The 115,343-nt window shown below is 60.4% G+C and carries 96 protein-coding genes, 1 other RNA gene, 2 pseudogenes and 2 riboswitches (2 of these 101 running past the window's edge); of the genes and pseudogenes, 43 read left to right on the forward strand and 56 right to left on the reverse strand.

Translation table 11 applies throughout. The features are described 5' to 3' along the window. From menD to Q0X28_RS02720, 4 genes are all read right to left on the reverse strand, one after another. A protein-coding gene (gene menD, locus Q0X28_RS02705) for a 2-succinyl-5-enolpyruvyl-6-hydroxy-3-cyclohexene-1-carboxylic-acid synthase (RefSeq protein ID WP_298576360.1) crosses the window boundary here: on the reverse strand, positions 1 to 1,341 show its 5' portion. 387 nt of this gene lie to the left of the window's left edge; the window shows 1,341 of its 1,728 coding nt (coding positions 1–1,341); the start codon lies at positions 1,339 to 1,341; its stop codon lies beyond the left edge, outside the window. Further along, on the reverse strand, positions 1,338 to 2,783 hold the full coding sequence (locus tag Q0X28_RS02710; protein WP_298576363.1) for a hypothetical protein: 1,446 nt from the start codon (positions 2,781 to 2,783) through the stop codon (positions 1,338 to 1,340). The genes menD and Q0X28_RS02710 overlap by 4 nt, the downstream gene beginning before the upstream one ends. Positions 2,784 to 2,843: 60 nt before the next feature. Next, positions 2,844 to 3,935 (reverse strand): hypothetical protein, encoded by a 1,092-nt coding sequence (locus tag Q0X28_RS02715; RefSeq protein ID WP_298576366.1) that lies wholly within the window; start codon positions 3,933 to 3,935, stop codon positions 2,844 to 2,846. 98 nt (positions 3,936 to 4,033) lie between these two features. After that, the gene (locus tag Q0X28_RS02720; RefSeq protein WP_298576369.1) at positions 4,034 to 5,089 is read right to left on the reverse strand and encodes an o-succinylbenzoate synthase; all 1,056 of its coding nucleotides are present in this window, start codon (positions 5,087 to 5,089) and stop codon (positions 4,034 to 4,036) included. A 76-nt stretch (positions 5,090 to 5,165) separates the two neighbouring features. Between Q0X28_RS02720 and Q0X28_RS02725 the strand changes: the two genes are divergently transcribed. The 8 genes and pseudogenes from Q0X28_RS02725 (at position 5,166) to Q0X28_RS02760 (ending at position 16,636) form a co-directional block, all read left to right on the forward strand. Beyond that, a complete protein-coding gene (locus tag Q0X28_RS02725; protein WP_298576373.1) occupies positions 5,166 to 6,185 on the forward strand; it encodes a 1,4-dihydroxy-2-naphthoyl-CoA synthase in 1,020 nt (339 codons plus the stop codon). Between the two features lie 281 nt (positions 6,186 to 6,466). Further along, a complete protein-coding gene (locus Q0X28_RS02730; protein WP_298576376.1) occupies positions 6,467 to 7,840 on the forward strand; it encodes an inorganic phosphate transporter in 1,374 nt (457 codons plus the stop codon). Next, on the forward strand, positions 7,840 to 8,133 hold the full coding sequence (locus tag Q0X28_RS02735; protein ID WP_296239243.1) for a hypothetical protein: 294 nt from the start codon (positions 7,840 to 7,842) through the stop codon (positions 8,131 to 8,133). Before Q0X28_RS02730 ends, Q0X28_RS02735 begins: the two co-directional genes overlap by 1 nt. A 63-nt stretch (positions 8,134 to 8,196) precedes the next feature. Continuing rightward, positions 8,197 to 9,432: an o-succinylbenzoate--CoA ligase gene (gene menE, locus Q0X28_RS02740; RefSeq protein WP_298576381.1), complete on the forward strand. Its 1,236-nt coding sequence runs from the start codon at positions 8,197 to 8,199 to the stop codon at positions 9,430 to 9,432. 57 nt (positions 9,433 to 9,489) lie between these two features. After that, positions 9,490 to 10,458: a 1,4-dihydroxy-2-naphthoate polyprenyltransferase gene (locus Q0X28_RS02745; protein ID WP_296239237.1), complete on the forward strand. Its 969-nt coding sequence runs from the start codon at positions 9,490 to 9,492 to the stop codon at positions 10,456 to 10,458. Between the two features lie 363 nt (positions 10,459 to 10,821). Further along, positions 10,822 to 11,860: pseudogene (locus tag Q0X28_RS08570) on the forward strand (beta-galactosidase); the annotation flags it as partial. Positions 11,861 to 12,055: 195 nt separating this feature from the next. After that, complete coding sequence (locus tag Q0X28_RS02755) at positions 12,056 to 13,021, forward strand: hypothetical protein (protein ID WP_298576675.1); 966 nt, start codon at positions 12,056 to 12,058, stop codon at positions 13,019 to 13,021. A gap of 504 nt (positions 13,022 to 13,525) precedes the next feature. Further along, on the forward strand, positions 13,526 to 16,636 hold the full coding sequence (locus Q0X28_RS02760) for a beta-galactosidase (RefSeq protein ID WP_296239231.1): 3,111 nt from the start codon (positions 13,526 to 13,528) through the stop codon (positions 16,634 to 16,636). Positions 16,637 to 16,751: 115 nt separating this feature from the next. On the opposite strand, the gene Q0X28_RS02765 is transcribed toward Q0X28_RS02760, so the two are convergent. The 4 genes from Q0X28_RS02765 to Q0X28_RS02780 form a co-directional block, all read right to left on the reverse strand. Continuing rightward, complete coding sequence (locus Q0X28_RS02765) at positions 16,752 to 17,474, reverse strand: histidine phosphatase family protein (protein ID WP_296239229.1); 723 nt, start codon at positions 17,472 to 17,474, stop codon at positions 16,752 to 16,754. 123 nt (positions 17,475 to 17,597) lie between these two features. Further along, positions 17,598 to 19,928 carry a cation-translocating P-type ATPase gene (locus Q0X28_RS02770; protein WP_296239226.1) on the reverse strand — a complete coding sequence of 777 codons (2,331 nt, stop codon included), beginning with the start codon at positions 19,926 to 19,928 and terminating at the stop codon, positions 17,598 to 17,600. 122 nt (positions 19,929 to 20,050) lie between these two features. Continuing rightward, positions 20,051 to 20,254: a heavy-metal-associated domain-containing protein gene (locus tag Q0X28_RS02775; RefSeq protein WP_296239224.1), complete on the reverse strand. Its 204-nt coding sequence runs from the start codon at positions 20,252 to 20,254 to the stop codon at positions 20,051 to 20,053. Between the two features lie 105 nt (positions 20,255 to 20,359). Next, on the reverse strand, positions 20,360 to 20,785 hold the full coding sequence (locus Q0X28_RS02780; RefSeq protein WP_298576390.1) for a hypothetical protein: 426 nt from the start codon (positions 20,783 to 20,785) through the stop codon (positions 20,360 to 20,362). Between the two features lie 63 nt (positions 20,786 to 20,848). Between Q0X28_RS02780 and Q0X28_RS02785 the strand changes: the two genes are divergently transcribed. Both Q0X28_RS02785 and hemB read left to right on the forward strand, forming a co-directional pair. Continuing rightward, positions 20,849 to 21,721 (forward strand): uroporphyrinogen-III synthase, encoded by an 873-nt coding sequence (locus Q0X28_RS02785; protein ID WP_296239219.1) that lies wholly within the window; start codon positions 20,849 to 20,851, stop codon positions 21,719 to 21,721. A gap of 11 nt (positions 21,722 to 21,732) precedes the next feature. After that, entirely contained in the window at positions 21,733 to 22,710 is a 978-nt protein-coding gene (gene hemB / locus Q0X28_RS02790; protein ID WP_298576393.1) for a porphobilinogen synthase, read from the forward strand. Positions 22,711 to 22,724: 14 nt separating this feature from the next. Here hemB and Q0X28_RS02795 read toward each other — a convergent pair whose 3' ends face one another. From Q0X28_RS02795 to mshA, 12 genes are all read right to left on the reverse strand, one after another. Beyond that, positions 22,725 to 23,381, reverse strand: coding sequence for a hypothetical protein (locus Q0X28_RS02795; RefSeq protein ID WP_298576395.1), 657 nt, complete (start codon positions 23,379 to 23,381; stop codon positions 22,725 to 22,727). Positions 23,382 to 23,500: 119 nt separating this feature from the next. After that, positions 23,501 to 24,442 carry a carbohydrate kinase family protein gene (locus tag Q0X28_RS02800; RefSeq protein WP_296239210.1) on the reverse strand — a complete coding sequence of 314 codons (942 nt, stop codon included), beginning with the start codon at positions 24,440 to 24,442 and terminating at the stop codon, positions 23,501 to 23,503. 13 nt (positions 24,443 to 24,455) lie between these two features. After that, the gene (locus Q0X28_RS02805; RefSeq protein WP_298576400.1) at positions 24,456 to 25,118 is read right to left on the reverse strand and encodes a class II aldolase/adducin family protein; all 663 of its coding nucleotides are present in this window, start codon (positions 25,116 to 25,118) and stop codon (positions 24,456 to 24,458) included. Between the two features lie 255 nt (positions 25,119 to 25,373). Next, positions 25,374 to 26,051: a S1 family peptidase gene (locus Q0X28_RS02810; protein WP_298576403.1), complete on the reverse strand. Its 678-nt coding sequence runs from the start codon at positions 26,049 to 26,051 to the stop codon at positions 25,374 to 25,376. Between the two features lie 151 nt (positions 26,052 to 26,202). Further along, positions 26,203 to 26,304 (reverse strand): 30S ribosomal protein bS22, encoded by a 102-nt coding sequence (locus Q0X28_RS02815; protein WP_003402602.1) that lies wholly within the window; start codon positions 26,302 to 26,304, stop codon positions 26,203 to 26,205. Between the two features lie 162 nt (positions 26,305 to 26,466). Continuing rightward, positions 26,467 to 26,691, reverse strand: coding sequence for a helix-turn-helix domain-containing protein (locus Q0X28_RS02820; protein ID WP_053962673.1), 225 nt, complete (start codon positions 26,689 to 26,691; stop codon positions 26,467 to 26,469). A 234-nt stretch (positions 26,692 to 26,925) separates the two neighbouring features. Then, positions 26,926 to 27,738, reverse strand: coding sequence for a pyrroline-5-carboxylate reductase (proC, locus tag Q0X28_RS02825; protein ID WP_296239199.1), 813 nt, complete (start codon positions 27,736 to 27,738; stop codon positions 26,926 to 26,928). An 81-nt stretch (positions 27,739 to 27,819) separates the two neighbouring features. After that, entirely contained in the window at positions 27,820 to 29,226 is a 1,407-nt protein-coding gene (locus Q0X28_RS02830) for a hypothetical protein (RefSeq protein WP_296239196.1), read from the reverse strand. A gap of 64 nt (positions 29,227 to 29,290) precedes the next feature. Next, entirely contained in the window at positions 29,291 to 29,977 is a 687-nt protein-coding gene (locus Q0X28_RS02835) for a response regulator transcription factor (protein ID WP_296239193.1), read from the reverse strand. Continuing rightward, positions 29,978 to 31,240, reverse strand: a complete 1,263-nt coding sequence (locus tag Q0X28_RS02840; protein ID WP_296239188.1) for a cell wall metabolism sensor histidine kinase WalK — start codon at positions 31,238 to 31,240, stop codon at positions 29,978 to 29,980. A 222-nt stretch (positions 31,241 to 31,462) separates the two neighbouring features. Continuing rightward, on the reverse strand, positions 31,463 to 32,227 hold the full coding sequence (locus Q0X28_RS02845) for a phosphoglyceromutase (RefSeq protein WP_296239183.1): 765 nt from the start codon (positions 32,225 to 32,227) through the stop codon (positions 31,463 to 31,465). A 144-nt stretch (positions 32,228 to 32,371) separates the two neighbouring features. After that, complete coding sequence (mshA, locus tag Q0X28_RS02850) at positions 32,372 to 33,658, reverse strand: D-inositol-3-phosphate glycosyltransferase (protein WP_296239180.1); 1,287 nt, start codon at positions 33,656 to 33,658, stop codon at positions 32,372 to 32,374. A 194-nt stretch (positions 33,659 to 33,852) separates the two neighbouring features. Between mshA and Q0X28_RS02855 the strand changes: the two genes are divergently transcribed. Continuing rightward, positions 33,853 to 35,628: a long-chain-fatty-acid--CoA ligase gene (locus Q0X28_RS02855; RefSeq protein WP_296239177.1), complete on the forward strand. Its 1,776-nt coding sequence runs from the start codon at positions 33,853 to 33,855 to the stop codon at positions 35,626 to 35,628. Positions 35,629 to 35,642: 14 nt separating this feature from the next. Continuing rightward, positions 35,643 to 36,383, forward strand: coding sequence for an SDR family oxidoreductase (locus Q0X28_RS02860; protein ID WP_296239175.1), 741 nt, complete (start codon positions 35,643 to 35,645; stop codon positions 36,381 to 36,383). Here Q0X28_RS02860 and Q0X28_RS02865 read toward each other — a convergent pair. Further along, positions 36,380 to 37,720: a UDP-N-acetylmuramate dehydrogenase gene (locus Q0X28_RS02865; RefSeq protein ID WP_298576410.1), complete on the reverse strand. Its 1,341-nt coding sequence runs from the start codon at positions 37,718 to 37,720 to the stop codon at positions 36,380 to 36,382. The genes Q0X28_RS02860 and Q0X28_RS02865 overlap by 4 nt on opposite strands. Positions 37,721 to 37,768: 48 nt before the next feature. Between Q0X28_RS02865 and Q0X28_RS02870 the strand changes: the two genes are divergently transcribed. Beyond that, positions 37,769 to 38,599: a class I SAM-dependent methyltransferase gene (locus tag Q0X28_RS02870; RefSeq protein WP_296239171.1), complete on the forward strand. Its 831-nt coding sequence runs from the start codon at positions 37,769 to 37,771 to the stop codon at positions 38,597 to 38,599. 87 nt (positions 38,600 to 38,686) lie between these two features. After that, the gene (locus Q0X28_RS02875; protein ID WP_296239169.1) at positions 38,687 to 39,526 is read left to right on the forward strand and encodes an LmeA family phospholipid-binding protein; all 840 of its coding nucleotides are present in this window, start codon (positions 38,687 to 38,689) and stop codon (positions 39,524 to 39,526) included. A 23-nt stretch (positions 39,527 to 39,549) separates the two neighbouring features. On the opposite strand, the gene deoC is transcribed toward Q0X28_RS02875, so the two are convergent. Then, entirely contained in the window at positions 39,550 to 40,257 is a 708-nt protein-coding gene (gene deoC, locus Q0X28_RS02880) for a deoxyribose-phosphate aldolase (RefSeq protein ID WP_298576413.1), read from the reverse strand. A gap of 30 nt (positions 40,258 to 40,287) precedes the next feature. Between deoC and purU the strand changes: the two genes are divergently transcribed. Next, positions 40,288 to 41,193, forward strand: coding sequence for a formyltetrahydrofolate deformylase (gene purU / locus Q0X28_RS02885; RefSeq protein WP_296239164.1), 906 nt, complete (start codon positions 40,288 to 40,290; stop codon positions 41,191 to 41,193). Here purU and Q0X28_RS02890 read toward each other — a convergent pair. The 9 genes from Q0X28_RS02890 to Q0X28_RS02930 form a co-directional block, all read right to left on the reverse strand. After that, entirely contained in the window at positions 41,190 to 41,540 is a 351-nt protein-coding gene (locus Q0X28_RS02890; RefSeq protein ID WP_296239162.1) for a DUF2516 family protein, read from the reverse strand. The two genes, purU and Q0X28_RS02890, sit on opposite strands and share 4 nt — an antisense overlap. 3 nt (positions 41,541 to 41,543) lie before the next feature. Next, positions 41,544 to 42,860, reverse strand: a complete 1,317-nt coding sequence (locus Q0X28_RS02895; RefSeq protein ID WP_296239160.1) for a DUF445 domain-containing protein — start codon at positions 42,858 to 42,860, stop codon at positions 41,544 to 41,546. Positions 42,861 to 42,975: 115 nt separating this feature from the next. After that, a complete protein-coding gene (locus Q0X28_RS02900; protein ID WP_296239158.1) occupies positions 42,976 to 43,722 on the reverse strand; it encodes a hypothetical protein in 747 nt (248 codons plus the stop codon). 19 nt (positions 43,723 to 43,741) lie between these two features. Beyond that, positions 43,742 to 44,839 carry a hypothetical protein gene (locus Q0X28_RS02905; protein WP_298576416.1) on the reverse strand — a complete coding sequence of 366 codons (1,098 nt, stop codon included), beginning with the start codon at positions 44,837 to 44,839 and terminating at the stop codon, positions 43,742 to 43,744. A gap of 195 nt (positions 44,840 to 45,034) precedes the next feature. Next, entirely contained in the window at positions 45,035 to 45,784 is a 750-nt protein-coding gene (locus tag Q0X28_RS02910) for a succinate dehydrogenase/fumarate reductase iron-sulfur subunit (protein WP_298576418.1), read from the reverse strand. Further along, positions 45,781 to 47,790 (reverse strand): fumarate reductase/succinate dehydrogenase flavoprotein subunit, encoded by a 2,010-nt coding sequence (locus tag Q0X28_RS02915; RefSeq protein ID WP_298576420.1) that lies wholly within the window; start codon positions 47,788 to 47,790, stop codon positions 45,781 to 45,783. Before Q0X28_RS02915 ends, Q0X28_RS02910 begins: the two co-directional genes overlap by 4 nt. A 79-nt stretch (positions 47,791 to 47,869) precedes the next feature. Continuing rightward, on the reverse strand, positions 47,870 to 48,748 hold the full coding sequence (locus Q0X28_RS02920) for a succinate dehydrogenase cytochrome b subunit (RefSeq protein ID WP_296239838.1): 879 nt from the start codon (positions 48,746 to 48,748) through the stop codon (positions 47,870 to 47,872). Positions 48,749 to 49,196: 448 nt separating this feature from the next. After that, entirely contained in the window at positions 49,197 to 51,719 is a 2,523-nt protein-coding gene (locus tag Q0X28_RS02925; RefSeq protein ID WP_296239841.1) for a glycoside hydrolase family 65 protein, read from the reverse strand. Beyond that, positions 51,716 to 52,525 carry an HAD family phosphatase gene (locus Q0X28_RS02930; RefSeq protein WP_298576422.1) on the reverse strand — a complete coding sequence of 270 codons (810 nt, stop codon included), beginning with the start codon at positions 52,523 to 52,525 and terminating at the stop codon, positions 51,716 to 51,718. The genes Q0X28_RS02925 and Q0X28_RS02930 overlap by 4 nt, the downstream gene beginning before the upstream one ends. 77 nt (positions 52,526 to 52,602) lie before the next feature. Here Q0X28_RS02930 and Q0X28_RS02935 point away from each other — a divergent pair, with 77 nt between their 5' ends. After that, the gene (locus Q0X28_RS02935) at positions 52,603 to 53,709 is read left to right on the forward strand and encodes an endonuclease/exonuclease/phosphatase family protein (protein ID WP_296239844.1); all 1,107 of its coding nucleotides are present in this window, start codon (positions 52,603 to 52,605) and stop codon (positions 53,707 to 53,709) included. 59 nt (positions 53,710 to 53,768) lie between these two features. Here Q0X28_RS02935 and lpdA read toward each other — a convergent pair whose 3' ends face one another. Beyond that, positions 53,769 to 55,241, reverse strand: a complete 1,473-nt coding sequence (gene lpdA / locus Q0X28_RS02940) for a dihydrolipoyl dehydrogenase (RefSeq protein ID WP_296239854.1) — start codon at positions 55,239 to 55,241, stop codon at positions 53,769 to 53,771. Positions 55,242 to 55,526: 285 nt separating this feature from the next. Between lpdA and Q0X28_RS02945 the strand changes: the two genes are divergently transcribed. The 3 genes from Q0X28_RS02945 (at position 55,527) to Q0X28_RS02955 (ending at position 58,935) form a co-directional block, all read left to right on the forward strand. Next, positions 55,527 to 56,756 carry a hypothetical protein gene (locus Q0X28_RS02945; RefSeq protein WP_298576426.1) on the forward strand — a complete coding sequence of 410 codons (1,230 nt, stop codon included), beginning with the start codon at positions 55,527 to 55,529 and terminating at the stop codon, positions 56,754 to 56,756. Positions 56,757 to 56,860: 104 nt separating this feature from the next. Beyond that, positions 56,861 to 57,754 carry a YwiC-like family protein gene (locus Q0X28_RS02950; RefSeq protein ID WP_298576428.1) on the forward strand — a complete coding sequence of 298 codons (894 nt, stop codon included), beginning with the start codon at positions 56,861 to 56,863 and terminating at the stop codon, positions 57,752 to 57,754. A 368-nt stretch (positions 57,755 to 58,122) separates the two neighbouring features. After that, positions 58,123 to 58,935 carry a hypothetical protein gene (locus tag Q0X28_RS02955; protein WP_298576431.1) on the forward strand — a complete coding sequence of 271 codons (813 nt, stop codon included), beginning with the start codon at positions 58,123 to 58,125 and terminating at the stop codon, positions 58,933 to 58,935. A gap of 135 nt (positions 58,936 to 59,070) precedes the next feature. On the opposite strand, the gene Q0X28_RS02960 is transcribed toward Q0X28_RS02955, so the two are convergent. Together Q0X28_RS02960 and groL are read right to left on the reverse strand one after the other, a co-directional pair. Continuing rightward, on the reverse strand, positions 59,071 to 59,892 hold the full coding sequence (locus tag Q0X28_RS02960) for a hypothetical protein (RefSeq protein ID WP_298576433.1): 822 nt from the start codon (positions 59,890 to 59,892) through the stop codon (positions 59,071 to 59,073). A 352-nt stretch (positions 59,893 to 60,244) separates the two neighbouring features. Beyond that, positions 60,245 to 61,864 carry a chaperonin GroEL gene (groL, locus tag Q0X28_RS02965; RefSeq protein ID WP_298576435.1) on the reverse strand — a complete coding sequence of 540 codons (1,620 nt, stop codon included), beginning with the start codon at positions 61,862 to 61,864 and terminating at the stop codon, positions 60,245 to 60,247. A 215-nt stretch (positions 61,865 to 62,079) separates the two neighbouring features. On the opposite strand from groL, the gene Q0X28_RS02970 reads away from it, so the two are divergent. From Q0X28_RS02970 to Q0X28_RS02980, 3 genes are all read left to right on the forward strand, one after another. Continuing rightward, on the forward strand, positions 62,080 to 62,568 hold the full coding sequence (locus tag Q0X28_RS02970) for an SRPBCC family protein (RefSeq protein ID WP_298576437.1): 489 nt from the start codon (positions 62,080 to 62,082) through the stop codon (positions 62,566 to 62,568). Between the two features lie 220 nt (positions 62,569 to 62,788). Next, positions 62,789 to 63,427 carry a hypothetical protein gene (locus tag Q0X28_RS02975; protein WP_298576439.1) on the forward strand — a complete coding sequence of 213 codons (639 nt, stop codon included), beginning with the start codon at positions 62,789 to 62,791 and terminating at the stop codon, positions 63,425 to 63,427. An 82-nt stretch (positions 63,428 to 63,509) separates the two neighbouring features. Next, a complete protein-coding gene (locus tag Q0X28_RS02980) occupies positions 63,510 to 64,904 on the forward strand; it encodes a M20/M25/M40 family metallo-hydrolase (RefSeq protein WP_298576441.1) in 1,395 nt (464 codons plus the stop codon). 140 nt (positions 64,905 to 65,044) lie between these two features. On the opposite strand, the gene Q0X28_RS08575 is transcribed toward Q0X28_RS02980, so the two are convergent. The 5 genes and pseudogenes from Q0X28_RS08575 to thrC form a co-directional block, all read right to left on the reverse strand. Beyond that, positions 65,045 to 65,401 (reverse strand): MMPL family transporter, encoded by a 357-nt coding sequence (locus Q0X28_RS08575; RefSeq protein ID WP_367270667.1) that lies wholly within the window; start codon positions 65,399 to 65,401, stop codon positions 65,045 to 65,047. A 41-nt stretch (positions 65,402 to 65,442) separates the two neighbouring features. Continuing rightward, positions 65,443 to 67,068 (reverse strand): annotated as a pseudogene (locus Q0X28_RS02985) (MMPL family transporter); the annotation flags it as partial. Next, entirely contained in the window at positions 67,017 to 67,547 is a 531-nt protein-coding gene (locus Q0X28_RS02990) for a LytR C-terminal domain-containing protein (protein ID WP_296239439.1), read from the reverse strand. The pseudogene Q0X28_RS02985 and the gene Q0X28_RS02990, both read right to left, overlap by 52 nt. Positions 67,548 to 67,636: 89 nt before the next feature. Beyond that, entirely contained in the window at positions 67,637 to 67,879 is a 243-nt protein-coding gene (locus tag Q0X28_RS02995) for a DUF3263 domain-containing protein (RefSeq protein ID WP_298576445.1), read from the reverse strand. Positions 67,880 to 67,885: 6 nt separating this feature from the next. Next, positions 67,886 to 69,352, reverse strand: coding sequence for a threonine synthase (gene thrC, locus Q0X28_RS03000; RefSeq protein WP_298576447.1), 1,467 nt, complete (start codon positions 69,350 to 69,352; stop codon positions 67,886 to 67,888). An 87-nt stretch (positions 69,353 to 69,439) separates the two neighbouring features. On the opposite strand from thrC, the gene Q0X28_RS03005 reads away from it, so the two are divergent. From Q0X28_RS03005 to ppk2, 4 genes are all read left to right on the forward strand, one after another. Continuing rightward, positions 69,440 to 70,090, forward strand: a complete 651-nt coding sequence (locus tag Q0X28_RS03005) for a peptide deformylase (RefSeq protein WP_298576449.1) — start codon at positions 69,440 to 69,442, stop codon at positions 70,088 to 70,090. A gap of 44 nt (positions 70,091 to 70,134) precedes the next feature. Further along, a complete protein-coding gene (locus tag Q0X28_RS03010) occupies positions 70,135 to 70,956 on the forward strand; it encodes an exodeoxyribonuclease III (protein WP_298576451.1) in 822 nt (273 codons plus the stop codon). A 140-nt stretch (positions 70,957 to 71,096) separates the two neighbouring features. After that, a complete protein-coding gene (locus Q0X28_RS03015) occupies positions 71,097 to 71,432 on the forward strand; it encodes a hypothetical protein (protein WP_298576453.1) in 336 nt (111 codons plus the stop codon). Between the two features lie 133 nt (positions 71,433 to 71,565). Beyond that, on the forward strand, positions 71,566 to 72,501 hold the full coding sequence (gene ppk2, locus Q0X28_RS03020) for a polyphosphate kinase 2 (protein WP_296239396.1): 936 nt from the start codon (positions 71,566 to 71,568) through the stop codon (positions 72,499 to 72,501). A 114-nt stretch (positions 72,502 to 72,615) separates the two neighbouring features. On the opposite strand, the gene Q0X28_RS03025 is transcribed toward ppk2, so the two are convergent. After that, positions 72,616 to 74,295 (reverse strand): hypothetical protein, encoded by a 1,680-nt coding sequence (locus tag Q0X28_RS03025; RefSeq protein ID WP_298576455.1) that lies wholly within the window; start codon positions 74,293 to 74,295, stop codon positions 72,616 to 72,618. Between the two features lie 205 nt (positions 74,296 to 74,500). Next, positions 74,501 to 74,614: riboswitch (TPP riboswitch) on the forward strand. Here Q0X28_RS03025 and thiC point away from each other — a divergent pair. Beyond that, positions 74,602 to 76,389, forward strand: a complete 1,788-nt coding sequence (gene thiC / locus Q0X28_RS03030; protein WP_296239398.1) for a phosphomethylpyrimidine synthase ThiC — start codon at positions 74,602 to 74,604, stop codon at positions 76,387 to 76,389. It overlaps the preceding riboswitch by 13 nt. 129 nt (positions 76,390 to 76,518) lie before the next feature. On the opposite strand, the gene Q0X28_RS03035 is transcribed toward thiC, so the two are convergent. The 5 genes from Q0X28_RS03035 to Q0X28_RS03055 all read right to left on the reverse strand — a co-directional run bounded on the left by Q0X28_RS03035 (position 76,519) and on the right by Q0X28_RS03055 (position 81,042). Beyond that, complete coding sequence (locus Q0X28_RS03035; protein WP_298576458.1) at positions 76,519 to 77,613, reverse strand: hypothetical protein; 1,095 nt, start codon at positions 77,611 to 77,613, stop codon at positions 76,519 to 76,521. 1 nt (position 77,614) lies between these two features. Beyond that, positions 77,615 to 78,595, reverse strand: a complete 981-nt coding sequence (locus Q0X28_RS03040) for an ATP-binding cassette domain-containing protein (protein WP_298576460.1) — start codon at positions 78,593 to 78,595, stop codon at positions 77,615 to 77,617. A gap of 70 nt (positions 78,596 to 78,665) precedes the next feature. Continuing rightward, on the reverse strand, positions 78,666 to 79,529 hold the full coding sequence (locus Q0X28_RS03045) for a thiazole synthase (RefSeq protein WP_296239401.1): 864 nt from the start codon (positions 79,527 to 79,529) through the stop codon (positions 78,666 to 78,668). A gap of 3 nt (positions 79,530 to 79,532) precedes the next feature. Further along, entirely contained in the window at positions 79,533 to 79,733 is a 201-nt protein-coding gene (gene thiS / locus Q0X28_RS03050; RefSeq protein ID WP_296239402.1) for a sulfur carrier protein ThiS, read from the reverse strand. Positions 79,734 to 79,797: 64 nt separating this feature from the next. Then, positions 79,798 to 81,042: an FAD-dependent oxidoreductase gene (locus Q0X28_RS03055; RefSeq protein ID WP_296239403.1), complete on the reverse strand. Its 1,245-nt coding sequence runs from the start codon at positions 81,040 to 81,042 to the stop codon at positions 79,798 to 79,800. Beyond that, positions 81,037 to 81,219, reverse strand: a riboswitch (TPP riboswitch). It overlaps the preceding gene by 6 nt. 63 nt (positions 81,220 to 81,282) lie before the next feature. Here Q0X28_RS03055 and thiE point away from each other — a divergent pair. The 3 genes from thiE (at position 81,283) to Q0X28_RS03070 (ending at position 86,214) form a co-directional block, all read left to right on the forward strand. After that, positions 81,283 to 82,041: a thiamine phosphate synthase gene (thiE, locus tag Q0X28_RS03060; protein ID WP_298576463.1), complete on the forward strand. Its 759-nt coding sequence runs from the start codon at positions 81,283 to 81,285 to the stop codon at positions 82,039 to 82,041. Between the two features lie 184 nt (positions 82,042 to 82,225). Then, positions 82,226 to 83,659, forward strand: a complete 1,434-nt coding sequence (locus tag Q0X28_RS03065; RefSeq protein ID WP_296239405.1) for a hypothetical protein — start codon at positions 82,226 to 82,228, stop codon at positions 83,657 to 83,659. Further along, positions 83,659 to 86,214 (forward strand): serine/threonine protein kinase, encoded by a 2,556-nt coding sequence (locus Q0X28_RS03070; RefSeq protein ID WP_298576465.1) that lies wholly within the window; start codon positions 83,659 to 83,661, stop codon positions 86,212 to 86,214. The genes Q0X28_RS03065 and Q0X28_RS03070 overlap by 1 nt, the downstream gene beginning before the upstream one ends. 29 nt (positions 86,215 to 86,243) lie before the next feature. Here the strand turns inward: Q0X28_RS03070 and Q0X28_RS03075 are convergent, their stop codons facing one another. Next, the gene (locus tag Q0X28_RS03075; RefSeq protein ID WP_298576467.1) at positions 86,244 to 87,440 is read right to left on the reverse strand and encodes an acetate/propionate family kinase; all 1,197 of its coding nucleotides are present in this window, start codon (positions 87,438 to 87,440) and stop codon (positions 86,244 to 86,246) included. 9 nt (positions 87,441 to 87,449) lie between these two features. After that, positions 87,450 to 89,558 carry a phosphate acetyltransferase gene (gene pta / locus Q0X28_RS03080; protein ID WP_296239408.1) on the reverse strand — a complete coding sequence of 703 codons (2,109 nt, stop codon included), beginning with the start codon at positions 89,556 to 89,558 and terminating at the stop codon, positions 87,450 to 87,452. Between the two features lie 462 nt (positions 89,559 to 90,020). Here pta and Q0X28_RS03085 point away from each other — a divergent pair, with 462 nt between their 5' ends. Further along, on the forward strand, positions 90,021 to 90,803 hold the full coding sequence (locus tag Q0X28_RS03085) for an HAD-IIA family hydrolase (RefSeq protein WP_296239441.1): 783 nt from the start codon (positions 90,021 to 90,023) through the stop codon (positions 90,801 to 90,803). 72 nt (positions 90,804 to 90,875) lie between these two features. On the opposite strand, the gene Q0X28_RS03090 is transcribed toward Q0X28_RS03085, so the two are convergent. Next, positions 90,876 to 91,880, reverse strand: coding sequence for an NUDIX domain-containing protein (locus tag Q0X28_RS03090; protein ID WP_296239409.1), 1,005 nt, complete (start codon positions 91,878 to 91,880; stop codon positions 90,876 to 90,878). Positions 91,881 to 92,189: 309 nt separating this feature from the next. Here Q0X28_RS03090 and Q0X28_RS03095 point away from each other — a divergent pair, with 309 nt between their 5' ends. Beyond that, positions 92,190 to 93,611 (forward strand): FAD-dependent oxidoreductase, encoded by a 1,422-nt coding sequence (locus Q0X28_RS03095; protein ID WP_296239410.1) that lies wholly within the window; start codon positions 92,190 to 92,192, stop codon positions 93,609 to 93,611. A 43-nt stretch (positions 93,612 to 93,654) separates the two neighbouring features. Beyond that, a complete protein-coding gene (locus Q0X28_RS03100; protein ID WP_296239411.1) occupies positions 93,655 to 94,209 on the forward strand; it encodes a DJ-1 family glyoxalase III in 555 nt (184 codons plus the stop codon). A gap of 173 nt (positions 94,210 to 94,382) precedes the next feature. On the opposite strand, the gene recR is transcribed toward Q0X28_RS03100, so the two are convergent. Next, complete coding sequence (gene recR, locus Q0X28_RS03105; RefSeq protein WP_296239412.1) at positions 94,383 to 95,015, reverse strand: recombination mediator RecR; 633 nt, start codon at positions 95,013 to 95,015, stop codon at positions 94,383 to 94,385. Beyond that, positions 95,015 to 97,345: a DNA polymerase III subunit gamma and tau gene (locus Q0X28_RS03110; protein ID WP_298576468.1), complete on the reverse strand. Its 2,331-nt coding sequence runs from the start codon at positions 97,343 to 97,345 to the stop codon at positions 95,015 to 95,017. The genes recR and Q0X28_RS03110 overlap by 1 nt, the downstream gene beginning before the upstream one ends. Before the next feature lie 253 nt (positions 97,346 to 97,598). Here Q0X28_RS03110 and Q0X28_RS03115 point away from each other — a divergent pair, with 253 nt between their 5' ends. After that, positions 97,599 to 99,098: a MinD/ParA family protein gene (locus Q0X28_RS03115; RefSeq protein ID WP_298576469.1), complete on the forward strand. Its 1,500-nt coding sequence runs from the start codon at positions 97,599 to 97,601 to the stop codon at positions 99,096 to 99,098. A gap of 102 nt (positions 99,099 to 99,200) precedes the next feature. Here the strand turns inward: Q0X28_RS03115 and Q0X28_RS03120 are convergent, their stop codons facing one another. From Q0X28_RS03120 to Q0X28_RS03140, 5 genes are all read right to left on the reverse strand, one after another. Then, positions 99,201 to 100,478, reverse strand: a complete 1,278-nt coding sequence (locus tag Q0X28_RS03120) for an aminotransferase class I/II-fold pyridoxal phosphate-dependent enzyme (protein WP_296239415.1) — start codon at positions 100,476 to 100,478, stop codon at positions 99,201 to 99,203. A 27-nt stretch (positions 100,479 to 100,505) separates the two neighbouring features. Further along, an RNA gene (ffs, locus tag Q0X28_RS03125) (signal recognition particle sRNA small type) lies at positions 100,506 to 100,602 on the reverse strand. Positions 100,603 to 100,766: 164 nt separating this feature from the next. After that, positions 100,767 to 101,621, reverse strand: coding sequence for a tRNA glutamyl-Q(34) synthetase GluQRS (gene gluQRS / locus Q0X28_RS03130; RefSeq protein WP_298576470.1), 855 nt, complete (start codon positions 101,619 to 101,621; stop codon positions 100,767 to 100,769). 32 nt (positions 101,622 to 101,653) lie between these two features. Then, complete coding sequence (locus tag Q0X28_RS03135; RefSeq protein WP_296239416.1) at positions 101,654 to 102,745, reverse strand: helix-turn-helix domain-containing protein; 1,092 nt, start codon at positions 102,743 to 102,745, stop codon at positions 101,654 to 101,656. 183 nt (positions 102,746 to 102,928) lie between these two features. Continuing rightward, a complete protein-coding gene (locus tag Q0X28_RS03140) occupies positions 102,929 to 103,255 on the reverse strand; it encodes a hypothetical protein (protein WP_298576471.1) in 327 nt (108 codons plus the stop codon). 271 nt (positions 103,256 to 103,526) lie between these two features. Between Q0X28_RS03140 and Q0X28_RS03145 the strand changes: the two genes are divergently transcribed. The 3 genes from Q0X28_RS03145 to Q0X28_RS03155 all read left to right on the forward strand — a co-directional run bounded on the left by Q0X28_RS03145 (position 103,527) and on the right by Q0X28_RS03155 (position 106,578). Next, on the forward strand, positions 103,527 to 103,847 hold the full coding sequence (locus Q0X28_RS03145; RefSeq protein ID WP_296239418.1) for a FeoA family protein: 321 nt from the start codon (positions 103,527 to 103,529) through the stop codon (positions 103,845 to 103,847). A 129-nt stretch (positions 103,848 to 103,976) separates the two neighbouring features. Next, complete coding sequence (locus Q0X28_RS03150; RefSeq protein WP_298576474.1) at positions 103,977 to 105,947, forward strand: ferrous iron transporter B; 1,971 nt, start codon at positions 103,977 to 103,979, stop codon at positions 105,945 to 105,947. 19 nt (positions 105,948 to 105,966) lie between these two features. Further along, on the forward strand, positions 105,967 to 106,578 hold the full coding sequence (locus tag Q0X28_RS03155; protein ID WP_298576476.1) for a NifU family protein: 612 nt from the start codon (positions 105,967 to 105,969) through the stop codon (positions 106,576 to 106,578). Positions 106,579 to 106,641: 63 nt separating this feature from the next. On the opposite strand, the gene Q0X28_RS03160 is transcribed toward Q0X28_RS03155, so the two are convergent. Then, entirely contained in the window at positions 106,642 to 107,535 is an 894-nt protein-coding gene (locus Q0X28_RS03160; RefSeq protein ID WP_298576478.1) for a GIY-YIG nuclease family protein, read from the reverse strand. Between the two features lie 184 nt (positions 107,536 to 107,719). On the opposite strand from Q0X28_RS03160, the gene Q0X28_RS03165 reads away from it, so the two are divergent. The 6 genes in view from Q0X28_RS03165 to Q0X28_RS03190 are tightly spaced (each overlapping or abutting the next) and all read left to right on the forward strand, a layout consistent with a single transcriptional unit that may run on beyond the window. Beyond that, positions 107,720 to 107,977 carry a helix-turn-helix transcriptional regulator gene (locus Q0X28_RS03165; protein ID WP_298576480.1) on the forward strand — a complete coding sequence of 86 codons (258 nt, stop codon included), beginning with the start codon at positions 107,720 to 107,722 and terminating at the stop codon, positions 107,975 to 107,977. Continuing rightward, positions 107,967 to 109,526 carry a class I SAM-dependent DNA methyltransferase gene (locus tag Q0X28_RS03170; protein WP_298576482.1) on the forward strand — a complete coding sequence of 520 codons (1,560 nt, stop codon included), beginning with the start codon at positions 107,967 to 107,969 and terminating at the stop codon, positions 109,524 to 109,526. Before Q0X28_RS03165 ends, Q0X28_RS03170 begins: the two co-directional genes overlap by 11 nt. Beyond that, positions 109,523 to 110,641, forward strand: a complete 1,119-nt coding sequence (locus Q0X28_RS03175; protein WP_298576484.1) for a restriction endonuclease subunit S — start codon at positions 109,523 to 109,525, stop codon at positions 110,639 to 110,641. The genes Q0X28_RS03170 and Q0X28_RS03175 overlap by 4 nt, the downstream gene beginning before the upstream one ends. Beyond that, positions 110,638 to 111,378 carry a TIGR02391 family protein gene (locus Q0X28_RS03180; protein WP_298576486.1) on the forward strand — a complete coding sequence of 247 codons (741 nt, stop codon included), beginning with the start codon at positions 110,638 to 110,640 and terminating at the stop codon, positions 111,376 to 111,378. The genes Q0X28_RS03175 and Q0X28_RS03180 overlap by 4 nt, the downstream gene beginning before the upstream one ends. Then, entirely contained in the window at positions 111,375 to 114,509 is a 3,135-nt protein-coding gene (locus Q0X28_RS03185) for a type I restriction endonuclease subunit R (protein WP_298576488.1), read from the forward strand. The genes Q0X28_RS03180 and Q0X28_RS03185 overlap by 4 nt, the downstream gene beginning before the upstream one ends. Further along, on the forward strand, positions 114,502 to 115,343 hold the 5' portion of the coding sequence (locus tag Q0X28_RS03190) for an SMODS domain-containing nucleotidyltransferase (protein WP_298576490.1). The gene runs 46 nt beyond the window's last position; 842 of the gene's 888 nt are visible here — the first part of the coding sequence; its start codon is at positions 114,502 to 114,504; its stop codon lies beyond the right edge, outside the window. The genes Q0X28_RS03185 and Q0X28_RS03190 overlap by 8 nt, the downstream gene beginning before the upstream one ends.

Raw genomic sequence — 115,343 nt, forward strand, 5'->3', positions numbered from 1 at the left:
AGCTAAGCCCATGGCAGTGGAGATATTGCCATCGATACCGGAGGCGCCCCGGTTCACCCAGCAGTGAGGGCCAAGGTCCGGGTGGGTGACGGCGAGATCCCGTACCGGGTTGGAGGAGCCCACGAAAAGGAGCAGTGTAGGGTCCGCGGCGACAGCCTCCCCCACCGCGTATGCCACCTCCAAACCGCTGGGGAGCCACCCCGGGTCCGCATCTCGTTGCCCGGCGCGCAATCCGGCCAGAACATCCAGTACGTGGGCACGTGCAGTCCCATCGGCTTCCGCACAGGCCGCCAACCAGCGCTGCGGGCTCTCCCCAGTGACGGTGAGGTTGGTGCAGGCCGTCTGTGCCTGCCCAGCAACATCAGCCCACTCTGTGGGGGCAGTGGGGGCAGTAACGACAATCTGCGGACGCGTAGGGTCCGCGAGCAGGCGGGTGACAGAGCGGTGCAGGGTGGGCTTGCCGACCACCACAAGCTGCTGTGGAGCGGTGGTGGGGTCAGCCAACAGAGCGGGAACGCAAAGGGGGTTGAGGGGAACACCAAATGTACGACCCCCCGGTTCACAGAGAGTTGGGACACCGGCTAAAGCGGGTAGTTCCCAACTCCCCTGCCCCGCGATCACTAAAGTCCGCAGGGAAAGATCCACAGTGGCGGTGTCGCACACTTCTGTCCAGGGACGCTGTGCAGGGCGGCCCTGCCAACAGCGGGGAAGAAATGCCTCGTCCGTCGGCGGTACTGCTACGTCTCCCGGCGATACCGGTCCATCTACCGGTGGTGTTAGGGGCTCCCGAAACGGAATATCAATATGGACTGGGCCAGCACTCGCTGCTGCACGCGCCATGATGCGGCAGAGAGCAGCCCGCCAATGTGCATTCCACCCTTGCATATCCGCCTGCGCCTCGACCTCACGACCGGCTGCGGGAAGGATAAGTTCGTCGACAACATCGTGGGCGAAAATACCGCGTTGCACGATCGTTTGCTGCGCCCCCACACCCTCCATTTCGGGTGGGCGATTAGCTGTTAAAAAGACCACCTGCCGGTGGTTGAAACGGGCCTCTACAGCAGCGGGATGGAGATTCGCCACCGCCGATCCAGAGGTACACACCACTGCCACTGGGGTACCGCTCACCGCCGTCAACCCCAGCGCGAAAAAACCCGCGCTGCGCTCATCCACTCTCACATGGAGGGTAAGCCGGCTGGCAGCCTCGGCTGCGGCTAGTGCAAAGGCCAGCGGTGTGGAGCGCGACCCAGGGCAGAGAACAGCCTCCTGCATCCCGTTGCGGATGAGTTCATCCACCACCACGCGGGCATGCAGTGTCGCGGGAGACAGATCTACTGTCACGGCTCACTCACCCACTCCGCCACCGACACCGGGCTCTCCCCCACTGCGGTCAGCTGCAGCGTGTATCCGTGCGGCATATCCAGGAAGGGCATCCCCTGCGGACCTGGGTGGTGTGGCTCTTCGGTGAGTTCTTCCGCAAGCTCTTGGGCGGTGCTGCGCTGGTCCTCCTCCGGTAGGTCGCCGGTAGCCGCTACCAGGACGACCTCCGGAAAACTGGGGAGTGTGAGCTCCGCTGTACCCGACAGCACCACAACCCGGTGCAAGCCCTCCAAGACACCCGCCAGTTCCAGCGTCTCCCCCGGCGCCACCAGATGCACCCGGCTCGTCACCTGCGGAAGCTCCACCACCACGGTAGAAGTAGGGAGTTTGGGAAGCACATGCCGGCCCGCGGGCAAAACACTAAGCTGTGCTGCCCGCAGCGTGGAGTAGAGCTGGAAGAGCAGCTTATAGCGGGAGGAGTAGATGTGGTCGGGAATACGGCCATCGACTGTCATCTGGCTGATCTCGTTGAGGATGATCGCGAGTTCCCCCGTCGGTTCCTTTGAGCTTTCCGCCATGGACATGGCGAAATCGGGCATTTCACTTGTGAGAATCCGGGCTGCTTCCTGAGCGTACATGATGGTCATGGGACGGTCTTGGGTCACTCGCGGGTGTTTTCCCGCGGCAACTGCTGCGCAGAGCTGGGAGATCAAAGCCCCTTTGAGAGACGGGAAGCCCTCGCCAAAAATCTGGGGAAACTGCAGTTCCAGGTAGCGGGTGGCGTAACTACTGGTGGCTTGCTCCACCAGCACCCCAGCTTCCGCCAGCGCCTGTCCTACCTCCGTCGCATTGCCGGCGCTGATGGAACTGGCCAGCACGATAGTTTCAGGCATCGTGGGGAGGGTTTCCAGAATCTTCACCACAGTGTCGGTGGCGGTGTGGATCTCCTGGGCGAGCTCTTCGTCGGTGGGGGTGTGGGTGGGATCCTGTGGAGCCCAGAGGCGTGCATCCGCAAGGTAGATGAGGCTGTCGTAGTGGAAGGGGGGAAGCTGCTGCGGTTCAGCTGCACCCAGTGGTACCGCCGGCTCGCTGAGCACTTCATCTGCAGCCACCGCGCTCAGCTCTGCATTCGGCTCTGTGCTATTCGGTTTATCGACGCTGGCTACGGCAGGGGAAAGGGTCTCGCTGTCGCCACCGGGCGCGAGTGCCGCACCGCCGGCAGCGGCAAGCTCTTCCTCACTGGCCAGAGGGGCGCCGTCATCGGCACTATCGGAGAAGAAGTCGTTGCCGTCATCAGCCACTTCGTCACCGTCGTCAACGATCACATCGATGTCATCGTCTGTGGGGATGGTGGGGAGGAACTCGAGTGGATCCACAACCTCTAGCGTGCGCCCCACTTGGGCGGCTTGCACCTGCATATGCCAGGCCAGCGCACTGCGACTGCCACACACTAGAGATGCCATGGTCTTCATCCTCATTCTGCGGCCAGACGGCCGCGGTCAAGTAACCCGTGTGGTCTCAGATTACCCAGAAACACTCATCCCTGGGGAGTGGCCAGCCTCTACAGCGCTCGGCTCCGCCTCGCCAGAGACAACTGTCGCGGTATGGTCTGCCGGCGGGTCCGGGATAGGCCAGGCCGAGAAAACACACGCAGGCACCATCACCGGCACAATCGCCCACAAGGGTGCGTCCGCCCCGCCGCAGGCATAGGCAATCCCCACCGATACCAGCTGTACCAACCCGACGATCCCCACGGTTTTACGGTGCGACCCTAAATAACGTTGGAGTTTCTGGTAATTGTGTTCGCGGTGCATGAGCATCGGGTTGAGGCGGCAAAACGTGCGATAAATAAAGGTAAAGAGCACGTCCGTCCAGTAGACGGCGAGTGGGGCAATAGCGGACGGAATGGACACCCCCCGCACCATCAGCACCACACACATCACCAAGGTGGCGGCACCTGCCACATACGCACCGCTCTCCCCCGGGAAAATGCGGGCCCGCGGAAAGTTCCACGGCAGGAATCCGAGAAAACCGGCAATGACGATGAGGGTGAGAATCTGCAGCGTATTATCGACATAACCGCGGCACAAAAAGAGGGTCCACACGCCGCAAATAATGACGGAGAGTGACGTGATGCCATTAATGCCGTCCATGAAGTTGGCAGCATTCGTCACCCACACCGTAAACGGCACCATAAGGATGGCTGTGGTCACCATAGAGGCCACGCTGTACTCGATGGGACCCGTCATCATGAGGTAGATGGTGGTGCCGGACATCGCCACCCCGCCCAAAGCCAACAGCACCACGCCGGCAGTCGTATTGAGACCGTAAATGTCGTCGACAATACCCACCGCGGTGAACCACGCCACCACAATGCCCACCAGCATGAAGAGCGGCGGGATTTCCTCCCAGCCCTCCACAATAAGAGCAATGACGTGCGCCATAATCCCGAACAGGATAGCGAGGGAAATACCGATACCGCCGCCGCGCACAGTGGGGATAGAGTGGGCGCGCCGATTGCCCGGCATATCTACCAGGCCTTGGCCGCCCAGGAAAGGCAATAGGAGAATTGGCGCAATAAGGGACATCACCAGCGCGATAAGCGGTCCCAACATGCGTCTCTACCTTCGATTAGGGGGATGTGGGAGGACGGGCCTGCCCACGTACCATGCGCACCGGGTGGTGTGCATTCTCCAGTGCTCAGTCTACGGGGCTAGCAGGGGGAGGTGACGGTGTTCGCTGGATGAGTTGCGAGCGGGTAGCAGCGCTCCAGCCTCTCCCTCCACCACTGTTCACGATCCGCGGGAGCACGCAGCTCCTCCAAGCGGGCAGGGTCGGGGGCCGCGATCCGATGGGGTAAGTGGCCGTCTACCAGCTGATGTGGTTCACAGACATCCACTGTAAAGAAGCTGCCCGTGCCCAGCCCACAATCCGCCACTGCGGGGAGGGCGGCGGCCGCGGCCAAACCTGCGTTCATTCCGACAGCTGAGTCGAGGGCACTGGACACCGTGAGTGGGTAGGGAATGTGTTCGGCAAGGTGCAGTAACGCCCGTGGACCCCCCAACGGGGCAGCTTTCACGACTACCCGATCCACTGCCCCGGCGGCGATGACGCGGAGCGGGTCGGTGGCACGGCGAATGGACTCGTCAGCGGCCAACGGGATACTGCCAGCTAGTGTGTCGTGGAGTTCTACCAGCTCGGGAATGGTGTGGCAGGGCTGCTCGGCATAGTCGAAGATGTCGTTGCCGCCAGCTGCCTCCACAATGTGGGGGAGGATGGTGCGGGCCTCCGCGACTGTCCACCCCATATTGGCGTCGACACGCAGCCGTGCGGTGGGTGCATAGCGGTGGACGAGGGCCACCCGGGCAACATCATCTGCCCAGCTCTGACCGTGTTCGGCAACTTTGATTTTGAAGGTACGTACGCCGGCAAAGTCCTGCTGTACGAGGCGGCGAATAGTGTTCTGTTGGGTGACGGCGTTGAGCGCGGGGATCGTGCCGTTGACGGGGATCTGGGTGCGGACAGCGGGGGGTGGGCCAAGCCACGCCATCTCGAGGCCACTGGCCAGCCACTGGGCGGCCTCCTCATCTCCATATTCGGGGAAAGCTCCGAATTCTCCCCACCCGGCGGGGCCGGCAAAAAGCATCATTTCGCGATGGTTGATGCCCCGAAAAGTTACCCTCATGGGTATGCTCACCACGATGGCCCGCTCCTGCAGGTCAGCGAGGGTGGGGCAGGATGTGGTGGGGGTACGTGTATCGGCGGGCATAGTTCCACTCTACTGGTCTTTCTCTGATCATTAGGCCGCCTACACAGCATTAGGGCAGTGCAGTAGGCTGGGGTGCATGGAACCTTCGGCCAACATCAAGCGCTCTGGTGCGGATGCCCTTCACCCGATTGAGCCGCAGCCTCGACTAACCGACAATCCTTTCGACTCTTCACAGTGGCGCACTGTTCCGGGGTTCGAGGATCTGACGGACGTCACCTACCACCGGCATGTGGGGGAAGGGCGCGAGTATGGCATTGTCCGGGTGGCATTTGACCGGCCGGAGGTCTACAACGCGTTCCGCCCACACACGGTGGATGAGCTATTGAGAGTGCTGGACCATGCGCGCTGTACGCCCGATGTGGGAGTTGTGTTGCTCACCGGCAACGGGCCGTCCCCAAAGAACGGCGGTTGGGCCTTTTGTACGGGGGGCGACCAGCGTATCCGCGGGAAGTCGGGATACCAGTATGCGCAAACTGATGCGGACGGTGCCCCAATGGGGGACGATGTGACCACGGTAGATTCCGCACGAGTGAAGGCAGAGGGCGGCCGGCTCCACATCCTTGAGGTGCAGCGACTTATTCGGACGATGCCGAAGGTGGTGATGTGTCTGGTGAATGGCTGGGCTGCCGGTGGCGGGCACTCGCTGCATGTGGTGTGTGATCTCACCCTGGCGAGCCGGGAGTGTGCCAGGTTTAAGCAGACGGATGCCGATGTGGGCTCGTTCGATGCCGGTTTTGGTAGTGCCTATCTGGCGAAGCAGGTAGGGCAGAAGCGGGCACGGGAGATCTTCTTTTTGGGTCGTTCGTATACTGCCGCGCAGATGTATGAAATGGGGGCCGTGAATGAGGTTGTCGATCACGCCGATCTAGAGACAGTGGCAATCGAGTGGGCAAGGGTTATTAATAAAAAGTCTCCGACTGCCCAGCGGATGTTGAAGTTTGCCTTCAACTTGGCTGATGATGGTTTGGTGGGCCAGCAGGTTTTTGCTGGTGAAGCTACTCGTCTGGCGTATATGACGGATGAGGCGGTGGAGGGCCGGGAGGCGTTTTTGGAGAAGCGAACCCCGGAATGGGAGCAGTTCCCGTTCTATTACTAATGCCGTAGTTGTAATTTATTCGCGTGGTGTTCACTCGCCAAATCTGTGATTTATTAATACTGGTAAACCCCTAGTGGCCCTTTAGCTTTATGCATAAAGGTTTTCTTTAGATTTATTGTCCTACATCCTTTTTAAATATTTTTGCTACGTTGCAGGACAGCCTTCTTAAACCCCTGAATTACTTGCCCTCCTTAACGTTTAGATGTCTCACACAGCAGACCAGGATAAACGGGAGGTGAACTACGTTGTGTATCGTCCAAAGTTAGACGATAATCATCTCCGTGAGTCCTGAATTAATCATTCTCTGTATCGTGGTCGTTACCGCTCTGGCGTTCGACTTCACCAACGGATTCCACGACACAGGCAACGCAATGGCTACCTCCATTGCCACCGGCGCACTGAAACCCAAAGTCGCCGTCTCCCTATCCGCAGCTTTAAACCTTGTCGGCGCATTTCTCTCCGTGGAAGTCGCAGCCACCGTCGCCAAAGGCATCGTCAACCTCGACAAAGTGGGCATTAACCTGGCAGACGGCAAAAACCACAAGTTGCTCCTGATTGTCTTCTGCGGTCTCGTGGGCGGCATCCTCTGGAATCTCTTGACCTGGCTCTTCGGCCTCCCCTCCAGCTCCTCCCACGCCCTCTTCGGCGGCCTTATCGGCGCCGCCCTCATCTCCCTGGGGGCGGGTGGCGTCGTCTGGGGCGGCGTCATCGGCAAGATCGTCATCCCCGCCGTCCTCGCCCCCGTCGTCGCCGGCATCATCTCAGCGATCGGCACTGCACTGGTCTACCTCATTACCCGCAAAGTCGAGCATGAGAAACAGATACGCGGCTTCCGCTGGGGACAAATCCTCTCCGCGTCCCTCATCTCCCTCTCCCACGGCACCAACGATGCCCAGAAGACGATGGGCGTCATCTTCCTCGCCCTGGTCGCCTACGGCAAGGTTAACCCGGATGACGGTATTCCGATCTGGGTCAAGCTGTGCTGCGCATTGGCCATCGCCCTCGGCACCTACATCGGCGGTTGGCGCGTCATCCGCACCCTCGGTAAGGGCCTGGTAGAAATTGAATCCCCGCAAGGTATGGCCGCAGAAATGGCTAGTGCCGCGGTGATCCTCACCTCCTCCCACTTCGGCATCGCCCTCTCCACCACCCACGTCTCCACCGGCTCCATCCTCGGCACCGGCCTTGGCCGCAAAGGTGCAGAAGTGCGCTGGGGAGTCGCCGGACGTATGGTTATCGCCTGGGTAATTACCCTGCCCGCTGCCGCCATCGTCGGCGCCCTCACCTGGCTGATTGGCCACTACGTCGGCCTCCACAACGAACTGCTCGGCGTTATCGTCGTCTTCGCAGTGCTCGTCGCCACCGCCGGCTACATCTTCCACCACAGCCGCAAGACCCCCGTGAACGCCGAAAACGTGAACGACGACTGGGACGCCCACAACCCCACTCAGCTCAACGACAACAACGGCAAAGCCCCCAAAGATCGCAAGTCCCACAAGCTCGGAAAGGACTCCAAGCAGGGCACAGTTGCTGCCACCCCGGCAACAACACTCGACCCCACCACGACAGTGTCCACCGACTCCGTCACTAACGCCCCCGTCGCTGAGGCAGTCGCCGAAACCCTTCACACTCCGCAGCAGGGAGGTCAACGCTAATGTTGATAGAAACCCTTCGTAACCTGCCCGCCGTCCTTCTCGTTGGCCTCGTCTTCGGCGCTGGACTGCCCGTCCTCTTCGCCTTTGCCATGGCTGCCGGCTCCGGCAAGACCGAAGAAGTAGACGGCAAAATGGTGGAAGTGAAACCCCCAGCCATCCCCATGCGGGTCCTCTCCTACGTGCTCTTCGCACTCGTCATCGTCCTCATTGTGATGGGCGTTCTGTGGGTCTCCCAGCACTTCATCTACACCACCTTCGGACTCGACATCTTCCACACCGGCGGCAAGGGATAACCACCCGCGTTCCCACCGCCCCCAATAATCACATAACTCTTCCACAGGAAGCGGCGTCTTCCCATGCACCTCCAGGTACTCACCCTCGCCCCCACGCGAGATAGCTACCGCCAAGCAGAACCCTGCTTAGCGACCATGTTGCAGGGTGACGCCGCTTCCGCCTATTTACCCGCCCCCACCACCGCTGCCGGAACCGCCGCCCTCACCCAACTCACCCCCTACCTCCCCCACCTCGCAGCTGACACCACCCTCGTCGTCGCCACCTCCGGCACCACCGGAGACCCAAAATATGCCCAGCTAGGAGCACCCCAACTACGCGCCTCCGCCACCGCCACACACCAAGTACTGGGCGGCCCCGGAGCCTGGCTCCTCCCCCTCCCACCCCACCACATCGCCGGCATGCAAGTACTCCTCCGCAGCCTCGCCGCCGGATATGAGCCCACTCTCCAAGACACCCGCGGCGGATTCACCCTGGACAGCTTCGCCACCCTCACCCACCAACTGTTGGAACGCACCCCAGACACCCGGCACTACACCAGCCTCGTCCCCACCCAACTTCACAAAATCCTCACCGCCACTGCCCACAGCGACCCAGCCGGCCACGCAGCTCTCCAAGCACTCACCTGCTTCGACGCCATACTGGTAGGGGGCGCTGCCCTCGCACCCGAACTACTGCGCCAAGCAACCGACGCGGGTGCCCGCCTAGTCCGCACCTACGGCGCCTCCGAAACCGCGGGCGGATGCGTCTACGACGGTGTTCCCCTACCCGGCGCACGTGTCGAAATCGAGGATGCTACTGGGCGCATCTGGCTGGGCGGAGACACCATTGCCACCGGCTACCTCAACAAACCCCACCACGTTGCCTGGCAACGCCCCGGCTGGTTCCGCACCGATGACCACGGCCACTGGGACACCACCCACACCCCACCACGCCTCCACGTAGACGGGCGCCTTGACGACGCCATCTCCAGTGGCGGACTCACCATCTTCCCACACGTCGTCGAAAACGTCCTCGCCACCCATCCAGCTATTGCGCAAGCGGTCGTCCTCGGCCGACCCGACGAGCGCCTGGGTGAACACGTAGCAGCCGTCATTGTGCCAACCACCGCCCCACAGGCAACTCCCGACTTTCTCCCCACCCTGGCAGAACTCCGTACCTGGGTCATGGATGCCGGGCTCCCCGCCACAGCCGCCCCCCGCGAACTCATCGTCCGCACCAGCCTCCCCTTAAAAGGTATCGGCAAAATCGACCGACGGGCCCTCCAGGGCAGCCTGCCAGAAACGGCCCCACCGGCGTGAGCTTTGCGTTCCCACCGCTCATAGGAGCACCCGCGCGGAAAGTGCAAGAATAGACCCGTGAACGACGCCACCATCCCCACCACCCCTAGCCCAGAGATCCCACACTACACCGCCACCTTCCACGACTGGCTCATCGGGGCCCGCACCCACACCTGGCCCAATGCCATCGCCCCCGTTATTGTCGGCACCGCCGCCGCCATCCGTATCTTGGGCGCAGACTGGCTCCACAACTTGATCTGGGTGCGTGCCCTCCTCGCCATGATGGTGGCCTGGGCACTCATCGTGGGGGTGAACTTCGCCAACGACTACTCCGACGGCATCCGCGGAACCGATGACGATCGCGTCGGCCCACAACGCCTCACCGGCTCCGGGCTAGCCAAACCCTCCCATGTGAAAGCCGCCGCGTTTGGCTTCTTCGGCATCGCCGGGGTCGCCGGCATTGCACTCTGCCTCATCTCCGGCTTCTGGTGGCTCATCCTCATCGGTATCTGCTGCGTCTCCGCCGCCTGGTTCTACACCGGCGGAAAACACCCCTACGGCTACCGTGGCCTCGGAGAAGTCATGGTCTTCATCTTCTTCGGGCTGATCGCCGTCATGGGCACACAGCTCACCCAGCTGGGCAGCATCAGCTGGGAAGGGGCGGTAGCAGCTGTCGCCGTCGGCGCCTTCTCCTGCGCCAACAACCTCGTGAACAATTTGCGCGATATTCCCTCCGATACCGCCTCCGGCAAGATCACCCTGGCGGTACGCCTGGGTGACAAGCGCACCCGTATTCTCGATGCGTTCTTGGTGTTCGGACCGTTCATCCTGAGCTGCGTACTGGCACTGAGTTCGGTGTGGACCCTTCTCTCCCTCCTCGCCCTCCCTCTCGCCTGGAATGCCTACACCCCGGTCCGTACTGGACAGGTGGGGCCGGCCCTGGTGGTGTCGTTGAAGCGAACCGGCAAAGCCATGCTGGTCTGGTCTCTCCTGCTGGGCGTGGGACTAGCGCTAGGGGCCCTCGGTGTGGGTGTGGCAATTGGTTAAAGTGGGGAGGTAGGAGTTCCCCGACGCTACTCCTCCCGGTGCCCCCTCCGTCAACTATCCGCGGGGCTAGAACGGGCGGGAAGACTCCTCCCAGCATCACTCCAGAGATGATGGTGACGATGGCAGCACCGGCAGCACCAGTAATCTCGAGAACACCCGCCCTACCCCCGCTGACGACCCCGATTTTTTGCGCAAAGTCTAACGTCCAAAACCTTCGCTAGCTCCTACTTCTCTCGCTACAGTGAGAACATCATCGCCGGATCACAGCGTGATGCGAGGAGCAACACCCATGACGGGCACCATTGTCGGCTATCCCATCGGTCACTCACGCTGGCAAGTGCGCTCACTCTCGGGCTAGCCAGTATGCTCCCCTCCCTCTCCCCTGCCCACGGCGCAACTCTCTCCGGTAGCCCCACCCTGCCCGGCGCCGGAATACCCAACACCGTCAGCGCCAACACCGTCACTGGCTGGCCAGATACTGGTTGGCTCGGCACTCCCCCCTACCAGTTCCCCGGCAACGATGGCCAACCCCATAACATCACCTGGGATAAACACTCGTACATAGTGGACGGTCAACGCCTCACCATCTGGTCGGGAGAACTTCACTACTGGCGCCTCCCCTCCCCCCAGCACTGGCGGGATATTTTCCAAAAGATGAAGGCTGCCGGCTTCAACGCCGTCTCCCTCTACTTCTTCTGGGGCTACCACCAGAGCGCCCCCGACCTTCCCCTCGACTTCTCCGGCATCCGCGATGTCGATCTCCTCCTCCGCCTGGCAGACCAACAGCGCCACCACCACCCGCTCCGACCGCGACCCCACCAACTGGGAGCAACAACGCACCTGGCTCCGCAGCATCAACCACATCCTGGCCCGCCACCAGGTCACCACCGGCGGCGGCTCCGTCCTCCTGTACCAAGTGGAAAATGAAGAGCCCAACGACTCCAAACCTTACGAAAACTACCTCGCACGCCTGGTGAAGGTTGCTCGTGCAGACGGCATCACCGTGCCAATCTTCCACAATGACCCCGCGCCCGGCAATAACTGGGCATACAGCACGCCGCGAACCGGTCTCAACACCTACTCCTACGATGAATACCCGGTCCTCTTTGACTGCGCCGCCGCCTGCAAAGAACTCGTCGACCACGGAGAGAACGTCGATCGCGCCTTCGCCGCCGCCCACAACTCCCCACACTTCATCGCAGAATGCCAAGGAGGGGCCTTCACCGCCTACGGTGCCTCCTTCGATCCCACCACGTGCGCCGACTTTGTTGACGGCAACTTCTACCGCCAGTGGATCGCCCTCAATAATGGGAATGGCGTCACCGCCTTCAACTACTATATGCTCTTCGGCGGCACGAACTGGGGCTGGACTGGCTCACCCCGCAACGGGTTTACCTCCTACGACTACGGCGCCTCCATCACCGAGGATCGCGATCTACGAGACAAGCTGTCCGTGCAGAAGGAAAACGGCTACTTTTACTGCGCCTTCCCCCAACTCGTCATGATGGACAGTGCCTCCGCCCCCGCCCTCACTCACAAATGGGGAGGAAAGATCAAGGGTTACCGGCGGGTCGCTGCCGGGATGCGCCATCTCTCCATGTCCGGCCGCGGCTCCCAATACCTGGCCTTCCGCCTGGCCGACTCCAACGATGTCACCCTCACCAAATTCACCACTGCACTACGCCTTGTCGGCCCCACCGGCCAGAAGGTCACCTTCCCACGCGTCCCTCAAGAAGGCCAACTCATTCTGCACGGCCGCGATGCTTTACAGATCCCGGTGGACTTCACTATCGGCGATTGGGGAGCCTACTACTCCACCGGACAGCTCTTCTTCAACGGGCACTTGGCTGGCCGCCCCTTCGCGGTGGTGACGGGTACCGCCGGAGACCGGGGAGAGATCGTCCTCCACACCCCACATCGGCCCCAAGTGAGCAGCCGCAACACCTCCGTCACCTCCAGCTGGGATAGTGGCACGCACCAACTACGCATCAACTATGACTGGAGCTTCCACTACGACATCACTGTCACCATGCGCGGCAACACACCTCTCACCCTGCACATAGCCGACCGGCAGAGCCTGATCCGCACCTGGTCCCCCAAAAACTGGCTCAACGGCACCATGCACGGCATGCTGGTAGACAACGCCGATCTTGTCAGCGGCGTCTACTACCAGGGCAATACCGCCCACCTCACCGGCTCCATTCGCGCACCCCAGCGCATCAACCTCTGGCTGCCTGCCGGCATCATCCATGCCACCTGGAACGGGCAGCCTCTGACCCTCCACAAAGCCGGCATCCACTACCAGGCCACCCTCCCTGGCCCCGCCGCCATCACCCTCCCCACCCTCACGTGGGTAAAGCATGAGGAAAGCTACGAGCCTAACCCCGCCTACAACGACTCGTACTGGCGGACCGCCAACCTTAAACGCACCTGTAACCCGCAGCAGGGGCCCGGCTTCTTCCAACGAATCGTCCTCGATGCGAACGCCTACGGCTACCGCGACGTGCAGCGACACCTTCTCCCGCCCTATCCGCGTGTACCCGAGGTGACTGTTCAGCGGTAGTCCAGGGGGCCATGGAGCAGTAACGGTACAGCTAGTGCGAAGTGCCGGTAGTGCTCAGAAAGCAGTTCCAAGTGAGCAGCGCCCACTAAGAAGTGCCCACTAAACAGCCTCCAGCAGGAGCGATTGCTCTCTGACACACATAGGCCTACCACCTTTCTGCAGGGTTACGGCAATGGTTGCCGTCGCTGCGACGTGGCGAAAATCTCGCCGCCCATTCGCGAGTATTTCACCGCTTTTCCGCAACTCAGCAGGTCACGGCAATGATCGATTAAGAAACTGTGACACGCCCTTTTTGAGGTACGTTGCATACTTGCCATCTGTGCACGTCAGAGCACGAAAAGCAGAGTTCTACTTTTGGATAAAGTGGGGGTGACGCCGTGTTCTCGCCACGGCACCACAACTCTGCGTGAGGAGCAAGACATGGCATTTGCCACCAAGCACCCGATGTCTCGGGTGGTTTCCTTGACAAGCGCTGTAGCTCTGAGTTTGGCCACCCTGGTTCCCATGTCTTCCATGGCACCAGCCTCCGCCGCACCTCAAGCTGCGCCGTCTTCCCAATGGATCAAGTCAACCAACTATAAGTACCCAGGAAACGATGGCAAACGCCATAAAGTTACTTGGGATAAGTACTCCTACAAAGTCGATGGGCAGCGCCTCAACATCTGGTCTGGCGAAGTACATTACTGGCGACTTCCCTCCCCCAACCAATGGCGCGACGTCCTACAGAAGATGAAGGCCGCCGGCTTCAACGCCGTCTCCTTCTACTTCTTCTGGGGCTTCCACCAGAGCGCCCCTGACACCCCCTTCGACTTCTCCGGCATCCGCGATATGGATCTGCTGCTCCGCATGGCTGCAGAAGAAGGTCTCTACGTTATCGCCCGCCCCGGCCCATACATCAACGCTGAAATCTCCATGGGTGGTATGCCCGCCTGGCAGACGAACAGTTCACTGCCACTACGTACCGCTTGGGACAGCACCAACTGGAAAGAACAGCGAGCCTGGCTACGGGCCATTAACCGCATCCTGGCGCGCCACCAGGTCACCAATGGGGGTGGCTCAGTTCTTCTCTATCAAGCAGAGAATGAAGAGCTACTCTCGGTGGGCCCCTACGCCGATTACGTGAAGAAAATCGTCAAGGCCGCTAAGGACGATGGCATCACCGTGCCTATCTTCCACAACGACTACGCCCCCATGAGCAACTGGGCCTTTACCACCAAGGACACCGGGCTGGACGTCTACTCCTACGACGACTACCCCATCCGCTTCGACTGCTCCGCCGAACGCCAAAAGCTCAGCGACCACAACTGGCACATCGACCCCGCATTTAAAGCCGCCAACAACTCACCCCACTTCATTGCGGAAGCACAAGGTGGCGCCTTTACCCCGTGGGGCGCGTCCTTCAACGCCTCTGCCTGTGAACGCTTTGTCGACGCCAACTTCTACCGCCAGTGGGCGGCTCTGAACAACGGCGCCGGTGTTACCGCCTTCAACTACTACATGATCTTCGGCGGCACGAACTGGGGCTGGACCGGCTCCGCCCACTCCGGCTTCACCTCCTACGACTACGGCGCCTCCATTACCGAGGACCGCAACCTGCGCGACAAACTGTCCGTGCAGAAGGAAAACGGCTACTTCCACCGCGCCTTCCCGCAGCTGGTGGTCATGGATGCAGCCTCCAACCCGGCCGTCAACAATGTGCACGGCTCCAAGGTGAGGAGCTACCTGCGTACCTCCGCTGGCATGCGCAACCTATCCATGTCCAGCAAGGGCTCGCAGTACATGGCGTTCCGCCTAGCCAACTCCAACGACACCACCCTCACCAAGTTCACCACCAGTCTGACCACCTACGCCCCGAACGGCCAGAAGGTCACCTTCAACCGGGTACCGCAGGAAGGCCAGCTCATTCTGCACGGTCGCGACGCCTTACAGATACCGGTGGACTTCAAGATCGGTGACTGGGGAGCCTACTACTCCACCGGACTGCTGTTCTTCAATTCCCCCATGAAGGGCCGCCCGCTGGCCGTACTGACCGGCACCGCCGGAGACCGAGGCGAAATTGTGCTGCACGCCCCCACCAAGCCAGTGGTGAAGAGCGGCAACAAGTCGGTCACCTACACCTGGGACAAGGCCAAAAAACAACTGCGGATCAACTACGACTGGGGCTTCCCCTACGACATCAAAGTGTCCATGAAAGGTAAGGCTCCTCTGACCCTCCGCATCGCGGACCGTCACAGCCTCATCCGCTCCTGGTCCCCGCAGAACTGGTTGAACGGCAGGATGCAGGGCATCCTCGTGGAGAACGCGGACCTCGTTCGCTCCGTCCGCTACGAGGGCAACACTGCACACCTGGTGGGCTCCACCACCAAGCCGCAGAACGTTAAAATCTGGCTTCCCCAGGGCATCACCAACGCCACCTGGAATGGCCAGGCCCTGCCGTTGGAAAAGGCTGGAACCCACTACCGCGCTGCCCTCCCCGGACCCGCCGCTGTCTCCGTTCCGAGGCTGAAGTGGGTGAAGCACGAGGAAGGCTACGAAGCCAACCCGAACTTCGACGATTCCCGGTGGCGCGTCGCCAACATCAAACATCCGAAGAACTTCCGGCAGGGCCCGGGCTTCTTCCAGGATGTCGTCCTGGATGCGAACGCCTACGACTTCCATGAAGGTGACGTCTGGTACCGCGCCCACTACACCGCCGCCACTGACGACCCCGCTATCTGGGTGAAGGCCTTCGGCGCCCCGGGCTCCAACTTCCTGGTGTGGATGAATGGCAAGTATGTGGGTGCCTCCGCTGCCGTGAAGGGTAGCGTAGCAGACACCGGCCTGGACAACGAGTCCTCCAAGGACCCGACCGCCAACCTAACGGAAAGCCCCAAGTCCATCAGCTTTAAAGTGCCGCGCGGCACCGTGAAGAAGGGGCAGAAGGTCGTCCTCTCCATCCTGCTGCGCAACAACGGCCAGCGCGTGGACTGGGAAGGCATCGGCAACAACCTGCACGCAATGGGTGTGCTAGATGCCCGCGTAGGTAACAAGGGCAAGGTGACCTGGAAGATCCAGGGCGCCCGCGGCGGCATCCACCCAGTAGATAAGGTTCGCGGAATCTACAACAACGGTGGTCTCTACGGCGAGCGTGCCGGCTGGTATCTGCCCGGCTTCCCCGACAACACCTGGAAGCCGGCAGCCACCATGCATGCCACTAAGCCGGGCGTCACCTGGTACCGCTCCGACTTCACCCTTAATGCCCCCGCCAACCAGGACGTCATGCTGCGGCTGAACGTCAAGTCCAAGCGCTTCGAGCCGAACCGCAAGGACAAGGCACACACCGTCATGTTCATCAACGGCTGGAACGTGGGAACCTGGGTGGGAAATGTGGGCCCGCAAAAGTCCTTCACCATCCCTGCTGGTTTCCTTAACCGCAACGGCAAGAACGAAATTGCTATTGCAGTAACAGCAGAGGATGCCGGCTACGGGCCGGAAACAATCCAGCTGGCTGTTATCGACAACTGGCTGGGCTCCGTCCCGTGGATGGAGAACAAGGCCCCCGGCTACCAGCAGCTGAAGCACAACCTGATGCCTGCCTATCCGCAGATTCGGATGGCCACCGTCAAACAGAGCTAACCCTCAGTTACTGATAACACCAGAAGGGGAGCATCTCACCGGATGCTCCCCTTCTGTTATACGCAGTGTAGCTTTGCCCAGTATGACTTCCTCGAGGCCAACTCGACGTGCGGTTTTAAGCCTGTAAACCTTGCGTGAAGTCGGACTTTACGCTGGCAGGGTCCGACGTACCAGACGGTTCCTGGTACTCAATATCGGTAATGATGTCGCCATCAAACACCAGGGTGGTGATGGAGCCAAGGGAGCACATGCGCTTGCCAGGATGGTGCCCCAGGCTCTTCTCTTCAGCGAAAAGCCGCAGTACCCAAATGACGCATTGGTGGCAGACGCACACGGCCTCATGGCCACGGTTCTCCCTAACGGCTTGGTGCGCCATTGCTAGCATCCGCTCCACCATCTTGGCGTAGTGCTCGCCCCAGGAGGGAGTTCGCACGTTCCCTAGGTGTTTCCAGATACGGGGAGTAGTAAGAATCGACTTCGGGGTGAGGAGTTCATTCTCCAGATTCGAACCTGCCTCAATGAGCAGCGGACTGGTGACGATATCCAGGCCGAAATCATGGGCAAATGGGTAGGCAGTCTGCTGGGCACGCTTCAACGGCGACGCATAAACAGCCGTAATATCGTGACCGCGCAACGCATTTGCTGCATTAATGGCATGCTGCTCGCCACGCTCCGTGAGCTTAAATCCACGTTGACGGCCATAAAGACGGCCAGAGGGGTTATCGACCTCGCCGTGACGCACAAAGTGCACCTTGGTAATGGTCCCCGATGCCCCCGGCGGATACTGCCAATCCTGGTCTTCTCCAGGCAAAGGTGACGGGTACGTGGACTCAGTCATCAAAGACGCTCCTTAACGTGTTGCCCCAGAGCCGCCACCAGCCAGGCAGCAGCAGTGCAGCAAGCTGCACACGGCATGTTGATACTCTTCGCAGTCTATCGAATCAGCGGCGAGGGAGAGGCGCTAGCCCCGGCGCAGTCGCAAGGAGTTGCCTACCACGAAGAGATCGGAACACACCATCGCAAACCCCGCCATCATCGGGTTGAGGTAGCCAAACATGGCCAACGGAATCATGGCGACGTTATAAATGAATGCCCAGAACAGATTGCCCCGCACGATACGGTTCATACGACGCGCCAAATGCAGTGCCTCGGGGACAGCCTCCAAGTCGCCACGTACCAAGGTGAGATCGGCGGCCTGCATTGCCGCATCGGTACCCGTCCCCATGGCAATACCCAGGTGGGACAGCGCCAGCGCGGCGGCATCGTTAATGCCGTCACCCACCATCGCCACCATCTTGCCCTGCTGCTGCAGTTCCGCAATCTTGTCGGCCTTCTGGGTGGGCAGCACGCCGGAAATAACGTCCTCCGCTGGGATACCCACTTCGTCCGCAATATGCTGGGCAGCTTGTGCATTGTCGCCCGTCACCAGGACAGTCTGGCAGCCCTGCTCATGCAAGGCGGCAATGGCTGCGGCGGAGGTGGATTTCACAGTGTCGGCAATGACAATCTTGCCGATGAACTCATCATCCCGGTAGACCGCCACCTGTGTGGCAGCCAGGCTGAGCTCAGCAGTAGATAGGCGCAGTGCCTCAGCACCCACCTTATCCCGCGGCTTGCCCACAAACACCCGGGCGCCGGACACGTCACCAACCACACCTTCCCCCGGCACGGCAGTAATACCCTCTGCCGTCACCACAGTGTCGCTACCAGCTGACCGCACAATGGCCGCGCCAAGGGGGTGCTCAGAGCCCCGCTCCACAGCCGCCGCCCACTGCACAACCTGGGCGGAGGAGAAGCCACTCACCGGTACCACGTCCACCACCGACATTTCGCCGGTAGTGATGGTGCCCGTCTTGTCGAAGACGACAGTGTCGATATCCCGCACCTTCTCCAGGGTTTCCTGGGAGCGCACAATAATGCCGCGTTGGGCGGCCCGGCCAGTACCCACCATGAACGCCAGCGGTGTCGCCAACCCAAGCGCACAAGGACAGGCGATGATGAGAACTGCCACGCCGGCGGTAAAGGCCGCTGCCACCGACTCGCCCGCCACCAAATGACCACCCAGAGCAACGAACGCCAGCAGAATCACAATGGGAACAAAGACACTGGAAATACGGTCGGCCAGGCGCTGCGCATTCGATTTGCTCTCCTGCGCTCGCTTCACCGCCTCCGTAATAGCAGCCAGCTGCGTGTCCGCCCCCACGGCTGTTGCGCGCACCAGCAGAGTGCCGGTGGTATTCACGCATCCGCCAATAACCTCATCGCCCGGCGCGACGGGCTGCGGCATAGACTCTCCTGTCATGGCAGAGGCGTTAACAGAGCTCACACCTTCGACAACCACACCATCAGTAGCGATCTTGTCGCCCGGCAGCACGCGGAAGAGATCATCCTTCGACAACGAACTCACTGGGATACGGTGTTCTACCCCCTGAGCATCGACGAAGAGAGCATCCTTCGCCCCCACATCCATGAGTGCGGTAAGCCCGGCGCGGGCCGAGCGCTTCGCACGGTGCTCCAGATAGCGACCCAGCAGGAGAAAGACGATGACGCCGGCAGCGGACTCAAAATAAACCTGCCCACTGGGGTCCACATTCGGGTTCCACAGCTGCATACTGTGGTGCATTCCGATGTGGCCCGCCGTTCCAAACAGCATGGCTCCCAGGCTCCAGAAGTAGGCGGATAGCGTGCCGAGGCTCAGCAGGGTGTCCATGCTGACGGTGTGGTGTTTGGCATTAGCGATGGTGGCGCGGTGGAATACCCAGCCAGGGTAGAACACCACAATGGTGGTGAGAACCAGACACAGCCACTGCCAGCCCGGGAACTGAGCGGACGGCACCATCGAGATAACCATGACGGGCAGGGTGAGAACCGCTGCGACGATGAGGCGGGTGACGAGATCGCGGCTAGCTTTCTCCTCCGCCTCTACGATCTGCTGGTCCGCATCGACGGCGGAGATGCTATTGCCGTCAGAGAGAAGCCGGGCGTCGTAGCCGGCCCCCTTCACCGCCTCGATGAGATCCTGGGCACTGTAGCTGTCGGCTGCTTCCAGGGAGGCGCTTTCGGTGGCGAAGTTGACCATGCACTCCACCCCCTCAAGTTTGTTGAGGGTGCGCTGCACATGGTTGGCACAATTAGCACAGGACAAGCCCAGCAGTGCGAGTTCAACATGGCGATAGTCCGCGGTGGACGCCGGCACATGTGCGGTGGACGCCGGCGCAGTCTGCACCGCGGAGGCGGCAGGCGCCGGGCAACTGTCTTCAGCCGACGATGAGCGAGGTGTAGAGGAAGGCATGGGCGGCTCCTTGTGAGATAGAGAGGACCTGTCTGATACCGATGGGTGGCGCCAGACAGGCGGGGAAACTTCTGGTCTCGATCGCTGCGGCGGTACATGCCGCACGACCGAGAAGGCGAGCGTTAGACGAGGGTGAAACCAGCCTCTTCGACGGCTGCGGCGAGGGCGTCACGGGGCACGTCACCTTCCGCATCAAAGGTCACGTTGCCGGAGGCGAGATCGACAACGACGTTGGAGACACCGGGGACCTTGGAGACTTCATCGGTGACGCGCTGGACGCAGTGTCCGCAGGTCATGCCGTCAACTTTTACGGTGGTGCTAGCCATGAGGAAACTCCTTACAGGTCAAAAGGTCAACGTGGATATGCAGGCAGCCACCCGACTATCCGGGTATAGCGGCTCCTAGTCGGCACAACGTGGGAACTGAGGTGACTATTCCGGCTTCGGCCGACGGCCAGGAGTGAGAAACGTCACATCGGGGTAGAACCAGCGAACCGTAGTGGGCCACACCAACAGCACCAACACCGCCAGCACGACGAAGAGATGCAGCAAAGGCATCCCACCCCGCCCCACAATCGCGACGATCGCCAGCGCAATCACAGACACTGCCGTGACCCCGACCTGGATCTTCCAGCCCAGCGTAGACTTCTGATGTGTCGCACTCGCCAGCGCCCCCACCGCTAATCCGGTGACGATACAGATAATGGCAGCAGTACGGGCTTCCGTCACCTGGAAATCCGACTCTGCATACCTGCTGATAGAGCGCAGCATGATGAAGCCACCAGCAACTCCTAGTAAGGTGGCAACGAGAGATAGATAATAGGCGAAGGACACACTCGCCGGACGGGTTGTCTTCACACTAGCTACCTTAACGGAAAAGCCCCTCGTCTCGCCTTTCTTAGCACGCACCAGGAGATGACCATGGTCGACTCTCATCAGCCCCAGACGGACGACGCTGCCCAAACGCCGCGTCTGCTGGTGAGCCGCCCCGCCGGTGACCCCTTCAGTAAGGCCCTCGAACAGGCCGGATACGAAGTGGTCTCCACCCCCTTCAACCATTGCTGCACCGCTGGTGACCCCCACGGTCCCGGCCTTTCTGTCGTCAGCGCTTGGGAAGAGCCCCTTCGCACTGGCCACGTTATGTGGGTAGTCTTTGCCTCCCGCCGCGGAGTTGAAGTCCTCAACAAACTCCTCCCCGATGCCCTCGCCGACGCCGCCAAAGCTGGCACCAAGTTCGCCGTCGTCGGCCCCGCCACCGGTGCAGCCCTGCGCCGCCTTGGCCTCGAGCCCGACCTGGAGATGCCCGCCTCTGCCGCTGCCGGCCAACAGCTGGGCAAAGCGCTTCGTGAAAAAGTTGACTACCCACCGTCGAAGCCCACCAAGAAGATGCCACCCGTCCCCACTCTGCTGTGCATTGGCTCGGCGCTCTCCCGCTGGGATTCCGCCGTGATGCTGCACGAGGCCGGCTGGGACGTTACTTGCCTGCCCGTATATACCATGCTGCCGGTGGAGGCGGATGAACTACCCGCCGGCACCATTGACGGCTGGCGCCACGGCGAGTTTTCCTGCGCGGTAGTGACTGCCCCGTCCGCCGCCCGCGTCCTCTCCGACGTGTGTGGCAAAGGCACCGTGGTATGTATTGGCGACACAACCGCCGCCACCGCCAAGAAGGTGGGCCTGAAGGTCAGTCGGGTAGCTAAGACCGCCGACCCAACCGGTGTCCTCGAGGCGGTTGAACAGGCGTTCCCGCTGAAGGAGGATGCTGTCTCTGCCTCCCCCGCCCAGTCCTCTTAAAGGCTCCGACTGTGTATCCTGTGCAACGCCCGCGCCGCCTGCGCTCCACTGCAGCTCTGCGCGATCTCGTCCAAGAGACCCGCATCTTCCCCAAGCAGCTCATCTACCCCGCTTTTGTGCGTGACGGGATCAGTGAACCCGCCGCCATCTCCTCTCTCCCCGGCCAATATCAGCACACGCTGGACTCGCTGCGTCGGCTGGCGGTGGAGTGTGCCGAAGCGGGGATCGGCGGCATCGACCTGTTCGGTGTGCCCCGCGAGGAGGATAAAGACGAGTGCGGATCGCAGGCCTGGGCAGAGGATGGCATCCTCAACCGGGGGCTGCGGGTGCTCCACGAGGAGCTGGGGGACGATCTTGTTATCTGCGCCGATACTTGCCTTGACGAGTTCACCTCGCATGGGCACTGCGGGCTGGTACGACCGGACGGGACCGTCGACAATGACGCCACCCTCCCCTGCTATGTGCGGGAAGCTCTTGCCCAAGCACAGGCGGGGGCTCACATGGTGTCCCCCTCCGGGATGATGGACGGCCAGGTGGCTGCGATTCGGAATGGTCTAGATGAGGCGGGGATGAAGAATACTGCCATCATGGCCTATTCCGCGAAGTATGCGTCGGCTTTCTTTGGACCCTTCCGGGAGGCGGTCGCCTGCAGTCTGCATGGTGATCGCAAAACCTACCAGCAGGATCCCGCCAATGCCCGGGAGGGCGTGCGGGAGGCGCTACTGGATGTGGAGGAAGGCGCCGACATCGTCATGGTAAAGCCTGCTGGTAGCTACCTTGATGTGGTGCAGGCTGTAGCGGAGACGGTGCCTGTGCCGGTGGCAGCCTACCAGGTCTCCGGCGACTATGCGATGGTGGAGGCCGCTGCCCAGCAGGGGTGGTTGGATCGCCAGCGAGTGGTACTGGAATCGGTGACGGGGATTGTGCGTGCCGGCGCGGATATTGTCCTCACGTACTGGGCACCTGAGATCGGCCACTGGCTGCACTGAGAACCGGAGACGATTTAACGGGGGCGCTGTGGGCCGTTCGGGGGAACGGGAGGCAGCGGCGGCATGGGTGGCATCGGCGGGCGACGCTGTGCTGTCATATCGTTGAACCATTGGTCTGCTTCCAATTTGCGCATTTGGAAGAGGGCAGCCATGGCCACGATTCCCTGCAGGATGACCACGCAGAGGACAAAGAAGGAGAAGGCGCGGGAGCCCGCCACCCCTTCTGCTTGGGAGAGGTAGTAGGCGATGGGGCTGAAACTCCCGGAGAGTCCTTGGGCGGACATAATGACACCGGAGAGTGTCTGGAAGCCCAGGTAGCAGGCGAAGAGGATGAGGGCCAAGCGGGCCCATTTGCGTCCCATGCTCATCCGCCAGATGACGAGTGCTAGCAGTAGCGCCAGGAGAAACTCCATGAAGATCCCAGTGAAGGGAACGGCGGCCGCCATGAGGTGTAGTTCGTCAGCGCTATACTGCATGCCCAGGGTGGAGCCTTGTTCCTGCAGTGCGCTGAGGCGGGTTGAGAGGTCCTCAGTGATGGCGGCGCTGAGGGGCTGTGAGTAGCGGATACTCACCACGATCTCGGAAAGAATTTGCAGCGCGGAGAGTGCCAGCACTCCGATCCAGAGGATGAGAGCAGTGTCGACACAGTACGGGCGGCGCAGTTTTTCCATAGCTTAAGACTATCGGAATGAGGGGAATGTTGCCCGGTCAGGAACACTGCGCCGCCTCATCCTGTGTTTGTGAGGGTTTACTGCCGTACCTCCTGCGGAGGTACAGGCTGCGGCGTCTCTTACTTGTTGACTTTGGCGAGGTACTTTTCGACCTTCTTGCGCACATCCTCGTCGGTGAACTCGCCGGCGTCGGAGCCGACGCCCACCACAGTGAAGGAGGCGGTAGCGACGCCCCACACACCGGCCTCAGCAGGACTGTAGCCTTCGGCGATGCCTTTGAGGAAGCCGGCGGAGAAGGAATCTCCAGCACCATCGGTGGCGATGACCTTTGCCTTCATGGCAGGGACCTCGGTGACGGTATCGCGGGTAACGACGACGGCGCCGTCTTTACCGGCGGTGGCGGCGACGCAACCAACGCCGTAGTCGATCATCTTGCGGCAGGCGGCCACCAGGTCGGTTTCGCCAGTGTAGCCCATGATCTGCTCATCGTTGGGGAGCAGGAAGTCAATGTACGGCAGGGCGTCTTGAATCCAGGTGACGACAGCCTTAGAACCACCCGCCAGGAGGTCTGCGGAGGTAATGGCTCCACCGTCTTTAGCGGCACGCAGTACCTTGGCGACAGCCTTGCCGCCCTGGAATTCGGGGGCACCATAATGGACGACGTCAGCCTGGGCAATGAGGTCCCATGGGGCTTTCTCGACGTCATAAAGAATTTCGGTACCGACCAGGTGGAGGGCGGGGCGGGAGCCATCCTTGCGGATCGGGATGACGGAGCCGGTGGTGGGGGTGCCCTCGACGATTTGGAAGTGATCGGTGTTGATGCCGCGTTCGTTCATGAGTTGGCGCAGGATGCGGCCGCGTACGTCGTCACCGCAGGCGGAGGAGACGTAGGTGTCGAAGCCCAGTTTCTTAAGGGTAAGGGCAGTGCCGCCGGCGGTACCAGCCGGGGTGATGTGGATGTTATCCACGAGCGCGGCGCCCTGTCCCGGCGGAATGCTCTCCACCGGCTGTACGAGGATGTCCAGAACACTGGTACCAATTGCGAGGGCCTTCATAGCCATGGGGGAACTCCTTTTACTTGGTTTTTTGGACGGTGCCGTAACTCTTAAGTTTTGCTGCCGCGGCGACACCCACCACTTCGCATGGTTTCATTTCTCGCGGCTCTCCGTGGGCAGATGCAATGTGATAAACCTTGCATACCCATTCGAGAAGTTCGGCATTTTCGGCGGCCGACTCGAGTGTCTTGCCGGAGCAGATAGTGCCGTGTGCTTTGAGAATGATGCCCTTCTGCCCCAGAATCTTCTTCTTGACGATATCGGCAAGTTTCTTGGTTCCAAAGGTGGCGTAAGGAGCGACTTTAATGGAGCCACCCAGCGTGAGCTGCGTGTAGTGGATGAGGGGAACCTCATCGAGCACAAGACTGAGCGCAGTCGCGTAAGGAGAGTGGGTGTGGACAACGGCTTGTGCCTTGGGGTCTGACTCGTAGACGCCTAGGTGCATCTGCATCTCCGACGTGGGCTTCACATTACCGTCGAGCACTACTCCATTGGCGTCAACGAGAGGCACCTGGTCGACGGTGATGTTGTAGAAGCGGGCACCGGTGGCGGTGACGAGGAAATTATCCCCGTAGCGGCATGAAATATTGCCGGCGGAGCCTTCCACGAGGCCTCGTTCGGCAAGTTGGTGGGCAATGTCCACTATCTCCTGGCGGAGCTCTGCAAGCTGTTGCGTTTCCATACTTTTAGAGTCGCTTGTTATGGCCAAACTGTCAACGGCATTTCCTTGAATTGCGGGCGATACGCTGCGCAGTTGCCAAAAATTATGGAGACTCTCAGGGCTATTTATCTCCCCTCTAGGTTGGCAGGTGGGAAGTAGCCAGCTGTGCTCACCACAGGTGGTTTCCGCCACTGGAGGTGGAGAAAATGGGCTCAGCCCCGCGGCGTGTTCGAGGAGCCAAGGGGTTGAACTGGAGTGAGGTGGCGAGGGTACGGCCTAGTTTCCGAGGTGGAATCCGGGGATGGCCGCCCCTGCCCGGTCGTAGACGGATTTGATGGGGACGTACATGCTGACTCCGTCTGCACCGCCCGAAAGGATGCCAATAACGCCCTCGGTGTTGTAGACGGCAGAACCGGAGTCTCCGGGGATGGAGCGCACAGTTGCGGAGCTGCCTCGGACGAAACCGGGGACGATGGCGCCGCGCATGAAAGCCAGCTCGTTGAGCTGGGAGATCTTACCGCAGCGCACGCCAGATTTGGTGCCGTGGAAGCATACCTTCGAGCCGGGGTTGAGCTGTCCGAGATAGGCAACGTGGGGGACGTCATTCTGCCCAATAATGACATTCGGCAGGAGTTTGATGACGGCGTAGTCAACTATCTGAAACTGAGCTCTTGCTACGTGGCCAATGAGCGTCCTTTTGAAATAGATGGGCTGGCCGACGAGCTCACCCAGTTTGCCATTGACGCAGTGGCCGGCAGTGAGGAGGTACCGGTTACCGTTGGCGTCGCGGGCGGGAGCAGCTGCAGTGCACGTCCCGGTAGCGACGACATAGTTTGTGTTGATGGTGTCCCCGGGCATGATGGTGACGGGTGCGGAGGCGGCGTGGGCAGTAACGGGTGCGGCGATAATCGTGAGGGCGAGGGCGGCAGCAGACATGGCCTTAGCGGTGCGCATTGGGCCTCCTCTTTTCTAGGCGATATTGGTCTACTTATTTATGGCGCTGCAGTTGTTTTTGTTACGGGTAGGAGAGAATTCTGGGTAACGAAAATACAGCCACCTCTCGCATGGTGAGGTGGCTGATTTTCGCAAATTAGTCGAGGCGTGATTACTTGCCGAGCTTACGACGCTGAACGCGCGTACGACGAAGCAGCTTACGGTGCTTCTTCTTCGACATGCGCTTGCGGCGCTTCTTAATCACTGATCCCATGGAGATCCCTCACTGTTCTGTATGGTCTTTGTGCTTATGGCGTACGGGGCGCGGTGAGAATCCTCGCGACGTTCACCTGAAAACCGTAGTTTTCGAGGAGTTCATACTCCCGTGGACTAGTAAAGCTTACCCCTACCAGCACGTCATGCGAAATTTTCGTTGTTAGCCGACCTCGTAGAATGAAGACTTCAGGTAGTCTTCAACAACCTGAGAATCGACTCGGAAGGAACGACCGAAGCGAGCTGCCGGCAGTTCTCCGCTGTGGACCATACGGTAGACGGTCATTTTGGACACGCGCATAATTTCCGCAACTTCGGCGACGGTGAGAAACTTGGGAGCTTCTCCGCCTTGTGCGGTGAGCGCTTCATTAGCACCTTTCGATGCCATTGCATACACCTCCAGCACGAGCTGTGCCACGAGCTTCCCCACTCGTGAACTAGTCACACACGTGCTGTAAGTAGCCTAACGTGTCTTGTGTGAAAAATGCGACACGAGTGGCCAATTCGATAAAAGTCCACTCGTGTAGTTCTCAAAATAGGCTGCAAAGGTCCTGAAAACCCGACCTAGAACAAGAAAGGTCTACCCCCAATTGGGGGTAGACCGCTTTTTTATTGCCGCGCACTACATCTTCGGGTGCATCTCTTTCGACTTCTCGGCAACAGCATCCAGCACCTCATAAATCGTGGACCGGAAGCCACCGTCCTCAAAAGCACGCAGACCCGCCGCTGTCGTACCACCCGGAGAAGTCACCGCCTCACGCAACTGCGCGGGGGTCTTCCCGCTCTCCTGCAACATCTTTGCAGAACCAGCAATAGTGCCAATGGCGAGTTCAGCAGCCACCGGGCGTGTCAACCCCATGGCCACACCAGCATCAATCATTGCCTCCACCATAAGGAAGAAGTACGCCGGACCAGAGCCAGAAATTGCCGTCACTATATCCATATCGGTCTCGGGCACTTCCAAGACGGTTCCCACCGAACCAAGTAGTCCGCGCACCTGCTCCACATGCTCAGGACGGGCATAGCGGCCAGCAGACACCGCGCACACACCCTCCCCTACCAACATCGGGGTATTCGGCATCACACGAATAACCGGCGAGCCCGCAGAGAGCTGATTCTCGTAATACACCGTAGGAATGCCGGCGGCGATAGACACCACGACAACCTCGTTTTCCAGGGCGCCAGTAGCATCTGCCAGCACCGCCAATACCGTCTTCACATCCTTCGGCTTTACCGCCACAAAGACGTAGTCCGAGCTCTCCACCGCATCCTCAATATCCGTTGTGAGAATGTCGTAGCGCTCGCTGAGTTCGGCGGCACGTTCCGCATTGTTTTCGCACACGATAATGTTGCGGGCCGGCAAACCACCGTTGATCATTCCAGCGACGAGGGCTTCACCCATCTGGCCGCCGCCAATTACAGCAATCCGAGTCATACCTCTAACAGTGCCATAACACGAGCCCTAATGCCACGAGTCCGTGGCCAGGAACAATGACTCACCCGACGCCGCAGACGATTAGCGGGGCACCAACGCAATGGGGCCAATAGTGACGAAGAATGCCACCGCCCAGGTAAATATGAGCACCCAGAATTCCTCCCGCCGACGCAGCAGACGCGCCGCGACCACCATCACCACCTGTACTGCCAAGGCCAGACCGAAGGTGAGAATGTGAAGGGAGGGACGACCCCACAAAATGCCGAAAAGCCAGAACAGGAAACCACCCGCCACCGCCGTAATAACGACCTGCCCGATCTGCAGAATTCGATCCGCCGGGGTGATCTGTTCCTTGTCGACATCCCGCTTGGTCAGATTGTGGAAGACTGCACGCAGACGATTCTTCGCCCCCTGCTGCCGCACCGTGCCCTGCGCGGATGCAGCGGCCGGCTGAGTGGCTGTCGTCCCAGACCGGTCAACACGGGAGGCACGTCGTCCATCCGCATGGCTAGCGTGGCCGGCATGGCTCACCCGTTCAGCACGGCCAGAATGACTGGCATGATCGACTGTGCCATGGGACTGCTGTTCTGCAGTTGGCTCAGACTGCTCGGCGCTACGACGAGAAGCGCTCATCCGCGCCTCCCACTCGTCATCAAAATCGCACTCGGTGGAGCGTTCCGACGGAACGTGCTCAGAAGCCGCACGGGAATAGCGTCGGCGGCTTTCTTCAATCTCTCGCTCAAGTTCTTCGGCAGCTACCGGCCCTAGCGAGTCCATCCCTGCCGTAATGAAGTACTGCTGATCCACGTTGCTGGCCGGTGGATCCTCGTGCATGGGGCGATCGAACCCCTGAGTATCGTCATCATTGAGAATCCAGCTGCGCCGAGGACGGGACGACGTGACCTGCGATGCAGCATCGGCAGCCTCGTCAATCGAGTCGCGTGCCCACGCCCCGGGTGATCCCAACGTCTCGCGCCCCGTTCCGTCTCCTCGTGTGCCACTAGACATATTGGAAACATCCGGCCACGACATCAGCTCATCTGCAGCAGCTAGATCGACGGCACTCACCGTATCGAGTGGCTGTGAGTACGCTCCCGCCCGCGAGCGATAGTCAGCAGACTGCCTATAATCCGTCACCCCGTAGTCCGACGAGCTATGGCGGGAAGAAGTGTTGCCGCCAGAGCTACGCCCCGCCGTCTGACGAGACGATCCAGTGGACATACTGGGACGAGCTGTAGAGTGATCAAATCGTTGCGGCTGCGCACGCCGTGGCGGCATAACAGCCCCGTTATCCCCCGCTGCAGCGGAGCCCGCCGACTCCTCGTAGACAGCCTGGCGCGCCCGCCGGGCAGACCGAGTTTCCCCACTATAACCAGTATTTTCTGGAGTTTGACCGGACATCCGGGCCAGCAATTGTGCAACCGTCACAGAACCATCATCGTGTCCCCCGGAGACGGGGGGAGACTGGTCGTCAAACGGTTGCGCCATAATCCCCTCTTCAGAACTGGTCGACTATCTAACAGCCTACCTATTCAAGGGGTACAGCCAAAGGCTAATTCTCGAATTTATAGCCAAGGCCACGTACAGTCACTAGATGCACAGGGGAGGACGGATCCTCTTCTACCTTGGAACGCAAACGCTTGATATGAACGTCAAGCGTCTTAGTGTCGCCCACATAGTCGGAGCCCCACACCCGGTCAATGAGCTGCCCACGCGCCAACACTCGACCCGCATTCCGCATAAGGTACTCCAGCAAGTGAAATTCCTTCAGCGGCAACTGTACTTCCTCCCCACGCACCAGAACACGGTGGGCATCTACTTCCATCACCACGGGGCCGGCGCTAATGGTCGTTTCCTCCGGCACCGGAGCATCAGCAGAACGCTGGCGGCGCAATACCGCATTGATGCGTGCGATCAGCTCACGGGACGAGTACGGCTTGGTGACGTAATCGTCGGCACCAATCTCCAAGCCCACCACCTTGTCGATTTCGGCGTCGCGCGCCGTCACCATAATGATGGGAACATCCGAGATAGCCCGCAGTTCCTTGCAGACATCCGTACCCGACTTACCGGGCAGCATGAGGTCGAGTAGCACAAGATCCGGCTGGACCCGCGCAAACTTATTGAGGGCAGTCACACCATCGCCCACGATGTCGACATCGAAACCCTCCCGCTGCAGCAAGAAACCCAGCGGCTCAGCCAACGACATCTCATCTTCCACGATCATGATGCGGCTCATTTATTTGTTCTCCTCTGTTGAATTAACGGCGGACAGCTCATGGGTCTCTGCAGGCAGGAACCCCAACGTAAACGTCGACCCGACACCCGGTTTGGACCACACCGCAACTACACCGCCCATATTGAGGGCAATCTGCTTAACGATGGCAAGACCCAACCCGGTGCCACCACGCCCGCGAGAACGGGCCTTGTCGACACGGTAGAAACGTTCAAAAATGCGATTAATGTGCTTGGGGGCAATACCCACACCCTTATCCGTCACCTGCACCACATAGAGTTCCTGCTCGTCCCGCAGGGCATGGTTGAGGGCCATATTGGTGTTCGGGCTGGACATACGTTCCCGCAACGTCCCCACCAACATGCGCTCCCGGGAAACCACCACTTGTTTGCCCCCATCGGAGTAACGGATGGCATTCTCAATAAGGTTGTGCAGCGCCATCACCAGCAGAGTGCGGTCCCCCCACACCAGTAAGCCTTCATGCGTGTCCAGACGCACAGTCACATCATACTTTTCCTGCGAATGGCGGGAGCGGGAAAGTGCCTCCGCCACAACCGTATCTAGCTCAATAACTTCCGGATCGGGAAGCTTCTCCGCGCCCTGGAGGCGGGAGAGCTCCATGAGCTCCGAGATGAGCTGGGACAAGCGCATCGACTCGGTGTGCAGTTTGTTAGCGAAATAGTCCACCTGGGCAGGATCAGACACATCGGTGAGGAGCGCCTCGGCGAGGAGAGCAATTGCCCCCACCGGAGTCTTCAGTTCATGGGAGACGTTGGCGACGAAATCCCGACGGGTCTTCTCCAGGCGGGCTTCCTCAGTGGCGTCAATGCAGTAGATCACCACAAATTGGGAGTCCTCCTCCACCAGCGGCTTCATAATAATGAGAAGCGACTCAACGGGTTTGGCAATGCGGTAGGAGGTCTTTGGCCGCAGGTGGAAGGTAACGGGTTCCCGACTCGAGAACACCTGCTCCACCGTAGACCAGAGTTTCTGGTGAATATGCCGGTCTGCCACGATGCCCAGCAAGTGGGCCTGCTCGTTCATGAGAACGACGTCTTGCATACGATCCACAAGGGCCACACCGAAAGGCGCGGAGGCGGAGATACGGCGGAGTGCTTCGAGCTCGCTAATGCCAGTGTCATCATGATGATCAGCTGGGGCAGAGCGCTCGAGAAGATGGGTACCAAGTCGGTAGCAGAAGACGCCAAGAAGAACGCCCAGGATGAATATCAGCAGGGCGACTAAAGGAAGATACTCGGCCTTCACCCTTCCTATGGTACGGAATGGCAGAGGCTCTGGCCGAACCAGTCACTCGCGGATTTCGCCCAAAAGCCACGTTTCTCGAGGTATTTCAGCATGCCGTCGCTAATAATTCACATTTTTGTAAACATTTTCGGACGGGGAGGCAACGGTTCGGAGATAACGAAAACGGGAGACACCTCACCGAAAGGTGAGCGTCTCCCGTTTCCGAGAAGTGCTGAAAAGCTCTTACTTGTTGCCCTGGGCGGCCACTGCGGCAGCACCAGCAGCGGCTGCCTCGGGATCGAGGTAATCACCGCCGGGGTTGGTGACCTTCAGTTCACCGTCAACCAGCTCGAAGTTGTACACCAGCGGAATACCGGTGGGGATGTTGAGCTCGGCGATGTCCTCGTCAGAGATGTTGTCGAGGTACTTCACCATGGCGCGCAGGGAATTACCGTGGGCGGCAACCAGGACGTTCTTGCCGGCCTTGAGGTCCTGCTCGATGCTCTCGTGGTAGTAGGGAACCAGGCGATTGACGACGTCCAGCAGGCATTCGGTGAGGGGAACCTCGTCTAGATCGGCGTAGCGAGGATCATGGGTCTGCGAGTACTCGTTCTCGGGGTCAATAGCCGGCGGCGGAGTGTTGTAGGAACGACGCCACAGCATGAACTGCTCGTCGCCGAATTCCTTCTTGATCTCTGCCTTGTTGAGGCCCTGCAGCTTGCCGTAGTGACGCTCGTTCAGACGCCAGTCGCGCACGACGGGAATCCAATGGCGGTCAGCAGCATCCAGCGCAATCTGGGCGGTCTGGATGGCACGACGCAGGAGGGAAGTGTAGAGGACATCCGGCAGCACGTTCTTCTCAACGAGAAGCTCGCCGCCGCGCTTTGCTTCAGCTTCGCCCTTTTCAGTGAGACGAACATCCACCCAACCAGTGAACTGGTTGGAGGCATTCCACTCGGACTGGCCGTGACGAAGCAGGATCAGGGTTCCAGGTGTATTTTCAGCCATGCCCCTATTGTGCCTTGTGAACGCCATATTGTAAAAGGCGGAGCTGGCTGCTTCAGGGGGCAAGGCACGCCCGAAAAGGGCAAGTAGCCCATCAGCCATCCCGGCGCCTTGTCACACCACTCGCACTTCCCCACCACATCCCCGCTAGGAGGGCGAGTAGTAGTTGTCGCGCGCCCGTCGGTAACAGTCGACCAGCTTTGAGACCGTTCGCGACCAGGAGAAGTTGGCGGCATGACGGGGTGCAGAAATAGCCAAACCAATGCGTAGGGCATCGTCATCCAACACCTTCCCCAACACATCAGCCCACCGCAGTGGATCATGCCCGTCCACCAGCAGGCCACTCACGCCGTCATCAACCGCCAGCGGCAAACCGCCCACATTGGTGGCTACCACCGCCGTACCGCAGGCCTGCGCCTCCAACGCCACCAGCCCAAAGGACTCGTTATGGCTGGGGACCGCCACCACATCTGCCGCCCGAAACACCTGCACGAGCTTCTCTGGGGGCATCGGTCGGAAGAACTTCACATGGGCGGCAATACCCAACCGTGCCACCTGGCCTTGCAGCACCGTAGGAGCATCCAGCCCAGAACCAGAGGGGCCGCCAACAATAACAATGGTGAGGTGACGGTCAGGCCGGCGCCGCAACAGCTCGGCTGCGGCATCAATGAGAACATCGGGGGCTTTCAACTTTTGAATACGCCCCACGAAGGCAATAATCTGGTCCTCCTGCGGCAACCCCAACTGGCGACGCGCCGCCTCCGTCGCCCCTGGGCCGCCTGGCGAAAACAAACTGAGGTCCGCCCCTGGCGGAATAACGTCAATACGCTGGGCTCGTGCCCCCAATAGCCGCACCAGCTCCGCCTTTTCCGCCGGAGTGTTAGCGGTAAGGCGGGTGGCGTTCGCGGTGATAGCATGCTCGGCATCTAATCGGTTCTGTGGCTCCGGGGTATCCCCCTCCGCCAAACTGGCATTCTTGACCGCCGCCACCGTGTGGAAGGTGTGGACTAGTGGTACCTGCCAGCGACGGGAGGCCATCATGCCGACCTGGCCAGACAGCCAGTAGTGCGAATGGATGAGGTCAAAGTAGCCGCGCTCGTGGCGGGCTTCCACCTGCATCACCCCATGGGCGAAGGAACACAACTCGCGGGGAAGATCGTATTTGTCAAGGCCTTCCAGCGGCCCGGCTAAGACATGGCGTACACGGACGCCCGGCTCTTCCTCCTCCATAGGGTCGCGGGAGGATTCGGTGGCACGGGTGAAAATCTCCACCTCAATACCGCGGCGGGCGAGCTGACGGGCTGTCTGCAGGACGAAAACGTTCATGCCTCCGGCGTCACCGGTCCCCGGCTGCGCGAGGGGAGAGGTGTGCATGGAGAGAAGCGCCACACGGCGTAGCAGGGGACTGCGAACGCTGGAGGGGGCAGGGGACATACTTTTATTCAACACCTGATGGGAGAAGCCGTCCATGCTCTCGTGACGCTCCCGGGATGATTCCCAGCGAAAAATAACGGCAACAATGAAAAAATGCCGTAACCAGGGGCCACGCGCGTTTACTACGAAGTAACTCGTTTTCGCAGGTGATAACACTTGGGCTATTTGAATCGAGGTGGATTACCCTATTAACCATGAGTTCACCACTACCGCCTAACGGGGAACCCACCGATCGTCAAAAGGTCTGGTGCGGTAACTACGAAGACGGCGTTCCTGCACGCCTAGAGGTAGCCACCCGCACCATAGTCGACATGTTCGAATCCAGCGTGTCGCACTGGGCTGCAAACGATGCTCTGGAATTCTTCGGCGAAAAGATCACGTACGCAGAATTGGCAGAATACGTTGAACGGTGCGCCGAGGGCCTTCGCCGTATGGGTGTCAGCAAAGGTGACCGCGTCGCTGTTTTGCTCCCGAACTGTCCGCAAGCCATCATTGCTTTCTATAGCATCCTGCGTCTTGGCGCCGTCGTCGTCGAGCACAACCCCCTGTATACCGAACACGAACTAGCGCAGCCGTTCTACGACCACGGAGCGCGCGTCGCCATCTGCTGGGACAAGATCGCCCCGAAGATTGTGAAACTGCGTCGTACCAGTGATCTAGAAAATGTCGTCTCCGTCGACATCACCAAATCCCTTCCCAAGAAACTCCAGTTTGCTCTCCGTCTCCCTCTGAAGAAGACTCGCGAACTGCGGGAATCCCTGTCCACCCCCGCCCGTCACACCTTCCCGTGGGAGCGCCTGCTGGACCATCCGCGTATCGCCGTCGAACACCCGCGCCCCAGCATGCACGATCCGGCGCTCATGCTCTACACCTCCGGCACCACCGGTGCCCCGAAGGGGGCCGTACTAACCCATTTCAACCTCTCCTCCGAATTCGAAATGGCTCACGCCTGGATCAAAAACGCCGTCCCTGGCAAAGAAATCGTGCTGGTCTCGCTGCCACTCTTCCACGCCTACGGCATGCTGGCCAGCAACATCTTGGGGGTGGGCATCGGCGCAAAGCTCGTGCTTCTCCCTAAGCCAGACATCAACCTCATCATGAAGAAATTCAAGAAAGAGGTCCCCACCTTCATTCCCGCCGTCCCACCGCTTTACCAACGCATTCTGGACGAGTCAAAGAAGCGCGGCATCTCTATCCACGGTGTCCGCTTAGCCTTCTCCGGCGCCATGACACTCCCCGCCGAACTGGTGGAAGAGTGGGAAGCCGCCACCGGAGGCGTCATCTCCGAAGGCTATGGCCTCACGGAGACCTCCCCGGTCATTGCCGGTAACCCGATGAGCCGCACGCTCCGCCAACCCGGCTCCGTCGGCGTTCCTTTCCCCGAAACCGAGATCCGCATTGTCAGCATCGAGGACGGGGTAACCGAGCTTGGCTTCAACAAACCCGGCGAGCTGGTGGTGCGGGGACCGCAGGTGTTCTCCGGCTACTACAACATGCCCGAAGCCACCGCCGAAGCAATGCGCGGAGGCTGGTTCCACACTGGCGACGTTGCCGTCATGAATGAGAACGGCTACATCACCATCGTCGATCGCCTCAAGGAAATGATCATCACTGGCGGCTTCAACGTCTACCCCACCGAGGTGGAAGAAACCCTCGCAGAGCACCCCTCCATAGCGGAGTGTGCCGTAGTGGGCGTGCGCAATCGACGCGGTGGCGAGATGGTGGCCGCCGCAGTGGTGCTGGAACATGGTGCCCGCCTCAACGAAGAGGCACTGCGCGACCATTGCCGCGACTCCCTCACCCGCTACAAAGTGCCGAAACGCATCGTCGCGATAGAAGAAATCCCGAAGAACGTCATGGGCAAGGTGCTCCGGAAGGAAGCTTCCAAGCTGGTACAGGCCTTCATTGATGAACACCCCATCCCCATCGTTCCGACTAAGGAACTCCACGAAACGGAAAATCTAAAGTAGGACACAGTAGGACAATGTCTGACGCTCCCCGCAAGATCGCGGTGGTCACTGGTGCTTCCTCCGGCATCGGTGCCGCCACTGCGCGTCGTCTCGCCGCTGATGGCTACCAGGTAGTACTAGCGGCCCGCCGCCTCGACCGCCTCCAGGACCTTGCCGCAGAGATTGACGGAGTGGCCGTACAGTGCGACATCACCGACCAGGCTGACGTCGACGCCCTGGCTGCCCAATTCCCCACCATCCACATGCTGGTGAACAATGCGGGTGGCGCCCACGGCAAAACCACTGTGATGGAGTCCGATGAAGGCCAATGGCGCACCATGTGGGAAACCAACGTGCTGGGCACCATGCGAGTATGCCGGGCACTGGTACCGGCCCTCATCGCCTCCGGTGACGGTCTCATCGTCACCATCACCTCGGTGGCCGCCTTTGAAACCTACGAAGGTGGCTCCGGCTACACCTCCGCCAAACATGCCGAGTCCGCTCTGGCGATGACGCTCCGCAAGGAACTGCTAGGTGAGCCGGTGCGGCTCACAGAAATTCAGCCTGGCCTGGTGGAAACCGAGTTCTCGCTGGTGCGTTTCGGCGGCGATAAAGCGGCCGCTGATGCTGTCTACCAGGGGATGACGCCGCTGCAAGCAGACGACATTGCCCGCACCATTTCCTTCGTGGCGGCGCAGCCCGCTCACGTTAACCTAGACACCATCCTCATCCGCGCGCGAGACCAATACGACAACGACCACGTGCTGCGTCGCTAATCGAGGGGTGGAATGCTGCAGCCCACCAAAATAGGCTCCGGCACCAACTCCACCCCAAAGCGCTCCCACACCCCATCGCGAACCCTTCGCGCCACCTCAAGTAGTTCCGCCGTCGTCGCCGAACCACGGTTGGTTAAAGCCAGGGTGTGACGGGTACTCAAGGACGCGGGATACTCTCCACCGGGGAACCCCTTCGAGAACCCTGCCTGGTCGATGAGCCAGGCAGCGGACAGCTTCACGCCACCCTGCCCGGGGAACTTCGGCATCACATCAGTATCAATACCAGCAGCCGAAATCTGTTCCAGCACATCGGTAAACATGCTCTCGCAAATGACAGGGTTGGTGAAAAACGAGCCTGTGGAGAACGTGTCCGGATCGGGCACAAGCTGCCCAGCAGGCGACTCCACCCACACCCCAGATGCGGACGGCTCCCCAAAACCGGTCGCCCGCACCCCAGAGCCGCACACGACCATGCCCTTCCCTCGCCGCAGCTCCAGCACCGTCTCTCGCGCCTGTTCCACCGGCACACGATCCAACGTCTGACAGCCCAACTGGCGCACCAACTCCCGGTAGCGAATCGGCGCCGACAGTCCATCTCGCCGCAGCCGCAACTCCACCGCCGTCACCACCGCACGATGCGTGAACTTCAAATTCGAATACCGGTACGCCAACCCCAGCTGGTCCGCCGTCTCCCAGGTAATCTCCCCCGTCACCCGATCCACCAGCTCTACTCGCTGCAGCACCGACTCCATCTCCACCCCATAGGCCCCCACATTCTGCACCGGCGTCGCCCCCACCTGGCCCGGAATACCCGACAGGCACTCCACTCCACCCCACCCCCGGGCCACCGTCTCGGCCACACACTCATCCCAGTTGAGCCCCGCCGGCACCTGCACCGTCACCGAGCTCTCCGACTCGCGCACCACCCGCAGATGGTCCCCCTCCCCCGCTGTTTGACGTAGCATCACCAACTCATGGCACTGCACCCCGGTGGACTCGTCACCCACCACAAGATTCGATCCCCCGCCCACCACAAATAATGGCACATCCCAACGCAGCGCAGCACGCACCACCGCACTCACCTGTGCGGCATTAGAGCACGTCACCATCCCCCGCGCCGGCGCACCCAACTGAGACGTGGTGTAGTCCGCAAACCGGGCCTGCGGCGACACCTCCGCCCCCGCCACCCGTGCCGCCTCCCACAGCCCAGCGAGTGCGGCGGCAGAAACAGCAGTAGACGTAGAGGAAGCAGAAGAACCAGCAGAAGCAGAGGCAGCAGCCCCACAAGACGCCAACTCGCTGGCGTGACCCGACAACGTGGTGTGATCGCTGTTCATGCCCCCAGGATACCCGCTCACAAGGCGAATCCCGGTAGGCTCTCTAGTATGCGAGCAGCCGACGCGCGGGTTGCCGGAATTCCCACCTCAATTCCCCGCACCCCACCCCGCCACGCCTTGGGCACCATCACCCGAGGCACTACCGGCGTCAACCGGCTCCGCAAATGCGACCGCTGGATGAGCCACCACCCCGCCATTCGCGCCGCTCTTCACAGCGCCCCCCAACCACTCGCCATCGACCTCGGCTACGGTGCCGCCCCCTGGACTACCGTAGAAATGGCCACCCGCCTTCGCGCCCACGTCGCCCCCCAGTTAGAGGTCGTTGGCCTCGAAATAGACCCCGCCCGCATCTTCCCTGCCCAACACGGAGTCCGCTTCGAAGAAGGCGGCTTCGAACTCTCCCACTACCGCCCACAACTCGTCCGCGCCTTCAATGTGCTCCGCCAATACACCGAAGAAGAAGTAGGAAACGCCTGGCGCATCATGCAATCCCGCCTCGCCCCCGGCGGCGTCATTGTCGAAGGCACGTGCAATGAAGTGGGGCAACGCGCCGCCTGGGTACTCCTCGACCAGGCGCGCCCCCTCAGCCTCACCCTCGCCTGGTCCCCCCACGCCGTCACCACCCCCTCAGATGTGGCCGAACGGCTCCCCAAAGCCCTCATTCACCGCAACGTACCCGGCGAGAAAATCTACGACCTCCTCCACGCTGCCGACAACGCCTGGGCAGCCACCGCCGGCTACGCTACCTTCGGCCCCCTCGACCGCTGGCGCCGCGCCAAGGAAATGCTCCGCACAGAAGGCTGGCCCGTCGACCGCCAACGCCGCAAACTCCAAGATTGCCTCCTCACCGTCCCCTGGGAAGCAGTTTCCCCCGCCTAGCTGCCGACCGCACCAAGCCGCCAACCCCACAAAGCTGTCCCATCCGCGTAGTGGCGCAGATGCCTGTGCACCTGGAACAATGAACGCATGACCGCACCTGGAACCCCCCAAGGACAGCTACCCAGCCGCCGACGGGCCGCCATCCCCCTCATCATCATTTTCCTCTTCACCATCCTGCTGATCTGCCTGGGCATCGAACTCTACACACGCCACAGCATCGGCAACCAGGTTGCGGACTCTATCTCCGCCGAAGTCAACAAAAACTGCACGGACAACCCCCGCGACGAACAAAGCTGCGCCACCGTAGGCGTCCCCGTCCGCACCTCCTTCGGCTCCACCCCCATCCTCTTCGGACTCTCCTCCAAGACCCTCCCACAGATCAACGTGCGCATAGGACCCCTGCCCCCCGCCGACCTGCGCGTAGGCACCGTAGTACAATTCGACGCCAAGGATATTGACTACTCCGACTCCACCAACCTGCATTTCGGCAGCGCCCATGCCACCCTCGCCATCCCCCCACAGGCACTCCACAACATCATCAATGACGAGATGAAACGTCAGGGAGGGGCACTCGCCGGGGCACTCACAGTCACCAACGTCACCTACCACCCCGACTCCAGCACCATCGGTCTCCAACTTAACAACGGCCTGGCGGACCTCACCATCGCCCCCAAGGTACGCGACGGCCAATTCGTGTTCGAGCTGACAGACGCCTCCGTGGTCGGCTTCCGCCACCAGGCACTGGTCCAAGGCCTGCGCAGTATCATCCTGGAACTCTCCGGCAAATACCTTGACCTGCTTCCTCCCGGATTCACGGCAGAATCGGTGACGGTGCACGAGAAGTCCATTGACGTGGAACTGAACGGCACCAACTTCACGTCCCAGGATCTAGCGCAGGCAGGCCAAACCCAGCGTTCCCGTCGCTAACGCAACAAGGGAGTTTGCAGCCGCTAGTCGGGCATACCAGCGAGCAGCGCCGCAGCCTCCTCCGGGGAACACCCCAACTGGGTCGCCCCCGCCGCCATCAGCTCCAACGCCTGCGCCGCCGTCGACACCCCGCCCATCGCCTTAATTCCCAACTGGCCTCCCACACTCTCCGCCATCGCACGCACCGCCTCCACGGAAGCACCATCCCCCGCCGGGTGCAGGCCAGTACCCGTCACCACCATATCCGCACCCACTGCCAGCGCAATCTGGCAGCAGCGGGAAATCCTGTCCAGCCCGTCCGACAACGTCAACAGATAGGCAGTCTCCACCACAATTTGCAGGATGACGGGGGCCGGCGCCGCCTCCCGCACCGTCACCAAGTCCGCCATCAGCGCATTCCATTCCCCCGCCACAATGGCCCCCAAATCTGCCATCACGCACACTTCAGTAGCCCCCTGGTCTACCGCCAAACGTGCCGAAAAAGCCTTCGATAGGCTGTAGTCCGCCCCCAGCGGGTAGCTCACCAGGGTACCCACCGGCAGCTGCGCCTGCGGCTGCGGCAATCTCCCCGACGGCACATAGCAGGCATTGAATCCCCACTCTCCCGCCTGCTCCACCAGCTCCGTCACCTGTGCGGACGTCAGCTCCGGAGCCGTCACCATCAGATCAATAAACGCCGCCAGCTCGTGGCGATTGGCAGGCAGGTCCGCGTTGGCATTGGCAAATGTCATAGACCCAGGCTACCCGCTAAAATGTGGCACATGATTGTGAACGACCAGAAGCCTGCCGTCTCCGGCAACGAACACCGCTACGTTCTCACCCTGGACTGCCCCGACCGCGTCGGCATTGTCGCCGAAATCTCCCAATTCCTGGCAGATATGGGTGGATGGATTCTGGAAGCCGCCTACTACGCCGACCCCATCTCCAGCTGGTTCCACACCCGCCAAGCCGTCCTCGCCAGCTCCGTCGACATGAGCTTCGAGGAACTCCAAGAACGCTGGAACAACATGGCCACCCACCTGGGCCCCGACGCCCACGCACAGGTCACCGACACCGCTCGCCTGAAGCGCGGTGTCATCCTCGTCTCCAAGCAAGGCCACTGTCTGCACGACCTGATGGGCCGCATTCACCACGGCGACTACCCCATGGATGTCGCCTGCATCGTCTCCAACCATCCCGACATGCAGCCCGTTGCCGACTACTACGGCATCCCCTACCACTACGTTCCCTTCGGCCCCGGTGAACAAGGCAAGCGAGAAGCCTTCGACACGATCGCAGAGATCGTCGACGCAGAAGAACCGGACGTTATTGTGCTCGCCCGCTTCATGCAGATTCTTCCCCCCGACCTGTGCGAGCGATGGGAGGGCCGCTGCATCAACATCCACCACAGCTTCCTGCCGTCCTTCATGGGCGCCCGGCCATACGCCCAGGCCTACAAACGTGGTGTGAAACTCGTGGGTGCCACCTGTCACTTCGTCACGAGCGACCTCGACAATGGACCCATCATCGAGCAGGATGTGCAGCGTGTCAGCCACGCCGACACAGAAAAGGACATGGTACGGAAAGGCCGCGATATTGAGCAGCTCGTGCTTGCCCGTGGCCTGCGCTGGTTCCTGGAAGACCGGGTACAGGTCCACAACCACCGCACCGTTATCTTCGAGTCCTAGCGGGCCCAGTTCCCGCCGTAGCCGTCCTGGGAAAAGCCCAACAAATCATCCATCTCGGTACGCTTCGACCCCCAGTACACGCCAACGATCACCCAGCCGATAATCACCAGCGACACCATGCTGGAGCCCAACGAAAAGACGTTCCAGAACATCGCCACCGCGGACACCACCAGCATGGCCACCCACCCGGTCTTGGACACCCGGCCCGTCAACTCGAACGCATCTGACCGCATGCGGGCCGCATGCACCACCGAGCGAATAGCGTAAATGCCTCCAATGAGCGCAAACACCGCCACCGCCAACATCTCCACGGGCACAGACAAGATGTAGTGGGCAAACATCGGCATGGCTTACACTCCCAAAACGAAGAAGGCGATGGTGTAAATGAGCAGGCCGGCCAAAGAACCCACAACCGTACCGTTCATACGGATGAACTGGAGGTCTTTACCAACCAGCACCTCGATTTTATCGGAGGCCTCGGCCGCATCCCAGCGCTCCACCGTGTCAGAAATAATGCCGGTGATCTCCGGAGCGTAGTTCGACGCCAGATGCTTTGCGGCCGCCACCACACGCTCAGAAATGACCTCCTGTACCTTCTCACTGGTCGCCATGGAATGGCCCATCGCCATAACCGCCTGGTGGGCCTTGCGACGCAACAGACTATTGGGGTCAGCACTAGTGTGGAGCAGAAACTCCTTGGCGTTCTCCCACGTCTTCTCCGTCATCGACGAGGTAGCTTCCTTGGCCAGAATGTTCTGCTTGATCTCCTCCACCTTCTCAATGGTCTTGGGATCATTCTGCAGATCGTTCGCCATCTCGTGCAGCCACCGCTTCGCGGCGAGACGCGCCTCATGGTTCGGCTGCCGCGAGACCTTGGACGTCCAATCCACCAGTTCGCGGTGAATACGAGCACCCACCAGATCCTGCAGGATCTGCGGCGCCCAGGCGGGGCTATCGCTGTTGACAATGCGGTCCACTGTCGGCCCTGCCTTCACCGCCCACTGGAAAGCCTTCTCGGAGAGGAACTGAATAGCTGGCTCTTCCTTCTCGGAATCCAGCAGCTTCTGCAAGTACTCGCCCAGTTCTGGCGCCAGCACCCGGTCACCAATCTGGTGGTCGATGGTGCGGTCAATGAGCTCCAGCACTTCCTTGTCGTCAACAACATCCATAATGCCTTTGACGGCGGTGCCGAGTTCACCAGAGACCTTGGCCGCATTCTCCGGCTCCTGCAGCCACTGTCCCAGGCGTTTCGGTAGCTGGGCGGATTCAATCTTCTCTCCCACCAACTCGGGGTTGAGGAAGTTGTCCGCCACGAAGGTGGCCATGCTGGTCCCCAGCTTGTCCTTCTGCTCACGGATGATGGCGGTGTGGGGGATGGGGAGTTTCAGCGGGTGACGGAAGAGGGCGGTCACCGCGAACCAGTCGGCCAGGCCGCCGACCATGCCGGCTTCGGCGGCTGCCCGTAAGAAGCCCAACCACACCCAGTCGTAATAGCGCTGCAGAATGTGACAGATGATGAAGATAATGGCCGCCACGATCAGCATAGAGGTGGCGATGATGCGCATCTTCCGCAGTTCGGCACGCTTAATGCGCGCCTGTTCGGGCTCAATATCGGGGAGCGGGAGGGGCGCTTTCTTTACGGGGCTGGTATTCGCTGGAGCAGTCACTCTTCGATTCTGCCCCAAAAACCGTATTTTGGCAGCTTGCTAACAGGTTGTGGCAGCTCGCTGAGAGGTAACGCACCTCTAGCGCACCTCATATGTTGCTCCAGCGGAACCAGTGTTAACTGTGGGAACGGGCGATCTTCTCTACTTGACCCGTAAAAATGGCGTTCAGGCTGGCTGTCTGTTGGCGGGTGGGGGTGGCGTTACGGGACCGCAGGATGGCAATCACCCCTACTCCTCGCACATCCGCGTACAAGTAGGTGGAAGACACTGGAGCACCCTGCTGCATCGCCAGGCGTTCTTGGTAGCCACGCACCCCCAGCGCCTTTCCTGTCACCGGCGTGTGATGGTTGGCATCATCGGTGCCTGCAACAGCGGTGACAGCGCGGTCTGATACTTCATAGGGGGTGACGGTGACGCGCAGCGTGACGCCACTGCCTTTGCGGGTGAAACGCTGACAGTCTTTTAGGTACCCGTCAATGCGTGGGAGGGAGCCAGCGGGGCGCACCACCATGAGGGCGATGACGACATTGCTGGCCGGATACTCCAGGTATTCGCCAGCGCGGCTTTCTGCGGGAACGTCAGCCACCCAGGCTTTCGAGGGTTCCAGACACTCGGTGAGTGATGGCTGCTGAGTGCCTTCAGTGGCCCGGGCGAGTTCCTCTCCCACTATGGGCGAGGCGGAGAAACCTTGCGGTAGTTCCTTTTCCGTCACCAGAAAGTCTTTGACGGAAATAGACTGAAAGCGCGACTCCGCCCCGCCGCAGGCGGTGAGGAGGGAACCCGAAAGGAGGAGCGAGAGCAGCAGTGCCCCGGCAGATGTCCAGCGACATCCACCGGGGCGTTGCGCGTACAAAGACCGCATGGGAGTGGAGTTGCTGCTGTTAAGCCTGCTGCTCCGGCTGCTCACCCTGCTCGGCGGCCTGGCGGGCGGCTTCCGCAGCCTTCATCGCCTGCTCCCACTGTTCCGCTTCCGGAGTACCCGGGCGGGGCGGTACCGGAGCGTAGGACACCACCAGGTCCCAGGGGTTGATATCCCAGGAGGCGGCTGCCACGGTGGCGATAGAGCCTTGGTCGGCCAGTTCAGTGTTAGCGGCGGCGGCCACAATAGTGGGGCCGGCGGCGGGCTTGTCGACCTTATCCCAGAACTGGGCTCCTTCCGGATGCGGGAAGGTTTCGATAATGGCCTGGTCGTCCTCACCTTCCGGAGCGGGGAACACACCGAACAGTGCGTAGTGGTTGGGGTGTTCCTGGCCTTCCGGTAGCTGATCGAGGTCGCTGGCCTTTTCCACAATGGCGTATTCGCCGCGCTCCGGGTTGTCGGTGGCGATGCGGCGGAGGAAGGCTTCGACCTCCAGCCAGGGGTTGGTGTCCGTTTCGGCCGGCTCAGACAGGTGGAAGGTGTGGGTGCGGACGTAGATGTCTTCGCCGTCGGGGCCCTTGTCGCCCTGCATGGGTTCGGTGACGTTGGGGTTGTCTGCCCAGGGGGCCTTGCTGGGATCGTCAACGATCTCCTGGGAGACCCGCTCCGCCACCAGGAGGGTGCCGTCACCAAGGGTGAGGAGGGCAACTTCCCGCATGCCAGAGGTGGGGGTGATGGTACGGGGGATGGCGTTGCGACCCATGATATCGATGAGGCGTTCCGGCTCGTCGACGGTCCACAAGCTAGCACCCATGGGGGTGTAGACGCTCACCATGTGGGCGGCTACCATGCCGAGGATGGCGGGGACGGGCTCATTGGGGTCAAAGGGGAGTTCCGGCATTTCGCCGCGCTCCATCTGTTCCCGCATTGTGGTTACGGCCTGGGAGAGTTGGTCGTAGGTTTCCTGGTCGATTTCTCCACTCTCGAAGGCAGCCTGGATCTCGGCGTAGTTTTGTTCGAGGACGGCCAGTGCATTCTTGATCTCGTCTTGTTCCTGAGCTTCTGACATGCCTTCGGCGCCGCCCTGCCAGTTGGTGGGGATATCGGTGGGGTTGGTCATGAAAACCTTCTTTAATGAGGCGGTAGTACTTCTCCAGCCTACCGATCTTGCAGGACGGTGGCCGGCTGTCTGGGAAACCTACGACAAATAGCGGTTGAGGATAAAGAAAACTGGGGCGCACCCCGGAGGGTACGCCCCAGCCACCGAACTGTCGCGGGGCCGGCCGCCACAGTTATAGGGAGGTGGTTTTATTCTTTAGTCGTCCTTGCCACGGAACATGCGACGCAGACGCTCCTTATTGACGGCGGCTACCGCGGTGATCGGGATGTTAGCCGGGCACACCTCAGCGCATTCGCCGTAGTAGGAACAGGAACCGAAGTCCTGTTCGAGGACGTCCACCATGTTCTTGGCGCGGCGGCCGCGCTCCATGGCAGCTAAGGGCTGGAGTCCCAGGTGCATGAGCTTGGCGCCGGTGAACAGGTGGGCAGCACCGTTGGGGCAGGCCGCGACGCAGGCACCACAGCCGATGCAGGCTGCGTAGTCGAGGGAACGCTCGGCCTGCTCGTGAGTGCTGTTGACGGAGTCAGCATCGGGAGCCGTACCGGCATCTATGGAGACCCAGCCGCCCGCTTCGAGCACACGGTCGAGCTTGCCACGGTCAATGATGAGGTCCTTGACCACCGGGTACACCGCGGAGCGCATGGGCTCCAGGGTGATGGTGTCGCCGTCCTTGAAGGAGGACAGGTGCTGGTGGCAGGACGGGGTGTTCTTCTTCGGGCCGTGCGGACGGCCGTTGACGTTCATGCCACAGCAACCGCAGATGCCCTCACGGCAGTCGGACTCGAAAGCGATGGGCTCTTCGCCGGCTTCGATAAGGCGATCGTTGAGGCGGTCGAGCAGCTCGAGGAGAGTCATTGCCTCGTAGGCGTCGTCAACGTCGTATTCACTGAACGCGCCCGGGGCGTCGGGGCCAGCCTGACGCCATACCTTCAGATGCAACTTCATTCTTTGTAGTTCCTTGTCATCAGCGGGACCTTGTCGAAGGTCAGGGGTTCGGCGTGGCGGATGAAGGAGCGTGCGCCGCCCTTCTCACTACCGGCGGACTCCCAAGCGGAAACGAAGCACCAGGCAGAGTCGTCACGCTCAGCTTCGCCTTCTTCGGTCTGGTGGTCATCGCGGACGTGGGCACCGCAGGACTCGTCACGGTCTGCGGCATCCACAGCCATCAGCTCGGCGAGCTCCAGGTAGTCGGCAACGCGCCCAGCACGCTCCAGCACCTGGTTAAGGTCGCCTTCCTGACCGGTGATGTTGAGGTCGGACCAGAATTCCGCGCGGAGGGCACGGATTTCCTCGATGGCCTGCATGAGGTCGGGCACGGTGCGGAACACACCGACGCCCTTGTACATGATTTTGGCAAGCTTGCGGTGGAAGTACTCGGGACCGTGGTTGCCGTTGATCGACATGAGGGCGTCGATACGGGCCTGGGTCCGGGTGAGGGCCTCCTGCACGGCCGGGTCGCTTTGCTCCAGGGTGGGAGTGTTGAGCAGCTTCGCCAGGTAGTTCGGCACGGTGTAGGGGAGGGTGAACCAACCGTCCACGCAGGCGGACAGCAGGGAGTTAGCACCCAGGCGGTTGGCGCCGTGGTAGCCCCAACCACATTCGCCACCGACGAAGAGACCCGGAATGGAGGTCATCATGTTGTAGTCGCTCCACAGGCCACCCATGGTGAAGTGGACGGTGGGGGCGATACGCATGGGAACCTCGTAGGGGTCCTCGTTGGTCGCATCGGTGTACATGTGGAAGAGGTTGCCGTAACGCTCGGCGATGGTGTCCTTGCCGAGGCGCTGGATGGCGTCGCGGAAGTCCAGATACACGGCGTTGTGAAGCGGACCGACACCGCGGCCGGCGTTGATTTCCCGGGACAGGGCGCGGGAGGCCACGTCGCGGGGTACCAGGTTGCCGAAGGCGGGGTACTTGCGCTCCAGGAAGTAGTCGCGCTCGTTCTCGGGGATCTCGTTGGCGGGGCGGTCGTCGCCTTCCTTCATGGGCACCCAGATGCGGCCGTCATTGCGGAGGGACTCCGACATGAGGATGGTCTTGGACTGCCAGTAGGAGTTCTTCGGCAGGCCTGTTGGGTGGAACTGTACGAAGGACGGGGAGGCGAAGTAGGCGCCGCGCTGGTGGGCACGCCAGGACGCAGAAGCGTTGGAGTTCTTGGCCAGCGTGGAGTCGAAGTAGACGTTGCCGTAGCCGCCGGTGGCAAGGATGACTGCGTGGGCGGTGTGGGCGGTGATCTCACCGGTCACCAGGTTGCGGACGACTACACCCTGACAGCGGTCATCCTTGACGATGAAGTCGAGGACCTCGGAGCGGGTGTGCAGCTTAACGGTGCCACGGTTGATCTGACGCTGCAGTGCCTGGGCACCGGCCAGCTGGAGCTGCTGTCCTGTTTGACCACGGGTGTAGTAGGTGCGGGATACCTGCACGCCGCCGAAGGATCGGGTGGCGAGGGTACCGCCGTATTCGCGGGCGAAGGGGGCGCCGATGGCATCCATATGGTCAATGACGCGGACACCTTCTTGGCCAAGGCGGTAGGCGTCGGCTTCGCGGCAGCGGTAGTCGCCGCCCTTCACCGTGTCCTTGACGAAGCGGTAGAGGGAGTCATTGTCGACCTTGCGGCCGCGGGGGGAATTGACGCCGCCCTGGGCAGCGATGGAGTGGGCACGACGGGGGGCGTCGTGGTAGGTGAAGGCTTGTACGTCGTAGCCGAGTTCGCCGAGGGCGGCGGCAGCACCGGAGCCGGCCAGACCGGTACCCACAACGATGATGGTGAACTTGCGACGGTTGAGGGGGCTGACGAGGTTGAAGTGTGCCATCGCTTCATCCCAGGCCACCGGGGTGGGGCCTGCCGGCACATGGCCGTCAAGCACATCACCAATGGTGACGCCAGGGACGATGGAGGCGGGTGCCACAAAGTCCTGTGCAGCCGAGGCAGAATCGGTAGTAGTCACTGCCTGCGTCTCCTTATCTTCTTTAGCTTGGAAAGCTTCGGGGATCCGCACGGGGCGGTACCGGAAACTTATGGGTGTACTAGCCGATGATGCTCAGTGCGGCCATGGCGGCGTGTGCAGTTCCGTCGTACGCCTGGTTGGGGACGGCGAGATCGACGGGCGGGATGACGCCGGTGGCGACGCAAATCACGATGGCGAGGTTGCCGAGGACGATAACGCCAGAGAGGATGCCACCGATGGCAGCCATGGCAGCGCGCAGGCGCTTGCCGGTGGCGCCAAAGTCATTGGCGGTGGTGGCAATGCCGTGCTCAATGTGGAAGAGCAGCAGCAGCATGGTGATGGCGTAGAACGCAGCGACGGCGGGACGGTCGAACGAGGCGATCATGTTGTTATACGCGTCGCCATGCTGGAACTTGGCTCCGGTGTCACCAGTAGTGAGGTCGAGGATGTGGAAGACAATGAAGCATGCCAGGATCAGACCGGAGATGATCATGAACTTGGCGGAGACACCACGGAAGGTGCTGACCTTGCGTGCACTGTTGCCGTGGGCTTGCTTGCCGCGGACGGCTAGCAGAATGCCGGAGGCGAAGTGCAGGATGATGCAGACGAGCAGCACGATACGGAAGACCCACAGCACGCCTTCGTAGCCGAAGAGGCCGGCGAGCAGGGTCCGCAGCCAGTGTGCGTAGTCGTTCATTGCCTGGGCCTGCTGACCGATCTGGTCCGGCGAGTAGCCTTTGGCAAGGTCATGCTGTGTGATCGTGTACGTGCCCCTGAACATCTTCAGGTTGCCGATCATGTGGACAAGCAAGAAGAGTGAGAAGATCCAGCCCGTGATGGCCATGATGAACTTCGCAACCCAGCTGGGGTAGAAGGGCTTCTTGCGGAGGTGAGCGCGATTGGTAGTGCCGGTCTTCGCCGTGGTGCGCTCTGCGACGGCGGTACTATTTCCGGCCATGGAACCTCCCTATTGTTCGGGTTTACCTGACTTCACTCTATCGTCTTTCGGAGTGCTTCTTGGACTTGTCATTTTCGACCTTTTAGCAGGTTAGGGCACCCTTATTTGTGTTTCGAGAGACCCATCTCACACCCTTTTTCCAACCCTCTTACGGCCTCATTTAAATCGCAGTTTTCTTTCCTAAAATATTGTGGGCGATTACTGAGAACACACACGTCACATCAAAAGCCCTACGACCTGTTTGTTTGTGAAATAACGACACTTTTCCGCCGTATACCGGACCTAAAATGGCAACTCGGCACTAGCTTTTAACACGCCGAGGCTGCACCAATCTCACTAAATTCCGAGGTAAGCCAGCTCACATCAAAGCTACTGCCGAGTTCTTTTGAAATTATGGCGAAAATCACTCTCAATTTTCCAAGTGGGTGAAATATCACCTGCGGTATGGCTACTGCGGCCGTTTCACCACCAGCTTCTCACCCGCCTGGACCGTCACCGGCTGACCCCACACTTCGAAGCCCAGAGCCACCGGCGAATCACACTCTAGCTCCACCTCATCCGCACGTACCTCCACCTGCAGACGAAATCCCCACAGCTGCACGCGATACCGCATACTTCCCCACCCCTCCGGCAACACCGGATTGATCGTCCACCGGCCGTCATAGTCACGCAGACCACCAAAGCCAAAGACCAAGGCCGACCACACACCACCACACGAGGCAATGTGGAGACCATCCGACGAATTACCGTGCAGATTACACAGATCCACATAAACGGCATGGCGGAACAACGCCTGAGCATGCGAGTCATAACCTAACTCGGCAGCCAAAATGCACTGCACCACCGCCGACAACGACGAGTCACCCGTTGTCAACGGATCGTAATAGTCAAAATCCGCCCGCTTCAGCTTCTCACTGAACTCAGACCCACGCAGGAAGAGCGCCAACACCACATCTGCCTGCTTAATAACCTGATAACGGTAAATCGTCAGAGGATGATAGTGCAGCAGAAGCGGCCGTTTCGGCTGCCCCCAATCCTTATTCCAAATCTCCCGCTCCAAGAAGTGCGCATCCTGCGGATGAATGCCACGCTCCTCATCGAAGGGGATACACATCGCGTCGGCAGCCTTGCGCCACTCAGCCGGTTCCTCCGGCCGCAGATTCAGGCGATGCACCATCTCCTCGAAATAGCTCTCCTCCACATCCTGCAGGCGCTCCACCCACTCGGCGGCCACCCGCATGTTGTAGCGGGCCATCACATTCGTGAAGAGATTGTCATTTACCACCGTGGTGTACTCATCGGGACCCGTCACCCCATGAATATGGAACTGACCGTCCGCCCCAAAAAAGCCCAAGTCCTCCCACAGGCGCGCAGTCTCGACCAGAATGTCGATAGCCTCCCGGAACAGGAAGTCCGCATCTCCACTGGCACGCGCGTACTGCACTGTGGCATACGTGATATCAGCATCAATGTGGTACTGGGCCGTACCCGCCGCATAGTAGGCACTGGCCTCTTCCCCATTGATCGTGCGCCACGGGTACAAGACACCACGCTGATCCAGCTCGGATGCCCGGTCTCGCGCCTTCGGCAGCATCTGATAGCGGAAGCGCAACGCATTCCGCGCCACTTGCGGCATCGTGTAGGTAAGGAAGGGCATCACATAGATTTCGGTGTCCCAGAAGTAATGCCCCGAATAACCGGAACCCGTCACACCCTTCGCAGAGATACCCAAGTCCTCCGCCCGCGCCGACGACTGAATGAGCTGGAACATATTCCAGCGCACCGCCTGCTGCAACTCCGGCTGGTCCGGAATCTCCACATCGGCCCGCTCCCAAAAATCCGCCAGCCACGTCTGCTGCGCCTCTAGATAGTGCACAGCCCCATGCTTGCGTGCCCGGCGCAACGTCCGATCCACCCTATCCATCAGTTCATTGACGGAGGCCCGGCGAGAGTCATGGTAGGAGAAGTACTTAATGAGGACGATCTCCTGCCCGGGGCGGGCATCCACGTGATACTGCACCTTCGCCATATCCGAATGTGCCACCGAGGAGATATAGAAATCGTTGGCGGTGGAAAAATCGTGGTCCGCGCCCACCGCCAAGGTCATCCCCGAGTTCGCCACCCGGTACCCCAGCTTGATCCTCTCCCCCTCATCCACCTGCAGCAGCGGCACCAGTACACGGGACTGGAAATGATCCGCCCGGCGCGGGTCGGACCCCCTGTTCACCGACCCTTGGGGGGCGCCTTCCGTCGCCACAAAACGATCCGGGTCGGAGGCCGAACCGAACTCATCCTGTCCATCCTGGCGGTTAAGGATCTGCGAGGAGAGCACCACCGGGGCGGAATCCTCCGGCAGCACAATACGTACCTCTTCAATACCCAGGTGACGGTCGGTGAGGGAGACCATGCGGGTGAAATCGATGAGGACGCGTTTGCCTGCCGGGGTCCGCCACTCCAGAGAGCGACGCAGCAGGCCGTCGCGGAAGTCGAGCGAACGCTCATAGTAGAAGAGGTCCGCCACAGACACGCGCAGCGGTTCGTCATCCACATAAATACGGATGGTCTTAGCATCCGGCGCGTTGATGATGGATTGTCCCACCCGCGCCAGGCCATAGGCGTCCTCAGCGTGCTGAATATCCCAGGTTTCGTGGAGTCCGTTCACATAGGTGCCGTTGAGGGCCGAATCGCGGCCTTCCTCCGGGTTACCGCGCACGCCCAGGTAGCCGTTACCCACAGTAAAGAGCGACTCTGCCACACCCAGATCCGATGTGGGGGGCGCTGTCTCTACCCACCTCCAGGGGTCGACGGGGTGAATGGCTCGATCAATTGCCGGTTCTGCAAAGTAGCTGCGCAGGTTGAAGCGGTCGCGGTGGGGGCCGCTGGCCGTCACCTGCTCGTCGTAGAGTTCATGCCCTTCTGCCACCGCAGTGGCATCTGAGGTGGTGTCTGTGATGGAGTTCTTCTCGGTCATGCCAGGGTCTCTCCTAAATCATCGACAACAAGGTGTGCACCAGCGGCCTGCAGATCCGCTGCGCCACTGCCACGGTTGACACCGACCACCAGGCCAAAGTCGCCGGCCCGGCCGGCGGCCACACCCGCGGTGGCGTCCTCGAAGACCGCACACTGGCGGGCGGGCAAGCCCAACAGTTCGGCCGCATACAGGTAGGTGTCGGGGGCGGGTTTGCCGGTGAGGTGTTTCTCGTCGGCGGTGTTACCGTCCACGATCACCTCAAAACGGTCGAGGAGGTTCGCCGCCTGCAGCACCGGACGGGTGTTGCGGGAGGAAGACACCACTGCGTAGGGGATGCCCAGGAGACGAGCTACCTCAATGAGGGCGATAGTGCCAGGGTAGGCACGGATACCGTCCCGCTGCAGTGTCTCCATGAACTCGTTGTTCTTCTGCAGCCCCAGCCGTTCGACTGTCTCCAGGTCCTCGGCTTCGGGGAGGTGGCGGGAGCGGAGTACGTCACGCACACCGTCTAGGCGGTGACGCCCGTCCACGTAGGTGTAGTAGTCCTCCATTGTGTAGGGGGCGAGCTCTTCTCCAAGCTCTGCGGCCCGCTGCTCAATGTAGGGCGCGAAGAGGTTAAACCACGCCCGTTTGTGGATATCTAGCGTGGGGGTGATGACGCCGTCCAGATCCAGGAGTAACCCCCGGCAGTCCTGCCAGCGGAGCGTTTCGCGTGGATCTTTCTGGCCGCCTGCTGCTGCTTCGGGAGAGGAAACGGAGTTGTCAGAAGAGGGCATGTGGGCTTGATTATCGAGATTCCACGTCATGCCTCTAGCATACTGAGGGAAACATCCCCTTTGCCGGTTATCTACCTTTTGGGGCACTACACGGTAGGTTAGAAGATATGACGGAGACCGAGCAGAACCCGACGCCTCCATTCGTCCAAAAGGACATGCAGCGGGCCATCCCCCGCCGCTGGTTGGCCGCCCTCATCATCACTGCAGTGGTGCTTGGGCTCTCTGTCTACCCCGGAAAATGGCTGAGTATGCAGCCCGTTTTCGCCCAGATCTTCGCGCCCCGCGGATTTTGGATTCTCATCTCCCTCCTCACCCTGCTGGCCAGTGTGGTGGTCTTCGGGGTCCGCTGGCATCACGACCTGCCGCGCCGCGTCTCCGCCCTCTTCATGGCGATTACGCTTGTGGCGACCTTCGCCCATGTGAGCGTCGGCTGGGGCAATGGTTTGCGCGCCGACCCCCTGCACACGGTGGCGACCCCCAACAAGGGCTACTTTGGCACCGACATCACGGTGATGTCCCTCAACAGCTACAACAATGGCGCCCGACCTGTCACCATCGCAAAACTCGCCAATGCCGTAGGCGCGGACATTGTGATGCTCAACGAAACCACGGAGGGCACCGCCAAACTAGTTGCCCAGCTAATGGAAGAAGCCGGCAGCCCCATGCAGATGTTCCAATCTGCGCCCAGCACGCGGCGCGGTGGGGACAAGCTCAATCAGACGGTGCTGTTGGTGTCCGTCTACTTCGGCACCTACCAGGTGGACGAGAAGATCACCCCCCAGACCTCGCTGGGGGCGGTCGCCGTCACCCCACAAACCCGCGACGCCAACTTCCGCTACCTGCCCACGCTGGTAGCGGGGCACGTCTACCCACCGAACCTGCTACACACTGGCCGCTGGCGCCACGAGGTGAAGCAGATGGTCGACATGTGCCACAGCCCGCAGGCCGGCAACCTCATTATGGGTGGAGATTTCAACGCCACTCCCTGGCACGGGGGCCTCACTGATATGGGCGCCTGCGTCGATGCCCTGGCGGAAGAGAAGAGTGGTTCCGTGGGCACCTGGCCCACCTACCTTCCGAAGCCACTGGGTGTGCCGATTGACCACATTTTCGTGTCGAAATCCAGTTGGCATACTGCCGGCTCCACAGTGGCAGAGGTGGATGGAACGGACCATCGCGCAGTGTTGGCGCGCCTCAGTTACACGGAAATGTAGCTGGTGGCGCCACTGAGAAGCTGGCGGCGCCACCAGGTAACCAGCGCTGCTGAGCGCTGTTAGAGGTTAATCATTTCCCCCAACACACCCTCAACAGACTCCTTCAAGGCCTCCGCCAACGTGGGGTGCACGTGCACAGTCCGGGCAATCTCCTCCGTGGTGAGCTCCCACTTCTGTGCCAGCACCAACTCTGGCAGTAGCTCGGACACCTGCGGCCCCACCATGTGGGCACCCAGCAGCTCCCCGTAGCGGCCGTCAGCAACAATCTTCACAAAGCCCTGCGCCTCCGCCAGGCCCTGTGCTTTACCGTTCGCGCTGAAGGGGAAGGTGGAGACGCGAACATCCATCTCCGGGTCGTTCGCCGCTGCGGCACGCGCCTGCTCCTCGGTGAGGCCAAAGCTGGCCACCTGCGGGTTACAGAAGGTCGCACGCGGCATCATCCGATAGTCGCCCAGCGGAACCGTCTCCTCCCCCGCGATTGTCTCTGCAGCCACCACACCCTGGGCTTCCGCTACATGGGCCAGCTGCAGCTTTGCCGTCACGTCACCAATGGCGAAAATGTGAGGCACCGAGGTCTGCATGGAGTCGTCGACGGCGATAGCACCACGCTCCGTCAACTCCACCCCCGTGTTCTCCAGACCATAGCCCTCCACGTTGGGGCGGAACCCGGTAGAGATAAGGCAGCGTTCCGCATAGATGGTCTCCACATGACCGTTTGCCGGGAGACTTCCATCGGGCAACACGACGGGTTCAATAGCGACTGCCACGCCGTCACCCGTCCGCTCGACGGAGGTGGTTTTGTGCCCGGCGCGGAGCGTAATGCCCAACTTTTGGTACTGCTTGGCGATCTCCTTGGAGACGTCTTTGTCCTCGTTGGGAAGCACCCGGTCCAGGTATTCCACAATGGTCACTTGCACCCCATAGTTCGCCAACACATAGGCGAACTCCATACCGATAGCACCCGCACCCACAATCACGATGCTGTGCGGCAGAGCCGGGTCGAGAATCTGCTCCTCAAAGGAGACGACGGGGCCACCCATCTCCACACCGGGCAGCTGCGCCACATGTGAGCCAGTGGCGATAATGCACTTGTCGAAGCTGATGGTGACGGGTCCCTCGGCGGTTGCGACCTCGATGGTATGGGCGTCGCGGAAGGTACCGCGGCCGTTTACCTCCGTAATCTTATTCTTCCGCATGAGGTAGTGGACGCCCTTCACGATACTGGCGGATACTTTCCGGCTACGCGCATGCGCCACCCCGAAATCCATGCTGATATTGTCTGCCAGCACACCGAATTCTGCCGCATGGTGCAGCATGATATTGGCTACTTCGGCATTTTTCAGCAGAGACTTTGAAGGGATACACCCCACGTTGAGGCACACCCCACCCCAGTATTTCTCCTCCACGATGGTGACCTGGAGCCCCAGTTGGGCAGCCCGAATGGCAGCCACATAGCCGCCCGGTCCGGCGCCCAGTACGAGCAGTTCGGTGTGGCGGTCAGCAGCGGAAGCCGACGCGGAGGAAGCGGGCATGCGGGAAGTATCCGTGGGCTCAGTCATGGTTCTGATACTAGTGGGGTAGGCACCGCTATGCGAGCGTTCAGCGGCACTGCTCTGCGCACGTTGGGGCCTTTCGATCACAGGGATGGGAGAGCAGTGCGGTATTGTGCTGAAGTGTGAACGTACTCATTGCAATTAGTGCAATGAGCGGCGGCTATAGCACACAGAAGCAGGCAAAAATCGCTACTCTGTAAGGGACACTGACGATAGAGTTTCCCAAGCCGGGTTCACTATCACCTGACCAGAGGAATGGGGAGAATGACCGAAGATCCGTCCACTCCGCGCCGCCCCGAAGGCACTCCTAAACCGCAGCGAACCGGCTACCCGCAGATGCGCCCCGCCCAGGGCTACCAGGTTCCCGGTCGTGCAGCAGCCAAGCGCATTCCCTCCCAGTCGGGACAACCCCACTCTCAGGTCACTCCCTCTTCTGGCCGCCCCGCCCAGCCGCGCACCACACAGCTAGGTGCCTCCGGTTCCGGGGACAACACCCGTATCATCACCTCCGCACAATCAACCTCTCAACCTGCGGGACTGGTCCCCCGTAGTGTGCAGGGGGACCAGTCCCGCCGAGACCAATCCCAGCGAGCCAGCAGCACCGCCACCACCGCCGCTTTCAGCCAGCCCACCTTCTCCCCCACGGGCCCCGGTAACGGTGAGCGAAGAAATGGTGCAGCAGGGACCGCCGGTGCTGTCGGACCTGCCAATACCGCCAGCGCACAGCGCGTGCGGACCGGGCAGCCGGCCGCCAGCCAGAATGCTGCTGCCAACCAGCAGGTGTACAGCCCTTCCGAAGCCTGGGCAAACCGTCCGGCAGACAACAGCCCGTCAGCCGCGAGCAGTTTTGAAGCCCGCGACTATAACGCCGCCCCCGTTCCAGACCCCACCTATGGGGTTGACGACGACAAGAGCAAAAAGAAGAAGCGATCCTCCCGTAAGCTTGGCGCAGCTGGCGTCATCGGCGTCACGTTGGTGACGATTCTCGTGCTCATCATCGTTGGCTTCGGGAGTTACGTCTTGGGGAACCGTGCTGGCCACGCGGAAGGCTACCAGCGTGGCTACTCCGAAGGTTCCAACACCGTCGCACGGAGTGCCGACGACGCTCTACAGAAACTCAATTCGGTCAGCTCGTCCTCCTCCTCCGTGTCCTCCTCACTGGCTGCCATGCTGCCCCTGGTCAACCCGTGCTCAGAAAAGTACGGGCAGCGTGAAGCCGCCCAAACTACCTGGGGCCGCTACGGCTGGGGCTGCAAGTTTACCAGTGAAAAAGGGCGCAAGTTCTCTGTCCTCATTGGCGAGGCTGACCGAGATACTGTTGGTAAACCGCGCATCGAAAAGCGCCGCAATGGGCAGACCAAGGGGTGCATCGCCACCGGTTCGCCGCAAGCCCATCCTGCTTTTGGCCTCACCGTATGGGTGGCCGAAGACAAGGGGCTTGACTCCTGCAAGATGGCCAAAGATAAGTGGAACGAAGTCGCCAAAAGCAGCTAAAAGTAGTCACTAAAGTTAGGGCAGACTACACTACAAGACGGCCCTCGGGGTAGACCGGAACCCCTTATCCGGTCCCCGCCTCTGCACCGCGAAAGGACGTCCGCATGGCCGCCCCACAGACACCAGCAAAGGACACCGGGAAACCTGGCAAGAAACGCTCGCTGTCGGCACGCGGTTGGGTCCCTGATTATCACGGCGCCTGGGCAATGGTGTTTGTTCCCATCACCTTAGGCATCATCATTGGTGGCTTTGTCCCCGCCCACATCCCCTTCTACCTGCTGTGGGGGGTGGGCTACTTCTGTTTCTTCGCCCTCACGAAGTGGTTCGTGGCGCGCCGCAAGCCTCTCTACGCCACCCCCGTCAAAGCGTACGTGTGCGCCTGTGCTGTGCTCGGCATCCTCACCCTCTGGAGCGCCCCCAAGCTACTCCTGTGGGCGCCCTGGTTTGCCATTCTCATCATCACCACCGTCATCCTTATTAGAGAACGCAAAGAACGCACTATGGCAGCGCGCGGCATCACTGTCACCGCGGGCGTTTTGGTTGGCGCAGTGACCTACGACCTGGGCACTGGCTTTCAGCGGTCGAGTTTCTCGCTCCTCCCCGTCCCCGTCGATACACACATGGCAGCCCTCAGCGGACACAACTGGTCGAGTTCGGTGACTGGCTGGAAGTGGATGTGGCTAGTCTGCCTCGTCCTCCTGCTGTACTTCTTCGGGACTGTCCCCGTGGTGAAAACCGTTATCCGGGAACGCCGCAGCACTCCTCACCTGGTGTTCTCTATTGTCTTCCATGCTTTGGCCGCAGCGTTTGCACTGGTGAGTGCGCTGCTGGGATGGACCGGCTGGGCGCTCTTCGCAGTGTTTGTGGCGCTACTGGCCCGCTCGGCTTATTTCCCCTTGACGATGCGCTACCAGGGTAAAAAGTGGAGCGCTAAAACGATCGGTATTACCGAGATAGTCTTTACTGCGCTGGTCGTTATCGCCCTGTGGCTGCCGTAGCAGAGAGGGACGCATTACCGGCAAAGTACCGGACACCCCGCCGTTGAGCACTTTTTCCCTATCTGTAAAAAACATAGCACTATTGCTATTTTTAGAAGGCGTATTGGTCATATGACCATGAGCGAAAACGTATGCGTCGAACGGCTCACGAAATTTTTCCCAGAGCGATTTTTTGCTCTAAGTGGGAAGAAAAGACCAGTTGAGGGCTTTATTATCGTGGGGCAGCTGTCACGTTCCACTACTGACTACCTCTTCCCTCTTTGCAATTGCGCCTTACCGTTCTACAGTTATGGCGTAACAACAATCACGGTTGGATAAAGACCTTCTCTTCTTCGGTTTTCCAACCACCACAGCATAAGGATGCTCTTATGAAATCCTGGCTTCGTTCCACTGCGCTTGCAGTGGTATCCGCAATCACTCTCACCGGTGCTCCCGCTATCGCCAACGCAGCCCCTACAGATACCCCCGACACTGCTCCCATCACGAAGCAGGCTGCCCAGGAGCAGCTTGAGCACGCTGTCCACACCTTGGAAGGTGTGACCACCAACGAGGACGGCGACGGCATCACCCTCAAGAACGGGACCTTCAAGGTCACCAAAGAGGGCGACAATCTCGAGATCGTTGACGGCCAAGGCAAGTCTGTCATCTCCGTCCCGCTGAAGGGTATCTTCGGAGACTCCATCTACACCCTCCGCGCTTCCCTCAGCAGCAACGCCAAGACCGTAACTCTCACCAAGGGACAGTTTGAGGCAAAGGCCACCAAGGTTCAGCTCGCCAAGAAGAACCGCTTCACGAGCAACACCAAGGCATGGTTCAAGCTTTACCGCGACTACGCTGATTACGCTCTCCAGCACGACACCCTCAACTTCGTGGGCGGCACCGCTCTAGGCGTCATCACCGGCATTGTCGGCGGCTTCATCACCTACCTCGCCCTCGATCTCGGCACCTACCCGCTGCGTAGCATCCTCGGACTCACTATCATTGGTATTCCCATCAATTACCTGCTGGTGTTCACCTACATGGGCGTCGGCACCACTGTTGGCATCATCTCCACACTCAACATGCCCGCCGTGTTGTCCTCCAAGCTGGCCAAGGATCCGGTCGCCAAGAAGAAGGCTGATCGTCTCCTTCGCGGCACCAAGGCATACTTCACCGGTGGCGATGTCAGCCGCGTCCGCTAAGTAGCACTACACCTCCGCTACGTCGACTCAGCGCCACGCTGAGCGAGACACGACTTAGCAGACTTCCCTATAGTGACAGAATGATCCCCAGCTCGCAGGAGCTGGGGATCATTCTGTCACACGTGGATATAGAGATTAGAACCAGTTGAAGTGGAAGAGGTTGTCCCAGAATCGCTTAGCAGTTCCTTTAACCTCGGGATTGTCGGAGGCGACGGGAAGTGCAGCAGAGCCAATGAACCAGCCGGCAGCACAGGTGATAGGTACCGAAAGGACGGCAATGCCGGCTGCGACATAGAGGATGGCGCTGAGGAACCACACCGGCCACAAGATGAAGTAGCCAATGAGGTAGGTCAGCCAGCCGCCCGCATTCAGGACTGCCGCCGCAACGAAGGAGAGAGCTATACCAGCACCGCAGCCTAGGACACCACCCAGGTAAAAGTACAACGGATCCTTGTTGGTGGAGACCTTGGCGAGGTTGATGTAATCGACGACGGCACCGTCGCCAGTCTTGCCAATCTCGGACCTGTAAGCGGCGGCAAGCTTAGCCTGGCGCGCCTTTTCGACTGCACTCAGCGGACGGTACGTAGCGTCTGCCGGACGCTGGAAGGTGACGGACTTGCCGTCCTTCGCCACGTGCGCGTTGAGGGTGTAGATGGCTTGCTTGGATGCATCGAAGCCAAGCAGTGGAAGAGTCATGAGGACGCTGCCATTGTAGCCGACGAGCTCCAGGCCACGGTTGTTATCCGCCAGGCGGACTGTGCCCTTTTCGACGGAGAGAGTATTGGCGTCCTGGGAGAGGCTACCAAAACGGAACTGTTGTCCCATCTGCTGAATTTGAGCGTGGGACACGGGCGCGGGAGCGGCCTCGGCGGGGGCAGCTGACGCGATGGCGGGTACCGTTGCGATAGTGACAGCCGCGGATACTGCGACTGCAAGAGGCTTCAGAACGTTTTTCATGATGACTCCTTGGTCGATGTGACGTAGCTTACGTTACGCATATTAGGACGGCCTTGACCAGGGTATTTTCACCACGAGCGAAAAGTAACGGTTGGATAAAGTACTACCCGCGAGTACTCCACAGACGCGGACACATTATCGACACTGTGTTCACGCGTCCACATAAACAGCAGCCCTGTGCATATTTCTGCACAGGGCTGACTGTCAATTATGGGGTTATTCTGCCGCACTAGCGATGTTTCACAACGTGATGAGCGTTGCAGGATTGCAACCTACCACACCGCAGCAACACCACCGTCTTCCCCGCGTTGACCTATGTCAGCACGCGAATGCGGACATACGTGGCGGTGGTTTAGTACATGCCACCCATGTCGTCACCGGCGGGGGCAGCCGGAGCCGGGGGTTCCGGCTTGTCGGCAACCACAGCTTCGGTGGTGAGGAACAGTGCGGCGATGGAGGCGGCGTTCTGCAAGGCAGAGCGGGTAACCTTCACCGGGTCATTGATGCCGGCTTCGAGCAGGTCCTCGTAGACACCGGTGGCAGCGTTGAGGCCGTTGCCACTGGGGAGGCTGCGGACCTTCTCGGCCACGACGCCAGGCTCCAAGCCCGCGTTGAACGCAATCTGCTTCAGCGGGGCGGAGAGGGCAGACTGGACGATCTTGGCACCGGTCAGCTCGTCGTCTTCCAGATCAAGATCCTCGATGGCGGACTCGCACTGCACGAGTGCGACACCACCACCAGCAACGATGCCTTCTTCAACGGCAGCCTTAGCGTTGCGGACAGCGTCCTCAATGCGGTGCTTGCGTTCCTTCAGCTCGACCTCAGTAGCGGCACCGGCCTTGATGACGGCAACGCCACCGGCCAGCTTAGCGAGGCGCTCCTGCAGCTTCTCACGGTCGTAGTCAGAGTCAGTGGAAGCGATCTCCGCCTTGATCTGGTTAACGCGGCCTTCGATGGTCTCGGTGGAGCCGGCACCGTCAACAATGGTGGTCTCTTCCTTGGTGACGACAACCTTGCGGGCACGGCCCAGCATGGTGATGTCGGCGGTCTCGAGGGAAAGACCAACCTCTTCGGAGATAACCTGGCCACCGGTGAGAATGGCCATATCCTGCATCATGGCCTTGCGGCGATCGCCAAAGCCCGGCGCCTTGACGGCAACAGACTTGAAGGTGCCACGGATCTTGTTGACCACCAGGGTGGAGAGGGCTTCGCCTTCAACGTCTTCGGCAATGATGAGGAGGGGCTTGCCGGACTGCATTACCTTTTCGAGCAGCGGCAGCAGGTCCTTAATACTGGAGATCTTGCCCTGGTTGATGAGGATGTAGGGATCCTCGAGGACGGCTTCCTGGCGTTCCAGGTCGGTGGCGAAGTAACCGGAGATGAAACCTTTATCGAAGCGCATGCCTTCGGTCAGTTCCAGGTCGAGGCCGAAAGTGTTGGCCTCTTCCACAGTGATAACGCCTTCCTTGCCGACCTTATCCATAGCCTCGGCAATGAGGTTACCGATCTCGGGATCGCCAGCGGAGATACCGGCGGTGGCGGCAATTTCGTCCTTGGTTTCAACTTCCTTGGCGGAGGTAAGGAGAGCCTTGGTGACGACATCCACGGACTTTTCGATGCCGCGGCGCAGACCCATGGGGTTGGAGCCGGCAGCAACGTTGCGGAGACCTTCATGGACGAGAGCCTGGGCGAGCACGGTGGCGGTGGTGGTGCCGTCGCCGGCGACGTCATCCGTCTTCTTGGCGACTTCCTTGACCAGCTCAGCGCCGATCTTCTCGTAGGGCTCTTCGAGTTCAATTTCCTTAGCGATGGAGACACCATCGTTGGTGATGGTGGGGGCGCCCCACTTCTTTTCTAGGACGACGTTGCGGCCCTTGGGGCCGAGCGTCACCTTGACGGTATCAGCGAGGATATCGAGGCCCCGCTCCAGGCCACGGCGGGCCTCTTCGTCAAATGCAATCATCTTGGACATGTGTTGTTTATGTCTTCCTCTGTTGATGGGGGTGACTGGTGGCCGACACTGCCAAGCTGGCACAGTTCCCGCGACGGACGACCGGTGTGTCTTGTACGGGATGGTACCCGGTCTTACTCGCCAGCTTTGGCACTCCCAATGATTGAGTGCTAAGTCTTTTCTAGCACTCGAACTAGTCGAGTGCAAGAACGATTCCAGCAGCTTATGATGAACATATGGATTCCAAACTGATTAGCGTTTCCCGCACCATTCCCGCTTCTCCCTCCGCTGTCTGGCAGGTCGTCAGCGATATCAGCAGCATGGGCTCACGCAGTCCCCAATGCAAAAAGATGATCGGATTCCCTCCTAGCTCCGACCCGGTTCACCCCGATGGCATCACCATTAATATCAACCGCCGCGGCAAGTACACCTTCTGGATCACTACCGCTCGTTTCCTCACAGTGGAGCCTAAGAAGGAGCTATCCTTTCTTATTCCTGCCAACCACTACCTGTGGACTTACCGGCTAGAACCAGCGGAGAATGGCGGCACCACTGTCACTTTGGAGCGCCTCCTCGCAGATGCCCGCCCCAGCCTTATTAGTTCTGTATTTGTGAAGTTCTTCCTGGGTGGGGACGAGGCTTTTACGCAGGAAATGGCTGCGGGTATGCAGGAAACTCTAGCCAAGGTGGAGGAGCAGGCGATGACACTGCCCTACACCAGCTAGTCCTCCTCATTTTTTTATTTTTTCATTGTGCGAAAATTTTTTTCCATTTTTGTTGACAGATAGGGGTCACTCCCCTATCCTCTTAAATATGAACACGAAGCACCTAGTAGTAGCTCGCAGCCGCAGTAGGGTCGTCACTACGGACTAGCCCCCTGCTGCGGTGGAGAGAAGCGCTGGCCCACACACTCACGGACCGCCCCGCATAGAAAGCTCTTCTCCAATGTCTACTCACCGCTTCCCCTCCTCCACTTCCGCCCCCTCCCGCATCACCACAACCGCCTCTCATCCAAACGCCCCCATGGCGCCGGCAACCACCCCCAATCTGCGGGATCACAACCCCTTCACCGCGCGGACTCATCACCCCCTCCCCATCGAACTGTGCCCCTTCGCCGCTGGCATGTCCGAGGACGAATTCGACCGCACCTTCCGCACCCCCGGCAGCATCATGCTGGGAGCCTTCGGTAGCCAACCCACCACCTGCGGCAGGTCACTCTACATCACCACCCTCACCATCGACGGCACCGTGTGCTGCACCGCCGCCGAAGCCGCCGGCCCCATCCAAGCCCTCTGCTACATGCTGGACAGCTTCGACATCCGCCTGGACATTAAAACGTTCCGCCAGCGCGAGACTCCAGACAACCCCCACTACCAGTACGCCACCTTCCTGGAGATTAAGAACCGCTACTTCACCCACTGGGCCATCGGCTACGGCACCACCAGCGAAGAAGCCAGCCTCTCCGCCCTCATCGCAGCCGCCAACCAGTACCGCCAGTACCAGACTGCCCGCCGCCACGGCACCACCACCGGCATCACCTACACGGGCAGCCTGGACGAAACCAAGCAACGCCGAGCAGCCTAGCCTGTGGCCCCAGGCGCAAGCTCCACAGTGGGAAGGGTAGGCTGGGAACCAGCTACCCACCCACTAGAGGAGTCCACCATCCATGACCGAGTCCTCCCCCCTGACTGGAACAGACCAGCTCCGCGCCCACATCGCCGGCCAAGGCGACCAGATCAAAGCCGACCTCACCACAGCTGTGAGCTTCGATTCTGTCTTCGGCACTAACAATGACTCCTGCGCGGCAAGCGCCGCCTGGGTCCAGCAGGTATTCACAGAAGTTGGCGTTGCTGACGTCCACTCGGTAGAGACTGTTGACGGGTCCATCCCGCTCTTCGGCTTCACTCCCCCCGCAGACGGCTGCCCCACAGTGCTGCTGTACTGCCACCACGATGTGCAGCCGGCTGACGACCAACCTGGCTGGAACTCCAACCCCTGGGAGCTCACAGAGAAGGACGGCCGCTGGTATGGGCGAGGTGCCGCCGACGACAAGGGAAATATGGTGGCGCACTTAGCTGCCCTACGAGCGTTGCGGGACTGGGCTCCCCAGTCCGACCACCCCGCACACCCCTTTGGCGGCATCGGCATCCGGCTGGTTGTGGAGGGCTCCGAGGAAGCCGGCGGCGAAGGTTTGGAGACGCTGGTTGCGGAGCGGCCCGAGCTGTTCGCGGCGGATGCGATTCTTATTGCGGACACCGGCAATGTGGCTGTTGGTGTTCCCACCATCAATATTTCGCTGCGTGGCGTGGTCACGCTGAAGGTAATGGTGAAGACGCTGCGCTCCCCTATTCACTCTGGCCAGTATGGTGGCCCCGCCCCTGATGCCCTCTATGCCCTGATTCACATATTGGCGAGCCTGCGGAACACGGAGGGTGGGCTCACCATTGATGGGCTGGACGCCAACCAATGGTGGAAGGGCGTGCAGTATTCGCCTGCCGAGTTTGCAGCGGATGCGGGTGTGCTGGAGGGAGTGCACTTGTCCACGGCCGGCACGCCTTCCGAGTTGGCGTGGGCCCGCCCGACGCTGACCGTGACGGGTATTGATGCAGCGAGCACTGCTCACGCTATTAATGCGGTGCCGGCGGAGGCAGCGGCGATGCTGAATCTGCGCGTGCCCCCGACGATGGATACGCGGGAGGCGGAGGAGAAGCTCATCGCCCATCTGCAGAACCATCGCCCGTGGAATGCCCAGGTGGAGTGTGAACCGCTGGGAACGGGTGAGCCGTACATGGCGGATACCTCCGGTAGCGCCCATGTGAAAATGCAGCAGGCGTTGGCGGCAGCCTATGGCGTCCAGGCAGATGAGGTGGCGTTGAGCGCGGATGGCGGGTCTATCCCACTGTGTGCCGCGCTGAAGGCCGCTCACCCCACCACGCAGCTGGTGCTGTTCGGCGTGGAGGAACCTATCTGTGGCATCCACGGCCCCAATGAGTCCGTCGACCCGACCGAAATCACCGCTATCGCCACTGCTGAGGCACTGTTCTTAGCGAATTTTCGTTAAGAACCCATAAACACTGCTTAGCGAACTTTCGCTAAAAACCGATTGGCACTGTGCGGGGAAGGCCCGCAGCGCGTCCCTTATGAGGACGGCTGAGGGCCTTCCCTGTTGGTGTGATGTGTGGTGATGGTTGTGTGGGTTGGCTAGCTTTGGAGCTTGGTGGGTTCTGGGGTGCGTACACTGCCACGGGCGAGTTTGTTGGGCCACCAAATGGGGTTGCTGACAGTGGTGAAGATGGCGGGGACGAGGAAGGTGCCGAGGAGGACGCCGAGGGCGACGAGGATGCCGCATTGTGCCATGGCGATGAGCGGGAGGACGCCGAGGACGACGAACACTGCGGCGAGTACGATGCCGGCGGAGGTGATGATGCCGCCGGTGTAGGCGACGGCGCGGGCCATGGCTTCTTTGGTGCCGTGGGCGGGGGTGAGTTGTTTGGCGCGGACGACGAGGAAGATGGAGTAGTCGACGCCGAGGGCGACGAGGAAGAGGAAGCTGTAGATGGGGGTGTGTAGTCGAGGGCGGGGAAGTTGAAGATGTGTTGGGAGACGAAGGCTCCGAGTCCGAAGACTGCCACGGCGGAGATGGTGGTAGCGAGGATCATGAGGATGGGTGCGACGAGGGCGCGTAGCACGATGACCAGCATGAGGAAGACGATGAGGAGGATGAGGGGGATGGCAACTTTGAGGTCGTGTCGGGTGGTGTTGGCTTGGTCGTAGGATTGTGCGTCTGCGCCGCCGACGAGGGCTTTGTTGCCGAGTTGGGTTCGGAGGTTGGTGATGGTGTCAAGGGCGCCGGGAGTGGAGGGTTCGTTTTTTCCAATGACGGTCCAGCGCATCCAGTTTCCGATGTCGAGGGGGTCGGGGCGGACGCTGGCGACGTCGTTGCTGGCGTCGAGGATGCGGTGGACTTCGGGGGCGTTCTGTTTCTCGGCGACGATGGTGATGGGTGAGGCCATTCCGGCGGAGTAGTGCTTTTCGAGGACGTGGAGGCCGTCGACGGATTCGGTTTGGGTGGTGAATTGTTCGGTTTGGCTAAGGCCAAAAGTGGTGCCGATCATGCCGCAGGCGAGGACGATGAGGATGACACCGCCGGCGAGGAGGGTGGTGACGGGGCGTTTCTGGACTTTTTGGGCGATGTGGTACCAGCGGTTGTCGGGAGTGACGTCGTCGGCCCCTTGTTGGGTGGGGGTGTTGTCTGCGTCGGTGGGTTTGGGGATGAAGGGCCAGAAGATCCAGCGGGGCACGATGGCGTTGACGGCGGGGAGGGCGACGAGGAGGCCGATGGGGCCGCTGGCGCCGAGGTTGCGGATGGCGGGGCTGTCGACGAAGAGCAGCATGAGGAGGGCGCCGACCACCGTGAGGTTGGAGGCGAGGATGGCGGGGAATGAACCTTTCCAGGCGGCGGTGAGGGCGTCGAGTTTGTTCTCGCGTTGCTGGAGTTCGTCGCGGTAGCGGGAGGTGAAGAGGAGTGCGTAGTTGGCTCCGGCACCGAAGACGAGGACGGAGATGATGCCGCCGGTGGATCCGTCGTAGGAGAATCCGGTGGCGAGGAGGATGGTTTCGGCGATGAGGGCGGCGACACAGTCGGCTATGCCGACGACGATGAGGGGGAAGAGCCAGAGGATGGGTGAACGGTAGGTGAGGAGGAGAAGGACGGCGACGACGGCTGCAGTGATGGCGAGGAGGCGGAAGTCGGCGCCTTGGAAGGCGTTTCCGGGGTCGGCTCCGAAGGCGGGGCCGACGGTGGTGTGGAGTTGGAGCTCTGCGGGGAGGGCGTCTTTTCCGGCGTTACGGACGTTGGTGACGATGTCCCCTAGCTGGGTGCCGGAGGCTTGGGTGGTGATGGGGATCATCACCATGGCGACTTTGCCGTCTTTGGAGGGGATGAACGGCGGGGCAATGCTGGGGGTGCTGTCGACGTGTCGGTCCACCTTGAGCATGGCACCGCGTGTGTGGAGTACTCCTGCCATGTCGGTGTGGGTGAGGGCGCGGTGGTCACTGCGGGTGACGATGGCGAGGAGGGGGGCGTCGGTGGCGGTGGTGTTGTCGTCGATGATCTGCTGTACGCGGGCGGATTCGGCGGAGGGTGGGAGGGAGTTGGGGCGGCCGCTACATGTTAGCCGTTCGCAAGAACCACAACGACGTCTTCGGAGTGCTTGTTGAGCCACTCGGGACGGACGGCAGTGGTGAACTTAAGCTGTTTGGCGATACTTTCCGCGGCGGCCTTCGACTGCGGGTTGTCTTTGTAAAAGACGGTGGAGGCGCTGAGGGATCCGCAGGCGCCTTGCGGGCAGTTGGCGGCGGCGGTCTGGTTGGCCCAGCCGGCGTCGCGGAGTTCATTGCTGGTGCGGCCAGCGTAACCTTCGCGGGTGGTGTTGTTGAGGACGATGACGCGCACGGCAGCCTTGTCGACCTTCACCGGCTCATCCTTCTTCTGCTGTTCCTTGGGGGCAGCTTCGTTCTGGGAGACGGAGGAGCTGGTGGTGGGGTTGGTGCGGACATGCACCTGGTGGCGACCATTGTCGACCAGCATGAAGATACCAACGATGGCGCACACCAGTGCTGCGGCGATCAGTACCATGGCGAGTGCCCGGTACGGGAAGCCGGCGGAGTCGCGCTCAATATTGTCTTGGGTGCTCTTGTTCATATCAGCCACGCTGCTAGTTTAGCGGTTATTAGGGGAGGCCGTACGCTGACGGCGCGTTTCGATCTCAAAATTAGTGCGGATAGCGGCAGTTAGGCCCTTTTTCCACGCTGGTGACGGGCCCGTGAGCGGGAGTCTGCCACTCGTTGGAGACGTCGGACCAAAGCCGGATCCTCCGCCATCGCGTCGGGGTTGTCGAGTAGGGCGTTGAGCTTTTGGTAGTAGCGGGTGGCGTTCATATTGAACTGCACCCGGATAGCGTCTTCCTTGCTGGCTGCGTAGCGCCACCATTGACGCTCGAAGGCCAGCAGCGCACACTCGTCGTCCGTCAACACCCGGATCTACTCCTGCGGGGTAAGAGTGTTGACGATGATGTCCTTCACCGCCTGGGTGTCGTTGGGGACGTCCACCACATGTCGTGGGAGGTCTTCGATGCCCTGGAAGCGTTCCGGGGTGTCGGGGAGACGGCCGGTGGCTTCCTGGATGGTGTCGGCGAATTTCACCGGCAGGGCGGTTTCCAGGCAGATGATGGGGGTGGTGACGGTACCGTCGGCGGTGAGCTCGCGGGCGACCTTGACACCATCTGCGGTGTGCGGGTCGACCATGATGCCGCTGTTTTCCCAGGACGTGCGGATGGTCTCGAGGCGGTCCTGGTGGGTGGACCGGCCGGAAAGGAATCCATACTCGCTTTCGACGGTGGCGAAGGCGGGGTCGGCGGAGAGATCGAAGTAGCCTTCCACCGTCAGCTGGTTGCCGAAGAGGTCGTCGATGCGGGCGGCGTCACGGCCGAGCAGGTCAGCGATGAAGCGCTCAAAGTTGGAGGCCTTCGAGATGTCCATGGAGGGGCTGGAGGTGGCCAGCGTCTGCTCGGCGGAGCGTACCCGGTAGACACCGGTGGTGAAGAACTCGTTGAGTACGTCGTTTTCGTTGGTGACGACGATGAGGCGGTCGATGGGCACGCCCATGGCGCGGGCGACGTGCCCAGCGCAGACGTCGCCGAAGTTGCCGGTGGGCACGGCGAAGCTGACTGCGGTGGTGTTTCGTTGGGCGGGGTCGACCTGTTCGGTGAGGCGGATCCAGCAGCAGATGTAGTAGACGATCTGTGCCATGAGCCGCGCCCAGTTGATGGAGTTGACGGCGCCAATGCTCCAGGTGCGCTTGAACTTGAGGTCGCGGCTGACGTCTTTAACGATGTCTTGGCAGTCGTCGAAGACGCCGTCTACTGCCATATTGACGACGTTGGGGTCGTCGATGGAGAACATCTGGGCTTGCTGGAAGGCGGTCATGCGGCCCCGCGGGGTGAGCATGAAGACGCTGATGCCGTCGCGTCCGCGCATGGCGTATTCGGCGGAGGAGCCGGTGTCACCCGAGGTGGCGCCGAGGATGTTGAGGACCTGGTTGCGACGCTTCAGTTCATACTCGAAAAGTTCACCAAGCAGCTGCATGGCCATGTCTTTGAAGGCGGCAGTGGGGCCGTAGGAGAGGCCGCCAATGTAGATATCGTCTTCCAGATGTTTAACGGTGACGATGTCGTCTTCGGAAAACCTGGGGGTGCAGTAGGCGCGGGCGCAAATGTCTTTGAGGTCGTCGGCGGGAATGTCGTCAATGAAGAGGGTGAGGACGTCGGCGGCGAGGGCTGCGTAGCCGTGCTCGTTGAGGAGGTCCCGCCAACGGTCGAGGTCAGCAGTACCGATGGTGGGGTACTGCTCCGGCAGGTAGAGGCCACCGTCGGGGGCGAGGCCTTCCAGCAGGATGTCGCAGAAGCTGGTGGTGGTCTGTTCTTGGTCGCGAGTAGATAGATAGCGCACGTGTCTATTCTAACTGAGCTTTGTGCAGGTCACGAACAGCAGGTTGAGAGCACGGAGGGTCCCCTCAGCAGCGGGTAAGCTGGGGGCATGACCGTACGCCCTATTGTCATTGCTGGTGACCCCGTCCTGCACCATCCCACCGAGATGGTTGACCTCAGTGGTGGGGTGACGAAAGAGCTGCACAGGCTCATTAAAGACATGTATGACACGCTTGCCGCGAGTGGTGGAGTGGGATTGTCTGCCAACCAGATTGGGGTGGGTAAACGGATTTTTGTGATTGACTGCCCGGATACAGATCTCCCGTTGGGGAGGGAGATGACGCCCGACATGATTAGGGAGCGGGCGGGCAGACCAGGCTGGAGCAAGAACGGCATGAACCGGATTGCCTGCGTCATTAATCCTGTTCTCACGGTGGGCAATCCGCCTAATGGGGAGCCGGTAATGATGCGGGAGGGGGAAGGGTGCTTGTCTGTTCCCGGTGCCCAATTTGCGTTGGACCGCTACGACTGGGCGCAGGTGACGGGTACTGATGCGAAGAGGCAACCCATCACGTTGGAGGGCTATGGTTTCTTTGCGAAGTGCCTTCAACACGAGGTGGGGCACTTGGATGGGCATCTGTATACAGAGTTTGTGCCAGTGTTTGCCCGCCCGAAGGTGAAGCGCCTGTTTAGGAACCGGAAGTGGAATCAGCCAGGGCAGTCGTGGATGCCGGGGGTGGACCCGGACCCCTTCGCCTAGCGGGTACCGTCTTCCCGCTGGGACCATGGAGGTAAACTGCAACCATGCGTTTGGCTACCTGGAATGTGAACTCTATCCGCGCACGCGTCGACCGTGTGACCGACTGGCTCCTGGCCAATGACGTTGATGCCCTTTGCATTCAGGAGACCAAGTGTAAGGACGCACAGTTCCCCTTCGAGCGTTTCGAGGAGATTGGCTACGAGGTGGCCCATGTGGGCTATAACCAGTGGAACGGCGTCGCCATTGTGTCCCGGATCGGGATCGAGGATGTCGAAGAGCATTTCCCCGGCCAACCTGGTTTCGCCAAAGACCCAGAGGCGGAGCAAGTGGTGGAAGCGCGGGCGCTGTCTGCCGTAGTTGGCGCACTGGAGCCCAGCGGACCCCTCACCCTATGGAGTCTTTATGTTCCCAATGGGCGTGAACTCACCGACCGCCACTACACCTACAAGCTGGAATGGCTGCACAAGCTGCGGGACGCGGCAACCAGCTGGCTAGCGGGGGACCCAGACGCGCAGATGATGCTGGCAGGCGACTGGAATGTGGCCCCACTGGATACGGATGTGTGGGATCCTGAGTTTTTTGTCGGCAAGACGCACCTGTCGCCACCGGAGCGAGAGGCGTTTGCAGCGCTAGGTGAGGCGGGTTTCCGGGAAATCACCCGGGAGTTCCTTCCCGAACCTCACACCTACACGTATTGGGATTACACCCGGTTGAGCTTCCCTAAGGACTATGGGATGCGGATCGACTTTGCGTATCTGAGTCCGGTCTTGGCGGATCGAGTGACGGGGGTGTCCATTGACCGCGAGGAGCGGAAGGGCCAGGGGGCCAGTGACCATGTCCCGGTGCTTCTTGAGGTGGCGGATTAGCGTCTGCCGCCCCCGTTCCCAGCTAGTCTCCAGGCTTCCATAAATTTGCTCCAAAATTGCTGCCTAGCTGCGAAGATGAACTTTTCGCTAAGTGGGGTTTACACCTTTAAATTTCTCTCGTAGCAACCTACCATGGAGGTATGATACGCCTCACTGCACTATCGCTCGCGTTGACCACTGCTCTCTTCACCCCGGTTGCCGTAGTGCCTGTTATCGCTCATGCGGCAGAGCACCCGCACTGCAATACGTACACCACCGGCCAGGAGGCTGGTGTGACGTGCACCAACCCCACAGATAAGGCCTTCACCGGCAAGCTTGTGGTGCAATGTGCCAGCCTGGACGATCCGGAGCGTGTGAAGTTCCTCAGCCGTAAAGTCACCATTCCGCCATCGCAGGAGAATGTACTGGCCTCGGTGAGCTGCCCCGCTGGTACGGAACCGCTTCCTCCCCTCTTTACCGGCCCAAACGCCAAATAACATCCATCGTGTTGATTCGTTGTGGTACTGCCACAACGAATGTGGGAATCCCCAGGGAACTTTTGACCGCTTGTCAGGATTCTCTAGCATCTCCCCACTAGACTTGGTTTTTAACCGGACAAAAAGGTTAGGAATGGAAAACCGCGAACTTCGAGACTACATCGACCGCCTCCGTGACGAGGGATACACCGTCCGTGACGACCACGGTGAAGACCCCGACCTCATCGACATCAACGGCAAGGCCGTCGATACCTGGCGGGAAAACTATCCCTACCACCACCGTATGCACCGCAACAGCTACGAGGTGGAGAAGTACCTGCTGCAGATTGAGCTACTGAAATTCCAGAACTGGTCGGTGGACAATAAACGACGCCACCTCATTATCTTCGAGGGCCGCGATGCCGCCGGTAAAGGCGGCACTATCAAGCGCTTCAACGAATACATCAACGTCCGGCACGCCCGCGTGGTCGCGCTCTCCAAGCCCACCGAGCGAGAAAAGAACCAGTGGTACTTCCAGCGCTACATCGAACATTTGCCCTCTGCCGGTGAGATCGTCATGTTCGACCGCTCCTGGTACAACCGCGCCAACGTCGAACGAGTGATGGGTTTCTGCACGCAAGACGAGTACGAACTCTTCATGCACCAGGCTCCCAAATTCGAGAAGATGCTCATCGAAGACGGCATCTCCCTTACCAAGTTCTGGTTCTCGGTAAGCCAGCAGGAGCAACGCACCCGCTTCGCTATCCGCCAATTGGACCCGGTGCGCCGCTGGAAACTCTCCCCCATGGACCTAGAGTCCCTGGACAAGTGGGAAAAGTACACGGACGCCAAAGAAGAGATGTTCCGCCGTACCGACAGCGACTGGGCCCCCTGGACCGTCATCAAATCCAACGACAAGAAACGCGCCCGCATCAACGCACTGCGCTACTTCCTCAACAAGTTCGACTATGAGGACAAGGACACCCAGGTGGTGTTCAACCCCGATTCCAAAGTGGTGCAGCGCGGGAAGGACACTCTGCCGGAGAACCAGTACGGCAAGAAAGCCCAAAAGCTCGCCCACCTGGAGTGAGCCCGATAGCCTCCGCTCCCCTACCCGACACTAACCTAGCCGTCAGCCCGGTAGCCTCCTGCACTGGAGAACTACCGGGCTGACGGCGTGTGGAAACTGGATGTCACTCCACTTCTAGTAGCTGCGCAAGGTGGAGACGGTACTCACCAGCGGCATTGCCAGGCCGTCCACTGGGGAGTTAATGACCTCCATCTGGTTGCTGGTCACGCGCAGGTAGATCTCGTGGACACGCTCACCTGCCATGTAGATCTTGATGAAGGCAGCCAGTTCCGGGTCACTCTTAGCCGTGGCCCACAGTTTCTGCGGAATCTCGAAGGCAGCCACGTAGTTGCGCTTCACTGTGGAGACCAATCCTGCCGGACGGGGGCCGAACTCACCCTCGAACGGCTGCATACGCATGGTCAGCGGGGTACCCAGGCGGCCATCCACGCTGTGGAACAGCACCTTGTAGGTCTTGCCCTTAATGGTGAGCCTAACCGGGCGAGTCACTGAGGCGTAGGCGAACTCGTGGACATCCAGCTGCACACCCGGCACCAGGGTGCCACGGAAGTTGTAGGGGGATGGGGCGCGCAGAGTGTCGCGGGAACGGTCCTGCGCCGGGTTCTGCAGCACCTTGCCTTTGAGAGGCTGCCCGGTGGGGGTAAAGACCCACTGCTGGGCGTCCACCATCTTGTGCCAGAAGCCGGTCACGCCACCTTTGACACCCTCCACACGCAGTTCACGGTGCTGGGAGCCGGGTGCGGTGGAGTGGATGGAAATGCGGTCGGTGATGGTGCCGGGGATCTTCGGCTGGTGCTGCCAGTCCTTCGGGGGCAGCTTAATGGCAGCAGTGCGGGGGTCGAGGCGATGCTGCAGCGCATCCTTGGCGGCTGGCCGGTTGTCCTCATGCCAGGTGTAGCGGAACTGGGCCGGGTCAGAGCCGTTGATATCGAAGTCCGACTGGCGGACATACATATCGCCATACTTGTTAGTGATGAAGACGACGGAGCCGGAGGCGGACATGGTGTGGACGAGGAAACGCGAGTTCAGTGGGGTGCCCACCTCGTAGGAGTAGTCGCTGGCCAGCCACGGGTCCATCGAGTAGATGTGGCTACCGTCCTTGGAGAGGGCGATCACCTGGGTGCACTTGGCCAGAGAAACGGGCTGTTGCTTGCCGGAGGGGTCCTGGTAGGTCTTATCGGTACGGTTGCCGATGAGGCTGAAGGACCACTTGCCGTTTTCGGTGTTGGGGGATTGCTCACCCTTACCGAACCACACCGGGCCGCCCCAGGCGCGGATCCAACCCCACTTGGAGGGGGAGGACAGCAGCTGGCTCATGGTGTAGATCCAACCACCGCGATCGAGGGCTACCATGGCGCCTTCGTTAATGGAGATGCCAACGATCTTGCCGCGCAGGCAGCTGGGGGTGGGCATTTCCCGCCAGGGCTGATTGCCGCCGCGAAAGCGGACGAAGATATTGCCGTCACGCAGGGCGACCTCAATGCGCTGGTTGAAACCTTGGGTGCTATCCCGCAGGTCCACACGGGTGGGGAGGTTCTTTTCCCGGGCGAGGGGAAGTTTGTCGTAACCATCTGTGCCGTAGTCCGGGGCGCGCAGGCCCAGCGGGTATTGGCCGTACCCCTTGACTGGGTCACCTACGAAGGGAACGCACTCGGCGGGGGCGGAGGTGCGGTCAATCTGCGGCTGGGGGGTATCGGGGGCAGCTTGAGCGACACCCACTCCAGCGGGGAGGAGGGCAGCGGAGACAAGTACTGCGGATGCTGCGGACAGCATGGTACGTGGGCAGCGGTACATGGTGGTGTTCCTTAAGAAATGGGAGGCGGGACTGTGTGTGTTCCGCGTTTCCTTCAGCATAGGAAAATAGTTTTACACTTAACACCAAAGTGGAAACTAGTGGAAACAAGGCACACGACCAACTCTCCTCACCACCAGCGAAAACGCAGAAACGCTTGCCAATGAGGTGCAAAAAAATCTCTATCCGCTACGCTCGAAAATGCAACAACACAATTGCGGGTGCTCCACCGAACCTGGGGCTGAGAATGCAAAGGCGCTTGCATGACCGCCATGACCTGATCGGATAATGCCGAAGAGGGAGTCATAATGAACGATTCTGCCCGTAGCTCCATTTCGACGATCACCACGGGACCCATCTACCACAGCGAGAAGCACTACCTCGACGTGCCTTACGACGCAGCGGAATCCGCCCCCGGGGCAGCCCTCCTTGCGGGCTCACCCACCACCTGTACTCTCCGCGTACCCGTCCGCCGCATCAACCTCACCAACGGTGAACACTGCGACGTCTACGACACCTCCGGTATCTACACGGAAACCCAGTACGCCCCCACAGAAGATGGCAGCTACCCCACCCAGCCGGACCTCGAAGCCGGGCTTGAGCGCCTCCACGAAAGCTGGCCCCAGTTCGCCGCCGTCCCCGCCGACCCCACCAGCAACACCCCCGAAGGGCAGAAACTGGTGCGCACCCAACTAGCGTGGGCACGCAATGGCATCATCACCCCGCAAATGGCCTTCATCGCCGCCCGCGAAAACATGCCTGCCGAACTAGTGCGGGAAGAAGTCGCCGCCGGACGCGCCGTCATCTGCTGCAACCACAACCACCCAGAGGCGGAGCCGTGCATCATCGGCAAACGCTTCGCCACCAAGATCAACGCCAATATCGGCAATAGCGCCGTCACCTCCTCCATTGCGGAAGAAGTAGAGAAGATGGTGTGGGCCACCCGCTGGGGAGCCGATACCATCATGGACCTGTCCACCGGCAAGGACATCCACGAAACCCGCGAATGGATCCTCCGCAACTGCCCCACCCCGCTGGGTACCGTCCCCATGTACCAGGCACTGGAGAAGGTGAAGGGCGACCCCACCAAGCTCACCTGGGAGATTTACAAGGACACCGTCATTGAACAATGCGAGCAGGGCGTGGACTACATGACCATCCATGCGGGCGTACTGCTGCAATATGTGCCACTTACCGCCAACCGCGTCACCGGCATTGTGTCCCGCGGTGGCTCCATCATGGCCGCCTGGTGCCTGGCCTACCACAAGCAGTCCTTCCTCTACGAGAACTTCGCCGAACTGTGCGACATCCTGGCCAGCTACGATGTGACATTCTCGCTGGGTGACGGTCTGCGCCCCGGCTCCATCGCGGACGCCAACGACAAGGCACAGCTAGCCGAACTACACACCCTGGGCGAACTGACCAAGATTGCCTGGGCGCACGGTGCCCAGGTGATGATCGAAGGCCCCGGGCACGTGCCGATGCACAAGATCGTGGAAAACGTGACGCTGGAAGAGGACTGGTGCCACGAGGCCCCCTTCTACACACTGGGCCCGCTCGCCACCGACATTGCCCCCGCCTACGACCACATCACCTCCGCTATCGGAGCGGCGATTATTGCCCAGGCCGGCACTGCCATGCTCTGCTACGTCACTCCCAAGGAACACCTGGGCCTGCCCAACCGGGACGACGTCAAGGTGGGGTGCGTGACCTACAAGATTGCTGCCCACGCCGCCGACCTGGCGAAGGGGCTGCCGAATGCGCAGGCCCGCGACGATGCGATGTCCAAGGCTCGCTTTGAGTTCCGTTGGCGCGACCAGTTCGCGCTGGCGCTGGACCCGGATACCGCACAGGACTACCACGATGAGACGCTGCCTGCCGAGCCCGCCAAGCACGCCCACTTCTGCTCCATGTGTGGCCCGAAGTTCTGCTCAATGCGCATTTCGAAGGATGTGCAGGACTACGCCCGCGAGCACGGACTGGATAGCGAGGAAGCTATTGCGGCCGGGATGGCAGAGAAAGCTGCCCAATTTGAGGCTGTAGGCGGCGAAGTCTACGTGCCTGTCGAGGAGCTGCAGGCGACCACCACCCTCTAAAACACGCCCTCATAAAATGGGTGTTCAAAGAGGGTAGGTCTCCGCGACGCTAATTGGAGATAACGAAGCCGGGACAGTGCGAGACTGTTCCGGCTTCGTTCTGTAGTTTTACGCCACTGCGGGGGCGAGTTAAAGCTCGTGGGCGCCCTTATTGGGGTCACGGCGTTCCGCAGCGTCACTGGGCGGCACAGGCGCACTGGGTTGAGCGGGCCGAGGGGACCGCGACTGTACCGGCGGCTCTGCGCCACTCGTTTGGGGAGGTACAGGGAAGCCAGTGCCGCCCCGGTTAGTCCAAGGAACCTGCTGCAGCCGGGATTGCGGCGCCGTAGGGGCGGCGGTGGCAACATCGGTCGCAGGGACCGTCGGGGCGGAAGGCAGTGCGGAATTCAGAACCGGAGCATCTGCGGTCGCTTTAACCGCCACCGATTTCGGGCCACTCTTGAACTTTCGCAGTGCCGGATCAGAGACAAAGAGGCCAATGATGAAGAGCAGCGCCGCAATGCCGAAGAAGTAAGCACCGGCTCCAAACTCGTTCCATTTAAAGGTAAACACTGTCGTGGTCGTCGAGCCATTAATGAAGTAGTAAAGGTTCTGGAAGGGCAGGAAAGGACCAAAGTTCACTTTGGCGGAGAAGACCAGAAGGATGGTTTCAATAGCCGTCATCCACACCACCAGCAGCGCAATCGCACCAGCAGTATTGCGGATAATCATGCCGATTCCCATCGACAACAGTGCCAGCAGGAAGAAGGCGACCGGGATACGCCAGTAGTAATTGGCCCAGTTAGAGGAGAAAATCTCGACGTTACCGACATTGATGGTGACAAGTTTCGCGGCCAGGCCGGCAAGGAAGGTGGTGACGAGACCCACCAACGCCATATAGAGACCGCCCACCACTAGCTTCGCAAGGAAAACAACGGGGCGGCGCGGGGTACCGCGGAATGTCGACTCAATAGTGAGGGTACTGTACTCGGTGGTCACCAGGGTGACGGAGAAGATGAGCACGACAAGAAAACCAATACCCGTCACGCCCATGAGGAGTTCCTCCGGAGGATACGCGAAAGCACCACCAACATTCCGTCCGTGCAGCAGTGAGCGGTACAGCCAAGCGACAAACGCGGAGCTAGCGACACCAAAAACGCCAATGATGATGGTGGAGACGAGGGCGGACCGGATGGACCACATCTTGATCCACTCAGCGCGCATAGCGTTATAGAAGCTCTTCATGCTACTTTGCCTCCTTTCCGGTAGAAGCTGGGACAACCGGGGCAGTGCCAGCCACGCTACCGCTGCGATATTGTTCCCACTCCTGCGTCATCTGCAGGTAGACGTCTTCGACGGTGGCACCCACCGTCACCAGCTCGTAGAGGGGAATGTTGTTCTCAGCTGCGAGGTCCGCGACGGCGGAGGTACTTTCCACATCCACCAGCACGGCTGCGCCCAACGACGGGTCGATGCTGAGATCGGTGGGGTCGATGACGGCAGAGAGGCCGGCCCCGGTGAGTACCTGCACCAGCTGCGGAGCGAACTTCGTGCGGGCCCGAACCTGGGTGGGAGCCTGCTTAGCGAACTCCGTCACCGTAGTATCGGCAAGCAGTTTGCCCTGGCCGAGGACGACCAGGCGGTCTGCTGTAAGGGAGATTTCCGAGAGCAGGTGGGAGGAGACGAGAATGGCGCGCCCCTCCGCGGCAAGACTCTTGGCAAAGTGACGGAACCAGGCAATACCCTCGGGGTCCAGACCATTAATCGGTTCGTCGAAGAGGAGACAGCTGGGGTTGCCCAGCATAGCCTCTGCCATGCCGAGGCGTTGGCGCATACCCATGGAGTAGGAACGAGTGTGGTTGTTTGCGGCTTCCGTCAAACCCACCAAGTCGAGGCACTCGTCAACACGTTCCATCGGGATACCGTTTGATGCGGCCATGTAGCGCAGGTGATTCCGCCCGGAGCGCTTCGGATGCATACAGCGAGTGTCTAGCAGTGCGCCGACCGTACAGAGCGGGTTGGTGAGCGAACGGTAGGGCACACCGTCAATGAGTGCAGTGCCGGCATCGGGAGTTTCCAAGCCAACGATCATGCGCATGGTGGTCGATTTCCCTGCGCCGTTGGGGCCGAGGAAGCCGGTGATATGTCCCGGTTCGACTGTAAAGGTGAGGTCGTCTACAGCGGTCTTTTTGCCGAACCGCTTAGTGAGCCCAGAAATCGTGATCATAACACCGAGCATTCACCTGAAACCTGGAGTCTTCCTGTGAACACACTGCTGGGTGGGTAAAACTTTGCGACTAATCGTCCTCGTCGGAAAGATCGAAGTGACCGGCCGGAGAAGACGCCTTACCCCAGAACCGCTTTGACATACGACCAGCTCGGTAGGCAGCACGGCCGGCCGCTACCGCGTGACGCATCGCCCGCGCCATCATTACCGGCTCTTGTGCCCGAGTAATAGCAGAAGCCATCAATACTGCATCGCAGCCCATCTCCATGGCAAGGGCAGCATCCGAGGCGGTACCAATACCGGCATCGCACACCACCGGAACATTCGCCTGAGCAATAATCATCTCCAGGTTGTGCGGGTTGCGGATACCCAAACCGGTACCAATGGGGGCAGCCAGCGGCATCACTGCCGAACAGCCCACCTCCTCCAGGTAGCGGGCAATAATCGGGTCGTCGGTGGTGTAGGGCAGCACCTTAAAACCGTCATCAATAAGTTGCTCGGCTGCGTCTAGCAAGGCAACCACATCGGGGAGTAGGGTGCGGTCGTCGGCAATCACTTCCAGCTTGATCCAGTTCGTGCCCAGTGCCTCCCGCGCCAACTGGGCGGTCAACACAGCCTCGCGGGCAGTGCGGCAGCCCGCCGTGTTGGGAAGCGGATCAATAGTGAGATCCTGCAAGAGCTCCAGGGTGCTGGCGGCACCTGTCCCGTGACCCAAGCGAGCATCCACCCGGCGGATAGAAACGGTGGTCAACTCGGTGCCGGAGGCGTCCAGAGCATCCTTCAGTATCTGCTGGTTAGCGGCGCCGCCGGTACCCATAATGAGACGCGAGCGGAAGGTACGCCCCGCAATGGTGAGCAGATCCTCACCGGCATCGGCATGGTCGTCGGCGGCGAGGCGCTGGGTGAGCTCCTCTGCCTGGTTCTCGTCGCGCATAAATTAGCCTCCCTGGACAGCGGTAAGAATGTCCACTTCAGCACCCTCCGCGAGGGTGGTGGTGGCCCACTGGGATGCGGGAACAACGGCGGCATCAACGGCAACTGCGGTGCCCGCACTAGTGAGCTGGCGCTCGGCCATAAGGTCAGCGACAGTAGCGTTATCGGCGATGGTGATCGCTTCACCATTCACAGTAATGGTCATGGGGTCCTCCTGTAGTCGGAAAGGGCAATGGCCCTCTGCGGGATGACGGGGGTAACGAAACTCGTTAAAGAATAAAGTTCGGGATACGGTGCGGGTCGCAGGACTTTGCCTCCGGCAACTCCTGGCCCACCAAGGCAGCCACCGCTGCCACAGCGGAGAGCGGCGTGTGGAGAATACCATTACGGCCATGCCCGGTGGCCACCACCAGGCGACCATCCAAGGCCTCCTCCACCCGGCCAAGATAGGGCAGGTTGTCGATACTGCCCGGGCGCAAGCCGGCGATACACTCGTAAAGCTCGTAGTCGGAAACGCCGGGGAAGAGAATCTCCGTGTCCTCCAGCAGCTGGAGCACACCACCCACCGTCACCTGACGGTCCTCCCCATGCTCATATTCAGTGGCGCCGATGAGCAGACCCCACGGGCGCGGCACCAGATAGATGGGGCGGCCATGCACACGGCCACGGATAGTACGCTTGGGCGGCTCCGGCACACCAGGGCGGAAGTGGAGACGCAGCACCTCCCCCTTAATGGGACGAATAGGGAGGTTGAGGCCGACTGTGGCAGCAAGTGCTTGGGAACCATTACCTGCCGCCAGCACCACCTGGTCGTAGTTGCCCACTTTGCCGTTCACCAGATCGTGCAAGTCATCAATCTGACGCTCGCAGAGGGTGACGCCATAGGTTCCCTCACACTGCTCCCGCAGCGCCGCCAACAATTCGCGGTTATCGACGGAACGCTCCCCCTCAGTGAGGAGGGCAGCTCGGGCGGCACGGCTCAACGACGGCTCCAGCGTACGCAGCTCGCGACGGGTGATCTTACGCATCCGCGCATCCACCGGGTTATCCGAACCGGGGGCCAAGAAGGGCGCTACCCCATCGATGGTGCCGCCGCGGGCCCACAGATCCTCCCGCTCGGTGACGTACTGATAGATCTTCTCCAGGTCCTCCACGTCGCCCTCATCCACACCCACATTGAGAGTACCGGCCGTGGAGGTGAACACGTTGGGGTGGTTAGCGTTCAGTTTTCCGCCGAAACCCGGCCAGTGGCGCAGCGAGGCAGCCCCCAAGCGCAGCTGTTCGTCCTCCCCCGGCCACGCCTCGGTAATACCGCCGAGCATGCCGCCAGCACACCAGCCAGCCGAGTTCCCCCAGGAGAGGGAAGGGTCATAGACGGTGACGGTGAAGCCCGCCGACGCCGCTTTAAGGGCGGTGGCGAGGCCGATAACAGATCCGCCGACAACGGCGATGTTTGTCCCTAACGTCTTACCATTGGAATCAGTCGCAGTAATACGTGAGCTGAGGTCAAACATAAAAAGCGCACTCCCTTCGCCGGAATTATCCGGAGCAGGTTCAACCGGTCGGACTCCACGAGTCCCTCTCAGCCTCTCCACTCGGTGACGACATCACACCTCACCAGCGGAGGATCCGTCGGTAGTTGGCAGCCTGCCACAGACCGGACAGACCCGGAGGCTCCCGGGAAATAAATCTGTTCTTTATCTACCTATCTACCCTACTCGCTGAAATGTGGCACGCTAGGAGATGTGAAACTTATGCCGTCAGAACACTCCTCCCGATCCACCGCGGCCCGCAGCCAAAACTCCGTCACCCCCCGCGAACGACTCCAGGACGCCTACCTCTACCTGTGCGTCGACGCCCGGCGCCACCTGGACGGAGACCGCCCCCGCTTCACCGCCTTGCGGGAACTCGCCGAGCAGGTATGTGAAGGCGGCTGCGACATCATCCAGCTGCGCGACAAAAACTCCGTAGGGGAACGCGAACTGGGAAAGATGACGATCATCGAACAACTGGAAGCGCTGCGGGTGCTAGCAGAGGTGGTGCACGCACACGGGGCACTACTGACCGTCAACGACCGCATGGATTTGGCAGTGGCAGCCGGCGCCGATGTTGCCCACGTCGGACAAGACGACATTCCCACCGAGGTAGCCCGACAGATTCTCGGTGACGAGGTGGTCTTGGGCCTTAGTTGCCACTCCCCCGCCGATGTGGATGCCGCCATGGCCAACCCCTACATCGACTACTTCTGCACTGGCCCCATCTGGGCCACCCCCACCAAACCCGGGCGCCCTGGCGTAGGCCTGGAGTTGGTGGAGTATGCCGCCCGCCAACAGGCCGAAGCCCGCCAACCGATGGTGAAACCGTGGTTCGCTATCGGTGGCGTCAACACCACCAACGCCCCCGACGTGGTGGCAGCTGGGGCGAACCGGCTGGTGGTGGTGCGCGCCCTCACCGACGCCCCCGATCCCGTCGCCGCCGCCCGAACGCTTCGCACCTGTGCCACTGGCGAATAAACGAACACGATCCGCCCCACGAGCAACCAGACAAGTAACGCAAAAGCTGGCAGAATCGACACTATAAGTAGGACTAACTGCTGCCCGCTGGTGCTCTCCGGACAGCACCAGATGCACGAGCCGCACCAGCTATGCCAGATAGATGAGCTGTGCCAGAGGAATCGCTTGAGGAGGTTGTTCACCGATGCGTCTCACTCCGCGTCAACGCCTCCTCCCCGAACGCCCCCTCACGGAACTCCGTAACGCCGTCCAAAACCGCAACATCGACAAAGCTCTCAACGCTAGCTTTGACTACGACGAAACCTCCGATAACCCCGTCGACAATCACGAATTCAGTGTGCGGGAGCGGCTCTCCTTCCTCCGCGGCTTCCTCTCCACTACCCCCGGAAAATTCTCCATCGTCACCACCCTGCTGCTGTTGTGCTGCATCGTCCTGGGCGGTGCCTCCGCCTCTCTCACCTTCGACCGACAGCAACAGCTCGACACCATGCTGCGCGAATCGGAGCCCCTCGCCCACGCCTCCCAACAGCTCTACAGTTCCCTCTCCCTCGCCGATACTGCCGCCACCACGCAGTTCATGATTACAGAAGAGAGCGACCAGGTGACGCGTCAATACGAACGCGCCATCATTAACGCCTCCACCAGCGCGATCGGTTCCCGCTCCGGCGCCTCCACCTTTGACAAGGCTAACCGGACGTTGCTCGTGAAGATTAACGCCAACATCCCCGTCTACACGGCGCGCATTGGGCAGGCTCTCGCCGAACAGAGTATGAACAACCCGCTCACCATCATGCACCAGGCCGATGCCCGCTCCATTATGGAAGAACATCTGCTCCCCGATGCCGAACAGCTCTATAAAAACCGCTACGCCTCCATCAACGTGGCGCAGAAAGCCTGGGCACGCCCCCTCTACGCTGCTGGTTTCTGTCTGATACTGCTTATCGCCACACTGGTGGCCGCACAACTGTGGCTCACCCACGTCACCCGCCGCCGCTTCAACCTGGGGCTTCTGGCCGCCACCGTGCTGGCGATCGTCTCCCTCCTGTGGGTGCTGGTCTCCTCCGGAATCTCCTTGGCCACCGCCGACAGCAGCGCCCCTGACAATCACTCCATTACGGAGATTCTCACCGACGCCCGCATCACTGCCCAACAGATGCGCTCTCATGAGATGGTGGAGCTCTCCCAGGCGAACGCCGGTTCTACCATCGAGTCCGCCCCGTTCCTCAAGAACATGGATAAGGTGACGGGCGCCATCGATACCTTCGCAGAGCGCTCCGGCTCCGCGGAATCCGTAAAACTCACCGATCAGACTCGGACAGCTCTCGACGCCTGGCGAAACACTCACCAGGAGATGGTGGACCAGTTGGCTGACGGGAACCGCAAGCAAGCCACCGCCATTGCCACCAGTATGTCCCGCAGTGCCGGCGGTGGACAGTTCAACGAGGTCGACACGCTGCTGCAACGCTGCATCAGTTCTGCCCGCGGCCAAGTCCGCGATAGCGCCAACCTAGCCCACAGCACCATCTTTGCCACCGGCGTGGGACTCGTCATCCTGCTGGTGCTGGAGTCCGTGTGTGTGGTCGCCGGGTTCCTCCCCCGCTACCGGGAGTACGAGTAATGAGCGAAGACACTACTGAACCCACCACTGAACCGACCGGCCCCACCAGTACGTCCGGTCCCATTACTGGGCCGACCAGCGCAACGGGACCAACTGGGCCGACCGGACCAACTGGGCCAGCCACCGGCCCCGTCAGCGAACCTGCCACCGCCATGACCGCCATGACCGCCGCCGTCCCCTTCAACCCGGACGACGACGATGACGAAGACGAGTACTCGCTCTCTGAGCTCCTCGCCATGGGTGAGCCCACGGGGCCCGCCAACACGTCCACGGGCAGTGCCGATGAAAAAAACAATGCCGACGCAGAAAGCAGTGCCGCCACCACCGCCACGCCTACGCCTTCCCCCCACGACGACCCCACCGGCACCCCCACTGCCGCCGTCACCGCACCCGACAATGACGTCGTCAGCACCGTTGGTGTTGTCAAAGTCCCCGTCTCCCCCGGCATCAACGGCGGCGAACACCCCCACCGCACCGACACCGCCGACCGCCTCGATACCGAATTCGAAGTCCAGCAACGGCCCGGCCGCCGCGTCGCCGACGGACTCGTCACCATCCCCTTCATCACCCCCTACGACCCCCTCGACGCCCTCCTCAGCAAGGAAAAAGTCGCCAAAGTCGCCGAACAAAAAGGCGTCCCCCTCCCCCGCCTCAAACCCGGCGACTGGGTAGGCGACCAATACGAAATCCAAGGCGTCATCGCCTACGGCGGCATGGGATGGATCTACATTGGCCGCGACCACAACGTCTCCGAACGCTGGGTCGTCTTCAAAGGCCTCCTCGACACCAACCGGGAAGAATCCCTCGAAGTCGCACGCGCCGAAAAAGAATTCCTCGCGCAGGTCACCCACCCCGGCATCGTCAACATCTACAACTTCGTCATCGACCACAACCCCGCCCACCACAGCGCAAACCAACCCGGCGACGCCGACTACATCGTCATGGAATACGTCGGCGGCCCCTCACTGCGCACTGTCCGCAACTCCAACCCTGGGCACGTCCTCGACGTCACCCTCGCCATCGGCTACATCCTAGAAGTCCTCCCCGCCCTCGACCACCTCCACTCCCTCGGGCTCGCCTACAACGACCTCAAACCCGAAAACATTATGCTCACCGAGGACCAGGTAAAGCTCATCGACATGGGAGCCGTCACCCCCATCGGCAAATTCGGCTACATCTACGGCACCCCCGGCTTCCAGGCCCCCGAAATCGCCACCAGCGGCCCCTCCATCGCCTCCGACATTTACACCGTCGGCCGCACCCTCGCCGCCCTCATTATGCGGCTCCCCCACGAAGACGGCGTCTACAAACCGGGCATCCCCTCCCCCACGGACGAGCCGCTCATGCATAAACATGACAGCCTCTACCGGCTCCTCCGCCGCGCCACCGACCCCAACCCGAAGCACCGCTTCACCTCCGCCACCGACATGTCCGTGCAGCTCATGGGTGTGCTACGGGAAATCCTCTCGGAGCGGGAAGGCCGCGAATACCCCTTCCTGTCCACCCAGTTCTCCCCCCAGCGCAACACCTTCGGCATCACCAAAGAGGTAGCCCGTACTGACTTCCTCCGCGACGGCCGTATGCACGACTTCCTCCTCAACCCCGAATCGCTGGCGGAAGCCCTCCCCCTCACACTCTCTGACCCAGACGACCCCGGCGCACAACTCATTACCGCCACCAGCTACTCCACCCCGCAGGAACGCATCGACCAGCTGATGTCCGCACTGCAAAACCCCAACTCCCCCGCCCGCCACTCCACCGAAGTACCCCTTGCCATCGTGCGCTCCTACATTGACCTGGGCGACCCCACCATGGCCAAAGACATCCTCACCCAGATGCATCCGCACATCCTGGACTGGCGCTACGAGTGGCACCAGGGCATCACCAGCCTGCTCAAACACCGCTACCGGTCCGCCTACCGGCACTTCGACAGAGTCCTCGACAGCCTCCCCGGCGAAACCGGCCCCAAGCTAGCCCTCGCCTCCACCTCCGAACTCATCGTGCAAGATGAGCCAGACATGTCCCTGGCAGAAAAGGAAGAATGGCAGGCCATCGCCCGCAGCTACTACCGCACCTGCTGGCGTTGCGACCACACCACCGTGTCAGCTGGCTTCGGCCTGGCGCGCCAGCTCAACCATCTGGGAGAGGTGGAGCAAGCTGTAGCTACACTGTCTGAGCTGCTCTCCAACAACCGCCACTACCCAACTGCCGTGCTGACAGCCGTCCTCATGATGGTGCGCCGCCCGCCCGCCGAGCTGACGGAGGACGCGCTGGTGAAGGCAGCCGACATGCTGTTGACGCTGCCGGAGACCGAACCCCGTATTCGGCAAATACGCATCGTGGTGTTGGAGGCGGCCCTGCGGTGGCTGCGCTACAACAAGCTGCGGCACGCCGAACACCACAAGACCATCTTCAACCTGCACTTCTCCCGCAATGGAGTGCGTGGCGGGCTGGAGCGGAGCCTGCGTATTATGGCTCGCAATGCCCCCACCCGGGTACACCGGTACCGCCTGGTGGATATGGCAAATACAGTGCGGCCGGTAACGCTCTTCTAAGAGCTCCCGGCAGCCCCCACCCGAGCGCGCTATTTCGCGAACGCGAGAGCCATCCGGGAAATCGCAAGCTCTTCGTTGGTGGGAACCACGATAGCCGTCACCTTGGACTCGGGGGTAGAGATAACACAAGGTTCCTTGAACTTGTGGTTATTGACCACTGGGTCAATCTGGATACCCAGCTCTTCCAACCCCTCCAGGCAAGATTCCCGCATTTCGGGGGAATTCTCACCAATGCCAGCGGTGAAAGCAATGACGTCCACGCCACCCAACTCCGCCATGTAGGCACCCAAGTAGTGCTTGAGGCGGGTGACGTAGACATCCCAACAGAGCTGACCTTTAGGGTCGTGGACAGCCATGAGGTCGTCCAGGGTACGCATATCAGACGTACCGATGAGAGCTTTCACACCGGATTCACGGTTGAGCATATGGTCCATCTCATCCACGGTGTAGCCGCCCTGCCGCATGAGGTGAAGCACCACGGAGGGGTCGATATCGCCACAGCGGCTACCCATGACCAGACCGCCCAGCGGGGTAAGCCCCATAGAGGTGTCAATCGGCTTGCCGTTCTTCACTGCGGAAACAGAGGCCCCGTTACCCAGGTGCATGATGATCTGCCGCAGATTACTGGGATCGAGGTCGAGGAGTTTGGGAACCTGCTGGGAGACATATTGGTGACTCGTGCCATGAGCTCCGTAACGGCGAACCGCATAGGTGTCAGCAATATCCTGCGGAATGGGGAAGATGGCGGATGCTGCGGGGAGGTCAGCAAAGAACGCGGTATCAAATACGGCCACGTGGGGGACACTGGGGAGCAGCTTGCGGGCAACTTTCATACCCAGCACGTGGGCCGGATTGTGGAGAGGTGCCAGCGGGGAGAGACTCTCAATCTGGTCCATCACCGTGTCGTCAATTTCTACCGGCTCGCGGAAAAGGTTGCCACCTTGCACAACGCGGTGGCCAACAGCTACGACATCTTGCTCATCAAGGTTGAGTCCGACTTCCGCGAAGAGGTCGACAACGAGCTGCAGACCGATGCTGTGGTCGGGGATTGCGGCGGTGTGTTCGATCTTTTCTCCGTCGTGCTTGATGGAGTATTTGCCTTTCTCAAGGCCGATCTGGTCGACGAGGCCGGACGCGACGACGGCATCTGCACCTTCCAGAGCCGGGTTGATGAGCTGGTACTTGATGGAGGAAGAACCAGAGTTAATGACGAATACAGTGCTCAAGTGGGGCTCCTAAATGCTCTGAGCTTGGGTAGCAGTGACCGCGACGGTGTTGACGATGTCCTCCACGAGGGCGCCGCGGGAGAGGTCATTGATGGGTTTCTTGAGACCCTGCAGGATGGGTCCGACGGCGACAGCACCGGCAGTACGCTGCACTGCCTTATAGGTGTTGTTGCCGGTGTTGAGGTCGGGGAAGACCAGTACGGTGGCGCGTCCGGCGACAACTGAGTCGGGGGCCTTGGCAGCGCCGACGGTGGCGTCCACGGCCGCGTCGAACTGGATGGGACCGTCCACCGGGTACGGCATATCGCTGTCTTTGACGATGGCGACGGCTTCGCGCACCTTGTCGACGTCCGCGCCGGAGCCGGAGGTGCCGGTGGAGTAGGACAGGAGGGCGACGCGGGGTTCTACGCCGAACTGGCTGGCGGTCTCGGCGGAGGAGATGGCGATGTCAGCGAGCTGGGCGGGGGTGGGGTCGATGTTGACGGCGCAGTCGCCGAAGGCCAGCACGTGGTCCTCCAGGCACATGAGGAAGATGGAGGAGACGGTGGCGACGCCGGGCTTGGTCTTGATGATTTCGAAGCTGGGACGGATGGTGTGGGCGGTGGTGTGGGCGGCGCCAGAGACCATGCCGTCGGCTTTGCCGAGGTGGACCATCATGGTGGCGAAGTAGCTGATGTCCTTCATCTTTTCGCGCGCGTCATCAATGCTGATGCCCTTGTGTTTGCGCAGCTGGAAGTAGGTTTCTGCGAACTCTTCCAGACCGTCGTAGTGGGCGGGGTCGAGCAGTGTGGCGGCGGAGAGGTCGAGTCCAAGCTGCTTGGCGCGGGTGAGGATGGAGTCTGGGTCGCCCAGGATGGTGAGGTCGGCGAAGCCTTCGTGGAGGATGATGTCGGCGGCTTCGAGGATGCGGTCGTCGTCACCTTCCGGCAGCACGATGTGCTTCTTGTCCGCTTTGGCCCGCTGGAGCAGCTGGTACTGGAACATTTGGGGGGTGACGGAGGTGGGTGCGGGGGTGGCGAGGAGGTCGTCCAGCGGGGTGGCGTCGAACCAGTCGGTGGCGAATTCTTGTGCTTTGGCCAACTTGTGGGTAGCGCTGGTGCGCAGTACACCGCGGGTGTTGTCGATGGTGGTGGCGGTGGCGTAGGTGCCCAGTTGGGTGCTGAGGATGGGAACCTGGGTGTTGGCCTTGGCCATCTCGAGTTGTTCGGGGGTGGGTTCGACACTGGCGGTCCAGATGATGCCGACGATATTGGCGGTTTCTGGATCGTCCTGGTTGGCGAGCAGGGTGGCGATGGTGCTTTCGCGGTCGGCGGGGACGACGACGATGGAGTCTTCGGAGATGTGGTCGAGGATGCGCTGTGAGGTGACGCCTGCGACGGTGACGGCGAGGGCTTCATTGTTGAGCAGCTCGGGGTCGACGTCGTTGATGGGGGTGGCGTTGACGGCACGCTGGAGCTCGGAGACGGTGGGGGCGTGCAGGAGCGGAATTTCGGGGGTGGTGAGGACGGGGAGGTTGAGGGCGTCCCCGAAGGAGTCCCGGATTTCCTGTGCGAGCTCTTGGTAGTTGTCGCCGTCGGCGGGGATCCGGTTGACGATGAGGGCGGCCGGGTTCTGGTGGTTCTTGCGGAGGTGTTGGACGGCGGCGAAGCAGATGGAGCGGAGGGTGGTGACGTCGCGGTCGCGGAGGCTTTCGACGAGGAGGAGGCGGGCACCCAGGTTCATGGCGATTTGGCCGTTGAGGTCGAATTCGTCGGCCATGCCGGTGGAGTAGTCGCTGCCGAGGACGACGACGATGTCACATTTGGCTTGGATGGCGTCGAAGCGGGAGATGATGGTGGAAAGCGCGGTGTTACGGTCTTCCAGCAGATCAAGGTAGTTGACGCCGGTGCAGTCCTGGTAGGTGAGGTCGGCGTTGCTGATCTCGGTGAGGGCCTGCAGCATGGGGTCCCCTTGTTCGGAGGGGATGACGCTGGCGGGGAGGATGGGGTTCACCGGGCGGAAAATGCCGACGGTGTATCCGGCGTCCTTCAGGCCGTAGATAAGAGCTGCGGTAATGATGGAGGTGCCGGCGTTGGCTGCCGATGCCATGACGTAGAAGGGGGCTTGGTTCCGCTCCATAGAAGTCACCGATTCCTTGCGTTTCAAGAGTTGTGCGGATTTGTCGCGTGGCGACACTGTCGTTGTCGTAAATTAGCTATAGCTCGGGTGTCTTGTGGATCCCCGGGTTGCGCCCTTAGCGCTTATTCTAGTGAGCACGATTAGCTACAGACGAATTTTCTTGGCGTGCACTCTGTGCCCTGCAGTGTGTCTGCTCGGTTGGGTGTGTTTGTCGCGGTGTGGAACTGCTCGTTGCGGCGTGGTCTATTCGAATACACACTGTTCTGGTGATCTCTACCAGAAGCTAGCTTTTTCGCTGCGACCTGAGACAATAGAGATATGACAACGAAAGACAAGACGGCACGAGTGAGTGCAGGTTCTGCCGAAAATATGGAGGAGGACTCCGCATTGAAGAAGCAGCAGGACAAAAAAGAGGAGAAAAAGGACACGTCATCGTCTGTGAAGTGGAACTTCCTGACTGACATGGATGGCGTTCTGATTAAAGAGAACAAGCCCGTTGAGGGCGCTGAAAAGTTCCTTAAAGAGTTGCAGGACAACGACACCAACTACATGGTGTTGACGAACAACTCGATTTTTACGCCGCGCGATCTGTCCGCCCGGCTTGCCCTCAGCGGCATTGACATTCCCGCGGAGCGCATCTGGACCTCCGCGCTGGCCACCGCCGCCTTCTTGGATGAGCAAAATCCTTATGGCACTGCCTATGTGGTGGGCGAAACCGGACTCACCACCGCCATCCACGAAGCTGGCTACATTCTGACCGACACCAACCCCGACTATGTGGTGTTGGGCGAAACCCGCACGTACAGCTTCGAGGCCATTACGAAGGCCATCAACCTCATTATTAAAGGTGCCAAGTTCATCTGCACCAACCCTGATAACACGGGTCCCGCCCCGGAGGGTGTACTGCCGGCAACCGGTTCGGTCGCATCTCTCATCATGGCGTCCACCGGCAAAGAGCCCTACTACATTGGCAAGCCGAACCCGATGATGATGCGGTCCGCGCTGCGCGCGATGGGTGCACACTCCGAGGAGACCATTATGATTGGCGACCGGATGGACACAGATGTGAAGTCTGGCTTGGAAGCTGGCATGCACACGTTCCTGGTGCTCTCCGGTATCTCGGATGTGAAGGAAGCGAACAGCTGGCCCTACCGTGCCAGCCGCATTATTGATTCGGTTGGGGCACTGGTGGGCCACACGAAGGATCCGCTGAGTGTGGAGGATTCCGACCTGGTCAAGGACTAGCGGAACACTACCCCGGAGACGGCGAGGGCCTGCGCACTACTGCGCAGGCCTGTGCTTTATCTGGGCTCTTCGCTAGCGGAAGAGGCAGGTGTTGTCCCAGATGTGGGTGAAGTTCTGCGGAAGCTCGTTGATGAGGTCTTCATTGTCGGTGACGACGATGGTGTCCCGCCGCTTCGCCACATTCTCCAATACCATCTTCTGCACGAGGGACGCCGAGTCGCTTTCTGCGTCGAGGGTGTGGAAGTAGCTTTGGGCGGTGTAGGGCAGTGCGTGGTCTTCCTGTGCACCCACAATTTTTCCACCGAGTACGACGGTGCAGTGGGCAGTCCAGTAGAAGCCGGGTTCGTCCACGATGTTGGCGTAGCCGTCTTCGTCGATGAAGTCCATGTTGTGGCGGCGACGCCACACCCAGGGGCGACTCTTCGCAATTTTCCCCAGCATATGGTCGGCTTTGCTGCGTCGGCTCTGCCACCAGTGGGTGTCGCGGCCGGCATAGACGGATTCGCCGTCCACAATGAGGTCCGCTTCGATGGTCTGAAGCCCGGTCCAGGCGTGGGCGAACCCGGGGATGAGTTCGAGTTGGGAGACGTCGTCTTCGGAGAGCCAGGCGAGTTCTTCGGATTCTTCGTCTGCTTCGTAGTCGGCAGGTGCGTTGAGGTCGGCGACGACGGTGGTGTAGGTCCACAGGCCGCGTTCCATGTCGACGCGTTCGAAGTAGCGGTCACCGTTGCGGGCAACGCGGTCTCCGAGGGGGTTGAAGTCGCGGGTGAGGCGTTTGATGTAGTGCATGCCGGCGGTGGGTCCGTACCAGCGGGCGCGGGCAGGGTCGACGGTAATGTGGGTTTCTTCGTAGACTTCCCGAAGGGCTCCGGTTACTGGAGTTTCGTGGGAGTCGATGGCGCCGCCAGGGAGACCCCACGTGCCGCCGGCGTTGGTCCATTGTGCGCGGTGCTGCATGAGAATGAGGGGGGTGCCGTCTTCAGCGGGGGCACGGAGGAGAAGTCCGGCTGCGCCGAAAACCCCCCAGCGATGCTCGTCTTGGGGGCCAATGCACATTCCATCGCCATCATGATCCACGATGCCTACTTTACTGGTGAGAGAGGTGGGAGCGGACTATTCGTGGGTTCCGTTCGCTGCTGGCTGCAATTTTACCCCGAAAATGGGGGGAAATTACCAGCGACCCCCACCGGAGCGCGTGTGTGGGGGCCGCTGATATCTTGTGACGAACGAGGAGGAGTATCTGCCCTTACTCCATCTCGCACTACTTATATTAGGGTAGGCTAACCTACTAGCGCAAGTCCTCTGTTAAACTTTTTGAAAAAAGTTTTCTTGCCCTCTTCTGTAGAATAGAAACCACAACTGACCTCGAATGTAGAAGAAGTGACTATGACCCGACCTATTCGCGTCGCCATCATTGGTTCTGGCCCTGCCGGCATTTACGCCTCGGACTGCCTCATGAAGTCCGCCGCCGCCCAGGACCCCGGCGTGAGTATTGACATCCTCGAACGCATGCCCGCCCCCTTCGGACTCATCCGCTACGGTGTCGCCCCCGACCACCCGCGCATCAAGGGCATCGTCAGCTCCCTGCACCAGGTCCTCAACAAGCCTCAGGTGCGCTTCTTCGGCAACGTAGAGTTCGGCACCGACGCCACCCTAGACGACCTGCTCCAGTACTACGACGGCGTCATCTTCGCCACCGGCGCCAAAGCAGACCGCGCCCTCGACATCCCCGGCATCGACCTGGACGGCTCCTTCGGGGCAGCCGAATTCGTCGCCTGGTACGACGGTCAGCCGGAATTCCCCCGCGAGTGGCCCCTCGAGGCCGAAAAGGTCGCCGTGGTTGGTGTCGGCAACGTCTCCCTAGACGTCTCCCGCATCCTCGGCAAGACCGCCGAAGAACTCCTCGTCACCGAGATCCCCGACAACGTCTACGCGGGTCTCAAAGCATCCAAGGTGAAGGAAGTCCACGTCTTCGGCCGTCGCGGCCCCGCCCAGGCCAAGTACACCCCGGTTGAACTGCGCGAACTCGACCACTCTCCCAACGTCCAGGTACTCGTCGACCCCGAGGACATCGACTACGACGAAGCATCCGAGGAAGCCCGCCGCGCCGCCAAGGCAACCGATATGGTGTGCACCACCCTCGAGAACTACGCCATGCGTGACGAGGACCCCAACCCGAACATCCGCAAGATCTACATTCACCTCTTCGAATCGCCCGTAGAAATCCTGGGCGAAAACGGCAAGGTCGTAGGGCTCCGCACCGAACGCATGGAGCTCAACGGACAGGGCGGCGTCACCGGCACCGGCAAGATGACGGACTGGGAGGTCGGCCAGGTTTACCGCGCGGTCGGCTACCTGTCCTCTGCTCTGCCCGGCATCCCCTTCAACCACACGTTGGGCACTATCGACAATGTGGCGGGACGCGTCATCGACCAGACCGGTGAACACATTGCCCCGCTGTACACCACTGGCTGGGTGAAGCGTGGCCCGGTGGGCCTCATCGGCAACACCAAGTCCGACGCTAACGAGACCGTGCAGAACCTGCTGGACGATTGGGCCAGCGGCAAGCTGAACGAGCCTGCCCACCCGGCTCCCGAAGAGGCCGAGGCCTGGCTGGATAGCCTGCCGAAGAAGGTCACCGACTGGTCCGGCTGGTACCGTCTGGATGCCCACGAGAAGCGGCGCGGCGCAGAAGAAGGCCGCGAGCGGAAGAAGATCGTGGAGTGGGAAGAGATGGTTGAGGCTGCTCACGACATGGATATTGAGGACGAAGCCCAAGCTAACCGCCAAGGCAAGGGCGCACGCTAACAGCATTTCCACCAGACATCTCTCATCAGTGAAGGAGCGAGATATGACTACTGCTGTTGTTGTTCTTATTGATGGTTTCGAGGAGATTGAAGCTCTGGCCACCGTGGATATTCTGCGGCGCGGCGGAGTGGACGTCACCACCGCTTCCCTGACCGATTCACAGGTGGTGACGGGTGGCCACAACATTCCGGTACAGGCGGACGCAATGTTCGCCGACGTGGATGCGCAGGGCGCGGATGTGCTCATCATCCCCGGTGGTACCACCGCATTCGACGATCACGAAGGCCTAAAGAAGGAAGTCGTGGCCCGCGCAGAGGCCGACAAGTATGTGGCCGCGATCTGCGCTGCCCCCATGGTGCTGGGTGGGCTGGGCTTGCTGAAGGGCAAGAACGCAACCTGCTACCCGGGTTTCGAGAAGTACTGCGAGGGTGCAGTCATTCTGGATGCTCCCGCGGTGGTGGATGGCAAGATCATCACCGGCCATGGCCCCGGCTGGGCGCTGGAGTTCGCGCTGTCTATTCTGGCTGAGGTGGTCTCGGTGGAGAAGTCGGCCGAGGTTCGCAGTGGACTGCTGCTGGATGGCCCCAACGTTCCCTAGCAGAGCTTCTCACAGAGCGCCGAACGGAGATCCATCCTGATCCGGTGCCCTTCGCGCGCCGCCGTCCTGATAGCTTCATCACCATACGACCCTGGTAGCACATGCTGCCAGGGTCGTTTGTGGTTGGGTGCGGAGAGTGCGGAGCGGGGGTGGTTAAGGGCCGCTCGCCGTGCTTAGAGGATGCTGCGGCGCCCTTGGAGGGCACGGCCGAGGGTGAGTTCGTCGGCGAACTCGATGTCCCCACCCATGGACAGGCCGGTGGCCAGGCGGGTGATGGTGAGGTCGGGGAAGTCTTTGAGGATGCGGGCCAGGTAGCTGGCGGTGGCTTCGCCGACGGTATTGGGGTTGGTGGCCAGGATTACTTCGCTGATGTGGATAGTGGTGGGGTCCCCGTTGTGGTCTTCAACGGGCTGGCCGATGCGGGTGAGGAGGTTGCGGATGTTGAGTTGGTCGGGGCCGATGCCTTTAAGGGGGTCGAGTGCGCCACCGAGGACGTGGTAGCGGCCATGGAATTCGCGGGTGCGTTCAATGGCTTGCACGTCTTTGGATTCTTCGACGACGCAGATGACGTCGAGGTCTCGTTTGGGGTCGGCGCAGATGCTGCAGGTGTCGGTTTCGGAGACGTTGCCGCAGATGTGGCAGTAGGTGACGCCGTTGCGGAGGGCGGCAACGGCATTGGCAAGGCGGTCGATAGTCTCTGGCTCTTGGTTGAGGAGGTGGAAGGCGATGCGTTGGGCGCCTTTGGGCCCGACTCCGGGGAGACGTCCGAGCTCGTCGATGAGGTTTTGGACGGGTCCTTCGTACACTACTTATCCTCCAAGAGCGTGGCGCCCAGGGTTTCTTGCAGGCGTTCAATGGCGATGTCGACGGCGCTGCGGTGGTCGAGATTCTGCTGGGTGGGGTCGGCGGCGTCGGCCAACATTTCGGCCAGGGCGTCCTCGTCGCTGGAGCCGCTGTCCTCCGTCTGCCCACTGGGAACCTGCCCACTGGGAACCTGACCGCTGGGTGGCGGATCACTGGATGACGGATCACTGTGCGACGGCATACCGGGGGCGGGTGAAGCACCGTTCGCGGGTGCCGCACTACCGGCTGGTGTGGTGACGGCCTGCGGGCCGGTGGGGGTGCCGGCTGCTGAGGTTGCGGTGGCGGGGGCAGCCTTGCTGGAGCGCCGAGGGACCTTCGGCGCGGTGAACTTATGGGCTTTTCCCGCTGTCCCGCCCCCGTTCTGGGGTGCGGGGGAGTTGGCGGCTCCGCGGGCGGCATCCTGGCCGGTGAGGCAACGCACATGCACCTGCACACCCATTGTTTGGGCGATTGCCTCGGTGAGGATAGTGAGGTGACGTGGTTCGTTGATGCGGCTGACCAGTGGGCCAGAGGTGTGGCTGATGGACAGTTGGGCACTGTCGGGCTGGTAGTCGATGACGCGGGCGGTGGCCAGCATGACGTCGAGGGTGCGGGAGGCAGGCCGGACAGCGTTGCGGATGGCGACCCACTGGGAGGAGAAATCCTCTGCCGTGAAGTCGGCGGCAGCAACCGCAGCGGGGGACGCCTGCTCTTCTGGCGTACTGGACGCGGGAGCTGATGCGGGAGCTGATGTAGCAGCCGCAGAAGCCGTCGCGGCCTCTTCCGAGGGTTCATTAGCGGGTTCAGGGGTGACGGGGGCCCGCCGCGGGGAGGCACCACTACTTCTCTGCAGGCCGGCACTGGTACTCCCCTGCTGGGAGGCAGCCTTCTTCTTGGCTTGACGCTCCGCCATCAGGGCGCGGGCGCGGGCGGCACCTTCGGCAGCACTATGGGCGGCCTCGGCTCGGGACACCCGGGGGGCGGGCGAATCCTCCTCCGGGGCGGCGAAGCCCACAGGTTCGACTCCTCCGTCACCGGCCATATCGCCGGCATCCCCCGTGGCCATCGCAGTGGCGGTGCCGTCACCCTGCCGAGCAGCATCAGCAGACTGCGGTACCGAAGAGGTGGGGGAAATCCGTGACCCCACACCACGTTCCAGCTGCTCTACCCGCTGTAGCAGCGCCTCGTAGGAGTCGTCGACGGCGGGCAGCAGCATCCGGGCAGCCATAATCTCCAGCAACAGCCGCGGGGAGGTGGCACCGCGCATGTCATTGAGGCCGGTGCTCAGTACATCGGCGAAGCGGGTGGCGGTGGCGGGGCCAAGTTCCTTCGCCTGGGCGAGCATCCGCTCCATCTGGTCGGCGGGGGCATCAACCAGCCCAGAATCCGCCGCGTCCTGCACGGACTGCAGCATAATGAGGTCGCGGAAGCGGTCCAGCAGGTCGCTGGTGAAACGGCGCGGGTCGTGCCCAGCAGAAATAACACGCTCGATGGTGCTGAACATGCCCGGCCGGTCCGCCGTAGCCAAGGCCTCCACCGCATCATCAATTAGGGCAATGTCGGTGGCCCCCAGGAGTGCCAGCGCATTGTGGTAGGTAATGCCCTCGGACCCAGACCCGGCCAACAGCTGATCCAGCACCGACAGTGCGTCACGTGGGGAGCCGCCACCGGCACGAATAACCAGCGGGTAGACCGCCGGATCCACCTTCACCCCTTCCTGCTCGCAGATACGCTCCAACAGGCCGCGCATGGCGTTGGGAGCGAGCAGGCGGAACGGATAGTGGTGCGTACGAGACTTAATAGTGGGGAGGACCTTCTCCGGCTCCGTGGTGGCGAAGATAAAAATGAGGTGCTCCGGCGGCTCCTCCACGATCTTCAGCAGGGCGTTGAAGCCAGCGGAGGTGACCATATGCGCCTCGTCAATGATGAAGACGCGGTAGCGGGACTCGGCGGGGGCGTAGAAGGCGCGGTCGCGCAGGTCGCGGGCATCATCCACACCTCCGTGGGAGGCGGCATCCAGCTCGGTGACGTCGAGGTTGCCGGAACCGCCCGGCGCCAATGCGAGGCAGGAGGGGCACTTCCCGCAGGGAGTGCTGGTGGGGCCTTCAGCGCAGTTGAGGGAGCGGGCGAGGATGCGGGCGGAGGAGGTTTTACCGGTACCGCGTGGGCCGGAGAACAAGTAGGCATGGTTAATGTGGCCGCTGTCCAGGGCCTGCATCAGCGGTTCAGTTACATGCTCTTGCCCGACTACTTCCGCGAAGGTAGCGGGACGGTACTTATGGTAAAGCGCCACGCATTAGAGCCTACCCGGCTGGTGCGACAAACGGGATTATTAGGGTTGCCGGCCTCGCCACCTGGGCTTTAGCCGGCACCGTCACCGGCCAAAAATTTTTTAAAGTTTTTTCAAAAGGTGCCGAAAGCACTGTTACCGCAGGTGGAATAGGGTTTTTAGGGGTTGATGGGTCCCTGTGGGGAAAGTAGCTCCCCCATGAGCCGCACACATCCTCCATACTGTGCGCACTTCTAGACCACCCAGGAGTAAAAGCATGGTTTATTCAGGATTCGGTGGCGAGCAACAGAATGCCCAGCCCACACCACCCAGCGGCGAGACCTCTCCTCTCTCCGCCTACCCGCCAGCCCCCGACGGGTCTCCTACCGCTCCCGACGGCTCCCCTACAGCCCCCGACGAGTTTCCCGCAGCTCCCCCAGTTAATCCTGAACCCGCCGAACGTCCCTTCCTCCTCCCCGACGACGTTGACGAACCGGCCCCCTTCCCCGACTCATTCGAAGCCGTCTTCCCGGCCGCGCACAAAAACACCACGCCCCCGCCCTTCGTCAACCCCTACACCCCTTACCTGGGAGGCGACGGTTTCCCCGGTAGCACCGGTGCCCCCGGCATGGGGGACGTCCCCGCGGGCAACATGGCCGGCACGGGAGGCATAGCCAGCATGGGAGCCATGGGAGCCATGGGAGGCCCCACAAGTGCGTTAGGTGTCGGCATGCCCGGAACCACCCCGCCGGGTGGACTGAATCCGCTCTCCCCCACCTCCACCACCGGAGCTGCCAACAACACCGTCAACAACCTGCAGCTGCTACAACAGAAGAAAGCCACGCCCCGCTCGGGCTGGCGCAAATTCATCTACAAGGCCACCGGCGGCGCCATCAACCCCGGCCCCTCCTCAGACGAGAAAGAGCTGGAGGCGCTGGAAGAGCGCGTCCGCCAACCTGTCCGCGGAGACTACCGCATTGCCTGCCTGTCCCTGAAGGGCGGCGTCGGCAAAACCACCACCACTATTGGCTTGGGTTCCACCTTCGCATCCCTACGCGGCGACCGCATTATTGCTATCGACGCGAACCCGGACTTGGGCACCCTCGCCCAGCGTGTCCCCCAGCAGACCAACTCAACGGTCCGCGACCTCCTGGAGGACCCATCCATCCGCCGCTACTCCGATGTGCGCGCCCACACTTCACAGGCCCGCTCCCGCCTGGAAGTGCTGGCCTCGGAATCCGATCCGGCAATTAGCGAAGCGTTCTCGGAGCGAGACTACCGCCGCACCATCGACATTCTGCAATCCTTCTACAACATCATTCTCACCGACTGCGGTACCGGCCTGATGCATGACGCTATGCGCGGCGTGCTCGACCTGGCCGATTCCCTGGTGCTGGTCTCGTCACCCGCCATTGACGGTGCACGAAGCGCCTGGGCCACTCTAAATTGGTTGGACGCCCACGGCTACCAGCATTTGGTGGAGCGCACCGTGGTGGCGATCTGCTCCAGCCGGGCCGGCTCCGCCAGCATTGATATGGACCAGCTGCGGGCAACGTTCAACCAGCGCTGCGCCGCCGTCCACCTGATTCCCTTCGATGAGCATCTGGCGGAGGGCGCAGAGGTGGATATTGACCAGATGAGTAAGGGCGCCTGCCGCGCCTTCATTGAGCTTGCCGCTTCCGTGGCGGACGGGTTTTCACAAACTCTCGTCCCGTCCAGTGTGAACCGGCGGGAGAAGCATCACCCGGAGGGACCAGCCACTACCATGCACCCTTAGGCTGGCCCTTGGTGATGTGAGGAAAGCCCCGGTCATATTGGAGAGTACGACCGGGGCTTTCTGCTATTTCTTTATGTACTTGTGGGGGCTGCGTGAGTTGAGTTAGGCAGCGAGCGCCTTCTCGAGGGCGGCCTTCAGCACGCAGGTAGCAACACCATCCATAGCGACGGTGACCTCCTCCAGCGGGGGCAGGGAGGGGGCGAGACGGATGTTGGTCTCGTTCGGGTCCTCACCCTTCGGGTAGGCAGAGCCGGCGCCGGTGAGCTTGATGCCAGCTTCGGCGGCGAGGGCAACGACGCGCTTGGCAGTACCGGGCACCACATTGAGGGAAATGAAGTATCCACCCTTCGGCTCAGTCCAGGAGGCCACCTCGTACTCGCCCAGGCGATCGGCAAGGATCCGCTCCACCGCATCGAACTTGGGGGCGAGGATGCCCTTGTGCTTCAGCATGTGGGCCTTAACGGCGGCAGCGTCACCGAAGAAACGGGCGTGGGCCAGCTGGTTGACCTTGTTCGGGCCAATTGTGGCGATACCCAGGTACCTCTTGTACCAGGCCAGGTTGGCGGGGGAGGTGTTGAGGAAGCTCACACCAGCACCCGCGAAAGTGACCTTGGAGGAGGAGGTGAGCTGGAAGACGCGGCCCTCGTTGCCGGCGTCCGCAGCCATCTGCACGATCGGCAGAATCTCCGGGAACTCGTCGGTGAGGGTGTGGATGCAGTACGCGTTGTCCCACATGATGGTGAAGTCGGGGGCGGCGGTCTTCATGGAGACCAGCTTCTCGGCCACCTCGCGGGAGGTGACGGCACCGTCCGGGTTGGCGAACACGGGAACGAGCCACATGCCCTTAATGGCAGGGTCGTTCGCGACGAGTTCAGCGATAGCGTCGGCATCGGGGCCGTCTTCGTTCATGGGGACCTGGATCATTTCGAAGCCCAGGGTCTCGGTGATGGCGAAGTGGCGGTCGTAGCCGGGGACAGGGCAGATCCACTTAAGGGTCTCTTCCTTCACCCACGGCTGGGGGCTGGTGGGGAGGCCGTGCAGCATGGCGAAGGTCAGCACGTAGTGCATGATCTCCAGGCTGGCATTGTTTTCGGAGATGATCTCCTCGACGGGAACTCCGAGGAGTTCGGCCCAGATGGCACGAATGGACTTCAGGCCAGCCAGGTTCCCGTAGTTTCGAATGTCGGTACCGTCTTCATCCTTGGTGGAGCCTTCACCGGGCAGCGTCAGGAGACCGTTGGAGAGGTCGAGCTGCTGGGCGGAAGGCTTACCGCGAGTGAGATCCAGTGCGAGGTTCTTGCCCTTAAACTCTTCGTAGCGGGCGTTGATCTCTTGGGAAAGAGCTTCCAGCTCTTCGCGGCTCATGGTCGACAGTGACATGAGAGGCCTTTCTGAAAATGGGCACAAAAAAAGCGGGCCCCGCGCACCCGCCAGAGCCCGCTGACCCTTGCTGCCTTCCGGCCCTGGGGGGATTCACAGGATGGACGCCGCGCGGTGCCCACCTATAGTTTAGCGGTTCTCCCCCATTCATGGGAATTCAAATCTGAGACAGCCCCCAGCGGGTGATCACTCACACCACCAGGGGCTGTTTCTCTGCGTGTGGTTACAGTTTACGCCTTTCCACAGAAAAACAAAGTTTCCTCTGCGCACGCGTCGCACCAGCACCCGTCACCCCACCGTGGACAACAACCATTCCCGCACCTCGTCCACCGTTTTCCCCCGCGCCAACTCAGAGCGGAGCGTCATCCCGCCGCCCCCGGCACGCTTCGCCAACCGCTCCCCGTGGGCATCCTGCATGAGCGGCACATGCCGATAGGTGACAGGTTCCACCCCCAACAGATGCGCCAGATACGCCTGCCGGGGGGCCGAGGACAGCAAGTCCGCCCCGCGCACCACCTGGTCCACGCCCTGGGCGGCATCATCCACCACCACAGCCAAGTTGTAGGCCCACACGCCATCACCCCGGCGCAGCACCACATCATCCACCACACCGGTGTAGGGCTGGGGATGGCCAGGCCGGGCACCGTCCACCGCACACTCCTCCCACACCGTCCACTCCGACACCTGCGCCCGCAAGCGCAGCGCGGGCTGGCGGAAATTATCGGAAGCCGCAAGCTGTGCACGTTTCGCGGCTCGTTGCTCCTCCGTCAGATCCCGGCAGGTGCCGGGGTAGGAGCCAGGTGGGGAATGGGGCGCCCGGGGAGCCTCCAGGATTTCCCGGCGGGAACAGTAGCACTCGTACACCAGCCCCTGGGCCGCCAGTTGGTCGACAGCTGCCTGGTAGGCGGCGTGACGCTGCGACTGCCACATTGTCTCGCCTTCCCACTCGATGCCCAGGGCGGCAAGGTCGGCGAGCTGCCGCTCCGCCACCTCCGCAGAGCAACGCTGCTGGTCCAGATCCTCCACACGCATGCGGAAACTGCGCCCTGTGCTGCGGGCGGCGTCATAGGCCAGCAGTGCAGTGCGCAGATTTCCTAGGTGGAGGTCCCCCGAAGGTGTGGGGGCGAAACGTCCAGCTCCCATGGAGTCGAGTCTACCGCGGGGCGAGACTGGAGTTAGTTGGTGGTGCCGGCAGAGTCGTTGGGGCTGGTGGTACCAATGCCGGTGGTAGCAGTGCCAGCGGTACCAATGCCAGCGGTACCAGTGCCGGTGGCGGCATCGGAGGTAGCAATGCCGAGCTTGCGTTCCCACACGTAGGAGACAATGGTCGCGACAATGGCGGAGCCTACACCGGCCAATGGCCAGATAATCCAACTGGTGTCCCAGCTATCGGTGAGGAAGCTGATGGCCAAGTAGATGAAAACAATGGACATCCAGTAGATGCCCATGATGGGACCCACCTTGGAGTGAAGAAGCTTCTTCCTGGGGCTCCGGTCGCCGTCCTGCAGAAGCTCCCAGTAGGCGCCCTTGACAATATGGTTGTAGACGAAGAGAAACACGGCGACGGCGGCAACAGCGAAGCCCAAGGCCACAAAAGTACTATCGTTCAGGCCAGTGGTGCTTGCCAGTAGATCGGACACCACAAAGAGGATGAGGGCGACGATAGAGAGCACCAGACCAGTGACCAGGTTGGTGGTGTGGGCGGGCTGGAAGGCAGCCAAACGTTCCTTCGCCATACCCTCTACTCCGTAGGCGCTTTCAAAGGGTTCCTTCTCCATCCACTTCCACTGCTTAGTGCGATTGTTGTTGATGATGAAGATGGCGACGGCTACCGCAACCACCAGGGCAGCGACGGCGAAACTCAGCGGCCCACGTGCGTTGGCGGCAAGACCCGGCCAGTCGGAAATGAAAATGAGGAGAGCCAACGCCAAGGCGCACAGCATTCCACCCACGGCGACAGGACGTGCCGAGGCGAGCCGAGCGGAGAGGTACTGGTTTGCCTCCTCCATGCTGATTTTGCGGAGAGGGCTGTCCTGGAAGGTACCGGCATCCGCGAGTGTGGGTACGTCGTAGTCGTCGCGAATGAGGTAGTCGGTGGAGACGCCGAAGATCTCACTGAGGGTAAGGATGCGGTCGAGTTCGGGAGTGCTTTGTGCAGCCTCCCACTTGGAGATGGCTTGGCGGCTGACGCCAACTCTCTCGGCTAGTTCTTCCTGGGACCAGCCGTTCTGTTTGCGGAGCTCGATGATCTTGTCGGCGAGAATCATGAGAATCAATCCTCCTCGTGTGCGGGAAAGGGAACAGAGCGGTCACGGTGATGCGAAGCTCTTACGTCTCAATTCTCCGGAGGATCCCAGTTGCACTCCACCAAGCACACCTTGAACTTTCGCAACCAGCGGTTGCATTATTCGTTTCCGCTGGTAGCAAAGGTGGATTTCGCAGTTGATGAACTACTGTACAGGCGCTGACGAGGACGGTGTAACCACTTGCACAGTACTAGTGGTAGCCCCCGGAAGTTGGTTCTGATCCTTCCGCCAAGGGATGTAGATAGCCAAGAACAACACGAAAATGAGCACCAGCGTGGTCATCATTGCCGCAAAGATCTTGTTGATGTTGCGGGCGCGCTGCTTATCGGCGGCCTCAATCGCGGCGATCTCTTCGGGAGTCTGGGGAGCCTCTTCCATCTCGTTGAGGTCGATGGCATCTGCTGCTGACGGTTCAGCAGCCTGCTGGGCGTCGTCATCAACGGGGCGGGGAGTGAGATTGTCGTCAATCATTGGAGCCTTCCCTGGGTGCACACCTCGGCAGTGGCAGCCCACTCTATCTCTATGGCACATGCTACCTGGCACCCTCACCAACTGTTAGGGCAATTGACGTGACGTTCCCAACCCCAGAACCGAGCACATGACAGTGTCCTGCCACGTCTTCCCTCCTTACCCGAGGGGAACAGTGCAAACGAGGGCTCAGTATGACGGCAACCCTCGTCTGTGAGAGAATGAACAGTCCCCCGATAGTAGCCGATTTGTGAGGGTAGGCTACACTGTTTCTGTGACTATTCGTCAAGGTTATGCCCCGCTCCTCACTCGGCACCACCGCCCCTCCCTGGAAGGAGCTGCTATGTCTGACTCTCCCTGCCTGCTCTCCGACCTTAAACCCGGCGACAGCGCCACCATCGTCTCCATCGCCAACGACGCCCCCGACTCTATCCGGCGTCGCCTCAGCGACCTCGGCTTCGCCCCCGGCACAGCCATCACCATGACGCGCCGCGCCCCCATGGGCGACCCCAGCATGTTCCGCCTTCGCGACTACAACATCTGCCTCCGCAAGAGCGAAGCCAAACAACTCCACGTCACCCCCGTAGCCCTCTAACCCGCAACCCGCTAGCCCACAGCGCACCAGCCGCGCAGCAACCGCACTGCGCACGCCACACACAACCTCATCCACCACCAGGTCGCACCCACGTTGTTGACGGCACAACTACACAAAAGAGGAGGCACAATGGCCGACTGCCACAACCCCGATGCACACACCCATAGGACACCACACGGGAAGAAGGGGACAAGTGCAGCCACAGCCCTAGCCGACGACACCACCCGCATCGCCCTCATTGGCTCCCCCAACGCCGGCAAAACCTCCGTCTTCAATAAACTCACCGGTCTCAACTCCAAAACCGGAAACTATCCTGGCATCACCGTCAGCCACACCGAGGGACATGTCACTCCCAACGTCATCCTCGAAGACCTCCCCGGCACCTACTCCCTTGACCCCATCAGCCCTGACGAAAAAGTCGTCACCGACGTCCTGGCCGGCCAACTCGAGGGCGTCCCCTCCCCCCAAGCCCTCCTCATCGTCGTCGATTCCACCACCCTGCACCGCTCCCTCAACCTCGTCGCTCAAGCCCTCTCCCTCGGCCTCCCCTCCGCCGTCGCCCTCACCATGACCGACGAACTCGAAAAACTCGGCGGCGACCTCGACCTCGCCGCTCTTTCCCAAGGCCTCGGCGTTCCCGTAGTCGGTGTCGTCGGCAACCGCAAAAAAGGGTTCGCGGAACTCCGCGCTCTCGTCGAAAACCCCACCGGCTGGCCCGTCCCTGTCGTCGCCCCACCCGCCGAACCCGGCCCGGAACGCGAATCCTGGACGCACTCCATGCTCACCCTCGCCCACTATGTGGCCCCGCAGGAAAACGTCACTACCAGCAAAGTAGACAAGGTGCTGCTCCACCCCGTGTTCGGCACCCTGTTCTTCTTCCTCATCATGTTCCTCTTCTTCCAGGTGATCTTCACCGTCGCCGCCCCCTTCCAAGGGTGGATTGAGGACTTCTTCGGCTGGTTAGGGGAACTCAGCGCCGCCCACATCTCCAACCCGCTGCTCTCCAGCTTCGTCAACACCGCCCTCATTGGCGGCGTTGGTGGCGTCCTCGTGTTCGTGCCGCAGATTCTGCTGCTCTTCCTCCTCATCAGCCTCATGGAAAACGTGGGATACATGTCCCGCGCCGCCTACTTAATGGACCGCGTCATGGCTAGCGCCGGTCTGGAAGGACGCGCGTTCGTCGCCCTGCTCTCCAGCGTGGCCTGCGCCGTCCCCGGCATTATGGCCACCCGCACCATGCCGTCCTCCAAGGACCGCATCGCCACCATCATGGCCGCACCCCTCATGACCTGCTCCGCCCGCCTCCCCGTCTACCTGCTGCTGGTGGGTATGCTGGTGGACCCCGGCCAGCGAGTCGGCCCCTTCTCCGTCCAAGGCATCGCCCTCTTCGGCCTCTACGTGCTAGGTGGGGCGAGTGCCATGTTCGCCGCCTGGGCGTTCAAACGCACCAGCCTGAAAAGCACACTGCTGCCCTTCTACATGGAGATGCCACCCTACCGCATCCCCACCGGCAAAACCGTGCTCTCCGACATGTGGAAATCCACCAGCATGTTCCTTCGCAAAGTTGGGCGCATCATCCTGGTGGCTACCATCGTCATCTGGGCCCTCATGAACATACCCCCCCAACAGCAGACTATTGATGAACAGCATATGGACGAAACGCAGGCGGTACAATACACCATCGACCACTCCGCAGCCGCTACCGTCGGTAAAGCAGTGGAACCCGTCTTCAGCCCGCTCGGCTTCGACTGGCGCATCACCATCGGCCTGATTGGTTCCCTCGCCGCCCGTGAAGTTTTCGTGGCCACCATGGGGCAGACCGCGGCAGCCGCCGACCCCGACAACCCCACCGATGCGCTGAAGAAAATGACGTTCACGGAAGGCCCACATGAGGGCGAGAAGGTGTTCACCACGCCCACCATTGTGGCCCTCCTCGTGTTCTTCGCCTACGCCCTGCAATGCATGTCCACCGTGGGTGCCATCAGATCGGAAACAAACTCGTGGAAGTGGCCCCTCATTGCGCTGGGCTACACACTAGTGATGGCCTGGGTGCTGGCGTTTATCGCACGATGGATCACCATCGGAATCATGGCCATATAGCCGCACGATCGGCCGCACTGTGAACGCACCGCTGCTGTTCTACCCACGCACTACCCACTACCCGCTCACCCTCGAGTGGGTAGTGGGCCCTGGCCTGGTGCGGTTCAGTTGGTCTGGTGGGGTAACGGAAGGGCGTGACCTGGCTACACAAGGGGCACTACCGGAGCAAATTCTGGGCTACCTAGAGCGCGGCGAACTAGCTCACCTCAGCCTGGCGCCGGGACTCATCACCACCACACTGCCAGCTGACGGGTCCTGGCAGGAGAAAAACACGGAAGGAACTGCGCTGGCGACGCGACTGCGCCGCGACCTCTTCGCCGTCCTCTCCACCCCCAACGAGCAGGGTGAACTAGGCTGGCCCACCGGCACCCTAGACGTGCCAACCCTGGGGGGCAGTACCGATGCGGAGTTGCGGACGGCGGTGAAGGAACTGTTGGGGGGTGCAGCCGGGGATTTCGCCGCCTCACATGGTGGCAGTATGCGACTGGCCAGCGTGCAAGATGGGGTAGTGCGCATTGAGATGGGTGGGGCATGCCGAAACTGCCCGGCGATCGGCCGCACCCTACTGTTCCATGTGGACCGGCAACTCCGGCCGTACTTCCCCAACCTGGTGCGCGTGGAAGAAACGTAGCGCGACACACTCCGTACAACGCTTGCCCTAGCAGCTGGCCGACAGACTGGATTTGTGCAACCGTTACTGTTCAGCCATGCTGCTGGTGTCAGTGATCAGGTTCCCGAGGGAGACGCCCTCCTCGGTTTTCCAGATGACATTACCGCTCAAGGATGCCCCACCAACAAACCCCGCAGCAGCCGAGGGGCTGCTGAAGAGCACATCCTTCCTGAGTACCCAGTCGGCTCCAATAATCTCCGCATATTTCTCCCGCAACTTGCGAATATTGGCCGGTAAACTCCTCTTCACTATGGAGGAGATGGTACTTCCGGCTAGCACCACAAAACCCTCTGCGGTGCGTTGCCCGGTAGCATTCGCCCTCGCACTATGGAAATAAAGCAGCGGCTCCAGATCCCTCTGCTCGGCGGGCTCCCCCGTGTTCAGACGGGCAACGAGCGGTTCAAAAACCTTGTAGCCCAACGCCCCCACTACCAGCTTCGCATACGAGATGAACTCCTCCATCTCGCTCTCTTTCTCCTCCGTCAAGTTTCCCTGCGTGGGCTCGTTACCGTTCATCACCTCGTACCGGTCTGCCGCCACCGCCATATTACGGAAACGATTCTCTAGGTAACTGATCTCCGTCGGGCCAAAAGAATCATTAGAGGTAGTGAGGGCCACCGCCTCCGTCCACCAGTACTTCGTGTTATCCCGGTTATGCTCCTGCCAGCGGTTCAGAATACCCTGTCCATTTTTCCGCACACCCGCCTGACCAATGTACACAACCGGATTCTCCGACTCATCAGCGGTGCCGAACAGCAAATACACCCCTGTTTGCTGCAGGTAGGTGATGCTGCCCGCGCTCTGCAACATGGTGCGGGGAATCTTGTAGGCAATACCCGTCCAATTCGCCAACGTGCACTTGATGCGACCGTTCGGCTCGCTATCCATTAAAAAGAGGTTAATTACTTTCCCAGCCATACGTCGCCTCCATCAATCTCCAGACTAGACCAATAATTCTTCTCAACCGCGAGAAAATTTCGATAAAATCAGAGATGTTGATGGTCTACTAGGTTAGCTCACTGCCACTGCCACTCCCACTACTGCTACGGATGGGCATGGAGCAAGAACCCAGCACCACCCCCAAGCAGGAGGAAGGCGCGCGATGAAGATCAGCTATAAACCGCTGTGGAAGCTACTTATCGACAAGAACATGAAAAAACAGGACCTCCAAGCCGCCGCCAAGATCAGCGCCGGATCTATCGCCAAGCTAGGCAAAGACGAGAACATCACCACAGATGTCCTGATTAAGATCTGCGACACTCTCGACTGCGACCTGTTCGACATCCTCGAAACTATCCCGACTGACGATACAAACGAGCACACGACCCCAGCCCTACAAGGAGAATCGAATGGCCGCTAAGAAAACCAACAAAACACTCGAGCAGACACTGTGGGAAGCGGCCGACAAGCTCCGTGGCAATCAGGAACCCTCGGAATACAAGCACGTCGTGTTAGGTCTAGTGTTCCTCAAATACGTCTCTGACCGTTTCGAGGAACGCCGCTCAACGCTCATAAAAGAGTTACGCGAAGACGGCATCGACGAGGCCCAGTTCAACGATTTCCTCGAAGACCGCGACGAATACGCGGGCCACAACGTGTTCTGGGTACCCGAAGGGGCACGCTGGCACACGCTACAAGATCAAGCCAAGCAGCCAGAGATCGGCCAGCTCATTGATGAAGCGATGCAGCTAATCGAACGCGAGAACCCAACGCTGCGAGGTGTTCTTCCCCGCAACTACGGCCGTGAAGGGCTCGATAAGAAACGTCTCGGTGAGCTGGTTGACCTGATCGGCACGATTGGGTTCGGATCGGACGCCGATCATGGTTCTGACGACGTGCTCGGCTCCGTCTATGAATACTTCCTCGGCCAATTCGCAGGTAAAGAAACCGGCAAGGAAGGCGGAGCGTTCTATACCCCGCGCTCAGTGGTGCAAACACTGGTGGAAATGCTGCAGCCGTTCGAAGGGCGCGTGCTGGATCCATGCTGTGGCAGCGGGGGCATGTTTGTGCAGTCCGCCAAGTTCGTCGATGCCCACGGGGGTAACCGTAACCAGCTATCGATTTATGGCCAGGAATTCACCAACACGACGTGGAAGCTGGCGAAGATGAATCTCGCCCTGCGCGGCATTGATGCCGATCTTGGCGCAAAATCGGCAGACTCCTTCACCGAAGACCTGCACCCCGATCTGCGCGCAGATTTCATTATCGCTAACCCACCCTTCAATATCTCCGACTATTGGGACGAATCTCTCGTTGACGACCCCCGTTGGGTGTACGGCACCCCGCGCGAGGGTAACGCCAACTACGCCTGGATCCAACACTTCCTCTACCACCTCGCACCAAAAGGCACTGCTGGCTTTGTTATGGCGAACGGTGCGCTCTCGTCCTCAGATGGCAGTGACCCTGATATTCGAAAGAAACTCGTGGAGGCCGATCTGGTTGACTGCATCGTCGCACTGCCTGGCAAACTGTTCCTCAACACTCCAATTCCGGCGAGCTTGTGGTTCCTCGCCAAGGATCGCAACGATAATGGGCATCGCACGCGAACCGGTGAAGTGTTGTTCATCGACGCCCGCCAGCTCGGCACCATGGTCACTCGCGCCCGCCGAGAACTCACCGACACCGACATCGCTAAGATTGCGGATACCTATAACACGTGGCGCTCTCATGCCGACTACGCGCAATACGCCGATAAGATTGGATTCTGCAAAGTAGCCAGCCAAACCGATATTGTCGCCAACGATTACGTGCTCACCCCTGGTCGCTATGTGGGCGTGCCTGAAGCCGAGAGTGACGGCGAACCCATCGAGGAGAAAATCGAGCGACTTACCAAAGAACTTTTCGCAGAATTTGAGCGAGGGCGGGAACTTGAGCAGGAGATCCATGTAAGGCTTGGCAGGCTCTCATGATCCAAACAATTAAAAATTTAGGTTCTTGCGTAGAGGTCTATGACTCTTTACGTCGCCCGGTCGCCAAGAGAGACAGGGTCGCTGGCCCGTTCCCGTACTATGGCGCCTCGGGTGTTGTCGATTACACAGACGACTACATTTTTGAAGGCCCACATCTTTTGGTAGCTGAGGATGGAGAAAACCTAAGAACGAGGAAATTGCCGATTGCTTTTCTCGCAGACGGCAAGTTTTGGGTCAATAATCACGCTCACGTGCTACGTGGAAATGCGGAGAATGATACGAGATTCTTGTGCTACCTCCTTCAAAGTATGGACATCTCAGGCTTTATCACGGGATCAACGCAACCCAAGCTCAACCAAAGAGCTCTCCTTTCAATCCCAATAGAGGTGCCCTCTCTTACCGAGCAGCGGTCGATTGCGGCGACGTTGGGCACTCTTGACGGCAAAATCGAATCTAACCTGCGATTGATCTCTACGATTCTGGAAATCATCGATTCCTTGTCTGAGCTATTCGGAGAAAAACTTCAGTTGGTTCCTTTGAACAGCATTGCCTGCCCAGTCAAGCAATCTATAAATCCAACACGCTTGGGAGATGCTCCCGTTGACCATTTCAGCCTTCCTGCATTTGACGAAGGAGGCAGACCGGAAAGAGTTTCTGCTTCAACCATTCGTAGTTCCAAGCTGCTGGTACCGCGCAATGCAATACTCATTTCACGACTCAACCCGCGTATCGAACGAATTTGGTGGGCAAGCACGGACTCTCGTGTACAAGGCCTAGCATCAACGGAGTTTCTCATTCTGACAGCGGAGAGAGAACTTGAGCTTGCTGCAACGTGGTTGGCCGTTCGCTCCTCCGCTTTCCGTGAAGAATTGCCCCAGCGTGTCACTGGTACATCTGGAAGTCATCAACGAGTCCGGCCTGATGACGCTCTTTCAATTGAAGTACCCGATTTCATTAAAGCACCTGAACAGTTAAAGCAAACAGTCCTCGCGTTACTCAGAAAAACCGACACTCTTCGTGTGGAAAACGAACGTCTTGAAGAACTGCGAGGCGTTCTACTGCCCGGGTTGATGTCAGGTCGGATTCGTGTGCCCGTTGAAGAGGTTTCCAAATGACTGGACTTAATGTCGAGTGGGCAATAGGAGAGCTCGACAAATTCGTCGAAATGACGGTCCTCAGAAATGATAGCTTCAGCGGTAATGGCATTACTTGCATTGCCACTACTTCAAGCACTATTGCACGAGACGAAGACGTGGCTAAGCAAGCTCAAGTCGTCGAGAAAATACTGGATCGGGTGATCCCTAGGTGGCGTACCGAAATTGAGTTAGATAAGCGTAACCGTTGGACGCGGCATCGTGAAGCTGCTATACGAGCGGAAGTAGAGCTTGAACGCGAAGAAGAGATCCACGTAAATCTCGGCGATGATGCTCCTGAACTATCGGCTGCAAAGCTACATCCTTGGATATGGGGCGGCGCTTCGTCATTGTGGCAATCTGGACATTTCCGTGAAGCCGTGGAAGGTGCTATTCGCAAACTGAATGCGGAAACTCAAAATAAGTTGGGACGCCGTGATCTTTCAGAGACAGACCTTTTCAATCAGGCTTTTAGTGAACAACCTCCTGCTATAAATAGCCCCCGCTTGCATCGTATGTTTGATAATGGGGGTAAGACTTTCAAATCAGTGCAGCGTGGCGCACGCATGTTTGCAGAGGGCGTGTTCGCTGGTATCCGTAATCCTCTTGCTCATGAGGCTGAGCAAGAAATGTCTGAGCAACAGGCGCTTGAGTACTTAGCAGCACTAAGCGTGTTGGCACGATGGGTTGATGATTCGACAGTGGAGGTTGCATCATGAGCGCATTTGATGAAAACACTGTAGAACTTGCTGCGCTGGAATATTTCGCAGAGTTGGGTTACTGCACTGGTTACGCACCGGTGGACGCTGCGGTTGGTTCCGTGCGTGATTCACCGTCGGATGTGACGTTGTGGGATCGAGTTACGTCGGCCTTATCGCGTCTGAACCCAGACGCGTCACCAATGATGGTTGGTGAAGCTCTCAAGCGGATTCAGCGTGCCGAGTCACAAGACACAGTGCTCGAAAACCAGCGCCTGCATGACCTGATGGTTAATGGTGTGCCAGTTGAGACGAAGGCCGCTGATGGCCAGCCTGCTACTGTGCTATTGCGGCTGGTTGATTTCGATCGTCCACGTAATAATGATTGGCTGGCGCTCAACCAATTCACCATCGTTGAAAATGGCCATAATCGCCGACCTGATGTGCTCGTATTCTTAAACGGCCTTCCAGTTGGTTTGTTGGAGCTGAAGAACCCTGCCAATGAGCACGCGACCATGCGGCACGCCTGGAACCAAATCCAGACCTATCGCTCCCAGATCCCCTCGGTGTTTGTGCCCAACGTGGTGACAGTGATTTCAGATGGCACCGCCGCCGCAATGAGTTCCTTCACCGGCGGATTTGAACATTACGCACCATGGAAGACCATCGACGGGCGCGATGTAATCACGAACCGCCCCGCATTGGAGGTACTGCTCAAGGGCGTTTTCGCTCCAGAACGGTTCTTGGATATTGTGCGCAACTTTGTCGTGTTTTCTGACGAACCTGTCATGGATGAGGCCTCTGGTCAGCGCCGCCGTGCACTCATCAAACGAGTGGCAAAGTATCACCAGTATTGGGCGGTCAATGCGGCGGTTGAGTCAACTATTCGCGCCTCTGGGCCTGACGGTGATCGTCGTGGTGGCGTGGTATGGCACACCCAAGGCTCGGGCAAGAGTTTCGAGATGGTGTTTTATGCGGCCAAGCTGATGCGTGACCCACGGATGGCGAACCCGACGCTGGTGTTCATCACCGACCGCAACGACCTGGACGATCAACTGTTCGGGGAGGTGTTCGCCCCAGCGCGAATTCTGCCCGAAACACCCATACAAGCAGAAGGACGAGACGAACTGCGTTCACTGCTGACCCGCGCATCCGGTGGGATCATTTTCACCACGATCCACAAGTTTGCTCCCGGTGAGGATGGAGACACGAACCCGGTACTCACTGATCGGCGCAACGTCGTCGTTGTCGCAGACGAGGCCCACCGCTCCCAGTATGGGTTCTCGGAAACTCTGGATTCGCAAGGCCGACTCAAAGCAGGTCTGGCCAAGCACATGCGTGACGCGCTACCGAACGCTACGTTCCTAGGATTTACAGGCACCCCAATCGAGTCCAATGACCGCTCGACCCGCGCGGTCTTCGGTGATTACGTTGACGTCTATGACCTCACGCGCGCGGTTGAAGACGGTGCGACAGTCAAGATTTACTACGAGTCACGCCTTGCCAAGATCCAGCTGGCTGACGATTCCCTGGCCACTATTGATGACGTAATTGAACAGGCCAGTGAAGGTGACTCTCTCGATTCTTCAGAGCGAGCTAAAACAAAGTGGTCCCAGCTAGAAGCGTTGGTTGGTGCTGAGTCCCGGATTGATACGGTGGCTGCAGACATCGTTAACCATTGGGAAGAACGCCGCGCGGCGATGCGCGGCAAAGCCATGATCGTCACCATGAGCCGCCGCATCGCCGTCGAACTGTACGAAAAGATCGTCGCACTACGTCCCGAGTGGCATAGCGATGATTTAGACAAGGGCAAGATCAAAGTCGTCATGACAGGATCGGCTGCTGACCCAGCCAACTTCCAGCCCCATATTCACTCGAAAGACGAACGCCGCGATCTCAAACTACGAGCAAAAAACCCAGACGATGAGCTAGAAATCGTGATCGTACGTGACATGTGGCTAACCGGTTTCGACGCACCATCCCTGCACACCATGTACGTGGACAAGCCAATGCAAGGCGCAGGCTTGATGCAGGCCATTGCACGAGTCAACCGCCGCTTTAAAGATAAACCAGGCGGGCTGATCGTTGACTACATTGGGCTGTTCCAGTCACTACAAACCGCGCTGGCCGTCTACTCGCCCTCGGATCGTGAACAGGCCGGCGTCCCCATCGACGAGCTCGTGGGTGTGATGCAAGAAAAGTACGACATCATCAAAGGCATCTTGCACACCGTCACATACGACTCATCGCCAGCCTTGCCTGCTTCGCAGCGACTTTCACAGTATGCGACCGTACTGGACTTCGTCCTCTCGGATGACGACATCACCAAACGGTACAACGACCAAGTACTCGCCTTAGCCAAAGCCTATGCACTCGTGGCATCCCGCCCAGAGGCAGAAGCAATCCGTGATGATGTCCGACTGTTCACCGACGTGCGGGCGGCCGCACTGAAGATCCTCAACCCTGATGCTGGTGAGAGCCGAGTCGGAACCGGAAACATTGATTCTGTGCTCGCACAGTTGGTCAACGAATCGGTCACAGCTGATCAAGTTGTTGATATCTACCAGTTCGTGGGAATGGAACGTCCAGAACTATCCCTGCTATCCGATGAGTTTTTGGATTCCATCGGAAAGAGCGGGAAACCCAACCTACAACTCGGGCTGCTACGCCGCCTGCTCAACGACCAAATCCGCACCTTGCAGCGAAAGAACCTCGTCCAGTCACGCAAGTTCTCCGAGATGCTCACCGACGCCGTCAACCGATACACGAATCGTTCGCTGACCACCGCAGAGATCATCTCTGAACTCGTAGCACTCGCCAAAGAAATGCGCGAAAACCAACAACGCGCGGCAGAACTCGGGCTCACAGACGCGGAGGTGGCATTCTACGACGCAATCATCAAAAACGACTCCGCCATAATGGAAATGGGCGATGAAACACTCAAAACCATCGCCCACGAGCTCGTCGATACCGTCCGCCGTTCAGCCACCATTGACTGGACACTGAAAGAGTCCGTACGAGCCCGCATGAGATCACGAATCAAACGACTCCTCGCGAAATACAAGTACCCACCCGACAAGCAAGAAGAAGCGGTAAAGCTCATCATCGAGCAAGCTGAGCACCTTGCAAGCGAGGATAGCTTCGATGACTGATGTGAATTCGCTCTTTCGTCAATTCGAAGCGAGGCTGCGCATGTCGCCAAGCACCGTGGATTCAGTGCAACAGCGTTATCGGAGGATCACGTGGAGCCTTAACAAAGACTTTTGGGGGATCGGCTCAGAAGAGCAACACTCGTGGTATGCGGGCTCATACGGACGAGGTACAGCAATCTCTACGAGCGACATCGATATACACTTCGAACTCCCCAATGACCTGTATGAGAGGTACTGGTGGTCAACTGTTTTTGGTCAAAATAGGCCATCAGATCTTCTTCAGCAAGTCAAGAACAGTCTCCAGAAAACGTATCCAACAACAAGGCTACGGGGTGATGGGCAGGTAGTCGTCGTCGACTTTTCCGACGGTGTTAGTTTTGAGGTCGTCCCAATCTTTACTAAAGACGAGACGACATTCATCTATCCCAACACTCATAAAGGCGGTAGCTGGCCGCAGATGCAGCCAAAACTAGAGTCTCAAGCTTTCGCTGAACTGTCACGGAATAAGCCTGGCGGGTTAAAGAAGCTATGCAGAATGCTGCGAGCGTGGAATGCCGAGAGCTTGAAGTTACCAGGCCAGGCCCTTGATGCCATGGCATACAAATACTGGCAGACCAGTGAGTATAGCGATGAGGAGCCCTTCTGGTACTTTGACCTTCACACTCGCGACTTCTTCGCCTATTGGGTTAATCAATTCAACCATAACGGGCGGATAGAAGCTCCAGGGAGTCATAGGCACATCGAGGTATCTCTCAACAAGAAGGAGCTTGCGCTCCTGGAATACTATGCACGTCTCAGCCATAATGCCATTTATTGCGACGATTCAGAATCGGC

The organism is uncultured Lawsonella sp. (assembly GCF_947252745.1).
Lineage (GTDB): Bacteria > Actinomycetota > Actinomycetes > Mycobacteriales > Mycobacteriaceae > Lawsonella.

Bases quoted from the DNA above. Each gene is read 5' to 3' on its own strand.
- Q0X28_RS03180 (WP_298576486.1), top strand. From the start codon at position 110,638: ATGACTGGACTTAATGTCGAGTGGGCAATAGGAGAGCTCGACAAATTC.
- Q0X28_RS02950 (WP_298576428.1), top strand. From the start codon at position 56,861: ATGGCCGCCCCACAGACACCAGCAAAGGACACCGGGAAACCTGGCAAG.
- Q0X28_RS03065 (WP_296239405.1), top strand. From the start codon at position 82,226: ATGCGTCTCACTCCGCGTCAACGCCTCCTCCCCGAACGCCCCCTCACG.
- Q0X28_RS02735 (WP_296239243.1), top strand. From the start codon at position 7,840: ATGTTGATAGAAACCCTTCGTAACCTGCCCGCCGTCCTTCTCGTTGGC.
- Q0X28_RS02870 (WP_296239171.1), top strand. From the start codon at position 37,769: ATGCGAGCAGCCGACGCGCGGGTTGCCGGAATTCCCACCTCAATTCCC.
- Q0X28_RS03175 (WP_298576484.1), top strand. From the start codon at position 109,523: ATGATCCAAACAATTAAAAATTTAGGTTCTTGCGTAGAGGTCTATGAC.
- Q0X28_RS02980 (WP_298576441.1), top strand. From the start codon at position 63,510: ATGACCGAGTCCTCCCCCCTGACTGGAACAGACCAGCTCCGCGCCCAC.
- Q0X28_RS03005 (WP_298576449.1), top strand. From the start codon at position 69,440: ATGACCGTACGCCCTATTGTCATTGCTGGTGACCCCGTCCTGCACCAT.
- Q0X28_RS03055 (WP_296239403.1), bottom strand. From the start codon at position 81,042: ATGTTTGACCTCAGCTCACGTATTACTGCGACTGATTCCAATGGTAAG.
- Q0X28_RS02785 (WP_296239219.1), top strand. From the start codon at position 20,849: ATGGTCGACTCTCATCAGCCCCAGACGGACGACGCTGCCCAAACGCCG.
- Q0X28_RS02930 (WP_298576422.1), bottom strand. From the start codon at position 52,525: ATGACGTGGAATCTCGATAATCAAGCCCACATGCCCTCTTCTGACAAC.
- Q0X28_RS03150 (WP_298576474.1), top strand. From the start codon at position 103,977: ATGGCCGACTGCCACAACCCCGATGCACACACCCATAGGACACCACAC.
- thiS (WP_296239402.1), bottom strand. From the start codon at position 79,733: ATGACCATTACTGTGAATGGTGAAGCGATCACCATCGCCGATAACGCT.
- Q0X28_RS02725 (WP_298576373.1), top strand. From the start codon at position 5,166: ATGGAACCTTCGGCCAACATCAAGCGCTCTGGTGCGGATGCCCTTCAC.
- Q0X28_RS03015 (WP_298576453.1), top strand. From the start codon at position 71,097: ATGATACGCCTCACTGCACTATCGCTCGCGTTGACCACTGCTCTCTTC.
- Q0X28_RS02775 (WP_296239224.1), bottom strand. From the start codon at position 20,254: ATGGCTAGCACCACCGTAAAAGTTGACGGCATGACCTGCGGACACTGC.
- Q0X28_RS02755 (WP_298576675.1), top strand. From the start codon at position 12,056: ATGTCCGGCCGCGGCTCCCAATACCTGGCCTTCCGCCTGGCCGACTCC.
- lpdA (WP_296239854.1), bottom strand. From the start codon at position 55,241: ATGCCCGCTTCCTCCGCGTCGGCTTCCGCTGCTGACCGCCACACCGAA.
- Q0X28_RS03035 (WP_298576458.1), bottom strand. From the start codon at position 77,613: ATGAAGAGCTTCTATAACGCTATGCGCGCTGAGTGGATCAAGATGTGG.
- Q0X28_RS02795 (WP_298576395.1), bottom strand. From the start codon at position 23,381: ATGGAAAAACTGCGCCGCCCGTACTGTGTCGACACTGCTCTCATCCTC.
- Q0X28_RS03040 (WP_298576460.1), bottom strand. From the start codon at position 78,595: ATGATCACGATTTCTGGGCTCACTAAGCGGTTCGGCAAAAAGACCGCT.
- Q0X28_RS03185 (WP_298576488.1), top strand. From the start codon at position 111,375: ATGAGCGCATTTGATGAAAACACTGTAGAACTTGCTGCGCTGGAATAT.
- Q0X28_RS02905 (WP_298576416.1), bottom strand. From the start codon at position 44,839: ATGACCAACCCCACCGATATCCCCACCAACTGGCAGGGCGGCGCCGAA.
- Q0X28_RS02720 (WP_298576369.1), bottom strand. From the start codon at position 5,089: ATGCCCGCCGATACACGTACCCCCACCACATCCTGCCCCACCCTCGCT.
- thiC (WP_296239398.1), top strand. From the start codon at position 74,602: ATGAACGATTCTGCCCGTAGCTCCATTTCGACGATCACCACGGGACCC.
- Q0X28_RS03025 (WP_298576455.1), bottom strand. From the start codon at position 74,295: ATGTACCGCTGCCCACGTACCATGCTGTCCGCAGCATCCGCAGTACTT.
- Q0X28_RS02830 (WP_296239196.1), bottom strand. From the start codon at position 29,226: ATGGCGCAACCGTTTGACGACCAGTCTCCCCCCGTCTCCGGGGGACAC.
- Q0X28_RS03135 (WP_296239416.1), bottom strand. From the start codon at position 102,745: ATGATTCTCGCCGACAAGATCATCGAGCTCCGCAAACAGAACGGCTGG.
- deoC (WP_298576413.1), bottom strand. From the start codon at position 40,257: ATGACATTTGCCAATGCCAACGCGGACCTGCCTGCCAATCGCCACGAG.
- thiE (WP_298576463.1), top strand. From the start codon at position 81,283: ATGCCGTCAGAACACTCCTCCCGATCCACCGCGGCCCGCAGCCAAAAC.
- Q0X28_RS02890 (WP_296239162.1), bottom strand. From the start codon at position 41,540: ATGCCGATGTTTGCCCACTACATCTTGTCTGTGCCCGTGGAGATGTTG.
- Q0X28_RS03045 (WP_296239401.1), bottom strand. From the start codon at position 79,529: ATGCGCGACGAGAACCAGGCAGAGGAGCTCACCCAGCGCCTCGCCGCC.
- Q0X28_RS02975 (WP_298576439.1), top strand. From the start codon at position 62,789: ATGTCTACTCACCGCTTCCCCTCCTCCACTTCCGCCCCCTCCCGCATC.
- Q0X28_RS02955 (WP_298576431.1), top strand. From the start codon at position 58,123: ATGAAATCCTGGCTTCGTTCCACTGCGCTTGCAGTGGTATCCGCAATC.
- Q0X28_RS02920 (WP_296239838.1), bottom strand. From the start codon at position 48,748: ATGGCCGGAAATAGTACCGCCGTCGCAGAGCGCACCACGGCGAAGACC.
- Q0X28_RS02990 (WP_296239439.1), bottom strand. From the start codon at position 67,547: ATGAACAAGAGCACCCAAGACAATATTGAGCGCGACTCCGCCGGCTTC.
- Q0X28_RS03095 (WP_296239410.1), top strand. From the start codon at position 92,190: ATGACCCGACCTATTCGCGTCGCCATCATTGGTTCTGGCCCTGCCGGC.
- ppk2 (WP_296239396.1), top strand. From the start codon at position 71,566: ATGGAAAACCGCGAACTTCGAGACTACATCGACCGCCTCCGTGACGAG.
- gluQRS (WP_298576470.1), bottom strand. From the start codon at position 101,621: ATGGGAGCTGGACGTTTCGCCCCCACACCTTCGGGGGACCTCCACCTA.
- Q0X28_RS03115 (WP_298576469.1), top strand. From the start codon at position 97,599: ATGGTTTATTCAGGATTCGGTGGCGAGCAACAGAATGCCCAGCCCACA.
- Q0X28_RS02910 (WP_298576418.1), bottom strand. From the start codon at position 45,784: ATGAAGTTGCATCTGAAGGTATGGCGTCAGGCTGGCCCCGACGCCCCG.
- purU (WP_296239164.1), top strand. From the start codon at position 40,288: ATGATTGTGAACGACCAGAAGCCTGCCGTCTCCGGCAACGAACACCGC.
- Q0X28_RS02860 (WP_296239175.1), top strand. From the start codon at position 35,643: ATGTCTGACGCTCCCCGCAAGATCGCGGTGGTCACTGGTGCTTCCTCC.
- Q0X28_RS03070 (WP_298576465.1), top strand. From the start codon at position 83,659: ATGAGCGAAGACACTACTGAACCCACCACTGAACCGACCGGCCCCACC.
- Q0X28_RS02970 (WP_298576437.1), top strand. From the start codon at position 62,080: ATGGATTCCAAACTGATTAGCGTTTCCCGCACCATTCCCGCTTCTCCC.
- Q0X28_RS02760 (WP_296239231.1), top strand. From the start codon at position 13,526: ATGTCTTCCATGGCACCAGCCTCCGCCGCACCTCAAGCTGCGCCGTCT.
- Q0X28_RS02710 (WP_298576363.1), bottom strand. From the start codon at position 2,783: ATGGCATCTCTAGTGTGTGGCAGTCGCAGTGCGCTGGCCTGGCATATG.
- Q0X28_RS03100 (WP_296239411.1), top strand. From the start codon at position 93,655: ATGACTACTGCTGTTGTTGTTCTTATTGATGGTTTCGAGGAGATTGAA.
- Q0X28_RS02855 (WP_296239177.1), top strand. From the start codon at position 33,853: ATGAGTTCACCACTACCGCCTAACGGGGAACCCACCGATCGTCAAAAG.
- Q0X28_RS02925 (WP_296239841.1), bottom strand. From the start codon at position 51,719: ATGACCGAGAAGAACTCCATCACAGACACCACCTCAGATGCCACTGCG.
- Q0X28_RS02875 (WP_296239169.1), top strand. From the start codon at position 38,687: ATGACCGCACCTGGAACCCCCCAAGGACAGCTACCCAGCCGCCGACGG.
- Q0X28_RS02845 (WP_296239183.1), bottom strand. From the start codon at position 32,227: ATGGCTGAAAATACACCTGGAACCCTGATCCTGCTTCGTCACGGCCAG.
- Q0X28_RS02865 (WP_298576410.1), bottom strand. From the start codon at position 37,720: ATGAACAGCGATCACACCACGTTGTCGGGTCACGCCAGCGAGTTGGCG.
- mshA (WP_296239180.1), bottom strand. From the start codon at position 33,658: ATGTCCCCTGCCCCCTCCAGCGTTCGCAGTCCCCTGCTACGCCGTGTG.
- Q0X28_RS03120 (WP_296239415.1), bottom strand. From the start codon at position 100,478: ATGTCACTGTCGACCATGAGCCGCGAAGAGCTGGAAGCTCTTTCCCAA.
- Q0X28_RS02960 (WP_298576433.1), bottom strand. From the start codon at position 59,892: ATGAAAAACGTTCTGAAGCCTCTTGCAGTCGCAGTATCCGCGGCTGTC.
- pta (WP_296239408.1), bottom strand. From the start codon at position 89,558: ATGGAGCGGAACCAAGCCCCCTTCTACGTCATGGCATCGGCAGCCAAC.
- Q0X28_RS03170 (WP_298576482.1), top strand. From the start codon at position 107,967: ATGGCCGCTAAGAAAACCAACAAAACACTCGAGCAGACACTGTGGGAA.
- Q0X28_RS02770 (WP_296239226.1), bottom strand. From the start codon at position 19,928: ATGCCTTCCTCTACACCTCGCTCATCGTCGGCTGAAGACAGTTGCCCG.
- groL (WP_298576435.1), bottom strand. From the start codon at position 61,864: ATGTCCAAGATGATTGCATTTGACGAAGAGGCCCGCCGTGGCCTGGAG.
- Q0X28_RS03140 (WP_298576471.1), bottom strand. From the start codon at position 103,255: ATGATTGACGACAATCTCACTCCCCGCCCCGTTGATGACGACGCCCAG.
- Q0X28_RS02900 (WP_296239158.1), bottom strand. From the start codon at position 43,722: ATGCGGTCTTTGTACGCGCAACGCCCCGGTGGATGTCGCTGGACATCT.
- Q0X28_RS02715 (WP_298576366.1), bottom strand. From the start codon at position 3,935: ATGTTGGGACCGCTTATCGCGCTGGTGATGTCCCTTATTGCGCCAATT.
- Q0X28_RS02805 (WP_298576400.1), bottom strand. From the start codon at position 25,118: ATGGAAACGCAACAGCTTGCAGAGCTCCGCCAGGAGATAGTGGACATT.
- Q0X28_RS03160 (WP_298576478.1), bottom strand. From the start codon at position 107,535: ATGGCTGGGAAAGTAATTAACCTCTTTTTAATGGATAGCGAGCCGAAC.
- Q0X28_RS02820 (WP_053962673.1), bottom strand. From the start codon at position 26,691: ATGGCATCGAAAGGTGCTAATGAAGCGCTCACCGCACAAGGCGGAGAA.
- Q0X28_RS02945 (WP_298576426.1), top strand. From the start codon at position 55,527: ATGACCGAAGATCCGTCCACTCCGCGCCGCCCCGAAGGCACTCCTAAA.
- Q0X28_RS03010 (WP_298576451.1), top strand. From the start codon at position 70,135: ATGCGTTTGGCTACCTGGAATGTGAACTCTATCCGCGCACGCGTCGAC.
- Q0X28_RS03085 (WP_296239441.1), top strand. From the start codon at position 90,021: ATGGATGGCGTTCTGATTAAAGAGAACAAGCCCGTTGAGGGCGCTGAA.
- Q0X28_RS02815 (WP_003402602.1), bottom strand. From the start codon at position 26,304: ATGGGATCAGTGATTAAGAAGCGCCGCAAGCGCATGTCGAAGAAGAAG.
- Q0X28_RS02765 (WP_296239229.1), bottom strand. From the start codon at position 17,474: ATGACTGAGTCCACGTACCCGTCACCTTTGCCTGGAGAAGACCAGGAT.
- Q0X28_RS02800 (WP_296239210.1), bottom strand. From the start codon at position 24,442: ATGGCTATGAAGGCCCTCGCAATTGGTACCAGTGTTCTGGACATCCTC.
- proC (WP_296239199.1), bottom strand. From the start codon at position 27,738: ATGACTCGGATTGCTGTAATTGGCGGCGGCCAGATGGGTGAAGCCCTC.
- Q0X28_RS03165 (WP_298576480.1), top strand. From the start codon at position 107,720: ATGAAGATCAGCTATAAACCGCTGTGGAAGCTACTTATCGACAAGAAC.
- Q0X28_RS02935 (WP_296239844.1), top strand. From the start codon at position 52,603: ATGACGGAGACCGAGCAGAACCCGACGCCTCCATTCGTCCAAAAGGAC.
- Q0X28_RS02810 (WP_298576403.1), bottom strand. From the start codon at position 26,051: ATGCGCACCGCTAAGGCCATGTCTGCTGCCGCCCTCGCCCTCACGATT.
- Q0X28_RS02835 (WP_296239193.1), bottom strand. From the start codon at position 29,977: ATGAGCCGCATCATGATCGTGGAAGATGAGATGTCGTTGGCTGAGCCG.
- menE (WP_298576381.1), top strand. From the start codon at position 8,197: ATGCACCTCCAGGTACTCACCCTCGCCCCCACGCGAGATAGCTACCGC.